Source organism: Actinopolyspora xinjiangensis (assembly GCF_900104475.1).
Taxonomy (GTDB): Bacteria; Actinomycetota; Actinomycetes; order Mycobacteriales; family Pseudonocardiaceae; genus Actinopolyspora; species Actinopolyspora xinjiangensis.
Window position 1 is genome coordinate 1 of sequence record NZ_FNJR01000014.1, and the last position, 115343, is coordinate 115343.

General features: G+C 69.0%; 97 protein-coding genes, 5 tRNA genes and 1 other RNA gene (1 of these 103 running past the window's edge). 55 read left to right on the forward strand and 48 right to left on the reverse strand.

All coding sequences use genetic code 11. The features are described 5' to 3' along the window. The first annotated feature begins 48 nt into the window (after positions 1 to 48). Positions 49 to 1182, forward strand: a complete 1134-nt coding sequence (locus BLQ75_RS19235; RefSeq protein ID WP_092604163.1) for an IS701 family transposase — start codon at positions 49 to 51, stop codon at positions 1180 to 1182. A gap of 232 nt (positions 1183 to 1414) precedes the next feature. Here the strand turns inward: BLQ75_RS19235 and BLQ75_RS23615 are convergent, their stop codons facing one another. Together BLQ75_RS23615 and BLQ75_RS24585 are read right to left on the reverse strand one after the other, a co-directional pair. After that, complete coding sequence (locus tag BLQ75_RS23615; RefSeq protein ID WP_170837573.1) at positions 1415 to 1564, reverse strand: hypothetical protein; 150 nt, start codon at positions 1562 to 1564, stop codon at positions 1415 to 1417. 185 nt (positions 1565 to 1749) lie between these two features. After that, entirely contained in the window at positions 1750 to 2490 is a 741-nt protein-coding gene (locus tag BLQ75_RS24585; RefSeq protein ID WP_092604091.1) for a DUF397 domain-containing protein, read from the reverse strand. A 371-nt stretch (positions 2491 to 2861) separates the two neighbouring features. On the opposite strand from BLQ75_RS24585, the gene BLQ75_RS19245 reads away from it, so the two are divergent. From BLQ75_RS19245 to BLQ75_RS19255, 3 genes are all read left to right on the forward strand, one after another. After that, a complete protein-coding gene (locus BLQ75_RS19245; RefSeq protein WP_092604092.1) occupies positions 2862 to 3437 on the forward strand; it encodes an RICIN domain-containing protein in 576 nt (191 codons plus the stop codon). A gap of 654 nt (positions 3438 to 4091) precedes the next feature. Then, the gene (locus tag BLQ75_RS19250) at positions 4092 to 4661 is read left to right on the forward strand and encodes an RICIN domain-containing protein (protein ID WP_244515734.1); all 570 of its coding nucleotides are present in this window, start codon (positions 4092 to 4094) and stop codon (positions 4659 to 4661) included. Between the two features lie 333 nt (positions 4662 to 4994). Beyond that, the gene (locus tag BLQ75_RS19255) at positions 4995 to 5786 is read left to right on the forward strand and encodes an SDR family NAD(P)-dependent oxidoreductase (protein ID WP_092604093.1); all 792 of its coding nucleotides are present in this window, start codon (positions 4995 to 4997) and stop codon (positions 5784 to 5786) included. Positions 5787 to 5912: 126 nt separating this feature from the next. Here BLQ75_RS19255 and BLQ75_RS19260 read toward each other — a convergent pair whose 3' ends face one another. From BLQ75_RS19260 to BLQ75_RS19275, 4 genes are all read right to left on the reverse strand, one after another. After that, complete coding sequence (locus tag BLQ75_RS19260; protein ID WP_092604094.1) at positions 5913 to 7097, reverse strand: arginine deiminase; 1185 nt, start codon at positions 7095 to 7097, stop codon at positions 5913 to 5915. Positions 7098 to 7225: 128 nt separating this feature from the next. Next, on the reverse strand, positions 7226 to 8053 hold the full coding sequence (locus tag BLQ75_RS19265) for a CPBP family intramembrane glutamic endopeptidase (protein WP_211481476.1): 828 nt from the start codon (positions 8051 to 8053) through the stop codon (positions 7226 to 7228). Between the two features lie 112 nt (positions 8054 to 8165). Then, entirely contained in the window at positions 8166 to 8936 is a 771-nt protein-coding gene (locus BLQ75_RS19270; protein ID WP_092604095.1) for a DUF2470 domain-containing protein, read from the reverse strand. Between the two features lie 256 nt (positions 8937 to 9192). Then, a complete protein-coding gene (locus tag BLQ75_RS19275; RefSeq protein WP_092604166.1) occupies positions 9193 to 10380 on the reverse strand; it encodes a homogentisate 1,2-dioxygenase in 1188 nt (395 codons plus the stop codon). Positions 10381 to 10549: 169 nt separating this feature from the next. On the opposite strand from BLQ75_RS19275, the gene BLQ75_RS19280 reads away from it, so the two are divergent. The 7 genes from BLQ75_RS19280 to BLQ75_RS19310 all read left to right on the forward strand — a co-directional run bounded on the left by BLQ75_RS19280 (position 10550) and on the right by BLQ75_RS19310 (position 21802). Further along, on the forward strand, positions 10550 to 11413 hold the full coding sequence (locus BLQ75_RS19280) for a hypothetical protein (RefSeq protein WP_211481477.1): 864 nt from the start codon (positions 10550 to 10552) through the stop codon (positions 11411 to 11413). Then, positions 11410 to 12615, forward strand: coding sequence for a fumarylacetoacetate hydrolase family protein (locus tag BLQ75_RS19285; protein ID WP_092604096.1), 1206 nt, complete (start codon positions 11410 to 11412; stop codon positions 12613 to 12615). Before BLQ75_RS19280 ends, BLQ75_RS19285 begins: the two co-directional genes overlap by 4 nt. Positions 12616 to 12619: 4 nt before the next feature. After that, positions 12620 to 13321, forward strand: a complete 702-nt coding sequence (locus BLQ75_RS19290; protein WP_092604097.1) for an IclR family transcriptional regulator — start codon at positions 12620 to 12622, stop codon at positions 13319 to 13321. A gap of 687 nt (positions 13322 to 14008) precedes the next feature. After that, the gene (locus BLQ75_RS19295) at positions 14009 to 15517 is read left to right on the forward strand and encodes a cytochrome ubiquinol oxidase subunit I (RefSeq protein ID WP_092604167.1); all 1509 of its coding nucleotides are present in this window, start codon (positions 14009 to 14011) and stop codon (positions 15515 to 15517) included. Positions 15518 to 15619: 102 nt separating this feature from the next. Next, on the forward strand, positions 15620 to 16627 hold the full coding sequence (gene cydB / locus BLQ75_RS19300; RefSeq protein ID WP_092604098.1) for a cytochrome d ubiquinol oxidase subunit II: 1008 nt from the start codon (positions 15620 to 15622) through the stop codon (positions 16625 to 16627). Between the two features lie 350 nt (positions 16628 to 16977). Further along, positions 16978 to 20415 carry a thiol reductant ABC exporter subunit CydD gene (gene cydD / locus BLQ75_RS19305; RefSeq protein ID WP_092604099.1) on the forward strand — a complete coding sequence of 1146 codons (3438 nt, stop codon included), beginning with the start codon at positions 16978 to 16980 and terminating at the stop codon, positions 20413 to 20415. A gap of 229 nt (positions 20416 to 20644) precedes the next feature. Then, positions 20645 to 21802, forward strand: coding sequence for a GAF domain-containing sensor histidine kinase (locus BLQ75_RS19310; RefSeq protein ID WP_092604100.1), 1158 nt, complete (start codon positions 20645 to 20647; stop codon positions 21800 to 21802). 73 nt (positions 21803 to 21875) lie between these two features. On the opposite strand, the gene BLQ75_RS19315 is transcribed toward BLQ75_RS19310, so the two are convergent. The 3 genes from BLQ75_RS19315 to BLQ75_RS19325 form a co-directional block, all read right to left on the reverse strand. Further along, positions 21876 to 22511, reverse strand: a complete 636-nt coding sequence (locus BLQ75_RS19315) for a response regulator (RefSeq protein ID WP_092604168.1) — start codon at positions 22509 to 22511, stop codon at positions 21876 to 21878. Between the two features lie 96 nt (positions 22512 to 22607). Beyond that, a complete protein-coding gene (locus BLQ75_RS19320; protein ID WP_092604101.1) occupies positions 22608 to 23117 on the reverse strand; it encodes a DoxX family membrane protein in 510 nt (169 codons plus the stop codon). 117 nt (positions 23118 to 23234) lie between these two features. Beyond that, complete coding sequence (locus BLQ75_RS19325; RefSeq protein ID WP_092604102.1) at positions 23235 to 23840, reverse strand: macro domain-containing protein; 606 nt, start codon at positions 23838 to 23840, stop codon at positions 23235 to 23237. 142 nt (positions 23841 to 23982) lie between these two features. On the opposite strand from BLQ75_RS19325, the gene pheA reads away from it, so the two are divergent. Further along, the gene (pheA, locus tag BLQ75_RS19330) at positions 23983 to 24906 is read left to right on the forward strand and encodes a prephenate dehydratase (RefSeq protein ID WP_092604103.1); all 924 of its coding nucleotides are present in this window, start codon (positions 23983 to 23985) and stop codon (positions 24904 to 24906) included. A 147-nt stretch (positions 24907 to 25053) separates the two neighbouring features. Here pheA and BLQ75_RS19335 read toward each other — a convergent pair whose 3' ends face one another. Both BLQ75_RS19335 and BLQ75_RS19340 read right to left on the reverse strand, forming a co-directional pair. After that, entirely contained in the window at positions 25054 to 25404 is a 351-nt protein-coding gene (locus BLQ75_RS19335; protein ID WP_092604104.1) for a metallopeptidase family protein, read from the reverse strand. Positions 25405 to 25410: 6 nt separating this feature from the next. Beyond that, on the reverse strand, positions 25411 to 26448 hold the full coding sequence (locus BLQ75_RS19340) for a septum formation family protein (protein ID WP_092604105.1): 1038 nt from the start codon (positions 26446 to 26448) through the stop codon (positions 25411 to 25413). Between the two features lie 148 nt (positions 26449 to 26596). Here BLQ75_RS19340 and serS point away from each other — a divergent pair, with 148 nt between their 5' ends. Next, positions 26597 to 27856: a serine--tRNA ligase gene (gene serS / locus BLQ75_RS19345; RefSeq protein ID WP_092604106.1), complete on the forward strand. Its 1260-nt coding sequence runs from the start codon at positions 26597 to 26599 to the stop codon at positions 27854 to 27856. A 100-nt stretch (positions 27857 to 27956) separates the two neighbouring features. Here the strand turns inward: serS and BLQ75_RS19350 are convergent, their stop codons facing one another. Together BLQ75_RS19350 and BLQ75_RS19355 are read right to left on the reverse strand one after the other, a co-directional pair. Further along, positions 27957 to 28601: an endonuclease gene (locus BLQ75_RS19350; RefSeq protein ID WP_092604107.1), complete on the reverse strand. Its 645-nt coding sequence runs from the start codon at positions 28599 to 28601 to the stop codon at positions 27957 to 27959. A 127-nt stretch (positions 28602 to 28728) separates the two neighbouring features. Further along, positions 28729 to 29622: an LLM class flavin-dependent oxidoreductase gene (locus BLQ75_RS19355; protein WP_092604108.1), complete on the reverse strand. Its 894-nt coding sequence runs from the start codon at positions 29620 to 29622 to the stop codon at positions 28729 to 28731. Between the two features lie 124 nt (positions 29623 to 29746). Here BLQ75_RS19355 and BLQ75_RS19360 point away from each other — a divergent pair, with 124 nt between their 5' ends. After that, positions 29747 to 30559, forward strand: coding sequence for an HAD family hydrolase (locus BLQ75_RS19360; RefSeq protein WP_092604109.1), 813 nt, complete (start codon positions 29747 to 29749; stop codon positions 30557 to 30559). A 369-nt stretch (positions 30560 to 30928) separates the two neighbouring features. On the opposite strand, the gene BLQ75_RS19365 is transcribed toward BLQ75_RS19360, so the two are convergent. Beyond that, entirely contained in the window at positions 30929 to 32029 is a 1101-nt protein-coding gene (locus BLQ75_RS19365) for a peptidoglycan recognition protein family protein (protein WP_244515740.1), read from the reverse strand. A 189-nt stretch (positions 32030 to 32218) separates the two neighbouring features. On the opposite strand from BLQ75_RS19365, the gene glf reads away from it, so the two are divergent. The 4 genes from glf to BLQ75_RS19385 all read left to right on the forward strand — a co-directional run bounded on the left by glf (position 32219) and on the right by BLQ75_RS19385 (position 37642). Beyond that, positions 32219 to 33406, forward strand: coding sequence for a UDP-galactopyranose mutase (gene glf, locus BLQ75_RS19370; RefSeq protein WP_092604110.1), 1188 nt, complete (start codon positions 32219 to 32221; stop codon positions 33404 to 33406). 1 nt (position 33407) lies between these two features. After that, a complete protein-coding gene (locus BLQ75_RS19375) occupies positions 33408 to 35486 on the forward strand; it encodes a glycosyltransferase (protein ID WP_244515742.1) in 2079 nt (692 codons plus the stop codon). Positions 35487 to 35853: 367 nt separating this feature from the next. Next, positions 35854 to 36441, forward strand: coding sequence for a phosphatase PAP2 family protein (locus BLQ75_RS19380; protein ID WP_211481478.1), 588 nt, complete (start codon positions 35854 to 35856; stop codon positions 36439 to 36441). Then, positions 36434 to 37642, forward strand: coding sequence for a decaprenyl-phosphate phosphoribosyltransferase (locus BLQ75_RS19385; RefSeq protein WP_211481479.1), 1209 nt, complete (start codon positions 36434 to 36436; stop codon positions 37640 to 37642). Before BLQ75_RS19380 ends, BLQ75_RS19385 begins: the two co-directional genes overlap by 8 nt. A 136-nt stretch (positions 37643 to 37778) precedes the next feature. On the opposite strand, the gene BLQ75_RS19390 is transcribed toward BLQ75_RS19385, so the two are convergent. Beyond that, complete coding sequence (locus tag BLQ75_RS19390; RefSeq protein WP_211481480.1) at positions 37779 to 38288, reverse strand: YbaK/EbsC family protein; 510 nt, start codon at positions 38286 to 38288, stop codon at positions 37779 to 37781. An 82-nt stretch (positions 38289 to 38370) separates the two neighbouring features. On the opposite strand from BLQ75_RS19390, the gene BLQ75_RS19395 reads away from it, so the two are divergent. Then, entirely contained in the window at positions 38371 to 38910 is a 540-nt protein-coding gene (locus BLQ75_RS19395) for a nitroreductase family protein (RefSeq protein WP_092604112.1), read from the forward strand. 256 nt (positions 38911 to 39166) lie between these two features. Here BLQ75_RS19395 and BLQ75_RS19400 read toward each other — a convergent pair whose 3' ends face one another. The 5 genes from BLQ75_RS19400 to dprE1 all read right to left on the reverse strand — a co-directional run bounded on the left by BLQ75_RS19400 (position 39167) and on the right by dprE1 (position 45667). Continuing rightward, the gene (locus BLQ75_RS19400) at positions 39167 to 39748 is read right to left on the reverse strand and encodes a DUF2017 family protein (protein WP_092604113.1); all 582 of its coding nucleotides are present in this window, start codon (positions 39746 to 39748) and stop codon (positions 39167 to 39169) included. A gap of 152 nt (positions 39749 to 39900) precedes the next feature. Next, complete coding sequence (locus tag BLQ75_RS19405) at positions 39901 to 40737, reverse strand: LGFP repeat-containing protein (protein WP_092604114.1); 837 nt, start codon at positions 40735 to 40737, stop codon at positions 39901 to 39903. Positions 40738 to 40952: 215 nt separating this feature from the next. Continuing rightward, entirely contained in the window at positions 40953 to 43085 is a 2133-nt protein-coding gene (locus BLQ75_RS19415) for an LGFP repeat-containing protein (RefSeq protein ID WP_139183041.1), read from the reverse strand. A 492-nt stretch (positions 43086 to 43577) separates the two neighbouring features. Next, complete coding sequence (gene dprE2, locus BLQ75_RS19420; RefSeq protein WP_092604117.1) at positions 43578 to 44333, reverse strand: decaprenylphospho-beta-D-erythro-pentofuranosid-2-ulose 2-reductase; 756 nt, start codon at positions 44331 to 44333, stop codon at positions 43578 to 43580. Then, positions 44330 to 45667, reverse strand: a complete 1338-nt coding sequence (gene dprE1 / locus BLQ75_RS19425; RefSeq protein WP_170837582.1) for a decaprenylphosphoryl-beta-D-ribose oxidase — start codon at positions 45665 to 45667, stop codon at positions 44330 to 44332. Before dprE1 ends, dprE2 begins: the two co-directional genes overlap by 4 nt. Positions 45668 to 45872: 205 nt before the next feature. Here dprE1 and BLQ75_RS19430 point away from each other — a divergent pair, with 205 nt between their 5' ends. After that, entirely contained in the window at positions 45873 to 46322 is a 450-nt protein-coding gene (locus BLQ75_RS19430) for a GtrA family protein (RefSeq protein WP_092604119.1), read from the forward strand. A 76-nt stretch (positions 46323 to 46398) separates the two neighbouring features. Here BLQ75_RS19430 and BLQ75_RS19435 read toward each other — a convergent pair whose 3' ends face one another. From BLQ75_RS19435 to BLQ75_RS19460, 6 genes are all read right to left on the reverse strand, one after another. After that, positions 46399 to 49767, reverse strand: coding sequence for an arabinosyltransferase domain-containing protein (locus BLQ75_RS19435; protein WP_244515744.1), 3369 nt, complete (start codon positions 49765 to 49767; stop codon positions 46399 to 46401). A gap of 202 nt (positions 49768 to 49969) precedes the next feature. Then, positions 49970 to 50899: a galactofuranosyltransferase GlfT1 gene (glfT1, locus tag BLQ75_RS19440; RefSeq protein WP_092604121.1), complete on the reverse strand. Its 930-nt coding sequence runs from the start codon at positions 50897 to 50899 to the stop codon at positions 49970 to 49972. Further along, positions 50899 to 51657: a galactan export ABC transporter ATP-binding subunit Wzt/RfbE gene (wzt, locus tag BLQ75_RS19445; RefSeq protein ID WP_483069171.1), complete on the reverse strand. Its 759-nt coding sequence runs from the start codon at positions 51655 to 51657 to the stop codon at positions 50899 to 50901. The genes glfT1 and wzt overlap by 1 nt, the downstream gene beginning before the upstream one ends. Positions 51658 to 51740: 83 nt before the next feature. Continuing rightward, the gene (gene wzm, locus BLQ75_RS19450; RefSeq protein ID WP_244515747.1) at positions 51741 to 52652 is read right to left on the reverse strand and encodes a galactan export ABC transporter permease subunit Wzm/RfbD; all 912 of its coding nucleotides are present in this window, start codon (positions 52650 to 52652) and stop codon (positions 51741 to 51743) included. A gap of 345 nt (positions 52653 to 52997) precedes the next feature. Further along, a complete protein-coding gene (locus BLQ75_RS19455; protein ID WP_092604124.1) occupies positions 52998 to 53579 on the reverse strand; it encodes a bacterial proteasome activator family protein in 582 nt (193 codons plus the stop codon). A gap of 257 nt (positions 53580 to 53836) precedes the next feature. Next, positions 53837 to 54817, reverse strand: coding sequence for an NAD(P)H-quinone oxidoreductase (locus BLQ75_RS19460; RefSeq protein WP_092604125.1), 981 nt, complete (start codon positions 54815 to 54817; stop codon positions 53837 to 53839). A gap of 276 nt (positions 54818 to 55093) precedes the next feature. Here BLQ75_RS19460 and BLQ75_RS19465 point away from each other — a divergent pair, with 276 nt between their 5' ends. Then, on the forward strand, positions 55094 to 56614 hold the full coding sequence (locus BLQ75_RS19465) for a M28 family metallopeptidase (RefSeq protein WP_170837574.1): 1521 nt from the start codon (positions 55094 to 55096) through the stop codon (positions 56612 to 56614). A gap of 338 nt (positions 56615 to 56952) precedes the next feature. On the opposite strand, the gene BLQ75_RS19470 is transcribed toward BLQ75_RS19465, so the two are convergent. Then, positions 56953 to 57738, reverse strand: coding sequence for an ABC transporter permease (locus BLQ75_RS19470; protein ID WP_092604126.1), 786 nt, complete (start codon positions 57736 to 57738; stop codon positions 56953 to 56955). Continuing rightward, on the reverse strand, positions 57735 to 58721 hold the full coding sequence (locus tag BLQ75_RS19475) for an ABC transporter ATP-binding protein (protein ID WP_092604127.1): 987 nt from the start codon (positions 58719 to 58721) through the stop codon (positions 57735 to 57737). Before BLQ75_RS19475 ends, BLQ75_RS19470 begins: the two co-directional genes overlap by 4 nt. A gap of 244 nt (positions 58722 to 58965) precedes the next feature. Here BLQ75_RS19475 and BLQ75_RS19480 point away from each other — a divergent pair. The 3 genes from BLQ75_RS19480 (at position 58966) to BLQ75_RS24315 (ending at position 61083) form a co-directional block, all read left to right on the forward strand. Next, positions 58966 to 59053, forward strand: a tRNA-Ser gene (locus BLQ75_RS19480). A 634-nt stretch (positions 59054 to 59687) separates the two neighbouring features. Further along, positions 59688 to 60527, forward strand: coding sequence for a L,D-transpeptidase (locus tag BLQ75_RS19485; protein ID WP_092604128.1), 840 nt, complete (start codon positions 59688 to 59690; stop codon positions 60525 to 60527). A gap of 73 nt (positions 60528 to 60600) precedes the next feature. Then, positions 60601 to 61083 (forward strand): hypothetical protein, encoded by a 483-nt coding sequence (locus BLQ75_RS24315; RefSeq protein ID WP_244515750.1) that lies wholly within the window; start codon positions 60601 to 60603, stop codon positions 61081 to 61083. Positions 61084 to 61151: 68 nt separating this feature from the next. On the opposite strand, the gene hisC is transcribed toward BLQ75_RS24315, so the two are convergent. Further along, positions 61152 to 62204: a histidinol-phosphate transaminase gene (hisC, locus tag BLQ75_RS19500; protein ID WP_092604129.1), complete on the reverse strand. Its 1053-nt coding sequence runs from the start codon at positions 62202 to 62204 to the stop codon at positions 61152 to 61154. Between the two features lie 230 nt (positions 62205 to 62434). Between hisC and BLQ75_RS19505 the strand changes: the two genes are divergently transcribed. From BLQ75_RS19505 to BLQ75_RS19520, 4 genes are all read left to right on the forward strand, one after another. After that, positions 62435 to 63127, forward strand: coding sequence for a dienelactone hydrolase family protein (locus BLQ75_RS19505; protein ID WP_092604130.1), 693 nt, complete (start codon positions 62435 to 62437; stop codon positions 63125 to 63127). A 158-nt stretch (positions 63128 to 63285) separates the two neighbouring features. Continuing rightward, a complete protein-coding gene (locus BLQ75_RS19510; protein ID WP_092604131.1) occupies positions 63286 to 65259 on the forward strand; it encodes an acetoacetate--CoA ligase in 1974 nt (657 codons plus the stop codon). A 122-nt stretch (positions 65260 to 65381) separates the two neighbouring features. Beyond that, positions 65382 to 65471 (forward strand) — tRNA-Ser (locus BLQ75_RS19515). Between the two features lie 39 nt (positions 65472 to 65510). After that, positions 65511 to 65583: transfer RNA gene (locus BLQ75_RS19520), tRNA-Arg, on the forward strand. Between the two features lie 786 nt (positions 65584 to 66369). Here BLQ75_RS19520 and BLQ75_RS19525 read toward each other — a convergent pair. The 3 genes from BLQ75_RS19525 to BLQ75_RS19535 all read right to left on the reverse strand — a co-directional run bounded on the left by BLQ75_RS19525 (position 66370) and on the right by BLQ75_RS19535 (position 68061). Continuing rightward, on the reverse strand, positions 66370 to 66597 hold the full coding sequence (locus BLQ75_RS19525; protein WP_092604132.1) for a hypothetical protein: 228 nt from the start codon (positions 66595 to 66597) through the stop codon (positions 66370 to 66372). Beyond that, complete coding sequence (locus tag BLQ75_RS19530; protein ID WP_244515752.1) at positions 66594 to 66800, reverse strand: hypothetical protein; 207 nt, start codon at positions 66798 to 66800, stop codon at positions 66594 to 66596. Before BLQ75_RS19530 ends, BLQ75_RS19525 begins: the two co-directional genes overlap by 4 nt. Before the next feature lie 82 nt (positions 66801 to 66882). Further along, entirely contained in the window at positions 66883 to 68061 is a 1179-nt protein-coding gene (locus BLQ75_RS19535) for a helix-turn-helix domain-containing protein (RefSeq protein WP_092604133.1), read from the reverse strand. 1217 nt (positions 68062 to 69278) lie between these two features. On the opposite strand from BLQ75_RS19535, the gene BLQ75_RS19540 reads away from it, so the two are divergent. Then, on the forward strand, positions 69279 to 69563 hold the full coding sequence (locus tag BLQ75_RS19540) for a DUF1540 domain-containing protein (RefSeq protein WP_092604176.1): 285 nt from the start codon (positions 69279 to 69281) through the stop codon (positions 69561 to 69563). Positions 69564 to 69954: 391 nt separating this feature from the next. On the opposite strand, the gene BLQ75_RS19545 is transcribed toward BLQ75_RS19540, so the two are convergent. The 4 genes from BLQ75_RS19545 to BLQ75_RS19560 all read right to left on the reverse strand — a co-directional run bounded on the left by BLQ75_RS19545 (position 69955) and on the right by BLQ75_RS19560 (position 75047). After that, positions 69955 to 71547 (reverse strand): GMC oxidoreductase, encoded by a 1593-nt coding sequence (locus tag BLQ75_RS19545; protein WP_092604134.1) that lies wholly within the window; start codon positions 71545 to 71547, stop codon positions 69955 to 69957. A gap of 638 nt (positions 71548 to 72185) precedes the next feature. After that, positions 72186 to 72422, reverse strand: coding sequence for a hypothetical protein (locus BLQ75_RS19550; RefSeq protein ID WP_092604135.1), 237 nt, complete (start codon positions 72420 to 72422; stop codon positions 72186 to 72188). Between the two features lie 195 nt (positions 72423 to 72617). Next, positions 72618 to 73829, reverse strand: coding sequence for a thiolase family protein (locus BLQ75_RS19555; protein WP_092604136.1), 1212 nt, complete (start codon positions 73827 to 73829; stop codon positions 72618 to 72620). Positions 73830 to 74048: 219 nt separating this feature from the next. Further along, the gene (locus tag BLQ75_RS19560; protein WP_092604177.1) at positions 74049 to 75047 is read right to left on the reverse strand and encodes a prephenate dehydrogenase; all 999 of its coding nucleotides are present in this window, start codon (positions 75045 to 75047) and stop codon (positions 74049 to 74051) included. A gap of 140 nt (positions 75048 to 75187) precedes the next feature. Here BLQ75_RS19560 and BLQ75_RS19565 point away from each other — a divergent pair, with 140 nt between their 5' ends. From BLQ75_RS19565 to BLQ75_RS19580, 4 genes are all read left to right on the forward strand, one after another. Next, positions 75188 to 75670: a tRNA adenosine deaminase-associated protein gene (locus tag BLQ75_RS19565; RefSeq protein ID WP_043570998.1), complete on the forward strand. Its 483-nt coding sequence runs from the start codon at positions 75188 to 75190 to the stop codon at positions 75668 to 75670. A gap of 52 nt (positions 75671 to 75722) precedes the next feature. Beyond that, on the forward strand, positions 75723 to 76190 hold the full coding sequence (locus tag BLQ75_RS19570; RefSeq protein WP_092604178.1) for a nucleoside deaminase: 468 nt from the start codon (positions 75723 to 75725) through the stop codon (positions 76188 to 76190). A 73-nt stretch (positions 76191 to 76263) separates the two neighbouring features. After that, complete coding sequence (locus tag BLQ75_RS19575; RefSeq protein WP_092604137.1) at positions 76264 to 76509, forward strand: CsbD family protein; 246 nt, start codon at positions 76264 to 76266, stop codon at positions 76507 to 76509. A gap of 96 nt (positions 76510 to 76605) precedes the next feature. Next, positions 76606 to 76690 (forward strand) — tRNA-Ser (locus tag BLQ75_RS19580). A gap of 112 nt (positions 76691 to 76802) precedes the next feature. Here BLQ75_RS19580 and BLQ75_RS19585 read toward each other — a convergent pair. The 3 genes from BLQ75_RS19585 to BLQ75_RS19595 form a co-directional block, all read right to left on the reverse strand. After that, positions 76803 to 77396, reverse strand: a complete 594-nt coding sequence (locus BLQ75_RS19585; RefSeq protein WP_211481481.1) for a hypothetical protein — start codon at positions 77394 to 77396, stop codon at positions 76803 to 76805. 14 nt (positions 77397 to 77410) lie between these two features. Beyond that, on the reverse strand, positions 77411 to 77914 hold the full coding sequence (locus BLQ75_RS19590; protein ID WP_244515755.1) for a hypothetical protein: 504 nt from the start codon (positions 77912 to 77914) through the stop codon (positions 77411 to 77413). A gap of 331 nt (positions 77915 to 78245) precedes the next feature. Beyond that, positions 78246 to 78331 (reverse strand) — tRNA-Ser (locus BLQ75_RS19595). Positions 78332 to 78511: 180 nt separating this feature from the next. Here BLQ75_RS19595 and ffs point away from each other — a divergent pair. The 11 genes from ffs to BLQ75_RS19650 all read left to right on the forward strand — a co-directional run bounded on the left by ffs (position 78512) and on the right by BLQ75_RS19650 (position 90128). Further along, an RNA gene (gene ffs, locus BLQ75_RS19600) (signal recognition particle sRNA small type) lies at positions 78512 to 78605 on the forward strand. Between the two features lie 213 nt (positions 78606 to 78818). Beyond that, positions 78819 to 81131 (forward strand): DNA polymerase III subunit gamma and tau, encoded by a 2313-nt coding sequence (locus BLQ75_RS19605; RefSeq protein WP_092604181.1) that lies wholly within the window; start codon positions 78819 to 78821, stop codon positions 81129 to 81131. Between the two features lie 254 nt (positions 81132 to 81385). Next, positions 81386 to 81718, forward strand: coding sequence for a YbaB/EbfC family nucleoid-associated protein (locus BLQ75_RS19610; protein ID WP_043569393.1), 333 nt, complete (start codon positions 81386 to 81388; stop codon positions 81716 to 81718). Between the two features lie 10 nt (positions 81719 to 81728). After that, on the forward strand, positions 81729 to 82325 hold the full coding sequence (recR, locus tag BLQ75_RS19615) for a recombination mediator RecR (protein ID WP_092604138.1): 597 nt from the start codon (positions 81729 to 81731) through the stop codon (positions 82323 to 82325). Between the two features lie 25 nt (positions 82326 to 82350). Next, positions 82351 to 83037, forward strand: coding sequence for a uridine kinase family protein (locus BLQ75_RS19620; protein WP_244515756.1), 687 nt, complete (start codon positions 82351 to 82353; stop codon positions 83035 to 83037). Between the two features lie 224 nt (positions 83038 to 83261). Beyond that, positions 83262 to 84947 (forward strand): ABC transporter substrate-binding protein, encoded by a 1686-nt coding sequence (locus BLQ75_RS19625; RefSeq protein ID WP_092604139.1) that lies wholly within the window; start codon positions 83262 to 83264, stop codon positions 84945 to 84947. Between the two features lie 189 nt (positions 84948 to 85136). Next, a complete protein-coding gene (locus tag BLQ75_RS19630) occupies positions 85137 to 86147 on the forward strand; it encodes an ABC transporter permease (protein WP_092604183.1) in 1011 nt (336 codons plus the stop codon). Between the two features lie 156 nt (positions 86148 to 86303). Then, complete coding sequence (locus tag BLQ75_RS19635; RefSeq protein WP_092604184.1) at positions 86304 to 87239, forward strand: ABC transporter permease; 936 nt, start codon at positions 86304 to 86306, stop codon at positions 87237 to 87239. Positions 87240 to 87247: 8 nt separating this feature from the next. Beyond that, positions 87248 to 88246: an ABC transporter ATP-binding protein gene (locus BLQ75_RS19640; protein WP_092604185.1), complete on the forward strand. Its 999-nt coding sequence runs from the start codon at positions 87248 to 87250 to the stop codon at positions 88244 to 88246. Continuing rightward, entirely contained in the window at positions 88239 to 89348 is a 1110-nt protein-coding gene (locus BLQ75_RS19645; RefSeq protein ID WP_092604140.1) for an ABC transporter ATP-binding protein, read from the forward strand. The genes BLQ75_RS19640 and BLQ75_RS19645 overlap by 8 nt, the downstream gene beginning before the upstream one ends. Positions 89349 to 89906: 558 nt before the next feature. Further along, positions 89907 to 90128, forward strand: a complete 222-nt coding sequence (locus BLQ75_RS19650; RefSeq protein WP_139183042.1) for a hypothetical protein — start codon at positions 89907 to 89909, stop codon at positions 90126 to 90128. A gap of 126 nt (positions 90129 to 90254) precedes the next feature. Here BLQ75_RS19650 and leuA read toward each other — a convergent pair whose 3' ends face one another. Beyond that, positions 90255 to 92084 carry a 2-isopropylmalate synthase gene (gene leuA, locus BLQ75_RS19655; protein WP_092604142.1) on the reverse strand — a complete coding sequence of 610 codons (1830 nt, stop codon included), beginning with the start codon at positions 92082 to 92084 and terminating at the stop codon, positions 90255 to 90257. A 283-nt stretch (positions 92085 to 92367) separates the two neighbouring features. Here leuA and BLQ75_RS19660 point away from each other — a divergent pair, with 283 nt between their 5' ends. Together BLQ75_RS19660 and BLQ75_RS19665 are read left to right on the forward strand one after the other, a co-directional pair. Beyond that, complete coding sequence (locus BLQ75_RS19660) at positions 92368 to 92655, forward strand: hypothetical protein (protein ID WP_092604143.1); 288 nt, start codon at positions 92368 to 92370, stop codon at positions 92653 to 92655. Positions 92656 to 92775: 120 nt separating this feature from the next. Continuing rightward, the gene (locus BLQ75_RS19665) at positions 92776 to 93159 is read left to right on the forward strand and encodes a hypothetical protein (protein WP_092604144.1); all 384 of its coding nucleotides are present in this window, start codon (positions 92776 to 92778) and stop codon (positions 93157 to 93159) included. Positions 93160 to 93256: 97 nt separating this feature from the next. Here the strand turns inward: BLQ75_RS19665 and BLQ75_RS19670 are convergent, their stop codons facing one another. The 3 genes from BLQ75_RS19670 to BLQ75_RS19680 all read right to left on the reverse strand — a co-directional run bounded on the left by BLQ75_RS19670 (position 93257) and on the right by BLQ75_RS19680 (position 96432). Further along, the gene (locus tag BLQ75_RS19670) at positions 93257 to 94222 is read right to left on the reverse strand and encodes a LysR family transcriptional regulator (RefSeq protein WP_092604145.1); all 966 of its coding nucleotides are present in this window, start codon (positions 94220 to 94222) and stop codon (positions 93257 to 93259) included. Between the two features lie 198 nt (positions 94223 to 94420). Continuing rightward, positions 94421 to 95008 carry a nitroreductase family protein gene (locus BLQ75_RS19675; protein WP_092604146.1) on the reverse strand — a complete coding sequence of 196 codons (588 nt, stop codon included), beginning with the start codon at positions 95006 to 95008 and terminating at the stop codon, positions 94421 to 94423. Between the two features lie 359 nt (positions 95009 to 95367). Then, complete coding sequence (locus tag BLQ75_RS19680) at positions 95368 to 96432, reverse strand: hypothetical protein (protein ID WP_244515761.1); 1065 nt, start codon at positions 96430 to 96432, stop codon at positions 95368 to 95370. Between the two features lie 513 nt (positions 96433 to 96945). Here BLQ75_RS19680 and BLQ75_RS19685 point away from each other — a divergent pair. From BLQ75_RS19685 to BLQ75_RS19700, 4 genes are all read left to right on the forward strand, one after another. Then, complete coding sequence (locus BLQ75_RS19685) at positions 96946 to 98211, forward strand: aspartate kinase (RefSeq protein ID WP_092604148.1); 1266 nt, start codon at positions 96946 to 96948, stop codon at positions 98209 to 98211. Next, positions 98211 to 99287, forward strand: a complete 1077-nt coding sequence (locus BLQ75_RS19690; protein ID WP_092604149.1) for an aspartate-semialdehyde dehydrogenase — start codon at positions 98211 to 98213, stop codon at positions 99285 to 99287. The genes BLQ75_RS19685 and BLQ75_RS19690 overlap by 1 nt, the downstream gene beginning before the upstream one ends. A gap of 460 nt (positions 99288 to 99747) precedes the next feature. Then, a complete protein-coding gene (locus BLQ75_RS19695; RefSeq protein WP_092604150.1) occupies positions 99748 to 101238 on the forward strand; it encodes a gluconokinase in 1491 nt (496 codons plus the stop codon). 254 nt (positions 101239 to 101492) lie between these two features. Next, positions 101493 to 102902 (forward strand): GntP family permease, encoded by a 1410-nt coding sequence (locus tag BLQ75_RS19700; protein WP_092604151.1) that lies wholly within the window; start codon positions 101493 to 101495, stop codon positions 102900 to 102902. A gap of 456 nt (positions 102903 to 103358) precedes the next feature. Here the strand turns inward: BLQ75_RS19700 and BLQ75_RS19705 are convergent, their stop codons facing one another. Both BLQ75_RS19705 and BLQ75_RS19710 read right to left on the reverse strand, forming a co-directional pair. After that, on the reverse strand, positions 103359 to 103943 hold the full coding sequence (locus BLQ75_RS19705; RefSeq protein WP_170837575.1) for a DUF3558 family protein: 585 nt from the start codon (positions 103941 to 103943) through the stop codon (positions 103359 to 103361). Beyond that, positions 103936 to 104466 carry a hypothetical protein gene (locus BLQ75_RS19710; RefSeq protein ID WP_092604153.1) on the reverse strand — a complete coding sequence of 177 codons (531 nt, stop codon included), beginning with the start codon at positions 104464 to 104466 and terminating at the stop codon, positions 103936 to 103938. Before BLQ75_RS19710 ends, BLQ75_RS19705 begins: the two co-directional genes overlap by 8 nt. Positions 104467 to 104826: 360 nt before the next feature. Here BLQ75_RS19710 and BLQ75_RS19715 point away from each other — a divergent pair, with 360 nt between their 5' ends. From BLQ75_RS19715 to BLQ75_RS19725, 3 genes are all read left to right on the forward strand, one after another. Then, positions 104827 to 105279 (forward strand): Fur family transcriptional regulator, encoded by a 453-nt coding sequence (locus tag BLQ75_RS19715; protein WP_052427697.1) that lies wholly within the window; start codon positions 104827 to 104829, stop codon positions 105277 to 105279. 38 nt (positions 105280 to 105317) lie between these two features. Next, entirely contained in the window at positions 105318 to 106763 is a 1446-nt protein-coding gene (locus tag BLQ75_RS19720) for a catalase (protein WP_092604154.1), read from the forward strand. Between the two features lie 314 nt (positions 106764 to 107077). Continuing rightward, positions 107078 to 108268 (forward strand): glycosyltransferase family 87 protein, encoded by a 1191-nt coding sequence (locus BLQ75_RS19725; RefSeq protein ID WP_244515762.1) that lies wholly within the window; start codon positions 107078 to 107080, stop codon positions 108266 to 108268. Positions 108269 to 108346: 78 nt separating this feature from the next. On the opposite strand, the gene BLQ75_RS19730 is transcribed toward BLQ75_RS19725, so the two are convergent. The 3 genes from BLQ75_RS19730 to BLQ75_RS19740 all read right to left on the reverse strand — a co-directional run bounded on the left by BLQ75_RS19730 (position 108347) and on the right by BLQ75_RS19740 (position 112922). Next, the gene (locus tag BLQ75_RS19730) at positions 108347 to 109840 is read right to left on the reverse strand and encodes a dynamin family protein (protein WP_092604155.1); all 1494 of its coding nucleotides are present in this window, start codon (positions 109838 to 109840) and stop codon (positions 108347 to 108349) included. After that, positions 109837 to 111648, reverse strand: coding sequence for a dynamin family protein (locus BLQ75_RS19735; RefSeq protein WP_092604187.1), 1812 nt, complete (start codon positions 111646 to 111648; stop codon positions 109837 to 109839). The genes BLQ75_RS19730 and BLQ75_RS19735 overlap by 4 nt, the downstream gene beginning before the upstream one ends. A 299-nt stretch (positions 111649 to 111947) precedes the next feature. Next, entirely contained in the window at positions 111948 to 112922 is a 975-nt protein-coding gene (locus BLQ75_RS19740; protein ID WP_092604156.1) for an IniB N-terminal domain-containing protein, read from the reverse strand. Positions 112923 to 113224: 302 nt separating this feature from the next. Here BLQ75_RS19740 and BLQ75_RS19745 point away from each other — a divergent pair, with 302 nt between their 5' ends. Both BLQ75_RS19745 and BLQ75_RS19750 read left to right on the forward strand, forming a co-directional pair. Then, positions 113225 to 114718: an Hsp70 family protein gene (locus tag BLQ75_RS19745; RefSeq protein WP_139183043.1), complete on the forward strand. Its 1494-nt coding sequence runs from the start codon at positions 113225 to 113227 to the stop codon at positions 114716 to 114718. Positions 114719 to 114837: 119 nt separating this feature from the next. Then, a protein-coding gene (locus BLQ75_RS19750) for a LuxR C-terminal-related transcriptional regulator (RefSeq protein WP_244515764.1) crosses the window boundary here: on the forward strand, positions 114838 to 115343 show its beginning. 2014 nt of this gene lie beyond the right edge of the window; the window shows 506 of its 2520 coding nt (coding positions 1-506); the start codon lies at positions 114838 to 114840; the stop codon falls past the right edge of the window.

Sequence of the window (115343 nt, forward strand, 5' to 3'; positions counted from 1 at the left end):
TAGTACTGCAACGGCACTCGTGTGAGTCGGTAGTGGATCGTGGTGGGTGTGGTGCTGGATGTGATCTCGGTGGAGTTGGAGCGGGTGCACGCGCGGATTGCGGGGCGGTTTGTGCGTTCCGAGCCGCGGGCGCGGGTGCGTGAGTATGTGTCTGGCCTGGTCGCGGGCTTGGAGCGCAAGAACGGGTGGACGATTGCCGAGCAGGCTGGTGAGGTCAGTCCGGACGGGATGCAGCGGCTGTTGCGGCGGGCGGACTGGGACATTGCTGGGGTCCGCGATGACGTGCGGGACTACGTCATCGAGCATCTCGGCGAGTCCGACGGGGTGTTGATCGTTGACGAGACCGGGTTTGTGAAGAAGGGCACGCGTTCGGCGGGGGTGCAGCGGCAGTATTCCGGCACGGCGGGGCGCACGGAGAACTGCCAGATCGGCACCTTTTTGGCCTACGCCTCTGGGTCCGGGCATGCGTTGATCGACCGGGAGCTGTATTTGCCGAGGTCGTGGACTGACGACCGGGATCGGTGCCGAGCGGCCGGGATACCCGACGAGGTCGGTTTCGCCACCAAGCCCCAGCAGGCCCAGGCCATGATCGACCGTGCTGTGCAGGCCGGGGTGCCGTTCGCCTGGGTCACCGGCGATGAGGCTTACGGGCAGGCGCATTACCTGCGGGACTGGCTCGAGCACCGTGATGTGGCCTACGTGCTGGCCACCAAACGCACCGACACCCTGACCACCGCCGGCGGTGACACGCGCCGGGCCGACGAGCTCGTCACCACACTCTCGCCGGGCTCGTGGCGGCGGCTGTCGGTCGGGGCCGGTGGGCACGGGCCACGCCTGTATGACTGGGCCCGCGTGCCGCTGGGCACGGCCTGGCCGCCCGGGCGGGGTCGCTGGCTGCTGGCGCGACGCTCGATCAGCGACCCCAGCGAGATCGCCTACTACATCGCCTATGGGCCCCGCCGATCCCGGCTGCTCGACCTGGCCTGGACCGCCGGCTCGCGCTGGCATGTCGAGGAATGCTTCCAACAGGCCAACAACGAGGCCGGACTCGACCACTACCAAGCACGTTCTTGGCGAGCCTGGTACGCCCACACCACCCTGTCCCTGCTCGCCCTCGCCTGGCTAGCCGTCGCGAAAACCCAGGCCATACAGGGGGAAACCGCGTCAGCAACCAGGGCATGATCGACTACACCTTAGCAGAGCTCCGTCGCCTGTTGATCAACCTCATCACCCGAACACCACACCCCGCCGACCACGTCTGGTCCTGGTCACGCTGGCGCCGACGACGCACACCACCAAGCCCGACACTGCCACTACCAACAACGCGGCTACCCACTCTGAGCGCCGTTGCAGTATTAGGGCCGAGCACGGGTGTGCTGCTTAACGATCGTCATGTCGCTCAGCGTTTTCCCGTCTAGTACTCGAGCTCTTGGAAGATCTGGATGAGTTCGTCTCCCGCGTCGGGGGTTGTGACGAACTCGCCGTTGCTGGCGGCTGTGATGATGCCGCGCATCGCATCGTTGGTGCCGGTGAGGCTGTTGGTGACCCCCTGCGGGGCGTTCATCGGCGTGATATCCCCAGCAACATCCCGCAGTGTGACGTCCGGCGACGTCACTGATCAGGTGCTGACGGGGGCAACGACGCTGCGTGGGTCTCCACGTGTGTCCTGACGCGCTGTCCCACGCAGAGAATCCGTGGAGTTCGCGGGAAATCGAGACCCTGGCCACGGTGTAGCGGCGTGTGGCTGGATCAGCCCCGGTCGTAGTCACCGGTCTTGAGCCGCTCCACGAACCCGCCCCAGGCCGCGGGAGTGACAGTGAGAGTGCCGCCCGCCCGGTCCTTGGTGTCGCGAATACCCACTGCGTCACTGGTCAAGGCGACCTCGACGCAACCTTGGTCATCGTTGGAGTAGGAGGACGTCTGCCGGACGTGGGCGGTGAAGCGCATAGTCTGGAGCTCCTTCAGCTTTTCCCTGAGCGGCTTCTTCGGCTCTTCCGGAGTGTTGGCCAGCGCGCGTAGGTCGTTCATGACCTGGGTGTATTGGTCGATTTCGGGTTTGTCCTCGAACCACACCGCGCGTACTCGGGTCTCAACGTAGACGACACCGGGATTTTCGGGAATCGGGAAGTGCAGGATCTCGAACGTGCCGGTCAAGCCAGGATGCGGTCCTACGCTGGCGGGACAGATCTGGATCTGGACGTTGTCGAGTTCGGCGAGCTCGACGAGGTGTTCGAGCTGGTCCCGCATGGTCGCCGTATCGCCGACGCGACGATCGAGCGCGCACTCGTCGATGACCACCCACGTGTGCGGCGGATCGGTGGAGCGGGTGAGCTCTTGTTGGCGTCTGCCGCGCGACTCGACCTTGTACTCCAGGTCGCTGTCCGACTGTTGGCCGCCCTGAACGACCTCGCTTGTGTAATCGGAGGTCCGCATCGGTCCCGGAGACAGCGTGCACGACGCCCGCACCCCCTCGATCAACAGCGTGATCAAGATTCATGGAAGAACCACCCACAATCCCTTCATGCTCTCCTGGTCGCGTGACCCACGAACGTGGTATCGGGATCATGCCCCAGGAGGAAAACTCCGTTTCTGGTGAAGTCGACGCGATGATGAGTGAGAGTGACGGTCCGACTGCCCGTGGGCCGCTGGTTTTTCCTTTGGGTGCTTGGTTGTTCGTTCGCCAGTCGCTACCACGAAAGGGCTAAAGATGGTATCGCTGCGTGGTGCGACCCGCGGGTTCGCGATTTTGTGTATATCTTTCTCGTTTTTCACGCGGAAGTGCTATTGATCTTGCTTCTCGTGTTCTGTGACTCTTGTCGGCGCAGTGCTGGATACCTACATGGAAAGGAAAAAATCCAGTCATGCCGAAAAAGCGAATTGCCCTTGTTTTCGTGGCGGCTTTCTCCATGGCCGGAATCGTGGGAGGCGGAGCCGCTGCCGTCGAGCAGCACGCGCCGCAGCGACAGGAGAGTCAGCAGCGAGACGACGTGATCGTGCTGCGTGAGCCGTACCATCTCTACAACGGCAGTTCCAATCTGTTCATGCTCGCGAAGAGTTGGAATAATGACGAGAACGGTCTGATAGACCTCTGGTACGAGCACAAAACGGGATCCGACGCTCTTCGTGAGCAATGGGAGTTCCGCGCCACTTCCGAAGAGGGCGTGGCCCGTATCAAGAATGTCGGGTCGGGGCTGTGCCTGCAACCCAATCCCAACAAACTCGACCCTCACAAACACGTGGTCCAGAAGGAGTGCGACAGGGGGGAGCGCGAGCAGTGGTGGAACATAACCTGGGATCGCGGGCTCCGTATCTCCAGCTTCAACAACGACAACCGCGTGTTGGCTCCGTACAACGGTCCGCAGGCTTCGCACAACATCGTGCTGGCCCGGGAGTCCGGAGGCACTGCTCAACGGTGGCGTGCTGTGATGGTCGACTGACATCCGACTGATGTGAGATTCCTCCGATCAGGCCGGATCCGTTCTCACGGGACGGATCCGGCCTGATCGGTACCGCTTTGAACGTCTTCACGGAATTGGGCCAGATCGATTCCCGGAAACCGGAACATCTCGAGGAGTATCGAGGTGAGTACGGCAGTTCGCGCGGTGTACTCGCCCACGATAACGGTGGGTTGGCCGCTTCGTCCTCCCCGGGCGGTTCGTTGAACTCCCTGTCGGGAGCGTGTCGTGTCGGATACGGCTCATCGCGTACTCGCGATCGTGTTCCAACACGCGACTTCGGCGTTCGAAAAACGAGCCCCGAGGAACATGCGTTCCGACCCCAAGCCCACACCGACCGAACAGCTCGCCCCGCCCGAACCCCCGAACCCGGTCACACCGGCGAACGCCGGAGCGCGGCGAGTCGCAGGTTCCGTATTCGCAGGTCAGGAGCGGGCGCGGTGCGGAGATGAGGAAGAAGTCCGGAAAAACGACGAACCGCCACCATGTTCGCGAGCTGTAGCCCCTGAGAGGTGGAAGCCGACCGTATCGACTGCCGGTCGGCGGTTCACACGAAAGAGATATTGATCTTCGCTGTCAGGTACTCGATAGTTTTTCATGAATCCGGGCAAGATCATGAGAAAGGATCGGGTTTCAGTGAAGCCGAAGAAGCGGATCGCGCTGGTACTCGCCACGGCGTTCTCCCTGGTGGGCATCATGGGGGCCGGCGCGGGCGCCGCCGAGCAGCGCGAACAGTCGCCCCAGGCGCGCGAGGCGCGGACCTCGATCGTGCTGGGCGAGCCCTACCACCTCTACAACCGCAGCGCGCACCTGTTCATGCTCGCCAAGGCGTGGAACACTTCGGAGAACGGCATCCTGGACCTGTGGTACCAGCACCGCACCGACTCGGCGCGGCTCCAGGAGCAGTGGGAGTTCCTGCCCACCGGCCTGAGCGGAGTGCTCCGGATCAAGAACGTCGGCTCGGGGCTGTGCCTGGAGCCCAACAACCAGGACCCACTGCGCCACGTGGTGCAGCGGCAGTGCGACCGGGGTGACCGTGCGCAGTGGTGGTGGGTCGACAAGGACGAGGGCCTGCGGATCGCGCCGTACAACAACGCCAACCGGGTGATGAACCCCTATCAGGTGGCCTACCCCTCGCGCGACATCGTGCTGAACAAGGACGTGGACAGCCTCTCCCAGCGGTGGAGTGCGATTCCGGTCGAGTGATTCTCGGCGTTCGGCTTCGGATCGGCTCGTCCGCGCTTCCGTGCAGGCGGAATCGAGCCGATCCGTTTCGTTTCCGGATATTTCGTCGCGCCGCCCGTTTCGAACGCGGAGACTCGGCGGAACACCGGGTCTCCGGGAGCGTACCGAGGGTGTTCGTAACAGTCTGTCCTGCGTATTCGTCCACAGGTCCGTTGGCGGGACCGTCCTAACCGGGGTTAGGGTCCGAGCGGAAAGCGCCGGTAGGGCGCCGTGCCGGGAATTCGAATCAGTGTTTGATCCGGAGCCGTGTTTCGACCCCTTCTCCGGCATTCGACCATTCGCACGGGAGTGGACATGAATCGTTTCGACGGACGCGGGGTACTGGTGACCGGGGCTGCCTCCGGGATAGGGCAGGCGACCGCCCTGCGGCTACTGGACGAGGGGGCCCGGCTGGTGGCCGCCGACATCTCGGAGGACGGCCTGGCCGAGACGCGGCAGCGCGCCGAGGACGCGGGAACCGCCGAGCGGCTGACCACCATGCGGCTGGACACCGCCGACGAGGACTCGGTCACCTCCGTGGTCGCTGAGGCGGTGGAGCGGCTGGGTGGACTCGACGCGCTGGTCAACGCGGCGGGCATGCTGCGCGCCGCGCACACCCACGAGACCTCGCTGGAGCTGTGGAACCGGATCATGACGGTCAACCTGACCGGAACCTTCCTGGTGACCAGGCAGGCGCTGCCCGCCCTGCTGGAGAGCGAGCACGGCGTGGTGGTCAACTTCAGCTCCACCTCGGCCTCGTTCGCCCACCCGTACATGGCCGCCTACGCCGCCAGCAAGGGCGGGATCCAGTCGTTCACGCACACGCTGGCCAGTGAGTACTCCAAGTGGGGGCTGCGCGCGGTCTGCGTCGCCCCGGGCAGCATCAAAAGCGGCATCACCGACGAGACCCCGAACTACCTGCCCGCCGACGCCGACATGTCGCTGTTCGCCAAGCTATCCCCGGCGCTGCGCACCGACCAGGAGGCGGGTGGAGCCACCATGGCGGGCCCGGAGACGGTGGCCGGAGTGGTGGCGATGCTGGCCTCCGACGACGGGGCCTTCACCACCGGCACCGAGATACGGATCGACGGCGGCACCCACGCGTAGCACCGTTCGGCGCCTCCGCGCACCCGGCCGCGCGTGGATCTCTCGCGAGATCGCCGCGCGGTCCGGCGAGCGCGGTACCGGTGGGCCGGGCGGGCGGCACCACGGCGAAGAGAGCGTGGTAGTGGCTCAGTCCAGGGTGTCGCGCACGATCGGGGAGGACATGCAGCGCGGTCCGCCGCGCCCGGAGCCGAGTTCGGAGCCGCTGATGCGCAGTACCTCGATGCCCGCGTCCTCCAGCCGCGCGTTGGTCTCGACATTGCGTTCGTAGGCCACCAGCGTGCCGGGAGCCACCGCCAGGGTGTTGTTGCCGTCCTCCCACTGCTCGCGTTCGGCGGTGACCGGGTCCAGACCGGTGTCGATCACCCGTAGCCGGTCCAGTTCCATCGCCTCCGCGGCCGCCCGCAGGAACGGTTCGGGGCCGGAGACCTTGATCCCGCCGCCTGCCGGGCGCAGCACGTAGGCGGTGAGGTGGTCGCGGATCGCGGGATACATCAGCACCGCGTCACGGTCCACCATCGTGCACACCGTGTCCAGGTGCATCGATGCCCTGGTCTGCGTGATCGGCACGGCGAGCACGGTGTGGGCGAGCCCGTCGGCGAACAACGAGCGGGCCAGCGACTCCGCCCCGGCGGGAGTGGTGCGCTCGCCGACCCCCACGGCCACCACGCCGGGTGCCAGCAGCAGCACGTCCCCGCCTTCCACCGGGGCCGAGTGCGCGCCGTAGGCGCGGGCGGACCACGCGAACCTGGGGTGGTAGGCGTAGACCAGATCGGTCAGCGCGGACTCGCGGATTCGCGCGGGCATCGCCAGCGAGGTCACCGCGACCCTGTCGTCGATCCAGACCGAGGAGTCCCGGGTGAACAGCAGGTTCGGCAGCGGATCGATGGCGAAGTCGTGTGGTTGGTGCATCCGGCGCACCAGTGACTGTCCCTCGGCGGCGGGCAGTTCCTCGAAGGTCATGCCCGCTATCAGAATGCCGGTCAGCGTCTTCTCGTCCACGCTGGACAGATAGGAGCGCAGGGTGTCAGCGACCTCGGCGCCCAGCCTGCGCTCGTCCACGCCGCTGTGCAGCGCGGCGGTGCGGGCTCTGGGGTCGCGCAGTGCCTCGGTCAGCAGCTCGTCGAGCAGCAGCACCTCCACGCCCTGCTCGCGCAGCACCGCCGCGAACGCGTCGTGCTCCTGTTCGGCGCGGTCCACCCAGGGGATCGCGTCGAACAGCAGTTGGTCGTTGTTGCGCGGGGTGAGCCGCTTGAGTTCACCGCCGGGGCGGTGCAGCAGCACGGTGCGCAGCGGGCCGACTTCGCTCGTCACGTGTGGAGTGCTCACGGTCCCGCAGCCTAGCCGTATCGAGCGAAAATAGCCGCATTCGGCGCGAAATTCGACGGATCGTTAATCCGAAAGCGGGTTGAAGTATCGGTTCGTTGTCCGAGGTTGTGCGATCAGGGCAGCCAGCCCACCCGCTCGCGCAACAGGGCGTAGCCGACGAAGGCGACGACGTCGATCAGCGCGTGCCCGACCACCAGCGCGTGGATCCGGTTGGTGCGTTGCCACACCCGGCCGTAGACCAACCCCATCACCACGTTGCCCACGAAACCGCCGACCCCCTGGTACAGGTGGTACGAGCCGCGCAGCACCGCCGAGATCCACAACGCGCGGTTCTCGGTGGTGCCCAGCTGGCGCAGCCTGGTGAGCAAGTAGCCCACGACCAGCACCTCCTCGGCCGCCGCGTTGCCGAGGGCGGACAGCACCAGCACCGGAGCGCGCCACCAGCTCTCGTCCAGGGTGGATGGTTGCACGGCCAGGTTCAGCCCCAGGGCGTGCGCCGCCAGGTACAGCCCCAGCCCGGGGATGCCGATCAGCGCCGCCAGTCCGGCGCCACGCGCCAGGTCGCGGCCGGGGGCGGTGCCGTCGAAACCGACGCTTCGCAACGCCACCCCACCCCGCCACAGCAGGTAGAGCCCGAGGGCGGCCCACCCGAACAGCCGCAGCACGCCGGCCAACTGCTCCGCCAGGTCCAGCAGCCCGAGCTGGGCCCGTGAGGTGTTGATCGCCACCGCCTGCTGGTCCAGCGACTCCGGCCGCAGCAGCGCGTCCAGCAGTGACAGCAGGCTCCGCAGCCCCGACATGCCGAGCGTGATCGTGAAGACGATCACCAGCTCGACGACGATCGCCCTGCGCTGCCCGGCATCCGTGACCGGAGCCGGTTCGGCGGGACGTCCTGGCAGCAGCCAGGCACGCGGCGTGGCGAGACCGTGACGGGGTTTCACTCCGGCGACTGTAGTAGGGGCGCGCTGCCCGGCCGTCCGGGTGCTCGGCACCCCGCGCCCGGCACCGCGGAACCGGGGACCGGCTCGTCCGCGCGCCGGAGGATGTGGCCGGTCACCGCTTCGCGGCCAGGAATGGACATCCCATCAGCCGTCGCAGTTCGGTGCTGAGTTGTTCGGAATCCGCCACCGGCTGTGAGAACCCGAGCCGGACGTCGTGGTCGCCGTCGGCCGACTCGACCCGGAGCCGGACCCCGTAGCGGTCCAGGCCCAGGGGGCGCACGTGCCCGCCGCGCAGCCGCTCCGGCAGGTAGCGGGTGAGCAGTCCGACGACGTCCCGGTGGGACAGCTCCAGGTGGCGCAGCCAGCCGTCCTCGTGGAGACAGAACGGGTCCGGCGGGGAAGCGGCGAAGTCGGCCGGGTCGATCGAGCAGGTCTCCTCGGAGTCGGCCAGCACCAGGGAGACCGCCTCCAGCCGCAGGGCGGTCACGCCGTTGCCGACGTCCAGCAGGCGAGGGTCGGGGCGGTCCTCGGCGACTTCGAGCACCCTGGTGTGCCGCTCCCCGGGTTCCGGGACGCGCAGCCACCCGGTCAGCCAGATCAGGCCGCGCACCGGTTCGCGGAGCCGTACCGGCGCGGCGTCGGCCACCTCCAACACGGCCCCGAACTCGCCGCGTGGCGCCTGCCAGACGGCCCCCACCAACGGGTGGTCGTCGGCCAGCAGCACCGTGGCGGTGCCGTCCCGGTGTACGTGGTGCAGCAACGGTTGGATCCGCCGAGCTCCCGAGCCGGACGGTTGCACGGCCGCTCTACCGCCCCGTTTGGCGATCGTGCGGGCCCGTTCGGCCGGAGCGGGTCTCGCTGGCGTGCGAGCGGTCTCGGGCATCACTCACCTCCGGGGCAGCACACGGCAGAGTTTCTTAGGTAACCCTAACCTAGTTGTTTCCGTCGCGGAAGTGACCCGATCGGGGAGTGGAGTGCCGCGTGTCGGGACCGCGTGCGGCGCCCCGCCTCGCCGACAGGAGTGGACTCCTCGCGAGACCGGCGGACGAGTGCCGCCCGCCGGTTACGATCACGCCCGCGGCGAGAGCCCGCGAGAGGTTCCGCCATGCCGCGCCGCCGGGCGAACCGGACCGACTCGTTCAGTCCTCCGGTTCGCCGCGCACCCAGCTGCGGTAGTAGGAGGAGTCCTCGGTCGCGGTGGCCGCCTCGCCGAGCCGCAGCGGCCGGAATGTGTCGATCATGACCGCGGTCTCGTCGAACCGTTCCGCCCCCAGTGATGCCTCCGCCGCGCCCGGCTGCGGTCCGTGGGTGCAGCCGGAGGGGTGCAGCGACAGCGATCCGATCCCGATTCCGGATCCCTTCCGCGCCTCGTAGTCGCCTCCCACGTAGAACATCAGCTCGTCGGAGTCCACATTGGCGTGGTTGTACGGCACCGGTATCGAGTCCGGATGGTAGTCCACCTTGCGGGGGCAGAACGAGCAGACCACGAAGTTCGGCCCCTCGAAGGTCTGGTGCACCGGCGGTGGCTGGTGTATCCGGCCGGTGATCGGCTCGAAGTCGTCGATGTTGAACACCCACGGGTAGAGGCAGCCGTCCCAGCCGACCACGTCGAACGGGTGGTGTTCATACGTCATCCGGGTGAGGCCGTCGTGGTGCCGGACCAGCACGTCCACGTGCTCGCCCTCCAGCAGTAGCGGTTCGGTGGGGCCGCGCAGGTCACGTTCGCAGTACGGCGAGCTCTCCAGGAACTGCCCCCGGGCGCTGAGGTAGCGCTTGGGTGGCCCGATGTGTCCGGTGGCCTCCACGAGGTAGAGCCGTGGCGGCCGTTCGCCCCTCGGCACCACTCGGTAGGTGGTGGAGGCGGGCAGCAGCACGTAGTCGCCCTCGGCGACCTCCAGGGCGCCGTAGATCGTCTCGAACCGCGCCGCACCCGTCTGCACGTAGCACAGCTCGTCACCGGTCGCGTTGCGGTAGAGCGGGCTGGTGACGTCGGGAACGGCGAAGCAGATCGACACGTCGCCGTTGCCGAACAGCAGCCTGCGTCCGGTCACCGCGTCGCTGCCGGGATCGCCGTGCGGGAACGCGAGTTCGCCGGTGCGGAAGTGTCGGGGACGCAACGGCAGGTTGGGGGCGGTCTCGCGGCCCCGCTCGTCCACCGCCTCGGCCGCTACGACGGCGGTGGGAAGTCCTCGGTGGTACAGCAGGGCCGATTCCGAGGAGAAGCCCTCGATCCCCATCAGCTCCTCGGCGTGGAGACTGCCGTCCGGTTGGCGGAACTGGGTGTGCCTCTTGCGTGGAATCTCGCCCACTTGGCGGTAGTACGGCATACCGGCCTCCGGTCGCTCGACTGTCGAGGTGCCGGGAAGCGCGGGAACGGGACCGAAGCCCCCGGAGGGTGCCTCGCGGCCCGCCGCTAGCACGAGGCGGACCCCTCGCGCGGTGTTCGTTTTACGGACACTTTTGTTCACTGCCCGGCACGGCATTAGCGTGACAGTCGTGTCAAGCGCTGTTGAACTCCACGCGCCCGGTCCGCGCGGTATTCCGCCCCTGTTCGCACGTCTGGTGGACGATGCTTCGCTCTTCCCGCCCGCCAACGCGTCCGTCGCCCAGGCGGTCGAGGAACACCTGCGTGCGCGGGACGGCGAGTACGCGGGGCTGCTGGGGCCGATCCTGTGCCAGGTCTCCCGACTGCCGGAACTGATCACCGAACTGGCCAAGGCGAAACCCGCCGAGCCCGTTCCGATGTCGCTGGTCTGCGACACCGGTCTCGGGGAGGTGCCGAAGGCGCTCTCGATAATCGAGGGGCGCCAGGAGCTGCTCTCGCTGCGGATGGTCGAGATGCCGGGACCCTCCGAGGTCGACGACGTGTGGTTGGAGCGCGTTTCCGAGTTCGTCCCCGAGGACGTGGTCCGCGTCGTCGAGCCACGACGAGGTGAGGGGTGGCTCGACGGAGTGCGCCAGGTCGCCGAGTTCGGGTGCTGGCCGAAGCTGCGTTCGGGAGGCCAGACCGTCGAGTCCTTCCCGAGCGTCGACGTGGTGGCCGAGTTCCTGGCCGTGGCCACCACGCTGGAGGTTCCCTTCAAGGTGACCGCCGGGATGCCCCGTGCGGTCCGCCGCACCGACTCGGAGACGGGGTTCCCGCACCACGGCTTCCTGAACCTGCTCGTGGCGGTGGGGCGAGCCCTGTCCGGTCAGGACGTGCGCGGCGCCCTGGCCAGTACCGACGAGCGGGCACTGACCGAGGAGGCGTGCTCGTTCTCCGACGAGGCGGCGAAGGCGGTCCGGAGCGTGTTCTCCTCGTACGGGGCCACCTCGCCCACCGACCCCGTGTCCGATCTCGTCGAGTTGGAACTGCTGTGACCTGGATCGAGGATCCCGAATTCGCGCCGGACCGCCCGTTCGGCCCGCAGACACTGCCGTACGGCGTGCTGGGAACGGCCACGGGTCCGACGGTGGCCGTGCGGGTCGGCAAGCACGCCATCCCGCTGCGGGGACTCGCCGACGAGCTCGGCCCGCGAGTGGCCGAGCTCGTTTCCGGGGACTCGTTGGACCCGCTGCTGGCCGCCGGACCGGCGGCCTGGCACGAGCTGCGGGAACGCCTGATGGAACTGGTCGGGTCCGACACCAGGCCGTCGAAGGCCGAGCTGATCCGCACCGACTGGCACACCCAGCTGATGCCGTTCACCGTCGCCGACTTCGCGGACTTCTACTCCTCGCGGGACCACGCCGAGAACGTCGGCAGGATCTTCCGCCGTGATACGGACCCGCTGCTGCCCAACTGGACGCACCTGCCGGTCGGCTACCACGGCCGTTCCGGCACCGTCGTGGTCTCCGGAACGGACGTCTCCCGCCCCAACGGTCAGCGCCGCGTCTCCGGCGACCCCACGCCGGTGTTCGGCCCCACCCGCAGGCTCGACTTCGAGGCCGAGGTGGGGTTCGTCTGCGGGGGCGAACCGGCCTCGTACGTCAGCCCCGACGAGTTCGCGGACCACGTGTTCGGCGCCGTGCTGGTCAACGACTGGTCGGCCCGCGACGTCCAGTCCTGGGAGTACCAGCCGCTGGGGCCGTTCCTGGCCAAGTCGTTCGCGACCTCGATCTCGGGCTGGATCACCCCGCTGGCCGCGCTGGAGCACGCCAGGGTCCCCACCACAGGCTACGACCACCAGCTGCTGGACTACCTCGTCGAGCAGCGGCCGTGGGGACTGGACCTCAGGTTGGAGGTGCGGTGCAACGACACCCTGCTGTCCCGCCCGCCCTTCGAGCGGATGTACTGGTCGCCCGCCCAACAGCTGGCGCACCTGACCGTGAACGGCAGCCCGGTCCGGCCGGGTGACCTGTTCGCCTCCGGTACGGTTTCGGGGCCGGAGCCCGACCAGCGGGGCTGCCTGCTCGAACTCAGCTGGGGCGGTTCCGACCCCGTTACCCTCGACGACGGCGAGCAGCGCACTTTCCTGCAGGACGGCGACCGGGTGACCATCAGCGCCACCGCACCCGGGGAGCACGGTCGTCCGGTCGGGCTGGGTGATGTGACCGGCACGGTGCTGCCCGCGGTTCGGAGGTGACCCGATGAGCACGAGCTCGGCCCGCCCCGCCGGGGATCCGACTCCCGAACCCGAGCGGGAACCCGCCGGGGCCACTCCGACGAAGGAGAGCTCGCTGACGCTGGAGCGCGGTCTGAACCTGCTGCAGGCGGTGGCCGACGCCGACAGCGAGGCACCGACCATCAGCGACCTGGCCAACATCGTCGGGGTCAGCAGGGCGGCGGTGTATCGGCTGCTGGGCCCGCTGCAGAGTCGGGGACTGGTGCGACGCGAGGGCTCCAAGGTCCGGTTGGGGCTGGGCGTGCTGTGGCTGGCGGGCAAGGTGGTGCCGCAGCTGCGGTTCGCGGCCTTACCCGCGTTGCGCGCCCTCGCGGAGCGGGTGGGGGCCACCGTGCACCTCACGGTGGCCGACGGCAACGAGGCCCAGGCGATCGCGGTGGTCGAACCCTCCTGGACGAGTTACCACGTCGCCTACCGGGTGGGAACCAGGCACTCCGTGCAGCGCGGCGCCGCCGGTCGTGCCGTGGACCTGTCGGAGGAGGGCCCCAAGTGGATCACCAGTGTGGGCGAACTCCAGCCGGGGGCCTACGGGGTGGCGGCTCCGGTGCGCGGTGTTGCCGGGCTGCGGGCCAGCGTCGGGGTGATCGCCATGGAACCGTTGTCACCGGACGAGGTCGGGCCGCTCGTGGTACGCACCTGTTCCGCCGTCGCCGACGCTCTGGGATAGAACCGTTCACCCGGAGAGTTGCTCGATTACCCGAGTGGCGGAACCTCTCGCGCGGCTCTCGTCGCGGGGCCGGAGACATCGGGTAGGTACTACGCGACGTCTCCGGCGTCCTCGCGAGAGCCGCACGCGAGAACCCGCGGCGGTGCGGGCTGTGGGGGCGGAGCTCGGCCCGCGTGAGTGGTGCGGGTTCGGCGCTGCGCGCCGGATGCTCGGGCGGTGTGCGGTTTTTCGGCGTGTTGGGTCTTCCTCGCGAGAGCCGCACGGGAGACCCCGCGGCGGTGCCGGTGCGGGGATGGTGGGAGCTGGGCCTGCGAGGGTGGTGGGGGTTCGGAACCACACCGAAGAGATCCGGCGGTCTCGCGGGTGCGTTCCGGCGGAGTGAGCCGATCGGTGCCCGTTCGAGGCCTGCGTCCCGACTCCGAGAAGCGGAGTGTCCTCTCCGGCGGAATTTTCGGAACGACTGTTTACAACCGACGGTTTCCGGGGTGAGAATTCCGCTCGTTCGTGGGTGATGCCCCAGCTGGTCGTTCGTTGGCCGGCCCGACCGGCCCCCGGTCCGCCCCGAACCGGACCACTGGTCCCACCTCCGCCGGGACCAACGTCCCGGCCGCCACCGGGACCCTCGTCCGGGGGAATGAGGACGATTTGTCCTGCAATTCCCGCCCGCTCGGGGGCAGGGTTGTGAGCGTGGATCTTCTCGGCATCGCCAGGTGGCAGTTCGGGATCACGACGGTCTACCACTTCCTCATGGTCCCGTTGACGATCGGACTCGCGATCCTCGTCGCGGGGATGCAGACCGCCTGGTACCGCACCGGCAACGAGCGGTACCTGAAGATGACCAAGTTCTGGGGCAAGCTCATGATGGTCAACTTCGCCATGGGCGTGGTGACCGGCATCGTGCAGGAGTTCCAGTTCGGCATGGCCTGGAGCGAGTACTCCAGGTTCGTGGGGGACGTCTTCGGGGCACCGCTGGCGATGGAAGGCATCGTCGCCTTCTTCGTCGAATCGGTCTTCCTCGGGCTGTGGATCTTCGGCTGGGGCCGGCTGTCCAAGCGGGCGCACCTGGCCTGCGCCTGGGCCTTCTCACTGGCCACCGTGGCTTCGGCCTACTTCATCCTGGCCGCCAACTCGTGGATGCAGCACCCCGTCGGGGTCGAGATGGTCGACGGTGAGCCCCGGCTGAGCTCGATCTGGGCCGTGCTGACCAACAACACCCTGTTGGCGGCCTTCCCGCACACGATATTCGGCTGTTTCGCGGTGGCGGGCACCTTCGTGCTCGGCATCGCCGCGTGGAAGGTCTGGAAACGGGACCGCCAGGGGCTGCCGCGTGACGAGGACCGCCGGGTCTGGCACAAGTCCATGCGCGTCGGCGCCTGGGTGGCGCTGGTCTCCTTCGTGGGGCTGGCGATCTCCGGGGACGTGCAGGGCAAACTGATGTTCCAGCAGCAGCCGCTGAAGATGGCCTCGGCGGAGGCGCTGTGCCACACCGAACAACCCGCCAGCTTCTCGGTCTTCGCCTACGGCGACGTGAGCCGCCCCGACTGCGAGAGCGTCAAGAGCATCACCGTGCCGTTCATGCTGTCCTATCTGGCCCACGGCGACTTCGACACCGAGGTCAAGGGAGTGCAGCAGCTGCAGCGGGAGTACGAGGACGAGTACGGCACGCACTACCCGAACGACCCCAGGTTGGGCGACCTCGCGGGCGAGCGGATCGAGTACCAGCCGAACCTGCCGGTCACCTACTGGGGCTTCCGGTTCATGATCGGGTTCGGCGCTGTCTCGGCCCTGGCGGCGCTGGGCGCGCTCTGGTTCACCAGGGGCGGCAGGTTCCCGCGCGGACGGTTGTGGGGGCCGCTGGCACTGGCGTCCATCGCCACCCCCTTCCTGGGCAACGTGTTCGGGTGGATCTTCACCGAGATGGGGCGTCAACCGTTCGTGGTCGCTCCCAATCCCAATCCGTCCGGGGTGGATGGTGTCTGGATGTACACGGCGCAGGCGGTCTCCTCCGGGGTGTCGCCCGGCGAGATGATGACCTCGCTCATCGCGCTCACCTCGGTGTACGGCGTGCTGCTCGTGGTCGAGGTGTTCCTGATGGTGCGTTACGCGCGCGGTGGCTTCGAGGCCGTGATGCCGCCGAAGCATTCGGACGACGACTCCGGCTCCGGTGGGGACGACGTCCTCTCCTTCGCCTACTAGCACCAGCCCGGGGAGGAAGGCGGCGCTTTCGCCCCGGGCGCTCACGTGCCCCCACACGACCGCGTGGCACCAGCCGCGCACGACCGACCAGCGGAGTGACTGATGGATCTGCCGACCGTCTGGTTCTGCGTCATCGCCCTGCTCTGGCTGGGCTATCTCTTTCTGGAGGGCTTCGACTTCGGGGTCGGCATGCTGCTGCCGGTCCTGGGACGCCGGGAGACCGAACGCCGGGTGCTGATCAATACGATCGGGCCGGTCTGGGACGGCAACGAGGTCTGGCTGATCGTGGCGGGCGGCGCCATGTTCGCCTCCTTCCCGGGGTGGTACGCGGGGCTGTTCAGCACCGCCTACCTGCCGCTGACCCTGCTGTTGCTGGTGCTCATCGGTAGGGGAGTGGCCTTCGAGTACCGGGGCAAGGTCGATACCGACCGGTGGCGACGCGCCTGGGACGCGGTGATCGTGATCGCCTCCTGGGTCGCGCCGCTGATGGTCGGGCTGGTGCTGTCGGCCACCGTGTTCGGACTGCCGCTGGACGCCAACGGCGACCGGGTCGGCGGCCCGTTGGTCATCCTCACGCTGCCCAACCTGCTCGGCGCCCTGGCCGTGGTGGCGTTCTCGCTGCTGCACGGTGCCGCGTTCCTCGCGCTGAAGACCGAGGGCGGTGTGCGGGAACGCGCCCACCGGTTCGCGCTGCTGCTCGGGGTCCCGCTGCTGCTGCCGGTGGTCGGGCTGCTGCTCGTCGCCCAGCTGCGAGAGGGCGCGGCGTGGACCTGGATATCGCTGGTGATCGTGCTGCTGGCGGGGGTGGCCGCGCTCGCGCGGCAGGCCGTGGGGCGCGACGGACAGGCCTTCGTGCTGCAGGGGGTCGCGCTGGCCGGGGTGGTGGTCACGCTGTTCGGTGCGCTGTGGCCCAACGTGCTGCCGTCCACGCTCGATCCGGCGTGGTCGCTGTCGATCGCCGAAACCGCCTCCAGCCCCTACACGCTGACCGTGGTCACGTGGGTGGCCGCCTTCGGCACACCGGCGGTGCTGGTCTACCAGGGGTGGACGTACTGGGTGTTCCGCAAGCGGATCGGGACCGAACACATCCCCCCGGTGCACGCCGCTTAGGGCAGCGTGCGGAAACGGGCTGCGTTGGTGGTGCTGTGGCGGAACCTCTCGCACGGCTCTCGCTGCGGTCCGGAGACATCGAGTAGGTACTACGCCACGTCTCCGGCGTCCTCGCGAGAGCCGCACGGGAGAACCCGCGGCGGTGCCGACGGCGGGAGTGGTGGGAGTTCGGCCCGTGAGGGTGTCGGGAGTTCGGCACCGCCACTGGGCGCGGCGATTTCTCGAGAAATCGCCGCCGTCCGGGTGCTGCGGCTCGGTCGTCGGCACGGCGGTGCGAAGCGACGGCGGTCGAGTGCGGATGGAGAGTTTCGACAGGACCGGGGAGAGATCGCGCGAGGGAGTCGGAAAGCGTGACACGTCGTTCGAGCAAGCCGAGCGGCACCACGGGTGTCGGGGAGGGCGAGCGGGGCAGCGCCGTTCTCGCGAACGGCCCGCTGGGGACGCTGCCACGACTGTCGCCCTCCACCCGGCGTGCCCTCTACCTCAGCGGCGTGCTGGCCGTGTTGGGGGCGCTGGCGCTGATCGTGCAGGCGTGGGCGCTGTCCGACGCGTTGGCCCGGGTGGTCGTGCACGGCTTCGACGCCACCGCGATCGGGGACCGGTTGGCTGTGCTGTGCTGCGCCGTGCTTGCCCGTTCCGCGCTGAACTGGGCCACCGCGAGCGTCTCCGCGCGCGCCGCTGCCGGGGCCAAGGAGGAGCTGCGCTCCGTGGTGCTGGACTCCGCGCTGCGGCGCGGTCCCGAGTGGATCGACCGCCACGGCGCGGCCGAGCTGACCACCCTGGCCACCAAGGGGCTGGACTCGCTCGACGCCTACTTCACGCGCTATCTCCCCGCGCTGGTGACCGCCGCCGTGGTCCCCCCGATCGTCGGTTTTCGGATTCTGCTGGCCGACTGGGCCTCGGCCGTCACGATCCTGCTCACGGTTCCGCTGATACCGCTGTTCGCGTGGCTGGTCGGCCGCTATACCGAAGGCCGCACCCAGCGGGCGGCAGCTTCGCTGCGGCGCATGTCCGGTCATCTGTCCGAACTGGTCCGCGCGCTGCCGGTGCTGACCGCGTTCGGGCGGGCCGAGGCGCAGCGCGAGGCGGTGCGACGGGTAAGCGAGCAGTACCGGCGCAGCAGCGGCTCGACGCTGCGCATCGCGTTCCTGTCGGCGCTCGTGCTGGAGCTGTGCTCCTCGCTGTCGGTGGCGCTGGTGGCCGTCAGCATCGGGATGCGGCTGGTATCCGGGGATCTGGACCTCTCCACCGGTCTGCTGGTGCTCGTGCTCGCGCCGGAGTGCTACCTGCCGCTGCGCGCCGCCGGTGCGGCCCATCACGCCAGCGAGGACGGTCTGGAAGCGGTGCGCCGTGTCGAGGAGGTGGGGCTCGGGACGGAATCGGCGGGTGGGGCCCGCACCGCCGAACCACCGCCGGAGCACGGCGGTCCGGCGGTTCCGCTGCGGGTGCGCGGTCTCCGGGTGGCTCGACGGGAGGGGCACGCACCCGACGGGCTCGATTTCACGGCTCCCCCCGGCCGGGTGACGCGGCTGGACGGTTTCGACGGGATAGGGCCCAGCGGCAGCGGCAAGTCCACCACCTTCGCTGTGCTACTCGGCTTCGCCACCCCCGAGAGCGGGACACTGCACTACGGCGACACCGAGATCACCGAACCGCGCTCCGCGAGTTGGCGGGCCCAGCTCGCGTGGATTCCGCAGCGCCCCGCCTTCTCCGGCGGGAACGTCGCCGAGGAGCTGCTGCTCGCGGTCAGCGACCAACCGGGGGGAACCGCCGACCACCTCGACGAGGTGCTGCGGGCGGCCGCGGCCGAACACCTGGCGCATCGCCCGGTCGATGCCCTGTCCACCGGGGAACGCCAGCGGGTGGCGGTGGCCCGTGCGCTGTTGCGGTTGCGCGGCCGGGCCCGCGTGCTGCTGGCCGACGAACCGACGGCCCACCTGGACGCTCCCACGGCCGCGCGGGTCGAGGCCGCCATCCGTGCGGCGGCGGACGCCGGGGCAGTGGTGGTGCTGGCCAGCCACCGTCCCGGGGCCGCCGAGCCGGGCGGCTCGCCAGGTGGCGACGCCGTGCCCTCCACCGAGATGCCCGAGGTCGCCCCCGGCACCGCCCGTATCGGGGAGCTGGTCACCGGCAGGGGAGTGGCCGGTGCGGCGCTCGGTGTGCTCTCGCTGCTGTCCGGGACGGCGCTGACCGCCACCTCGGCCTGGCTGATCGCGCGGGCCGCGCAGCAACCACCCGTGCTGACGCTCAGTGTCGCGGCGGTCGGGGTCCGCACCTTCGCGCTGTCCCGGGCCGTGCTGCGCTACGTGGAGCGGCTCGCCACGCACGACGCCGCGTTCCGGTTGGCGGGCAGGCTGCGCGAACGCCTCTGGGAGGGGTTGGTCCGCTGGGGCCCAGCCCGGTCCGCCGTGCTGGCCCGAGGTGACGGCGCGACCAGGCTGGTGGACGACACCGACACCGTGCGGGACCTGGTGCCCAGGGTGCTGGCGCCGCCGCTGACGGCGGTCGGAGTGGGGTGTGGCGCCGTCGCCGTGCAGAGTCTCGTGCTTCCCGGAGCGGGACTGCTGCTGGCGCTGGCGTCGCTGCTCGCGGGCGTGGTGGCCCCGCTCGTGGCCCTGGCCGTGCAACGGCGCGCCGCGGCGGCCGTGGCGGCGGGGCGTCGCGAGGTGTCCCTCCGCGCGCGGGGTCTGCTCGGCTCCGCCGCCGAGCTGCTGGCGATGGGGGCCGCCGAGCAGCGGCGCCGCGAACTGGCGCGTGCCGACTCGGAACTGGCCCGCAAGGCCCGCAGGGCCGCCTCGGGAGAGGGGGCGGCGGGGGCCGTGATCACGCTCGTGATGGGAGCGGCGGTGGTCGGCTGCACCGCACTGGCCGCCCGGGCGGTCGCGGCCGGACGGCTCGCCCCGGAACTGGCACCGCTGCTCGCGCTGGTGCCGCTGGCCGTGACCGAGGCGGTGTCCGAGCTCCCCGCCGCGGCACAGCATTGGTCGCCGCTGCGACAGGCACAGCGACGGCTGAGCCCGTTCCTGGCCGAGCGGAACACGGGTCGTGCGAGCACCGCGAGCACCGAGCCCACTCCCGGACCGGCACACCGCGAGGGGACGCAGCCGGACGCCGCGACGGTGCCCCACCGGCCCGCGCTCCCGGTGAGTCCCGGCGAGGTCCGGCTCGACGACGTGCACGCCCGGTGGCCCGGTTCCGGGGAGGACACGCTGTCCGGGGTGACGCTGCGCGTGGCGGCGGGATCGCACGTCGCCGTGGTGGGGGACTCCGGCGGCGGGAAGTCCACCATGCTGGCGGTGCTGGCCGGACTACTGCCGGTCGAGAGCGGGGATCTCGCGATAGGCGGCAGGGTGGCCTGGTGCCCGCAGGACCCGCAGCTGGTCTCCACCACCATCCGCGAGAACCTGCGCCTCGCGGACCCCCTGGCGGACGACCAGCGGCTGGTCGGAGCGCTGCGCTCGGCCGGTCTGGCCGGTTGGCAGGACTCGTTGGACACCGTGGTCGGTACCGGTGGTGCCGAGCTCTCCGGTGGCGAAGCGCAGCGGCTGGCCCTGGCCCGGGCGCTGCTCGTGCCCGACGCGGAGCTGCTGCTGCTCGACGAACCGACCGCCCACCTGGACGAGCCGACCGCGCGGGAACTGCTGGAGAACCTGGAGCGCGAGGCGCGCGGGCGCACCGTGGTGCGGGTTACACACCGCGACAGTGAAGCGCGCCGGGCGGACACGGTGATCCGGGTCGCCCGGGGGAAGGTCCACGTCGTCCCCCGGGTCGACGAGGTGACGGGGTGACCGGTGCGCGGAGCGGCGCCTCACGGCGCGGTGCCCTCCTCCCCCGAAACTCCCCCGGAAGACCGCCGCGCCCGTCGGATGCCTGACCCGCTAGGCGCGGGGTCCGCGCGACGAGGCGCCATCGGCGTTCGACCACCGGAGGAGCCGCGTCGGGCGGTGCCTTCGCGGGTGTGAGGTTGGTCGTAGCGGGCGCCGTCACCGCGCGGGGCGCTATACCGTCGTGGGTGCGATGGATTCGACGCTGGCCAGGCGCATGCTCGCCGCCTCCACCGAGATCACCAAGGCCGCCCTCGCCGAGGAGGACCCGGGGGCGGTGCTGCCGCTGGTGGTGAGGCGGGCCGCCGCGTTGGCCGAGGCCGACCTGGGGCTCGTGATGGTCCGCGACGAGCAGGACAACCTCACCGTGGAGGCCTCCTGCGTCGGGCCGCACGCTCCCGAACCGCTGACCGACCCGGTGGGGTCGGTGCTCTCGCCCCACTCGGCGGCCTCCCACGTCGCTCACGGCGGTGTACCGGTGGTGGTCGACGACCTCATCGACGACCCGATGACCGCGCCCTACGTGCCGTGGGCGTTGCGGGTCTACGGGCCGTTCGCCGTGGCCCCGTTCGGGACGAACGAGCGCAAGCTCGGGGCGCTGGCGGTCTACCGCAGGCGCGGGGCCGAACCCTTCACGAGGGTGACGGTCGATCTGCTTACCTCGTTCGCCGCCCAGGCGGGACTGGCGCTGGTGCTCGCGGAGGGCTCCACTGCTCGGCAGCGCATCGCCGTCTACCAGGAGCGCGAGCGCATCGCCCGCGACCTGCACGATGTGATCGTGCAGCGGCTCTACGCGGCCGGTGTGCAGCTCAACGTGCTCGACCGCAGGGTCGCCTCCGAACTGGCCCCCTCGGACGCGAAACGGCTGACCGAGATAACCGACCAGATCGACCAGACCATCGCCGAGGTGCGCGCCACGGTGCGCACGCTCACCTCCTCGGACCCCCAGCAGCAACCGGCTCACGCGCCCGCGTTGGCGGATTCGCTGCGCTCCGAGGTGCGCATCGCGGGAGAGCTGCTGGGAAAGTCGCCCGATCTGGAGCTGGTGGGCGATCTGGACGACGTTCCGGTAGCGGTGGCCGATCACGCACGAGCGGCGCTGCGCGAGGCGCTGTCCAATGTGGTGCGCCACTCCGGGGCCCGAACCGTCTCCGTTCGGGTGAGGCGCGGCTACACCGGCCTGCTGTTGCAGGTCACCGACGACGGCTGCGGCATCCCGAGGGACGTGACCAAGCGGGGGCTGCGCAACATGGCGGAGCGGGCCACCGCGGCGGGCGGGAGCTGCACCATCGACTCCTCCCCGGACAGCGGCAGCACCATCACCTGGGAAGTCCCCCTGTCAGGGGACTGAGGAGGCTGCCAGGGGTCTTTTCACCCGGATCACCGGGCGCGCGAGGCCGAGCCGCCCCCGCGTCTCGCCCGGATCAGCCCTGCCTGCGCGCGTACCAGGCGGCCGCCTGGGTGCGACGTTCCATCCCGAGCTTGGCCAGCACCGAGGTCACGTAGTTCTTCACCGTCTTCTCGGCGAGGAACAACCGTTTGGCGATCTCGCGGTTGCTCAGCCCCTCCCCGATCAGTTCCAGCACCCGTTGTTCCTGCTCGGTCAACGCGTCCAGCTCGTCGGACTGTTTCTCGCCGTCCTCGCGCATCCGGTCCAGCACCCGTCGGGTGGTCACGGGGTCCAGCAGGGAGCGTCCCGCCGCGACCTCGCGCACCGCGTTGACGAGGTCCTGCCCGCGCACCTGTTTGAGCAGGTAGCCGGAGGCCCCCGCGTTGATAGCTCCCACCAGGGCCTGCTCGTCGTCGAAGGCCGTCAGCACCAGGCAGCGCGGTGGGGCCGGTAACTCGCGCAGGCCGCGGCACAGCTCCAGCCCGTCGCCGTCCGGCAGCCGCATGTCCACCACGGCCACGTCGGGCTGGTCCGCTCTCGCCCGGACGAGTCCTTCGTCCACGGTTCCCGCCTCGCCGATCACGGTGACGTCCGGCTCGGTGTCGAGCAGATCGCGCAGCCCCCTGCGCACGACTTCGTGGTCGTCGACCAGCAGCACGCGTACCCGCACGACCACCACGCTACTGGCGCATTCGCCCGAACGGACGGGCAGGGTGGGGCGCGTCGCGCACCCCGGCTCTGGTCTCAGCCGCGTCGCCGGAGGGGGTCAACGTCCCTTGCGCTTGCACCGCTTGGTGGGGACGGCCCGCTGCGTCTGCTCGGCCACCCGGTGCGCGCCGTGCCGTGCCCGGTAGCCCACCGAGGGCTTGCCCTTCGTGTCCACCGCGGTCATCAGCAGCCCGCCGAGCAGGCCGAGGTTCTTCAGGAACTGGGTCTGCTGCGCGGCACGCTGCTCCGGGTCCTCGTACTCCCAGAAGGAGTGCGCGGCCAGCGTGGTCGGGACCAGGCTGCCGGAGAGCAGCAGCGCGGCCAGCCTCGGCGTCTTGCCGAGCCCCAGCAGCACACCCGCACCGATCTTGACCGCCCCGTCGATCTTGACCAGCGTGTGGGGATCGGTGGGGATCTCCTCTGGAAGGCTGTCCCTGACGGGGGAGGTGGCTCGCTCCAGCAGCGGCTTGGCCGCCTGGGCGTGTCCCTCGGTGTCGCGGAAGGTCCCGATACCGCCCCAGACGAAGATCGAGGCCAACAGCGGACGTGCGAGCCTGCGGATGAGCATCGACGAAACCTCCTAGCCAGCCGGCGACGTCGCCGACGTTACGCCTTCGCTCCCCGTTTCGCTCGGGGTCGGGCTCCGGAGGCGCCTCGGGGCGAGCCCCGCTCCCGAAATCGGAGTTCAGGCGGTGTCGACCCTGGTGAAGGCCTCGTCCCACGCGGCCGCTACCTGCTTGGCGCACAGCTCGGGTGCGGCTCCGCCGACTCCGGTTCCCAGGCCGGGCAGCGCTATGGAGCGGACGACGTGGCGGACCGGCGTCCCGTTGTCCAGCACCGCCCCGGCCCACAGCCGCAGCATCGCCCTGGCCGCCAGATAGGGGTGGACGGTGTCGCCCGGCAGCGTTTCACCGGGGGCGCGCATCGTGGGCGCGCTGATCAGCCAGGCGGGGTTGCGGCAGCCGGTGGGCACCAGCAGTGCCTCCCCGACCGGGAGCTCGCCGCCGTGGTAGGCCAGCACGGCGCTGCGCACCTGCTGTTCCACGTCGGGAAAGGCGTTCGCGTAGACGGCGTCTATGCCACCGCGCATCCAGCCGTACGAGTTCGCCGGGCTGACCACGGCGTCGACCCGCGTGTCGAGTACCGAACCGTGGTGGACGCTGATGCCCTCTCGTCCGCGGGCGATGCTGTTCCACGCTGCGGCCAGCGGCTCGTCCAGTGCGCACAGGACCAGCCGCAGCTCCGGCTCCGCCCCGTTCGTCGAGCGCTCCGAATCCGCGGTCACGTGCACAGCATCGCAGGAAAAGCCCGGTTCGCGTAATTGGGTGGGTCACACTCCAAGGGCATGATCTTTACCACCATTGTGTGAACTGCGGTTTCTCGGCGAATCCGGGGTCGTACGCCATCGCGAAGCGCGGCAGTAGGCTGGCGGCGTGCCCCGAATCGCGTACCTGGGTCCGCAAGGAACATTCACCGAGCAGGCGACGCGTGCGCTGACGGCGGACTTCGCCGCGGAGCTGATCGCCCACGACACCGTGCACTCGGCGTTGGACGCGGTACGCCTCGGAGACGTCGAGGCCGCGGGCGTGCCGATGGAGAACTCCGTGGAGGGCGCGGTCGCGGCCACGCTGGACGGGCTGGTCGGCGGCGCTCCCCTGGTGGCCGTCGCCGAGCTGGTGCTGCCGATCCGGTTCGACGTGCTGCTGCGCCCCGAGGTGGATCCGCTCCACGCGACCTCGGTGGCGAGCCACCCCCACGCGCTGGCGCAGGTGCGTGGTTGGCTCTCCGAACGATTGCCCCGGGCGCTGGACGTGCCCACCGCATCCACCGCCACCGCCGCCGCCGAAGTGGCGAACGGCACCGCCGACGCGGCCGTGGTGGCCCCGGTGGCAACCCGCTACCACCCCGAGCTCACCCGGTTGGCGAGCGAGGTGGCCGACGTGGACGACGCTGTCACCAGGTTCCTGCTGGTGCGGCGCCCCGGCCTGCTGCCCGACCCCACCGGCGCGGACCGGACCTCGATCGCCGTGGTCGCGCACGACGAGGTGGGGGCGCTGGGGGAGGTGCTCTCCGAGCTCTCGCTGCGCGGCATCAACCTGAGCCGGATCGAGTCCCGGCCCACCAAGGACCGTCTGGGTGCCTACCGGTTCTTCCTCGACTTCGACGGCCACGTGGCCGACACCAGGATCGGGGACGCGCTGACCGGGCTGCACCGGCGCTGCTTCGAGGTGCGTTTCCTGGGGTCGTTTCCCAAGGCCGACAGCAAACCGGTCAACGTACGGGCGGCGGACTCCGAGCAGGCCTTCCGGCGCTCGATGAGCTGGCTCGACGAGGTACGCGCGGGACGCATCGCCTGAAGCTCCGGGAACCGTCCGCGACGGCGTGGCACGAGCGCCCGACACCCCCGCGGCCGCGACTCCCACCGGGCCAGGCCGAACCAACCGGCCGAGCCCGGCACCGGGAACGGTGAGCATCCCGACCGGCACCCGCTCCGGCCGCCGGTGCTAGCCCCAGCCGAGCGCGTGCAGCTTCTCCTCGTCGATCCCGAAGTGGTGCGCCAGTTCGTGCACCACGGTCACCGCGACCTCCTCGACGACCTGCCGCTCGGTGGAGCACATCTCCAGCAGCGGCTCCCGGTAGATCGTGATCCTGTCCGGCAGCACCCCGCCGTAGTCACTGTCGCGTTCGGTCAGCGCGACCCCCTCGTAGAGACCGAGCAGCGACTCGTCTTCCGGGTTGTGGTCCTCCACCAGGATCACCACGTTGTTCAGCTCCCGCAGCAGTCGCTGGGGCACCCGGTCCAACGCGTCACCGACAAGCTCCTCGAAGCGCTGTCGCGACATCTCCACCGGCAATCTCGTTCACCTCGTGCCGTCGGCGGGGACTCCGGGGCGGGGGGTCGTCTCCGGGGCCGGTCGGTCGCTGATGGAGATCTCGCCGGTCACGCTGCCGGTGACCGGGGCGAATCCGCCGTCCTCGCCGAGCGTGGCCGCGACCTTGCAGTTGACCTTGCGCGACCCGGCCTGCCAGCTCTCCTCGGACAGGTTGTCCCAGTACAGCGACAGCCCCTTGTCCTCGGCCACGTTCTTGCCGCCCGCGTAGTCGGCCAGCTGCTTCTGGCAGGTCGTGAGCAGGAACTCGTCCTGGCGTTCCGTCGGGGGGAAACCGTCCTTGAATTCCTGGCTCAGATCGGCGAGCCCGGTCATCTCCACCGAGTGCGGCTGCGAGCACTCGACGGGAGCCGAGACCGAGGAGCCGCTGATCCCCAGACAGGTCCCCACTTCGTAGGTGTCGGACTGGTCGAGTTCGTCGACCTTGCCCGTGAACCGGTACAGCTGACCGGCCGGGCCCGGTTGCTGCAGCGCACAGTACAGGGTGCGGTCGCCGCTGTTCCAGCTCTGCTTGCTCGGCAGGAAGGCACTGACCTCGAAGCGGCCGTTCGGGTCGAAACCGCCCTCGAGGTACTGCCGCGCCACGTCGGCGCAGCGCTTCGACTTGAGCTCGTTGAGCACCTCGGTGCTCGGGAAGTCGGCGTCGGGACCGAACCGCGCCCACACCTCGGCCGTCCCGGTCATCTCGAACAGGTGCGGTTCGGAGCAGTCCACCCTGCTGATGTCGCTCGCGTCCGGCTCGGTCCAGTTCAGGCAGGTTCCGGCGGGCGCCTCGAACTCCGGGGGCTCGGCGGTGGTCGTCGGCTGCTCGGCCAGCCCCGGCGCGGGATCCTCGGCGGAGGGCCAGTTCAGCAGCGCCGCCACCGTGAACACCAGCAGAGCGCCGAGGACGGCCATCAGCATCACCAGCCGTGCGTTCGCCGCTCCCCGCCGGTCGCGACCGCCGCGGGAGGAGCTCTTCGCGCCGGGAGACTGCTCCGGCGGTGGTGATTCGGGAGGCTCGGCCATCACCCCTCCATACTGCCTGGCCACTCAGCGGGGCGCGCAAAGTGCGGTGCGTGCCGTCGCTCGCGTCCTGCGGTGGCCGGTGGCGGGGTGGGCGCGCCGACCACCCAGGCTGGGCCGTTCCGGTCGGGACAAGCTAGGCTGACCTGCCGTGATCGACCTGAAGACGCTGCGCGAAGACCCCGAGGCCGTGCGCGCTTCCCAGCGCGCCCGGGGGGAGGACCCCTCCCTGGTGGATGCCCTGCTGGCCGCCGACGAGCGGCGCAGGTCCGCCGTGGCCGGCGCCGATGAGCTGCGCGCCGAGCAGAAGCGGTTGGGCAAGGAGGTCGGCAAGTCCTCGGGTGAGCAACGCGAGCGGTTGCTCGCCGAGGCCAAGGAGCTCGCGAACCGGGTCAAGGAGGCCGAGGCCGAGCAGACCGCGGCCGACGCGGAGCTGGAGCGGACGCAGCGGGCCGTTTCCAACGTCATCGAGCCCGAGACTCCGCACGGGGGAGAGCAGGACTACGTCGTGCTCAAGCACGTCGGCACCCCGCCCGAGTTCGACTTCGACACGGCCGATCACCTCGAACTGGGGACCGCGCTGGGCGCGCTGGACATGGAGCGCGGCGCCAAGGTCTCCGGAGCGCGGTTCTACTTCCTCACCGGAGTGGGCGCCCAACTCGAACTGGCACTGCTCAACATGGCCGCGGCCAGCGCCACGGCGGCCGGGTTCACGCTGACGGTGCCGCCGGTGCTGGTGCGCCCCGAGGTCATGGAGGGCACCGGTTTCCTGGGCGCGCACTCCGACGAGGTCTACCGGTTGGAGCAGGACGATCTGTACCTGGTCGGCACCTCCGAGGTTCCGCTGGCCGGTTACCACCAGGGTGAGATCCTCGACTTCACCGACGGGCCGCGCCGCTACGCGGGTTGGTCCACCTGCTTCCGCAGGGAGGCGGGTTCCTACGGCAAGGACACCCGGGGAATCATCCGGGTGCACCAGTTCAACAAGCTGGAGATGTTCTCCTACTGCCCGCCGGAGCGGGCTCGTCAGGAGCACGAGCGGCTGCTCGCCCTGGAGGAGGACATGCTCGGCAAGCTCGAACTGTCCTACCGCGTGATCGACACCGCCGCCGGTGACCTGGGGGACAGCGCGGCCCGCAAGTTCGACTGCGAGGCGTGGATTCCCAGCCAGGGTGACTACCGCGAGCTCACCTCCACCTCGAACTGCACCACGTTCCAGGCGCGGCGGCTCAACATCCGCTACCGCGACGAGGAGGGCGCCAACCGGATCGCGGCCACGCTCAACGGCACGCTGGCCACCACCCGCTGGATCGTCGCGATCCTGGAGAACCACCAGCGGGCCGACGGTTCGGTCCGGGTGCCGGAAGGGCTGCGTCCCTTCATGGGTGGTGTCGAGGTCCTCACTCCGTAGGTGCCCCCGCCACGAGCGGCGGGGCGACCAGCCGGTGATGGCGGTCCCGGGCGCCTCCCCGATCACCTCACCGGGTGCCTCGGCGACGCGGGGCGTCGGGTCATCCGGTGGCGGCGGGTTGCGTCACCCGCTCCGCCGTCCCCTTCTCCAGAGTCACCCGGACACAGGCGGCGGCGAGCCGGGCCAGATCCTCCTCGTCGACGAGTTCGGCCAGCTCCTCGGCCCGGCCCGGCAGGCCCACCCGCTGTGCACCGGTGAGCGCCTTCTTGTCGAAGTAGGGGCGCAGCTCCGGCCACACCGCCTGCGCCTCGCGGCAGAAGATGTCCGCGCCCACCGGGCCCAGTCTCGGGATCCGGCGCAGCGACTTCCGCAGTGCGCCGGGATCTCCGTCCGCCTCCGCGCGCATACCGCGCGGATCGCCGCCGTACTCGTCCCGCAGCAGCTCGGCACCCTGCCCGAGCGCGGTGGCGGTGCTCTCGTCGTAGCGCACGTAGTGCCCCCGCCCCAGCGCGTCCACGCGCTGTTGCCAGGTGGCCCGCAGCATCCGCTCCGGGGTGTCGAACTCCGCGAGCTCCCGGTTGGCCGCGACCGCTATCTCCGCCTTGATCCGGGTGGACAGCAGCACCGACAGAACCAGCAACCGGTACAGCGGTTCGGGGCGGTCCCGCAGCGTGATGCTCGCCTGCGCGGCATAGCTGGTGCCCGCCACGTCCAACAGGCGACGGGCCGTGGTTCGTGTCGACATTCGCGGGATCTCCCGGTACGTGGCGACGATCGGTTCCGGCGTTCGCGTTCGACGCCTCACCCCGGGAACTACCCGGCGCACCCGGCGGGTATTCCGGGGCTCGGCGGGGTGGTCCCGGCCGGGCGGCTCAGCGCTCCTTCAGGCCGGGCAGCACCTCGGAGGCGACCTCCTCCAGCACCGACTCCCGCCCCTGGAAGGGGGTCTCCTGCCTGGGCCAGTGCACGATCACGTCGGTGAACCCGAGTTCCCCCGCCCTGCCGAGCAGGTCCCTGAAGTGCTCGACGCTGGACAACGAGTAGGTGGGGCCGGCGTCGGCGTTGAGGTAGCGCGGCACCCGTCCCGGTACCCGGCCGTGTTCCAGCAGCACCTCCTCGAAACGTGCCGTGTTGTCGCGCAGCGAGCGCCACCACCGCTCGCCGTCCGTCACGTCGGTGCCGGAGGGGCGGCCGGTGGTCACCCAACCGTTGCCGAACCTCGCGGCCACCCCCATGGAACGGGTGCCCTCGGCCGCCACCACGAACGGGACGCGCGGCGTCTGCACGCAGCCGGGGGAGCGGCGCGCCTCCACGGCCGAGTAGTACTTGCCCTCGAAACTGACGTTGTCGGTGGTGAGGATGTTGTCCAGCAGCTCGGTGAACTCGGCGAAGCGCTCGACCCGGTCGGAGCTCGACACCGGTTGGCCACCGAAGACCCGTACGTCGAAGCCCTGGCTCCCGGACCCGGTACCCAGCAGGAAACGTCCGTCGCTGACGTCGTCCAGCGCGGTCACCTCCCGGGCGAAGTGCACGGGGTGCCGGAAGTTCGGCGAGCTCACCAGCGTGCCCAGCTTGATGCGGGAGGTCACGGTGGCGGCGGCCGTGAGGGTGGGCACCGCGTCGAACCACGGTTTGTCCACCAAAGATCTCCACCCCACGTGATCGTAGGTCCAGGCGTGGTCGAAGCCGTACTCCTCGGCCATACGCCAGAGCGGTTCCGCGGCCCACCAGCGGTGTTCGGGCAGAATCACTATCCCAACGCGCACACCCGTGACCGTATACGTTCACCCGGCTCCGCTACGAGAGGACGGCGCGGCGTAGGCGAGAGGTTCTCCCGGAAGTGGCACGCATCGCGTCCGCCGAACCGCTTCGGCAGGGCAGAATGGGGGAGTGCGCAGACCACGCCTTGTCGCCTCCGACGTCGACGGAACCCTGCTGGACCCCGCCGAGCGGGTGACGGAACGGACCGCGCGCAACGCGCGTGGCGTCCACGAATCGGGGACGCCGTTCGTGCTGGTGACCGGCCGTCCACCGCGTTGGATACCCCGGATCGTCGCCGGTCTCGGAGTGGCGGGGACGGTGGTGTGCTCCAACGGCGCGGTCGTCTACGACGCGGCCGCTGACCGTGTGCTCCACAGCACGTCGATAGACCCGATAGCACTGCGGGACGTCACCGGTGAGCTGCGCGAGGCGCTGCCCGGCTGCTCCTTCGGGGTGGAGCGCTCGACGAACGGCGCGCACGACCGGCTGGACCAGCAGTTCATCGCCGAGTCCTCGTTCCACCGCTGCTGGCCCAATCCCGATCTCCGCGTCGCGCCCCCCGACGAGCTGGTCGGGATGCCCGCCGTGAAACTGCTGGTCATGCACGAGCGGATGACCAGCGCCGAGATGGCGGTCGCGGCTGCGGAGCTCGTCGGCGGGCGACTGCAGGTCACCTACTCCACCGGCGCGGGACTGCTGGAGCTGTCAGCGCCGGGGACGAACAAGGCCGCCGGGTTGGCTCGGGTGGCCGAGGACCTGTCGGTGGAGCCGTCCGACGTCATCGCCTTCGGCGACATGCCCAACGACATCCCCATGCTGGAGTGGGCGGGGCACGGTGTGGCGGTCGGCAACGCCCACCCCGACGTGCGCCAGATCGCCGACGAGGTCACCGCGGGCAACCATGCCGACGGGGTGGCGACCGTGCTCGAACGCTGGTGGTGAACTCCTGTTGTCGGCGGCTCGGTTTGCGTGGCGGTGCGGGTGGCGGAACCTCTCGCACGGCTCTCGCTGCGGGTGCCCCGACATCGGGTAGCGACCTACACAACGTCGGGGCCGTCCTCGCGAGAGCCGCACGCGAGAACCCGCTGCGGCGCCGATCGCGTAAGTGGTCGGGGTTCGACTTGCGGGAGTGGTGGGGTTCGGCTCCGTGTCACAGCGGCGCGGCGATTTCGTGGGAAATTGACGGCCGTCCCAAGCCGGACCGCCGTACGCACCGGGGCCCTTGCCCAGTGGCGCGGCGATTTCGCGAGAGATTGACGCCAGCTGGGGTCGCACCGCCGCACCCGCGAAATTGACGCCCCGCACCGGTTGTCAGGTGGCAGCGGGCACTGATTCCCGTCTGATGGTGTCCATCCGGGCGTGGACGTTGTCGCCGGGGCACGCGGTGTCGCCGACGTCGCGGTGGCTGAAGATCCGGGGCAGGGTCACCGCGGTGCCCTCGGGGTATTTGTTGCCCTGTCCGCCGCCGGAGATCAGCGTGGTCTCGCCCAGCGGGTCCCTGCCGACGGTGCCGAGCTTCCAACCGGCGATCCGCCCGGTCGAACGCAGCGCGCTCCAGGTCGGAGCGGCGGTCTGGAAATCGCCGATCAGCGCCACCCCGAAGGTCTGGCCGTTGAACCCCTTGGTGTGGCCACCCACCACGTGCCGTCGCAGCCCGTCGGTGCGTCCCTCGAAGATCGTGCCGCACTTGTCCACCAGCGCGTGGTAGCCGATGTCGCCCCAGCCGAGCTCCACGGCGTGATAGTGGTAGAGCCCACGGACGACCTCGGCGGAGCCGGCACAGGTGTAGTCGTTCGTCTCGACGGTGTGGTGCACGATCGCGGCCCGCGTGGTGGCCGAGTACTCCGGTGGCCAGCGCATCAGGCTCTCGTCGGCTCCCCACTCCGCGCGGGTGACCACCGGTGGCCGTGCGGTGCGTCCCTCGGGCTCGGAACGCACCGGCTCGGTACCGGGCGTGATCGCGACCAGTTCCAGCTCGTCGGTCACGTGCTCGCCCGCCCGGCTCGCGCGTATCCGGATCTCGGAGCTCGGCCCGGTCCACCAGGCGCCGCTGGCTCCCCCGGACCCCGAACGACCTGTCCCGCCGTGGCCGGAAACGCTCAGCGGTGTGAGCTCGTGCCACCGGCTCCACCGCCCGTCCTGCCGCTTTCGCGCCGTTATCCGGTCCGGCGCCCTTCCGTCCCAGGTGACCGCGACCATGCTGAACGGTTGTCGGGTCCGCACCGTGCGGATCCCCGGGGCTCCACGCGCTGCAGGAGCCTCCGACAGGGCTCTGTGCACCGCCGTCGTCTCCTCGTGAGCAGGGGCGCGTTCTTGCGCGGCCGAACCGGCGGAAACGGTGGTGACCAGTGTCGTCGCGGCCAGTGCGATGGTTCCGGCGATGAAGCCGCGGAGCATGTTCGCCTCGCTCACGTTGCCGGGGCCCTGTCGGCGGTTTCCGGTGTGACTCGTTCACATCACTGTCGGTGAGTATGCGACGGAATCACCGCGAACGCCCGGTGGAGCCACCCTTCTCGGAGAGACGATCGCGAAACCGACACGCTCCGGCACGGATGGCACGCGGTTTCGGCACCCGGTTGGGCCAACGCTACCCTCGCGGCTGTGAGCTTCGGAGGTTATGACCTGATTATCGTAGGTTCGGGATTTTTCGGACTTACCATCGCTGAGCGTGCCGCAGCCCAGCTGGACAAGCGAGTACTGGTACTGGAGCGAAGGCACCACATAGGTGGTAACGCCTACTCCGAGGCCGAGCCGGAAACCGGTATCGAGGTGCACCGTTACGGTGCGCATCTGTTCCACACCTCGAACAAGCGGGTGTGGGACTACGTCAACCGTTTCACCGACTTCACCGACTATCAGCACCGGGTCTTCACCCGCTATCAGGGCCAGATCTACTCCTTCCCGATGAACCTCGGGCTGATCTGCCAGTTCTTCGGTCGGGCGTTCACCCCGGACGAGGCGAAGGCGCTGGTCGCCGAGCAGGCGGCCGAGATCGAGACCGCGGACGCCAAGAACCTGGAGGAGAAGGCGATCTCGTTGATCGGCCGCCCGCTCTACGAGGCGTTCGTGCGTGGTTACACCGCCAAGCAGTGGCAGACCGACCCCAAGGAACTGCCCGCGTCCAACATCACCCGCCTTCCGGTGCGCTACAACTTCAACAACCGCTACTTCAGCGATACCTACGAAGGCCTGCCGGTGGACGGTTACACGGCCTGGCTGCGTCGGATGGCCGAACACCCCAACATCGAGGTCCGGCTCAACACCGACTACTTCGAGGTGCGCGACCGGTTGCCCGCGGTTCCGGTCGTCTACACCGGTCCGCTGGACGGCTACTTCGACTACTCCGCGGGTGAGCTGGGCTGGCGAACCCTCGACTTCGAGACCGAGGTCGTACACACGGGAGACTTCCAGGGCACGCCGGTGTTGAACTACGCCGACGAGGAGGTCCCGTACACGCGCATCCACGAATTCCGGCACTTCCACCCGGAGCGCGACTACTATCCCAATGACAAAACCGTAATCGTCAGGGAGTACTCGCGGTTCGCCGAGAGCGGCGACGAACCCTACTACCCGATCAACACGGCCGAGGACCGGTCGAAGCTGGAGACCTACCGCGAACTGGCCAAACGGGAGGCCAAGGAGCGCAAGGTGCTCTTCGGCGGCAGGTTGGGTACGTACAAGTACCTGGACATGCACATGGCCATCGGGTCCGCGCTGAGCATGTTCGACAACAAGGTTTACCCCTACTTCACCGAGGGCCGCTCGTTGGACGGCTCGATGGAGGACTGACGTGACTGAACGGACTTCTCCGACCGAACCGGACCTGGCCGAGTCGGACCAGTCGGAGCAGGGCTCCCCGGAGGGACTGCCCGAGGCCGACGCCGAACAACCGCACCCGCCGGAGTCGGACTCACCCGTTCCGGATTCGGACGGTGAGTCCGCCCCCGCCGTGGGCGAGAGCAAGCTCGCCGACTCGGCCACGGTGCGCACCGGAAGCAGGCGGGTCGGAACGGGGCAGGTGCTGCAGCGGGTGCTGCTGCCGCGCTCCGAGGACCCGCTGGACGTGCGTCCGCTCTACATCGACGAACCGAAGACGGTCGCCCAGCGCGCCACGGTGCTGTCCCGGCGTTCGGTACGTGTTCCCGCGCACACCAACGTCTCGTTCGCCTCCTACTTCAACGCGTTCCCGGCCAGCTACTGGAAACGCTGGACGAAGCTGGACGAGGTCGTGCTCCGGTTGAAGGTGCGCGGCGCGGGCAGACTGGACGTGTACAGATCCAAGGCGAACGGCGACATCGTTCACCTGGAGGGCACGGCCGTCGCAAGCTCCAAGTCGTGGCGCTGGCTGGAGTTCCGGATCTCCCTCAAGCCCTTCGAGGACGGTGGCTGGATCTGGTTCGACCTGTTCACCAACGACAGCGACATCGAGGTCGACGAGGCGGCCTGGACCACCGACGTCAAGCTCCCCAAGCAGCGGGTCGTGGTCGGAACCACCACGATGCGCCCGCAGGACTGCGTGCAGACGCTGCAGACCCTCGGGGAGGACTCCCAGGTCCTCGACATCGTCGAGCGCGTGGTGGTGGCCGACCAGGGTGCCCAGAAGATCCGGGAGACCGAGGGCTTCGACGAGGCCGTTCGCCGGATCGGGGACAAGCTCCACGTCATCGAACAGCCCAACCTCGGTGGTTCCGGTGGATTCACCCGCGTCATGTACGAGGGGATCTACAATTCCGACGCCGAACAGGTGATGCTGTTCGACGACGACATCGCGATGGAGCCGGACGGCATCCTCCGCTCCAACGCCTTCGCGCGGGCATCGGTGCGGCCCGTCATCGTCGGCGGCCACATGCTCAATCTGCAGGCCAGGTCACGGCTGCACACCATGGGTGAGGTCGTCGACACCGGCGTGGCTATGTGGCGGGCGGCTCCCGGAGCGGCGACCGACCACGATTTCGCCGAGTACCCGCTGCGCAAGAGCAGGAAGCTGCACAAGCTCATCCACGCCACCTACAACGGCTGGTGGATGTGCCTGTTCCCGAGGGAGGTCATCGAGCGGACCGGGCTGCCGTTGCCGCTGTTCCTCAAGTGGGACGACGCCGAGTACCACCTGCGCGCCGGGGCGCACGGTTACCCCACGGTCTCGCTGCCGGGGGCCGCGGTCTGGCACATGCCCTGGACGGACAAGAACGACGCGACCGACTGGACGGCCTATTTCCACACCCGCAACAGGCTGATCCTCGCGGCGCTGCACAGCCCGGAGGACGTGCGCAAGAACCTGCTGAAGCAGAGCCTCAAGCTCACGCTGCGGCACCTGTTCTCCATGGAGTACTCCACCGTGGCGGTGCAGCTCAAGGCCGTCGAGGACTTCCTGGCCGGGCCGGAGGGGTTGTTCGAGAGCCTGCGCACGGCGCTGCCCGAGGTGCGAAAGCTCCGCGAGCACTACTCCGACGCGCAGACCTTCTCCTCGGCCCGGGAACTCCCTCCTCCCTCGGCGGATCCGGTGCTGGCCGAGTCGTTACTGCAGCCGCCGGCGAACTCGGCGCGGATCGCCAAGCGCGCCTCGCAGGCGTTGTTGCACAACCTCAAGCAGCCCGACCCGGAGGCCAAGCGGCGACCGCAGCTGAACGTCCCGTCCTCGAACGCTCTCTGGTTCCTGCTCGGCGCGCTGGACAGTGCCACCGTCTCCACCGCTGACGGGAGCGGTACCGTGTTCCGGCGACGTGACCCGGAGGAGTTCCGCAGGCTCGGCAGGCGAGCCCTCGCCGACTACCGCAGGCTCGTCAGCGAGTGGCCCCGCCTGCGGGAGGCCTACCGTCGAGCGCTGCCGGAGCTGACCAGTCCGGAGGCCTGGAAGCGGATGTACGAGTGACCAGTGAGACCTCGGTGGCTCGGTTGCCACGGGTGTCGGTCCGGTGGAACCTCCCCTCACCCGCTCGGGACCGGCGGGAGACACCGGGCCGGTTCCGGGCCACGTCTCCGGCGTTCCGGCGAGAGCGCGGCGCTTCGGGACTCGCCGACGACCGGGCCGAGTGCCCGACCGTCTCGAGGCCCACCGTGCCGGGCAGCGACGCCCCCGCGTCGCGGTCGCGCGGGCACGCCGGGACGGGGCGAGGCACCACCGAAAGCGAACCAGGGAGTCGGGCACGGCCGGGTACGCGCCTCCGGGAGCACAACACCGCTCCCGGCGACGTGTCCGGAGCGTACGTGCCCCGGCCGGAGAGAAAGCCGGAGACGAAGTGGACGCAGAGTTGACGACCGTGGCCACCCCCCAGGACGAGTCGGAGCCGACCACGGCGGAACGGCCACCCGCCGCCGTTACGGCGGAGACCACCGCGGTGCGTCGGGTGCAGAACGTGCTGGCCAGGGAACCCGTGGTTACGGTCGCCAAGGGTATGTCCAAGTTCGGCGACCACGCGCTCGGCTGGCTGGCGCTGGGGGCGGTCGGGGCGATCACCGACCGCCGCAGGCGCCGGGAGTGGCTCCTGGCCGCCGTCGGGGTGGCCGCATCGCACGGTGCCTCGATCGCGGTCAAACGACTGGTGCGGCGCGAACGTCCCGGTGATCCGGGGATTCGCGTGCTGGTCAGCACTCCGAGCCGGTTGAGCTTCCCCTCATCGCACGCCACTTCGACGACCACGGCCGCCGTCCTCTACGGCCGGCTGCTCGGACGCGGCTTAACTCCGGTGCTGGTGCCGCCGATGATGGTCAGTCGTCTGGTGCTCGGGGTGCACTATCCGAGTGATGTGGTCGTCGGCTCGAGTCTCGGCGGTGCCGTCGCGCTGAGCGTGCGTCGATACGTCAAACGGCGGAGGAACTGTGGCTGACAGGAACGAAGCGGGCTCCCAGCTCGGTGAGGAATCCCCTGGGGGGACGGACGAGCGCTCCGAGGGGGCGGCGGGTGCGGGTTCCGGTGGTCTCGACACCGCCACCACCGAACAGGACGCGGAGCTCGAACGTGACTCCGAGGCGGACGGTGCCGGGGCCTCCGCGGCGGGGGCGGCCCACGCCGACTCCGAGGGGCTGATCGGTTCGGAGGCCGGTGGTGAGGCCGGTGCGCTGGAAACGGAACCGGCCGGTGAGGTAGCGGCGAGCGCGGCGCGCGACGGCAAGTCCTCGGACGCTTACCACGCGAGGGTGGTGGCCGCCGCCGGAACTCCCGGTGGACTGATCAACGGCCTGATCCGGGAGCTGCGGCCCAAGCAGTGGGTCAAGAACATCCTGGTGTTGGCCGCGCCGTTCAGCGCGGGTGAGCTCTGGGCGGTTCCCACCCTGCTGGACGCGGCCGTGGCCTTCGCGGTCTTCTCCATGGCGGCCTCGGGGATCTACTTCATCAACGACGCCCTCGACGTCGAGTCCGACCGCGCGCACCCGACCAAGCGCAACAGGCCGATCGCGGCCGGGCTGATCCCGCTGCCGGTGGCCTACGCGGTGTGCGCTCTGTTGCTGGTCGGCTCGCTGGTGATATCCGGCCTGGTGAGCATGGGGCTGCTGGCCGTGATGGTCGTCTACGTCGCCGTGCAGCTCGGCTACTGCTTCGGGCTCAAGCACCAGCCGGTGATCGACCTGTGCATCGTGGCCTCCGGGTTCCTGCTGCGTGCGGTGGCGGGCGGTGCCGCCGCCGGTCTGGAGATCACCCAGTGGTTCTACATCGTGGTGGCCTTCGGTTCGCTGTTCATGGTGGCGGGCAAGCGCTACGCCGAGGTGAAGCTCGCCAACGAGACCGGCGCCAAGATCCGCAAGTCGCTGCGCGCGTACTCGGCCTCGTACCTGCGGTTCGTATGGGCCATCTCGGCGGCGATCATGATCATGTCGTACAGCCTGTGGGCCTACGACATCAGGCAGGTGGACAACTCGATCTGGGGGATCATCTCGATCATCCCGTTCGTGATCGGCATCCTGCGTTACGCGGTGGACGTGGACAAGGGCGTGGCCGGGGAGCCGGAGGAAGTGGCTCTCAAGGACAAGGTGCTGCTGGTCCTGTTCGTGATACTGGCAGGCTGCCTCTTCCTCGCCTTCTACCTTTGAGTGAGTTTTCGACTCGGTCGTCGCGGGTGGTGGCTGTGTGACCTCCGACCGCCTGGCGGTGACCGCCGACTGCCCCGCGATTTTCCTCGAGAAATCGCCGCACGGGTGAGAGTCGAGCGTTCGAGAAGCGCGCCGCTCAGTCGTCCGAGCCGACCGGGAGGGAACGGCCGCCGGTCATCCGCACCAGTTCGTCGTGGGTGGTGGGAAACACCGTGCGGGGTGTGCCGCCCGCCGCCCAGACCCGCTCGTAGTCGGCGAGCGCGCTGTCCACCACCGTGGGCAGCGCTCGGGGATGTCCCAGGGGAGCCACCCCGCCGATGGCCTGGCCGGTGACTCTGCGCACCTGTTCCGGTTTGGCCCGGGTGAGCGGTTGCCACCCCAGCCGCTCCACCAGCGCGTCCGTGTCGACCCGGTGACGTCCGCTGGTCAGCACGAGAACGGGCTCGTCCCCGGTGAGGAACACCAGGCTGCTGGCGATCGCTCCGGGGTCGCAGCCGAGTGCCGCCGCGGCGTCGGCGGCGGTCCGGGTCGACCCCGGCATCTCCCGGATCTCACCGGTCACCCCGGCCGACCGGAGGTGGCGGGCCACCTCCTTGCTGCGTTCCGGGAGCAAGCTCTCCGAGGGCACGGTCGTCTCCGACTGCACGCGGCGAACCTCCGTACGGTTTTTCGGCGCACTGGGCCGACCTGTCGAGACAGTTCGCACTCTAGCGCACCATACTTCGGGCATGACCGAATCGGCCGGGCATGGTGCCCGTTTCCCCGTGTCGTTGGAGACGTTGCGCCGACTGCGCGCCACCCGTTGGTTCACCGACGCCGAGGTTACCGAGAGTGACCTGCGTTCCGTGCTGGAGGTGGCACGCTGGACCGGTTCGGCTCGCAACCGCCAGCCCTGGCGGGTGCACACCGTGCGCGATCCGGACACCCGGGCGGAGCTCGCCGATTGTGGCGGTTACGCCCTGCATCTCGGGCAGGCGCCGGTGGTGGTGCTGCTGGCCCTGGATCGCAGGGGAGCCGATGCCGAGTTCGACGGTGGCAGATTCGCGCAGAATCTCATGACCGCCGCGGGACTGCTCGGGCTGGGCTGCTGCCCGGCGACGTTCTTCCCGGAGGCCAACGTGGAGCGGGTCACGGCGCTCGCCGGATTCGGTTCCCCGTGGTCGGTGCGTACCGGTATCGCGCTGGGCTGGCCCGCACTCGCCCCGCCTGGCAGGTCCGCGATCCCGCGCGGCAGGCTGCCGCTGGACTCCCTCTGGTCGGGGGAGTGAGCCGGTTCCCGGCAGGAGATCCGTGTGAGGGGCGCGCTTTCCACAAGGCGCCGTACGGGCACGGCTGATCATCGGGTTTCCGGTCGCGGCGACGAGCAGGGCGATCCCCTTCGTGGTTTCCGGGTGCGCCGCAGGAGGACCAGCTCCCGGGCAGTGGTGATCTCGCGGGGATCGCCGTTCCCGCGGTGAGGTACGATCCGGGTGACGTCGGTTCTTGGCGAAACGCGCCCGGCAACCGGAGCGAACCGCGAACCCGTCAGTAGTAGGAGTACTCCGGCAGGGGTTGACCGGATGCTTTGCGCAACGCGTCGGCCACGTTCTGCAGCCACCACACGGCGAACCGCGCGGGGGTGAGCGGATCACTCCAGTCGGCCGTCTTGTCGAAGTGCTCGTCGATGGGCGGACGGCCCGGGCCGAGCACACCGTGCTCCACGCCGTAGGCGATGCGCATGTTCACCAGCACCCAGAACCACGCCTCGACCTGTTCGGCGTCGCGCAGCACCAGCCGTTCGCCCGTGGCGGGGAGGGTGCTCAACGCCACGTCGGCGTCCTCGCGGAGCCGGTTGATCAGGTCGGCCTCCAGCCAGCCCCGCAGCGCGTCGTCGTCCACGGGGTCGCACCAGCTGTCGCGCAGGGCGCGCAGCATGGTGGAGTCCAGCGGTGTGACGGGAAGCGGGAGCGAGAGTCGTTCGCACAACCAGTCGTACTCGCGGTACTCGTCCAGCCTTCCCTGGATGAGCTCGCGATATCGTGGCAGTGAAGCGCGTAGCCACTTGAACATGGTCGAATCGAACTCAGCGACCAGCTCGTCGTCCACAATGGAGCACTTCACGGCCATATCCGAGTCTCCCATCGCCCGGCCCCGAATCCGATGTCGATTCTCGCAGCCGACCCGACGGGAGTCACAACCGCATCCGCGATGTGATAACGAGTGGCGCTCCTGGGGCTCAACCGCAGGTCACGCCACTCGTCCGATCGGTGCTCGGTCGCTCAGTAGCGGTGTGCCTCGGCCTTGCCGGTCTTGGAGTTCCAGGTGATGTAACCGTTCTGGAAATCGCTGCGCCGTCCGATTTCGATGTCGTACTCATTGGAAGTGGGAAAGCCCAGCCAGGATTTCTCGGCGCCGAGCTCCAGCCACAGATCGCGGATCGTGCCCTGCACCGAGTGCGGTCCGGTGGATTCGCTCCAGTAGACCGAGGCTCCCAGGTGGTCGGCGCCGCGGAAGTGGGTGTAGACGCCCTTGCCGCCGGGGGTGTCGGTCGTGGTGGACGTCGGGTAGTCCAGGAAACCGCGCTCGTAGCCGTGCTTGGCCCAGAACTGCCTCGGCGGTCCCCACACGCCCTGAGCTCCGGTATCCGGGGTCCAGTAGATCGAGGCGACTCCGATCGCGTCGGTTCCCACGAAGTGGTTGTAGCGCCCCTTGCCGTCGGGGGTCGTCAGCTCGTCGGTGGTGGGCACCCCGTAGGTTTCGTGCGTGCCGACCTCGGTGTAGCGGGCCGCGATGGCGCCGTGCACCTCGTGTGTCCCGGTGTCGTCGGTGTGGTACATCCAGCCGTTCTGGAACTGCTGGTAGGAGATCCCGTCCACGTGGTACTCGGTGTCCACGGGGTGCCCGAGCGTCTCGCGCAGCTTCGGGTCGTTCCAGTAGCGATGTTCGATTGGGGTGAACTCGGCCGACGAGGCCCGCTGCTGGGCTCGTTGTCGCTCGCGCGGCGTGTCGACGTCGCCGCTGGCGGTGCCGGACAATCCCAGGGAGAGGGTGGCCGCGAGCAGAGTGGCGGCTGCCGCCACCGCTCTGCGGAAGATCGAACCGTTTCCGGAAAACACGGGATGCTCCTGTTCAGCTCGGCGATTCCGAACGACGTCCAGCGTGGGCGCGGGGCCCCGAGTGTTGTGGTACGGACACGGCCGAACCCGTGGCTCGTCCCGGTTTTTCACCTGTTCGAGATAACGAAGGGCCTTCCGGAGCGGATCCGGAAGGCCCTTCTGGACTATCGGAGCGTCACACCTCTCGGGTGCTCAGCCCGGTGCGACCGGTTCGGTCACCACGGCCGGTCGACGATCTCGCCGGTCTCCGGGTAGTAGGTGATCTGACCACCCTGGAAGTCGACTCGATAGACGCCGTCCACCTCGTACTGACCGCTGGTCGGGTAGCCCAAGTAGGAACGCTCCCAGCCCAGCTGCTGCCACCGGTCGCGGATACCGCCGAAGATCCCGTGCGCCCTGCCGACGGCCTTGCTGTAATAGATCGAGCTGCCGCCCGCACCGTTGAAGTGGTTGTAGGCGCCCTGTCCGTCCGGGGTGATGCGCTGGTCGGTGGTCGGGTAGCCCAGGACACCGCCCGGCCCGCCGTACTTGGAACTCGCGTACTTGTAGGCGATCTTGCCCTGCACCGAGTGCGCCTGCGTGGGCTTGCTCCAAGCGATCAGGGCGAACTGGCCGTTCTGACCGCTGAAAGCGTTGTACCTGCCGCTGTAACCGAAATCCTCATAGCCGGGGAGTTCGTCGGTGATCGGGTAGCCCAGCGGGCCGGTGACCCCGCCGCTCGCCGTCCACTTGTCGTAGATGGCGCCGTAGACCGCGTGGGTGCGCCCGTTTTCCGCTATCCACCAGCCCTCTTTGGCCCAGTAGATGGCGCCGCCGCCGGTTCCGGCGAACTCGTTGTAGCGGCCCTGACCGTCAGCGGCGGTCTTCTCGTCCGAAGTCGGATACCCCAGCGGGCCGGTGACACCGTTGAGTTCCTGCCACTTGTCGTAGATCTCGCCGTAGACCGCGTTGGCCTTACCGGTGTCCGGGTTCCAGTAGATGGCGCCGCCGCCGGTTCCGGCGAACTCGTTGTAGCGGCCCTGACCGTCAGCGGCGGTCTTCTCGTCCGAAGTCGGATACCCCACCGGACCGGTGACGCCACCCAGCTTCTGCCACTTGTAGTGAATCGTGCCGTACACCGCGAACGCCTCATCGGCCTCCGGCGCCAGGTAGATGGCGCCGCCGCCGGTTCCGGCGAACTCGTTGTAGCGGCCCTGACCGTCAGCGGCGGTCTTCTCGTCCGAAGTCGGATACCCCACCGGGCCCTGCCCGGCGCCCAGCGCGCGCCACTTCGCCAGGATCTTGCCCTGCAGCACGTGGGCCTGCGTCTCGTTGGTCCAGTAGATGGCGCCGCCGTTGGCGAACTCGCTGTACTGGCCCCGGCCGTCCGGTGTGGCGGCGGTGTCGGTGGTCGGGTAACCCAGGTGGCCACCACCGCCACCCTCGGCGCGCCACTTCTTGAGCACGGGCTCACCGAGCACGTGGGCTTGCGCGCCCTCCGGCGCGTAGATCGCGCTCGTTCCCCGCTCGGAGTTCACGAACTCGCCGTAGGGGGTTCCCAGGTCGTCGGTGAGCACGTTGGTGGCGGGAACGCCGAGCGCCTCGTGGCCGCCCGCGTTCAGGTATGCCTCCAGCACGGCACCCGAGACGGAGTGCACGCCCTGGCCTTCCGACCAGTAGATCCGGGCGTTGTCGTACTGCTGGTAGCGGACCGAGTCGCTGACCACCTGTTCCTCGCCGACCGGCTCGCCCAGCCGCTGCTGCTCGGCCTCGCTGAGGTTCTGGTAGTACTCGTCGATCTTGCCTGCGCCGGGGCCCTCGTCGACCTGGTCGCCGCCGTCGCCGGAACCGTCGCCCGAGCCGTCGCCGGTGGAACCGTCGTCGGTGGAACCGTCATCCGTCCCGCCGTCGGAGTTCCCGTCGGTGGAGCCGGAGTCGTCGGTGGAGCCGGAGTCGTCGGTGGAGCCGGAGCCTCCATCGGTGGCTCCTCCGTCGGTGGAACCATCGCCTGAGCCGTCGGTCGAGCCGTCGGTCGAGCCGTCGGTCGAGCCGTCGGTCGAGCCGGAGTCGTCGCTGGTCCCGCCGTCGGAGTTCCCGTCGGTCGAGCCGGAACCGTCACCGGAGGTGTCGTTCCCGGAGTCCCCAGAGTCCGAAGAGCCCGAGCCGTCGGTCGAGCCGTCGCCGGAGCCGTCGTCGGCGGAACCGGCCTTCTCCTGGGTCGACTGGGTGGTCTGCGTGTCCTGCTCGGGCTGTTCGGTGGCCGCGGCCGCGGGTGCGGCCGTGACCAGGGCGGCTGCCGTGCTCAGCGCGACGGCGTGCCCCACGAGATTCTTGACCGTCACATTGTCCCCTTTCTGGTCTCGTTCCATGATCGGACGAAAGGGGCGTGAATGTCGCGTCCTGTTATCGTTTCGCAGTCGAATTTACCCGTGCAACTGTCTCGTTCGAAGGTGTAACGCGGTGACTCGGACAACACACCACGTTTCCCTCGTGACTCCGCGTCGTCAGTGCTCGCGGCTTTGGCCGAGTGAGGAAGTGGCGTCGAATGGGCAAACGATCCCGAGCGGTTCGGTCACGGCGGGCGGAATTCCGGGAAAACCCGTTTACCGCCGGTGGTGGAGTGTTTCGGACCGTTGTTCCGACGGGCGGGGCGACAAACCGGTGCACGAGTCCGGCACCGCGGCGAACGGCCCGCGACACGAATACGCCCGGTGCGCGTTCCCCGAAGAACGCGCACCGGGCGGCGTCCGGTAGTCACTCGGCCGTGATTGCCCGCTCGTCGTCGCGGCCCCAACCGCGCGGATCAGGTGGGAAGGCCGACGGACCGGAGCGCTCCGGCCGGGGAGGCCGGCTGAGCGAGGTCAGAACGGCAGCCTGCGGAACACCACGCGGGGCAGGTGGCGCAGCACGCTCATCACGTAGCGGAACTGGGCCGGGGCCCAGACGAGTTCCCTGCCCTTGCGCACCGCGTTCACGATGATGTCCGCGACCTGCTCGGGGGTCTGCGCCAGCGGTGCCTCCTTGAGCCCTTCGGTCATCTTCGACTTGACGTGGCCGGGGCGCACCACCGTGACCTTGATCCCCGAGGGGCGCAGCGCCTCGGTCAGACCGGTGTAGAACCCGTCCATGCCCGCCTTGGCCGAGCCGTAGGCGAAGTTGGAGCGACGCACCCGCTCCCCGGCGACGGAGGAGAGCGCGACGATGTGGCCGTGGCCCTGTTTGCGCAGGTGCTCGGCGAGCAGCACGCCGACGGTCACCGGGGCGACGTAGTCGATTTCGGCCATCTCCCGAGCCGCCGCCACGTCGGTCCAGAGTTTCTCCTGGTCACCGAGCACGCCGAACGCGACGATGCTGATGTCGATGTCCCCCTCGCCGAAGGCCTTGTCCAGGGTCTCGGCGTGGGTGTCGGGGTCACGGGCGTCGAACGGCACGGTGGTCACCGTGCTGCCCGTCCCGCGCAGCCGCTCCGCCGCCGCCTCCAGCCGCTCCGAGGGGCGGGCCGCCAGGACGATGCGGAGCGGGCGCTGCCGCGCGTAGCGCTCGGCGGTGGCCAGCGCGATGTCCGAGGTGCCGCCGAGCAGCAGCAGGGACTGGGGGTTGCCAACCGCGTCGATCACAGGTTCAGCCTCCTGGCCAGGTCGGAGCGGAAGATTCCTTCGGGGTCCACCGCGGCGCGTGTCTCGCGCCACTCGTCGATGCGCGGGTACATGCGCTCGATCATCTCGGGAGTGGTGCGCGACTCCTTCGCGAGGTACAGCCTGCCGCCGGCTTCGAGCACCATCTCGTCCAGGTCCCGGCACAACCGGTCGAGGCCGGGGGTCACGGGAATATCGACGGTGAGCGTCCACCCCTCGTCCGGGAACGACATCGGGGCGGCGTTTCCGGGGCCGAACGTTTTGAGGACGTTCAGGAACGAGACGTGTCCCGAAGCGCTGATCTTGTCGATCGAGCGCCGGAACATCTGCTCCTGGCCGAACGGCACCATGAACTGGTACTGCAGAAAGCCGTTCGAACCGTACACACGATTCCATTCGCCGACCAGATCGAGCGGGTGGAAGAACTGTGTGATGTTCTGCACCGAGCCGTACTTCGTAGGTGCTTTGCGGTACCAGACCTCGTTGAAAGCGGTGATGGTGTACTTGTTCACCAACCCGTTCGGAAATACCGGTGGTGCCGTCATCAGTTGGGGAGCGTCGAATCCGAGCGGATTCTTCCGCAGTTTTTTCGGGAGTTCGTTGAGGGTGGCCGGATTGCCACGTGTGAGCAGGGCGCGCCCCATCCGGTCGCCCCGCGCCAACGAGTCGAACCAGGCGACCGAGTACACGTAGTCGTCGTCGGAGCCGTCCGTGAAGTGCTCGAGCAGTTCGTCGAGGTTGCGGGTCTGGATGTTGTCGACCACGAAGTAGGCCGTCTCGACACGTTTGAGGCGAATGGTGGCGCGGACGATGATCCCGGTCATCCCCATGCCGCCGACCGTGGCCCAGAACAGCTCGGCGGACTCACCCTCGGGAGTGAGCGTGCGCACCTCGCCGTCCGCGGTCAGCAGATCGAGGGAGAGCACGTGGCTGCCGAACGACCCCTGGGAGTGGTGATTCTTGCCGTGGATGTCCGCCCCGATCGCCCCGCCGACGGTCACCTGCCGGGTGCCGGGCAGCACCGGTAACCACAGTCCGTGCGGCAGGAGCCTGCGCATCAGGGTGTCCAGCGACACGCCCGCGTCCACGTCGACGACCGCGTTGTCGACGTCGATCGTGTGAATCCGGTCGAGCGCGGTCATGTCGATGACGGTGCCGCCCGCGTTCTGCGAGGGGTCGCCGTAACTGCGGCCGAGCCCTCTGGCGATCAATCCTCGCGGGCCGGCCTCGCGCACCACGCGGGCGATGGTCTCGACATCCGGCGTGCTGACGACCTCGGCCATGGTGGGTGCGGTGCGACCCCAGCCCGTCAGCATCCTGTGCTCGTTGTTAACCGATCCCACCGTGACGAGTCTATCCGCGTGCCGTGCCACGACAGCGCCGGGTGAACCCGTCCCCCACTCGACTGACCGGTTGGGTGGCTACACTTGCCCCGAGTCAGGGGCGGCGGGTGACCTGTGGGCGGATCGTCGTCGGGCCCGGAGCCCGCTCCAGTGTCGTCGCGACAGCCGAGGTGAACGAGTGGCCGTGGCCGAAAGCACCGCCGAACCCGAGACCAAGCAACTGGGAATCCTCAACCAGCTCGTTCGGTTCGGTCTCATCGGGGCCGTCTGCGCGATGCTGGACTACGGCTCGTACATGACGCTGCTCGCGTTGGACTTGCCGAACTGGCTGGCCCGCACGCTGGCGTTCGTGCTCGGCACCAGCGCTTCCTACGTCGCGAACCGAAGACTGACCTTCGCCGGTGCCAACACCGGCAACACCAAGGCGAAGGCCGGGGCGTTCGTGCTGGTCTACGTGGTGACCTTCTTCGTCAACATCGGCACCAATCAGCTGCTGTTCCTCTGGCTGCCGGAATTCGGCTTCGTGTACGGGGCCCAGTTCAAGTGGACGCTGTGCTGGCTGGCGGGCCAGGCACTGGGCACCGGCATCAACTTCGTGCTGCTGCGCTGGGTCGTCTTCCGCGAGTGAGCCCTGGCTCGTCAGGCCCGGTACTCCGGCCCGAGCGGCGTTCCGCGACCGGCGCCGCCGGTCGCGGAACGGTCGGTCAGTCCGTTCCCCGCTGGTTGGTGGAGCCGTCCACGTGCCCGATGTCGTCACCGTCGGAGCCGGAGTCATCCCCCGACGAGGTGTCGTTGCGGTCGTCCGAGCTCGGGACGTCGCCGGGCAGTTGCACCGGCCTGCTCAACGGCCCCGGACTCCAGGTGCCCCAGTGGGTCTCCCACTCGATGTCCATGGCGGCCTGAGCGGGCAGGGCCTCCGGACGGTACGGATCCACCGTGTAGAGCGTTCCCCAGTCGCGGTGGATGTTGCCCCGCAGGTAGGTCGGCATCTCGCGCATGCTCGCGGTGACGTTGAGCCAGCCGAAAGGTCCGGCGGCGTCCGGCGAGGACCATCCCTGGCCCACCGAGCGCAGCGTGCCGCCCGCGCTGACGCGGAAGCGCGGTACCTCCGCGATCCCGTGCCGGATGTCCGGCAGGTCCAGGCACGGGTGCTGGAAGGCGGCCGTCCACTCCACGAAGGTGGGGGCGTCGCCGATGAACTCGGTCATGTTCGTCAGGCGAGGAGCGCGGGGTGCGCTCACGGCGAGCCAGCCGTCCTCGCCGAGGGATTGATCGACGGCGATCACCCGGGCCTGCTCGGCGCCGTCCGCCCTGCCGTCCACGCTGATCCTGGCGTCCCGCCAGTCGGGAGCTGGTCCCGTCAGCACGGGACGGCGGTCCATGATCTCGAAGCCGTCCTCGGTCCGCTTGCCGAACTCCACGTAGAGCCTGTTCGCCCCGCGCACGTTCCCGGCCAGCGTGAGCACCACGGGCACGTTGCCCTCGCGGGCGCGTTTCGGCAGGTCGTACCACTGGGTGCGAAGTTCACCGGTGTTGGTGCCGGTGCCGCCTTCATCGTGGCTGCCCCAGACCGGCGCGTCGTCATCGCCCAGCCCGTAGGGTGGGTTCCAGTCCTTGCCGCCGGACTCGTTTTCGGAGGGCAGCCCGTCACGCCGGTAGCCCTCCATCTTCGCTCCGAGGTAGTCCCGCGGGGACTCCTCGGGCGAGACCCGGTCGGGGGCCTCCATGTCCGAAACGGGGGTGTCTGGCTGTCGTTCGGAGACCCGGAGCATGCCCTCGGTGGGGTTCTTCTCCACGTACACGTAGTCCGACAGGCCGCAGCTGTCACCTGCCAGCTGCTTGGCCGAGTCCTTGCCGAGGCTGTAGCTGCCCCACTGCTCCTGTATGGCCTTGCCGAACGTGGCCAGCTCGCCGATGACCAGCAGTGCGCAGACCACGGACAGCGGCGCGGTACCCAGCCGCAGCGCACGGCTGCGGCCTTCAACACCGGTACGGCCGTTGCGGTCGAGCTTCGGCGGGTGGACCACGTGCGGTCGGTGCTCGTCGATCCGCAGGTGCTCGATGACCGCCACCACCAGTGCTATCCCCGCGACGACCAGCAGGAGGGTGCTCGCGCTGTAGCCGCTCACGGAGGGGGGGATGTTGTTCCAGGGGATTCCCCAGCCCGAGACGTACCACCAGGCGTTGGGGCCGGTGGCGGCGAGCGCGCAGATCGCCATCAGGCCGGCGAAGAACGCGGCGCGGTTGCGCCGTGAGCGCAGTACCGTGCCGCTCGTGGCCAGCGCGGTGAGCGCGGCGAGCGCACCCCCCACCGCCGCGAAGATGCCGAAGTGGTGCGTCCACTTGGTGGGGGTGAGTACGAGCACGAAGAACGTCAGCGCTGTCATTCCCAGCAGTCGCCTGCTCGGGCCGAGGGCGGCCCCCCTGATACGGCCGCGGCGCAGCAGCACCACGGCGCAGGTGACCAGGCACAGGATCACCAGCAGCACCGGGAAGCGCCGGGTCATCGACCCGTCGGGGATCTGGCTGAACAGCAGCGAGTAGCGGCTCAGTTCCTGGTACCAGCTCAGGCTCGGACCGATCTCGCCCCGCAGCTGCGTCGATTCCAGCACCGACTGCCAGGTCTGGTCCCAGTAGACGATGTTGAGGATCGCGAAACCGCAGGCCGATAGGGGCGCGAGCACCGGCAGCCAGCCGAACTCCCTGATGCGCTGGCTCACGAGCCGGAACAGCGGTTTGAAGGCGACCACGAAGGGCAGCACGGCCATCAGGCCGTGCGGGTTGGCCCCCACCGCCAGCGCCGCTCCGAACAGCCCGACGGCGGCGGGCAGCAGCCGCTTCGTGGCCACCGCTCGCTCCACCCCGGCCAGGGCCAGCAACGAGAACAGCACGACCACGGGCTCCGGGCGGAGACCGTTGTTGTAGGGCAGCCAGAAGGCCAGGAAGACGGCGGCGGCGGCCCATCCCGCCGCGCGGCTGCGGCGGACCTGCTGTCCGAGTCTGGGGAGTATCTCCCGGCTGATCAGCAGCCAGCTCGCTATCCCCATCAGCAGCGCGGGCAGCCGCATCCACGGGGTGGCGGCGGAGACCCTCACCCACAGCGAGTAGAGCTCGTAGAACCAGCCGAACGGGGATTCCGGCGCCCCGAACCAGCGGTAGTAGTTGCTGATGTAGCCCGCGCTGTCACGGGAGCGGGCTATCGAGAGGATGTAGCCGTCATCTGAGGTCATCGCCCCGATCAGCCACCAGATGACCAGTGCCGCCAGTACGGAGGCGTCCCGCCAGGTCGGTTTCCACCACCCGGCCGGTACGAGCTTGGGGGGACGCCGCCCGGCACGGAGGTCGAGTCGGCGTATCACGATCACGCAGCCTATGAAGCACAGCAGCCCCAGCCCGATGACGACGAACTTGAGGATCGTCGCGCTGGTGGACCAGCGAGTGTCGACCTGAGCCCGGAACGAGACGCCGTCGATCGGATCCTGTCGCTCTTCGAGGTCGGAGTAGATACCGGTCAGCTGCGGGCGACGGTCCCCGCTCGTCACGCTGGCCAGCGGTTTTTCTCCCACGCTCGCGGTGGTCCGCGTGCCGTCGGAGGTTATCGAGATCGTGCAGTCGCCGTCGGGGATGGTGGCGCTGCCGAGCCGGCTTCCCCGCGACAGCAGGGTGAGCCGTCCGTCCTCGACACGTAACACCATTCCGGTGAGGTCGCCGTACTCGGAGGAGGGCGGGGTCGTACTCAGCAGGGTGGCCGGCCCGGACGTCCTGGAGTCGAGGCTGCGGGCCGCCGAGCACGGCGCGGTGAACTCGAGATCGACCGGCGAGTAGACGACCAGCGGCGCGGAGACCGGGTCGGTCCCCTCGGCCGTTGGCCACCTGAGGTTGGTGATCCCGTGGTTGACGGGCAGGAACGGAACCGACAGCGAGAGGATCGTTCCCACGATTCCGAGTGCCGCGGCGATCACGCGAAGGCGTTTGCGGGAATCGGCACTCGCCGTGTTGTCGCGACCCCCAACGTCGTCGGGGTCGTTTCCCCGATTGGGCCGCTCGTCCTCTTTCCGCCCGACGTTAAGCACGGGTGGAGAATAGTAGGTGCTCACGCGACGCCGTTTCGCGGCATCGCCGGTCTGTGTGGCCCGACACGTCCTGCCCAGCGTCGTCGATGCGATTCAGTGGTTTTGTCCGATGTCCGCCTTCGGAGTGATCCCGGAGGGGTGCGGTGGAATTCTCGCCCGGCCGTCGCGTGGCCGGGCGAGCGTGGAACGGGAGGTGTCCCGTTCACCTGCGGAAGAAGCGTTCGCGCCTGCCGAGCCGGAGAAGCCGGAGCCATTCCAGGAAATCCTTCGGGCTGCGACGTTGCCACACGAAGTAGAGCCCGAATCGTGCCACCTCGAGCATGCCGATTCCGCGCATGCCGGGCTGGGCCAGCAGATAGCCCCGATTACGGTAGGTGTAGTAGCGCTTCGTGCTGTCCTCCGGATCCTGCGCATGAAATTTCCCACGCAGCATCGGCTTGAATTCGGCGGAGCCGTCGGGGTGCAGGAAGCGGGTGCGCAGCGTGGTGCCGAACGGCAGTCCCGATCGGACCATCCGGCGGTGGATCTCCACCTCGTCGCCGCGGAAGAACAGCCGGTAGTCGGGCACGCCGACCACGTCCAGCGTGCCTGCCCGGAACAGCGCGCCGTTGAACAGCGAGGCGATGCCGGGCAGGAAGTCGTGCTCGGAGCCGGTGCCGCGCAGCTCCTCCGGGTGGCGTTTCCAGGTCAGCCCTCGCCGCAGCGGGAAGGCCAGCGTGTCCGGGCGGTCGATGTTGACCACCACCGGTGAGACGGCCGCGAGACCGCGGGTGCGCGCCTCTTCCAGCAGGGTGCTCAGCGCGTGCTCGTCGGCGGGGCGCCCGTCGTCGTCACCGAGCCAGATCCATTCCGCCCCGAGTGAGAGGGCGTGCATCATGCCGAGCGCGAAGCCGCCCGCGCCGCCCAGGTTCCGCCGCGAGGGCAGGTAGGTGGCGGGTACCGGGCACTCGGCCACCACCTCGGCGGCGGGTTGGTCGGGACCGTTGTCCACCACGACGAGGTGGTCGGGCGGCCGCGTCTGGTTCCCGATCACCTTCAGCGACTCGGCCAGCAGTTCCGGGCGGTGGCGCGTCACGATCACCGTCACCACCGCGTCCGCCGGCAGTGGTGCGGATTGTCCGGATTCCGTCATCAGCCCTCGTTGCTTCCGATGGTCGCGGTCGAAGCCTGCTCCTGCTGCATCCTGGCCTTCGCCTGCGGGCTGAGGTTCTCGAAGGGGTCCTTGCCTTTGTAGTGCGTGAGCACCTCGCGCAGCGGGCCGTGCTCCTTGATCCGGCCCTTCTCCATCCAGATGGCCGTGCTGCACAGCTCGGCCAGGAACTCGTCGGAGTGCGAGGCGAACACCAGCATTCCGGAACGCTTGACCAGCTCGTTGAGCCTGCTTTTGGCCTTGTCCAGGAACTCCGCGTCCACCGCGCCGATGCCTTCGTCGAGCACCAGGATCTCGGGGTCGATGGAGGTGACCACGCCCAGCGCGAGCCGGACCCGCATACCGGTGGAGTAGGTGCGCAGCGGCATCGACAGGTAGTTCTCGAGTTCGGTGAACTCGGCGATGTCGTCGATCCGGTCTTCCATCTGCTTGCGGCTCATGCCCAGGAACAGGCCGCGGATGATGATGTTCTCCCGCCCGGAGATCTCCGGGTCCATCCCCACACCGAGGTCGAAGACCGGTGCGACTTTGCCCTCCACACGTGAGCTGCCCCTGGTCGGCTCGTAGATGCCGGACAGCAGTCGCAGCAGGGTGGACTTGCCCGCGCCGTTGTGGCCGACCAGCGCCACCCGGTCGCCGTGCCGAAGCGAGAGGTTGATGTCGCGCAGCGCCTCGATGATCGGCACCTTGCTCTCGGTGCCGATCTTGCCGCCGGTCTTGCCGAGCACGGCCTTCTTCATCGAGCGCGACTTCGCGTCGAAGATCGGGAAGTCAACGTCTGCGTTCCACACGTCGATACTGACCACGGTTCGTCGCCCTCCTTCTAGACCCAGTAGGAAACGCGGGCCCGGTAGTTGCGCATCATCAGCAGTGCCAGGGCCCAACCGCCCACTGTGATGGCCAGCACGATCAACCAGTGGTACAGATCCTGGTCGCTGCCCAGCAGCGGCGAACGGACGATGTCGACGTAATGGTAGATGGGATTTATCTGTGCGAGCCAGGCGCGCGGCCCCGCGTTCGCCTCCAGTGCCGACATGGGCCACACGATCGGTGACATGAAGAACAGCAGCTGCATGAAGCTGCTGACCACCGGTGGGATGTCGCGGAACCGGGTGCTGACGATGCCGAACAGCAGCACAACCCAGCCCGCGTTGACCAGCAGCAGCAGCAGCGCGGGGAACACGCTGAAGAAGGTCCACTTCAGGTCGGGCTGGAAGATCGCCAGAATCGCGAAGTATATGACCAGGTTGTGCAGGAACAGCAGGAACTCGCGCCACACCGTACGGAAGACGTAGATGCTGATCGGCGCGGGTAGCTGCTTGATCATGCCCTCGTTCTGGATGAACACGTCCGTGCCGGAGATGAGGCATCCGGAGATGAAGTACCAGATGATGAATCCCACGGTCATGTAGGGCACGTACTCGCTGGCATCCATGTTGAAGATGGTCGAGTACAGCAGTCCCAGCCCGGTGGCCGTGACACCCATGCTGATGGTGATCCACAGCGGCCCCAGGACGGAGCGGCGGTAGCGCTGCTTGACGTCCTGCCATCCCAGGTGCGCCCAGAGCTGTCGCTGGTGCGCTGCCCTGCTGATGTCGTCGAACACCCTGCGCCAACTGCGGGAGCGCGCCGTTACGGGCGCTGCCGCGTGTGTTTCGGTTTGGTCTGTCGTGCTGGTCGCCTGCACGTTGTGCAGCGTACCGACCGTGGCACGCGCGGTTGCGGTGGGATTCACCGCGAGGAGCATTGTCCGGTTTGCCTCGATGATCTTGCCCGGCAGGGCCGTTCGGAGGCGTGAGAGTCCCCCGAACGGTGCGAGGGGAACGCCGTACCGGGGGAGTGGGCGTTGGTGTCCGCTGCCACCGCGTCGGCCGCGGCGCGCGGGAGGTCCGAGATGCGCGGGAGATCCGAGGTGGAACGCGTGGCGGAGGGACCGGCACCGGGGTGGGCGGTTTCGGAGGCGCCCCGAAGCGGCTGGGGTGGCGAGGCGGGCGCACTCGTCCTCCCGCTCCGCTTCCGGGCGAGAAAGGTGGGAGCTTCGTCGGGGCGAGCGCCCGGAATCCGGTGTGCGGGGCCGCTCTCAGAGGTACTGCCCGTGCGTCCCCGTCCGGGGGGCGTGCTCTCCGTCACCGTCCGCGCCACCGGCGGGCAGCGCGCCCTGGCGCATCTTCTCCAGTTGGCTGCGGGCCGCGAGCTGCTGGGCGTACAGCGCGGTCTGCAAGCCGTGGAACAGGCCCTCGAGCCAGCCCACCAGCTGTGCCTGCGCGATCCGCAACTCCGACTCCGAGGGAGTTTCCTCCCGCGTGAAGGGCAGGGACAGCCGATCCAGCTCCTCGACCAGTTCCGGTGCCAGGCCCTGTTCCAGCTCGCGGATGGAGGACTGGTGGATCTCCTTCAGCCGGTTCCTGCTGGCTTCGTCGAGCGGGGCGGTACGCACTTCCTCCAGCAGTTGTTTGATCATCGTGCCTATGCGCATGACCTTGGTCGGTTGCTCCACGAGCTCGCCGAGGTTCTGCTCACCGTTCTCGCCCGGTTGCTCGGTCTTCCCCTCGTCCGAGGGCCTGCCGTCGCCCTGGGCGTGCGGGGTGGCCGCCGCTCCCACCGGTGCGTTCTCGTCACCGACCACGAACATGCGTCCTGGTTCGAAGTCCTTGCCGTCCATTCCTCAATAGTGGCGCGTCGGTGACACCGAACGCGAACGGGTGTGCGTGCTGTGTCACCGCCCCTGGGTGAGTCGTCGTGACCCGCGGTGTTCGCGGGCACCGTCGAGCGGGAGCCGGCGGAGGTTCCGCCGAGCGCGTCCCGGGAACCGGTTGGCCGATACCCCGCTGGAAGGACTCGCGTACGTGTGTGGCCGGAGCCCCGCCGGGAGCCGAGCACACGGGCGAGGTGGACTCCCGCCGCGCGGCCCGGGGCCCACTATTCGGTGGTGAGCAGGATCTTGCCGTGCACCCCACCCGCTTCCATCAGTTCGTGGGCGCGCGCCGCCTCCCGCATCGGGAGCCGGTGGTGAACGACCGGTCGTACCTCGCCGCGCTCGATCATCGGCCACGCCCGCTGGCGCACGTCGGCGACGATCGCCGCCTTGCCGTGGGGGCCTTCCAACGGCCTGCCGCGCAGTCCCAGGGCCGACATGCGCAGTCGTTTCATCAGCATCTTGCCCATGTCGAGTTCGGCCTTGCGGCCACCCTGCATCCCGATCACCGCCAGGTGGCCGTCGGGGGCGAGCGCGCTGAGGTTGCGGTCCAGGTACGAGCCCCCCATGTTGTCGAGGATCACGTTCGCTCCGCCGAGTCGTTTGACCTCGGCCACGAAGTCCTGCTCGCGGTAGTCGACGGCCGGCTCGGCGCCGAGCTCCTCGCAGAGCCGCAGTCCCGGCCCACCGCCCGCGGTGGCGGCCACCTGTGCTCCCAGAGCGCGTCCGAGCTGGATCGCGCAGGTGCCGATGCCGCCGGAGCCGCCGTGCACCAGCAGCAGCTGACCCCGCTCCAGTCCGGCCTCGTGCACGATGTTGGACCACACCGTGCAGACGACCTCGGGCAGTCCCGCCGCGTCCACGGGGTCCACGCCCGTGGGGATCGGCAGTAGCTGGGTGACGGGCACGACCACCCGCTCGGCGTAGCCGCCGCCCGCCAGCAGGGCGCACACCGCGTCACCGGGTCGCCAGCCGGTGACGCCCGCGCCCACCTCGGCGACGGTTCCGGAGCATTCCAGCCCCAGTAGTTCACTGGCGCCCTCGGGGGGTGGGTAGGAGCCCTGGCGCTGTGCCACGTCCGCCCGGTTCACGCCCGCCGCCGTGACGTCGACGGCGACCTCCCCGGGACCGGGTTCCGGGGTCGGTACTTCGCGCCACTCCAGGACATCGGGTTCACCGGCTTCGCGGATGGTGATCGCGTACATGTTCCCGACCGTAGCGCCGAGCGGTTCCTCCCGGGGCGGTGACCGGCCGGTGTTCGGCGTGTCGGTGGATTCGGGGGAGTTTCGCGGAATTGTCGCCCGATCTTCCCGTAAGGCGTTTCGGGAAAAACGGGAAATGTCTTCGTGTGTCCCGTTCCGCCACCGGAAGGGGAGTTCGCCACGCTCCGAATGTGTTCTCGTCCGTTGTGGAGTCTTGACTCGGGCGGGGAGCGTTATGAACTCTTGACCGGCACGTATTCACCCGATACGGGGAGTGAGATGAGAGTGCACAACGTCCGATCAGGACGCTTCGTCGCCGCACTGCTCGCGGCGGGGGCGACCGCCGCCTTCACGGCGGCCCCGGCCACCGCGACTCCGGCGGCGAGCTCCGGGCTCAACGTCAACGACGTGAACCGTCATCTGGTCGCCTTGCAGCGGATCGCCGAACGCAACGACGGCACACGTGCTTCCGGGACTCCCGGCTACCAGGCGAGCGTGGACTACGTCGCGGGCAAACTCCGCCGCGCGGGCTACGAGGTGTCCACTCCCGACTTCGAGTTCACCAAGTACCGGCTCGACTCGGTCGAGCTGACCGTGGCGGGCTCCCCCGTCGAGGTCGGTGCGATGGAGTACTCGCCCGCCACACCGGACGGAGGGGTGCGAGCCCCGCTGTCGGTCACGCCGGTGGACGACTCCACCGGCTGCCAGGCCGCCGACTACGAGGGCAAGGACGTCACCGGCACCATCACGCTCATCAAGCGCGGTGCCTGCACTTTCGCCAAGAAGCAACGGATCGCCGCCGAGCACGGCGCCGAAGCGGCGGTCGTCTACAACAACGTCGAGGGCGCGCTCAACGGTACCCTCGGGGGCGGTGACGCGGGTGTCATCCCCACGGCCTCGGTCAGCAAGGCCGTCGGGGCGGACCTGGTCACCAAGGAGGGCGAGAGCGCCTCGCTGACCCTCGACGCCACCTTCGACGAGATCACCACCGAGAACGTGATCGCCGAGACCCGCACCGGCCGCAAGGACAACGTGGTGATGGCGGGTGCCCACCTCGACAGCGTGGACGAGGGCGCGGGCATCAACGACAACGGCACCGGCAGCGCGGGGTTGTTGGAAACCGCCCTGGAGATGGGCGGCAGCCCGGACGTCGACAACGCGGTGCGCTTCGCCTGGTGGGGCGCGGAGGAGTCCGGCCTGATCGGCTCGACGAAGTACGTCAACGGGCTGACCTTCGAGCAGCAGCTCGACATCGCCATGTACCTGAACTTCGACATGATCGGCTCGCCGAACGCCGGTTACTTCACCTACGACGGTGACGACTCGGACGGAGTGGGTGCCGGTCCCGGGCCGTACGGTTCGGCGCAGATCGAGCGGGACTTCACCGAGGCGATGAAGCGCCAGGGCATCGAGGTCGAGGGCACCGACTTCAACGGTCGCTCGGACTACGGGCAGTTCATCGCCGTGGGCATCCCCGCCGGTGGCCTGTTCACCGGTGCCGAGGGGACCAAGACCGAGGCTCAGGCCGCCAAGTGGGGCGGCGAAGCCGGTGTGGCCTACGACCCGAACTACCACGAGGCCGGTGACGACCTCGGCAACGTCGACCGCACCGCCCTGATCCGCAACACCAGGGCCATGGCCGACGTGGTCACCCACTACGGAGAGACCACCGAGGAGGTCAACGGCATGCGTAGCAGGGCCGAACGCGCCCAGGTCCGGAGCATGGCCATGGCGCGGCCCATGAGCGCCGCGGCGCACACCGAGTCCCACGGGCATTCCTGCCAGCTTCCGCTGAAGTGACCCGGTCGCCGTAGGGCCGGGTTCACAACTCGGCCGATCGGTCGGTGACTCGACGGCTGGGGCGTCCAAGGGGCGCCCCAGCCGTTTCGGTCCGCGCGCTCCGCACGGGGCAGCGGATCCGTCGCCGTCGATTCCTCGCGGAATCGTTCCGCAGCAGGAACAGGACCGAACCTCGACCACTCACGCTGTCGGCACCGCCGCGACTCTCTCGTGCGGTTCTCACGAGGACGGTCGGAGACGTGGCGTAGTGGCCCTCGATGTCTTCGGCACCCGTTCACGAGCCGTGCGAGAGTTTCCACCACTCGCCCCCGCGAGTGAACCGAGCCGCCGAGCCTCCGTCAGTCCAGGGCGCGGCGCAGGAAGAACCTCATCCCCAGCGCGCCGAAGACCGCGCAAGCTCCCAGCAGGGCCAGCACGCACACCCACGGCGCCATGTGCGGCACATCCGGCAGCAGTGCTCCACGCATGCCCTCGCTGACGTAGGTCAGCGGGTTGAAGGCGCAGACGACCTGGAACCAGCGCAGCTGGTCGAGCTGTGCCCACGGGAACTGGCTCGCGCCGGTGAAGATCAGTGGAGCCAGGATCACGGCGAACATGATGTTGATCCGACGCGGTGGTACGGCCGCCCCCACGGTGAGGCCCACGGCCCCGCCCGCCAGTGATCCGAGCACCATGCACAGCACCGCGAACGGCAGTCCGGACAGGTCCCAGGTGACGTTGCCCAGCATCAGCAGCCCGATCGGGAACATCAGCAGCGCCGCGAACAGCCCCCGTAGCGCGCCGAAGAGCATCTTCTCCACCGCCACCCAGGTGATCGGTAGCGGGGCGAGCAGTCTGTCCTCGATCTCGCGCGAGTACGAGAAGTCCAGCACCAGGGGGAACGAGGTGTTCTGCAGTGCCACGAGGAAGGAGTTGAGCGCGATCATCCCCGGCAGCAGGATCTGCGCGTAACCGGGCTGGGTGTAGCCGAGCTGGCCCAGCACCTTGCCGAAGATGAACAGCAGCGCCACCGGCTGCACCAGCACCTGAGCCAGGAAGCTGGGCATCTCGCGTCCGGTGACGAACACGTCCCTGCCGAGTACCGCCCAGAAGGCGCGTAACGAGCTCCGTGCCGTGCTGGTCATCGCAGATCCCTGCCGGTCAGTTCGATGAAGACGTCCTCCAGGCTCGCCGAGCCCGGCGAGAGGTCGCTGACCACGACGTCGTGTTCGTGCAGCTCGGCCGCCACCGGCCCCAGCAGCGAGCCGGGGTCGGCGTCGACGTAGAGTCGCAGCGCGATCTCCGGGTCCGTGCCGTCGGCGGTGGCGGGACCGCTCAGGGGCTCGACCCGCCGTACGCCCGGGAGTTCGGCGAGCAGCTCGGTGAGCTTGTCCCGGTCGGCACCGTTCGGGCGGATTCGGGTGTCCACGGTTCCGCTGCCGGGCAGCGATTTGATCAGCGCGGCGGGGGTGTCCACGGTGAGCATCCTGCCGTGGTCCACCACACCCACGCGATCCGAAAGTTTTTCGGCTTCTTTCATGTCGTGCGTGGTGAGTACCACGGTCACCCCCTCGGCGCGCAGGTCGTTGATCCGGTCGTGCACGAACAGTCTCGCCTGCGGGTCGAGGCCGGTGGACGGTTCGTCCAGGAACAGCACTTCGGGGTGGTGAATCAGAGCCCTGGCGATCATCAGCCGCTGTGCCTGGCCACCGGACAGGTCGTCGACGCGTGCCCTGGACTTGTCCGCCAGTCCCATCCGCTCCAGCAGCTCGCTCGCGAGCGCGTGTCGTTCGGTGCGTCCGATCCCGTGGTAGGAGGCGTGGAACAGCAGATTCTGCCTGACGTTCAGCGAGCGGTCGAGGTTGACCCGCTGCGGTACCACCGCGACCTTGCTTCTGGCCGTGACGGGGTCACGTGCCACGTCCACTCCGCCGATCGCGGCATACCCGCTGGTGAGTACGACACGGGTGGTCAAGATGCCCACCGTGGTGGTCTTGCCCGCGCCGTTGGGGCCCAGCAGCCCGAAGATCTCGCCCGGCGGCACCCGGAAGCTCAGGCCGTCCACCGCGTTGTGCGCGCTCTTCGGGTAGTGCTTGACCAGGTCCACGACTTCGACCGCGGCAGTCACCCGTCCCCCTAACAGGACTCCGTCGTCTCGTTGAAGTTCTCCGGCCCGGGTGACGTGGTGGTCACGTGGCGGAACCTCGCGTCGGTGGTTGCTCTCCCTCGGGGCGCGTGAATCGTGCGGTGGGAATCACGGGGCGAGCGGCGCACGAGTGCGATTGTACGCCGCGAACCGGTGAACGAGGTCGACTCTCGCCCGACTCGGCCCCCTGTTGGCGTGGTGGCCGTCTAGGGCTACCCTACTGCGCGGAAGCGTGGCAGAGCGGCCTAATGCACTCGCCTTGAAAGCGAGCGGTCCGAGAGGGCCCGGGGGTTCGAATCCCCCCGCTTCCGCCAGTGTGTGCGGAGGAGACGGTGCCCGGAGGGGAGTGCTCCACCGGGCTTCGCCGAGCTTCGTGCGGTCGTGCCCTCGGAGAGCCGGGGAGTTCCTACGGCGCGTCGGGGATGTCCGGGTTCCGTCTCGATGTCGCTTCCCGGCGGGGCTCGGCCCTTTCGGCCGGAGCGCCTCGCGAGCACGCGCGTGGGCCGGTCGTCGTCCGGCCCGGTTCGTTTACCGGGCTGCCGAGCCGGGGTGAACCGGTTCGGCCCGCCCGCGAGTGGTTCGAGCCGTCAGCCGTTCGACCTCCGCTAGATCGATTTTCCGATTTTTCCTCCTGAAGCGTGAGTTTGTGTCATTCGTTCGAGTGAAAATTCGATCGTGCTGAAGCGAAAAAAACTTCGTGTTGAGGAGTTCGAGATCGATCATCGTGGTTGTTTGCCCAGGTGATCGGGCTTTAATTGGAATTTTCCCGCGGCGCGCGAACCACGGACTCGCGATTGCTATACATCGGTGATCGGTTAGCGTTCGCTCGGAATCTGGTCATGCACTTGAGTCAGTTCCGCCGCGGATCGCACTCGGGGCCGGTGGACCCGGCCCGCGAGGAGATCGGTGCACACCGCGAAGGCAGCCACGGCCGCAAGGACGTTCGCAATGGAGTTCTCGAGAGTCGAGTTCCACCGCAAGGGCTCCGGTCTCACCGGGGCCCGTCGTCGTGTCGTGGCTGTACTCGGCCTCCTGCTCGTCGTGTTCACCACCGGCTGTTCGCAAGCCACGTCCGAGTCGGGGCGGGTCGACGAACCCCGGCAGCCGGCCCGGCGGGCGAAGGTGGACCTTTCCGCGCTTCCGGAGGCCACCACTTTCGGAACGACTCCCGCGGCTCCTTCCGATCCGGCACCGCGTTCCGGCACCGACGGCGTGGTGCTGCGTGTGGAACGGGACATCGCGGTCCACGATTCCGTGGGTGGCGAGGCGATCGCGCGACTACCCGCGACCCAGTTCGAATCACCGACCTGGGTCCCGATAGTCGCCGAACGCGGTGATTGGGCACGAGTTCTGTTGCCTTCGCGCCCGAACGGTTCGACCGGTTGGGTTCGGTTGGGAACCGAGAAAGTGCACAAGGCGCACTCCCCGTACGTCGTCGACGTGGACGTGGGGAACCGCCGGCTGGTGGTACTCGAGGATGGTCGGGAGATCGGCTCCTGGAGCGTCGGGGTCGGTTCCGCGGATACGCCGACTCCGAGGGGGCGGACGTTCATCCTCGCCTCCATCAAGGAGACGGTCAGCGATTTCAGCCCGATCATCCTGCCGCTCGGGACACACTCCGAGACCTACACCACGTACGGCGGTGGTCCCGGAACAGTCGCTCTGCACGGTTGGCCGAATCCCGAGGTGTTCGGTGCTCCGAGCAGCGACGGTTGTGTCCGAGTTCCCGGTGACGCGCTGCGGTTACTGCGGTCGCTGCCGTTGGGGACGCTTGTCCGGCTGCGCTGAGTGGGAGGACGGTGAGGCGTTCTCCGCGGCTCACCGTGCGAAATCCGCAGTATTCGATGAAGGAAGTGTGAGAGTGGCTAAGAAGACATACTTCGCGGGAAGCGTGGCCGCGACGGCGGGTCTCCTGATCGCGGGCACCCCGGCTCTGGCCGACACGGTGGACAATGACGGCATCAACGTCGCCAACGACAACAACGCGAGCGTCCTGCCGATCCAGCTCTGCGGTAACAACGTCGCCGTGTTGGGAGTCGTCGCCAACGTTCTGGCGGCGCAGTCCTCCGAGTGCGTCAACGCGCCGGTCGTCGACCACCCCTCCACCGGTGATCACGGCGACAAGCCGGACGAGCCGGAGAAGCCCGAGAAGCCGGACGAACCCGACGAGCCGGAGAAGCCCGAGAAGCCGGACGAACCCGAGAAGCCGGACGACGAGGGCGACAAGCCGGACGAACCCGAGAAGCCGGAGAAGCCGGAGAAGCCCGACGACGAGGGCGAGAAGGAGCTGCCTTCCGCTCCCACGCCGGTGAGCCACGAGGGGCACGCGGCCGTCACGGGCTGACGTCCGCGGACCGGGACTCCGCGACCGTCACGCGACGGAAGCGGAGTCCCGGTCCGCTCTCCTCATGGTCATCCTTCGAACGACGCGGCGGCGTCGAGCATCGCGTCGTTTTCCTCCCGCTTGCCGATGGTGATCCGCGCCCCCGCTCCGGCGAAGGCGCGCACCACCACTTTCGCCGCCGCGCAGTGCTCGTCGAACGCGCCGCTGCGGTCACCGAGCGGCAACCACAGGAAGTTCGCCTGCGTGTGAGGGACCTCGTAACCGAGTTCGAGCAGCGCGTCACGTACCCGGGTGCGCTCCGCCGCGATCTCGGCACATCGTCGTTCCAGTTCGACGGTGGCCCCCAGCGAAGCCACCGCCGCCCGCTGGGCGACGGCATTCACGCTGAACGGGATGTAGACCTTGCGCAACGCCGTGGTGATCTCGGGGTTGCCCACCGCGTAACCGACCCGCATCCCCGCCAGGCCGTAGGCCTTCGAGAAGGTCCGCATCGATACCACGTTGTCCCACTGGCGAGTGAGTTCCACACCGTCCGGAGCCTCGGGGTCGGTCACGAACTCCCGGTACGCCTCGTCCAGTACCACCACCACCTCAGAAGGAACACGGCGCAGGAAGCTCTCCAGGTCCTCCCTGCGCAGCGAGGTTCCGGTGGGGTTGTTGGGAGTGCAGACGAAGATCACCCGGGTCGCCGGGGTGATCGCGGCCAACATCCCCTCCAGGTCCAGCGCGTGTTCACCGGTGAGCGGGACGCGTACCTCCTCGGCCCCCGCCACCCTGGTGAGGATCGGGTACGCCTCGAAGGAGCGCCACGGAAAGACGACCTCGTCACCCGGTCCGCAGGTGGCCTGCACGATCTGCTGGCACAGCGCCACGGAGCCGCAGCCCACCGCGATGCGCTCGGTGGCCACCTCCAGCCGCTCGCTCAACGTCGCCACGAGTTCGGTAGCGGCCATGTCGGGGTAGCGATGTACCTCGTACGCGGCGTTCGCGATGGCGTCCACCACGCTCGGCAACGGTCCGCCGGGGACCTCGTTGCTCGCCAGCTTGATCGACCCGGGCACTGTCCTGCCCGCGACGTAGGCGGGCAGCTCGTCGAGGTCGGAACGGATGCGCACGCTCATTGGCCACTCCTTGCTCTGTTCGTGGCGACTCGGACGGGCCACGGTGAGAGACAGTATCCCGCCGCGGCGTGGCGGCAAGAGGTGTGGGATCGTCGCCGCTTCGTTCACCCGATCCTCGGCCGGACGGAGCACTGGTGGGATGATCTTCCGGGCGTAATGTCGACATTCCTGTCGCTCTTTCCGTCACAACACGTTGACGCGTGTTCACCCCGGCGTGGTTACGTGCGAGTATGATCCAAACCAGGACCGAGACGATCGCGCTCACCAATGACACCCGACTTCGGCTGACGGCCGCCGAACCCGAGAACGTAGTCCGAGGCGGGATCGTGGTCCTGCACGAGGCCGGAGGGGTGACGGAGCGGACGAGGGCGCTGGTCGCCGCGCTCGCCGAGGAGGGCTGGCTCACGGTGGCCCCGCACCTGTACCACCGGGACGGCGCCGACGAGGACGGATCGGCCGGGACGGCCGAACAGGTGGGCGGACTTTCCGGTGACTCCGTGCTGGCCGACACCGACGCGGCTTTCGTGTGGCTGGCCGACCGGGGGGTCTCCACGGATCGGCAGGGCATCATCGGGTTCGACGTGGGCGGGAGCGCGGCGCTGCTGGTTGCGTCGAGCAGGCGTCTGGGAGCGGCGGTGACCGTGGGCGGCGACGGGATCGCCGCTCCGCTGTCGGAGGGCTTCCCGCCGCTGATCGACATCGCCGGGGAGCTGAGCTGCCCGTGGTTGGGGCTCTACGGCGAGGCGGACACGAACACCGGCGGAGCGGAACTGGACAAACTGCGCGCCGCCGCCGCGACCGCCGATGCGGTCACCGACGTGGTGCGCTATCCGAAGGCCGACCACCGCTTCGACGCCGATCCGGACGCGGCGGGGGAGGCGTGGCAACGGGCCCGCAACTGGCTCGACGTGCACCTGCGCTGATCGGGAACCCTTCGCCGTCCTCGTCGGATGCTCGTCGGTGGAGCCCCGCTGCCGTGGCGGGGTTTCGAGCGGGGTGGTGGAACGGGACAACGTCGTCGCCCGAAGTGTCCGGGTGTCACATGTAGCCCTGCGAGGTCTCGGTGGGTTAGGAAGCGGTTATGACTTCAAGCACCACACCCGAGTTGCTCTGGCAACCTTCCCCCGAGTGGGTCCGGCGAACCCGGATCGGCCGATTCCGCGACTGGCTGCGCGAGAACCGCGAGCTGGACCTGCCCGACTACAGTGCGCTCTGGCGGTGGTCGGTCGAGGAGCTGACGGGATTCTGGTCGGCGGTGGCGGAGTTCTTCGGGGTCTCGTTCCACGAATCCCCGGAACGAGTGCTGAGTGCCGAGACCATGCCCGGAGCCGAGTGGTTCCCGGGCGCGCGGCTGAACTACGCCGAGCACGCGTTGTGCGTGGGGCCCGGCAAGGAGGGCTCGGCGATCGCGGTGATCTTCGAACGCGAGGACGGTCACGGCGAGCGGATCACGTTCGGCGAGCTGCGTTCCCGCGTGGCGGCGGCCAGGGCGGGACTGGCGGAGCTCGGGGTGGGCAACGGTGACCGGGTGGCCGCGCTGGTGCCGAACAGCCCCGAGACCCTGGTGGCGTTCCTCGCCACCGTCAGTCTCGGCGCGATCTGGTCCTCCTGCTCCCCGGACTTCGGGCCGCGCGCGGTGGCCGACCGCTTCGTCCAGATCGAACCCGAGGTGCTGCTTACCGTCAACGGTTACCGCTACGGCGGCAGGGAGTTCGACATCACCGAGACGGTCGAGGAACTGCGGGGACGGTTGCCCGGTCTCGGTACGACGGTGCTGATCGACTACCTGCCCGGTACCGGATCGTTGCCCGACACCGTCGGCTGGCGGCAGCTGCTGGAACAGCACGCCGACGCGGAGCTCGCTTTCGAATCGGTGCCGTTCGACCACCCGTTGTGGGTGCTGTACTCCTCCGGGACCACCGGGCTGCCGAAGGGGATCGTGCACGGCCACGGTGGGATTCTCCTGGAGCACCTCAAGGCGATCGGTCTGCACTGCGACCTGGGGCCGGGGGACGTGTTCCTCTGGTTCACCACCACCGGGTGGATGATGTGGAATTTCCTGGTCGGGGGCTTGCTGACCGGTTCGTCCGTCGTGCTGTTCGACGGTAGTCCGGTGCATCCCAGCACGGACACGCTGTGGGAGCTGTCGGCGCGGCACGGCGTGAGCTACTTCGGCACCTCCGCGCCGTTCATCCAGACCTGTCGCAAGCGGGGGCTGCGCCCCGCCGAGGAGTACGACCTCTCGCGGCTGCGCACCGTCGGCTCGACCGGGGCGCCGTTGACGGCGGACGGGTTCGGCTGGATAGCCGAGGCGGTCGGCCGGGACGTGCAGATCGCCAGTGTCTCCGGCGGGACCGATCTCTGTACCGCGTTCGTCGGCTCCTCACCCGACGTGCCGGTGTGGCTGGGGGAGATCTCCTGCCCCATGCTGGGCGCCTCGGTTGCCGCCTACGACGAGCACGGTGAACAGCTCCACGACGAGGTCGGCGAGCTGGTGCTTACCAAGCCGATGCCGAGCATGCCGGTGTACTTCTGGAACGACCCGGACGGCAGCCGGTTGCTGGACGCCTACTTCGACACCTACCCCGGTATCTGGCGCCACGGGGACTGGGTGCGGATCACCGAGCGGGGTTCGCTGGTCATCTACGGTCGCAGCGACTCCACGCTCAACCGGGGCGGCATCCGGATGGGCACCGCCGAGTTCTACCGCGTGGTCGAGGGCTTCGACGAGGTGTCGGACTCGCTGGTCATCGACACCTCCGGTGCCGGGGAGACGGACGGGGAGCTGTTGTGCTTCCTGGTGCTGGCTCCGGGGGCCGAGCTGAGCGAACTGGAACCGGCACTGCGGGAGAGGCTGCGTGACGAGCTCTCACCCAGGCACGTCCCCAACCGGTTCGTGGCGGTTAGTGAGGTACCGCACACTCTGAACGGCAAGAAGCTTGAGGTTCCGGTCAAGAAGATCCTCGCCGGGGCCGCGCCGGAGAACGCCGTCAGTATGGACGCCCTGCGGAACCCCGAGTCACTGCGACCCTTCATGGAGATGAGCAGGGAATGAAGTGACTCGCCCTTCGAGAGGGGCGGGGGGTCGTCTCCGGTGATGTTCGTTGACGACCCCCCGTTGCGAGTCGACTCGAAGGGGTGTGTATGGTTTACATCAGTGGCCGAGAGGAACTACCCGGAGGCTTCGCCTAGTCTGGTCTATGGCGCCGCACTGCTAATGCGGTAAGGGGCAACCCCCCTTCCCGGGTTCGAATCCCGGAGCCTCCGCCGGGACTCCCACCTCGGTGGGAGTTCACAACTGAACATGCGCCCGTAGCTCAACGGATAGAGCATCTGACTACGGATCAGAAGGTTTGGGGTTCGAATCCCTACGGGCGCGCATCATCGCAGGTCAGGGGCGGTTTCGGAATACTCCGGAGCCGCCCCGCTGCTGTGCGGTACACATTTTGTACGCATCACGCCTGGTCGTCCCCGATTGTGTCGGCCGGTGAGCGGGCAGTGTTCGCCGAGCACCACCGCGGTTTGGACGACTTCGTGACCCGGTTGCGGTTCGAGATGCACGAACGCCGTCGACCTGGCGTGCTCCCACCACCTCCGGCATGAGCCCGGCCAACCGGAAGACAAGAGTCATCCGGCGGGCCATCGCGACGTATCTTCCGCCGTCAACACGATTGTTCGGCCCGCACGTTGGAGCGCGCTCAGTCCCGCATCCGGTCGCCTTCGTGGGCGCTTTTGTGTTCGGCGGGTAGCACGCACGGGCGGTCCTCGGCGTCCACGTGCTGTTCGGGGTTCGTGGTTCCACATGCGATGAACATGGTGTCTCCTCGATGGTTGGGGCCGCCTGACCGGCGGGGTGGTTTACTGGTCGGGCGGTGACGGCTCGGCACCGGATACCGGAGGATTCGGTGGTGTCGGGCCGTGGACTACAGGGCGCGGAGCCGGTCCAGCAGGCGGGTGAGGATCGCCGGGTCGCGGGGCCGACCGGGTGGAACTGGCCCGGTGGCGGGTGCGGGGCGGGTGCCTTCGCCTCGGTGGCCGCCCTTGTGGTCTCGTCCCGCTGTGGGGCCGTGGCCGTGAGATCACCGGACAGCGCGGGCACGTGCCCCGGTAGCCGACAGGGGCGGAAGCTGTGCCGTCCGAGAGAGGGGCGGGGTCGCGAAGGTGCTCACCGCTCGGTCTCCACCACCGCGGGCCGTTCGTCCTGCTCGGTGGCGGGTGCGGTGGGTTCGTCCGTGTGCTCGCGCAGCGCGGCCGAGAGCTCGTCCAGCGCGGCGGCCACGGCGTGCCGATCAGCCTCCGGAAGCTGCTTACCGCCGAGCTTGTGGGCGGCCTCGGCCAGCATCCACTGCCCACGGCGCAGCAGCGTCGCCAACCGGGTGTGCGGCCGGCTCACCGTGAACCACCCCCGGTGGGGAGTTGGCCCAGCAGCCGGGTCAGGGTGTCGCGCAGCCCGCGTGCCTGCTCGGCGGTCCACAGGGTGCGGTTGTAGACGGTGGGCGTGATGATCATCAACCGGTCACGGATCAGCGACAGCTCCAACGTCTCGCTACCCTCATGTTCGACCGTGGCACACCGCACCAACACGGATTCCTGCATAGCGTCACCTCCAGTAATCGAAGCGACGCTATGGGGATTGAAGGACGCGGCTTTGACACAGTGGCAAACCCACTCGAATGGGTTATACGTGAAGTCCTGCTCGATAGGCCATACCGCGAAGTTCGCGTCCCACCGCGTCGCGATTGGTCTTGAGCAGTAGCTCAGCGAGGGTGGAACGGGTGAACGGGTGTTTGTGTACGCGTGGCGGCGAGATTCGTTCCGCCGTGCGAAGCGCCCACACCGCCGTTTCTCGTTGCTTTGGTATCCGTGCCAGCGCACGACCGTAATCGGCCCAGTACGCTGCTTTCCTGGTTGGAGACGGGATCATCCGCGGATCTACACTCGCGCCCAGACGGGCGGTCTCGGTGAATTCACCGCACTCCAGGGCAACGGCCATGCGCCACACGGCGACATTCGAAGGACCGAAACCGAACCACAGCGCGTTGGCCTCCCCCGTCCGTTCGGCAAGTTCAGCCGCGTGTTCCAACGGCGGGACACGTTCGCTCGTTCGCCCAGCCGCGGCAGCCAGCAGGGAGTTGGTGAAGGCCAACATTCCGGACAACTGCATCTCTTCCGAAGTCGCCGTTCCCGGTGAAACAGCCTCGAGCGTGTCGGTGGCCAGGTCGAATGCTCCGGCCGCCATGAGCCCGTGCGAGACCCCGAAGCCCGCTACACCGAGCATGAGTGGGTCGTCCAAGTGGTGCGCAGCCTGTTGTGCGAGTTGGGCCGCTTGCCAGCCGAGGTCGAGGGAACCACCGATGTCCCGCAACCAGGCTTGCGTTCCTTGAACGTGCAACAGGACCAATGAGCGCAGCACCGCGCCATCGTGCTTGCCAGCACGCAGGGTTTCGTGCGTATCTCGAATCAACCCCGGCAGCTCTTGTCCGACCTCTGCGTGTCGGCATGCCTGCTGAGCGCTGAGTAACGCGGCCAGCCGATCGTTCAATCCCGCCACGGGCCATACCCGGCCGCGTGGTTCGCCGATACTCGCGCCGAGAAGGGCGAGCCGTACTTCGTTGAGCTGCCCATCCTCGTTCGTCTCACCCGCGCCGCCGAGTGTGAACTCGGTGAGTTCAGTGGGGGCGACTTCCAGAGCTTCGGCAAGAGCAGTGATCAGAGACCGGCGGTCGAGGGCACGTTCACCGGACTCCAGTCGAGACAAATAACTAGCGCTGATACCCGTTAATCCGGCGACCACGGACAAGGACTTGCCGCGCGCGTGCCGGATCTGACGCAGCTTGCGACCGATATCCGACTCCACGTGAGCAAGGCTACCCAGCAGACTGTCCGGAGTTAATCGTGATCACCGGAGGTTGGGACTCATCGTCCGGTGACTCGTCGACCATATGGGGGTTCTTCTCCGAAACTCCGGCCCGTCGACCGGGGTAAAACCTCCGCGAAGAGGTACGCACCGAGGATAGCGGGAACGCGATCAGGTGACGAGACTGCGGGAGCTACTCGCCGACGGCCTGCCCTGGCGGCCGTTCGTGGCGAGCGAGCCGCAGCCTCGCAACAGATCGATGAGAAACCCCGCGCGTGCGGGGCCTACCGCACCGCGTGGCTGTACCACACCGTATGCGACGGTCTATCCCCGCGCGTGCGGGGCCTACTTCGGACGCTGAAACGGACACCGCTGCTGACGAGGTCTATCCCCGCGCGTGCGGGGCCTACACCGAGCACCGACTTGCCGTCACCCGGCGCGAGGGTCCATCCCCGCGCGTGCGGGGCCTACCCTTTTTGTCCTGCGGTTCCGCAGTGTCGTTATTCGATTGTGACCATCAGTGGTGGCGACGTGGATCTTAGTAGGCGCCACCGGCATCCACAATGCCCCATTGTCGCACCGAGTCGGGTAGCTGTCGTCGCTCGTGGGGCGGACCTCCGGTGTCTGATCAAGGCCCGGCCGGTGGTGGAGTCACCGCGTCCGGGGCCGTTTTCACGGGGAGACGACGTGACCGCACGGTGGTCGCGTACAGCGCGTTCCTCGATGGTTCGAGACGCGGTCGGATGGACAGAAAATAAGCCGTGACCAGCGTCAACGGTACTCAACAGAGCGCGTTGGTATACCTGTGATCTCTCTACGGATCAGAAGGTTTGGGGTCCGAATCCTTACGGGCGCGCTCAAGGCCCCAGGTCAACGGCCTGGGGCTTTTTGGTGTCGCGGGGTGGTCGCCGATTTGTCGCCAACTTTCACGAGCCCTGCCTCATCACCGAGTTCAGCGCATCGGCACTCGCGTGAAAGGCGTGATCGCGCTCCGTGTGGTTGCCCGACGATCGGGGCGCGTTGCTTCGCTCGGCCGGCGCGAGAGCGCGACCTACGGCGAACGGATGAGGATTTCCGGGCGTGGTTCCTCGGTCTCCACGCGGGTAACGACACCACTACAACACCATCGGGTGAAGCGCTCGGGCTTTCGACTGGAAGAAGGGTCGACTCGGTGGGACCGTGCTGTCCGGAAGGCTCCCGAAACGGAGGTGGACATCATGGAAATGCCCATCGTGAACGAGTGCGTAGCCACGGACTGCGCCTACAACCAGCACCAATCCTGCCACGCACTCGCGATCACCGTGGGAGAGCCGACTCACCCGCGATGTGACACCTTCACCACCGCCGCTTCCCCCGGTGGCGACCCCGGGACGGTCGGTCACGTCGGGGCCTGCAAGATGTCCGACTGCGAACACAACGTGAACCTCGAATGCCAGGCTCCCGGAATCACGGTCGGCTACCAGGAGAACATCGTCGACTGCCTGACCTACGCACCCGCGTAGCCGACACACCGGTTCCCACCGGCCGATGCGACGGATGGGATGTCGGTGGAATCGTTCTCGTCCTAGCCGTGATCGATTCCTCCGGTCGGTGCGCTCCTCCCGGTCGAGATTTCCGGTGTTCCGGTTCGGAGCCTGACGCGAAGCTCCGGCGCCGTCCCGGGGCACCGGGTTTCGATGAGGAGGTCCACTGCTCGGCTGGACTCAGGGACATCGGGAACCCCCGCCACGAGGGGAGTCAGGTTCACACCACCGAATTCCCGTGTCGCGCCCAACCGGGGTGATCGCCCCGGCCGTTCCGTCGTTCGCCTTCGCGCGGCGGTGTCCGGCACCGGGAAACCGAGGGAGTTCTTCCGAAGAGATTCCTGAACCGGGTGGGAGTCGCTGCAGCGGGTCAGAAAACGTTCCCGACCTCCCGTGCCACGATCTCGTCCATGTTGCGCTCGGCCAGCGCGGCGATGGTCATGGACGGGTTGCAGGCACCCGTCGAGCCCGGGATGAGTGCTCCGTCGGTGACGTAGAGCCCGCGCTGGCCGAGCACTCTGCCGTGGGTGTCGCACACCGTCCCGATGGTGGCGCCGCCGAGCGGGTGGAAGGTGGTGGTGTCGAAGGCGGTGGCATCCAGCGTGATGTTCGTCAGCCGATCCGTCAGGCTTCCGCCGACGATGCTCCGTATCCGTTCGCGGATCCGGCCGGTGAGTTCCGCGTCGTAGGTCCGGCTCCAGTGCGGCACGGCGTCGTCGCGATGCGGGTCGTAGCGGAACTCACCGCGCGGCCGCACGATCCCGAAACCGATGACGCTGGTGGTGCCCAGGTCGACCGGGAACGGCACCGGACCGTGCACGACGGTCACCGGGCCGTCCGGGTTGTCCCAGTCCCGGACACCCATGCAGGCGGGGCCACCTTGCAGCGGCCCGGGACTGTCCCCCAGCGGTGTCCAGAAGAAGATCCGGTCCCCGTTGTTGCCCCAGTTCGTCCCGACCGCCTCGGGCAGGTCCGGGATCAGCCCCTTCGCTCCTGCCTTCACGAGCAACCGGGTGGTCCCCGCTGAACCGGCGCCGAGGAACAGCGCGTCGGTGGTGATCCGCTTGTGCTCCCGGACCGTGCCGTCGGTGGTGATGTGGTCGACCCACACGACCCACTTGCCGGACGGGGCGCGCTCGATGTCGCGGACCACGTGCAGCGTGGCCACCCGCACGCGCCCGGTCGCCTCCGCGGCCGCGAGGTAGGTGACGTCGACGCTGCGCTTGCCGCCGTTGTTGACCCCGTAGAGCACGTCCCCCGTGGTGTAGGAGGGCGTCATCTCTCCACGCAGCTCGCGGCGGGCGAAGTTCCAGTCGATCGGCAGCGGGACGCGGTACGGCTCCATGCCCGCCCGCGAGACGTGGTCGTGGAACTGCTTGACGGCTCGGTACTCCGGCGCGTGCAGCAGGTCATCGGGGATGCCCGCCGGACGCAGCACCGACTCGACCCGGCGGTAGTAGTCCCGGTCGAACCGTTCGTAGTCGAGACCTCGCGGCATCGAGCGGGTGAAGTGCTCGGCGCTCGGCTGGATCGTCATACCGTGATAGACCAGCGAGCCGCCACCCACCCCGGAGCCACAGAGGATGTCCATCCCCACACCGCGCACCCGCTCCAGAACCCCGGTGTAGGGCCACCACGCGCTCGGTGGTGAGCCGGTGAGCACCGGTCCCGGTGTCAGCCAGGAAGCGCGGCGGTCGGGGCTGAACATGTGCGGGAACGTCTCCGCGTTCGGCCCGGTGCGCCACCGGATGCCGCGTTCCAGCATCAGCACCCGCACCCCGGCACGGGCCAACCGCAGGGCGGCGATCGAGCCGCCGAACCCGGAGCCGATCACCACCGCGCGTCGATGTTCCGACACGGTCGGCGCGGCGGAGGCGGTCCCGGCCGTGCTCGTGGTCATCCCCAGCGCGGCCGTCGCGGCGGTGCCCTTGAGCAGTTCCCGGCGTCCGAGTGACCCAGGCATACCTTCTCCTCCCGATGGTTTCCGGGCGGTGATCGTGCGAACTCGCCCGGTGGTGGAAGGTATCCGCTGGAACGAACGGAGCTGTAGTCACTCGACCGTGTGGTGTAATGCCGAGTGCCGCTTCCGGTGCGCGTTGGGAATGGCGATCAGCCCCATCGCTCGTTCGTGGACCGGTCGGTCAGGACGGACAGGAGCGGTGTGGCGTCCACCGCTCCGCTCGGCCCACACCCGAGAGGAGCAGTCGGTGATCCGGCTGTAGTGTTTCCGTCGCGGTCGGTATTCTCCGTCCCGGAGCCATCGGAGCGACCTCGGCGTGGGGGAGAGTTGGTTTCGTTCGTGATCGCGGTGCTCGTGCTGCGCAAGCTTCGTTCCCGCTGGGTGCACCGCAGGCGCCCCGCCGGATGAGGCGGTCCCACGTTCGGTGGGGCGTCCCGTCGATTCGGGAAGCCGCCTTCCTCGGGGAATTCGGTGTTTTCCGGTGGGGTTTCGTGGCGGGACGCGAAACGTGTGACTTCGGATTTTCGTGTTCGATTCACTGACCCGGGAAATTCACTGAGAAGTGCTCCCGGAATGCGCTCGTCCCGTGTCGAGCGGCGGGCCCCGCCGCGGCGGGGCCCGCTAGCGCGTTCGTCGACGCGTCACATGATGCCCGTGTTGACGATGCTCTGGTCGTTCTGGAGGTGGTAGTGCTTCCAGCCCCAGAGCCAGAGCTGCTTCTTCTTGTGGGCATTGACCTTGCAGGACTTGTGGACGCACTTGTCGGCGTGGTCCTTGTGGTACGACTTCCCGCTGTCCGCCGAAGCGATACCGGCACCGCCGATGGCCAGCGGAAGGGCCATGGCCCCGACAACTACTGCCCGCGTGAACGAACGCATGCTAGCGCCTTTCGTCTCGATTCTCGGAAATCTCCGCCGGCGGCCCTCCATCGGCCTGCCGACACCTCGTTTCTACACTGGTGAGATCCTTTTCGCCGCGTGACACGCGATTTCATCACCGTATTGTGTGGTATCGCTTTCGCGGCGAGTCACTTCTTGGTGGGTGCGGTGGAAAACTACCGTATAGAATATTTTTCATTTTTCTGGGTTCGCGCGCACCGCGATCGCGGTGGCCTGGCCGACGCCCACGCCGGTGGCGGCGATGCCGAAGCCGCCGCCACGGTGGTTCAGGTGTCTGCACAGGTCGACGACGACCCGGGACATGGAGGCGCCCAGCGGGTGCCCGTAGGCCAGTGCGCCACCGTGTACGTTCACACGCTCGTGTGGAGCTTCCGGCAGTCGTCGCAGTACCGAGAGCACCAGTGCGGCGAACGTCTCGTTGATCTCCCAGAGGTCCACCTCGGCCGCGTCCAGCTCCAGCCGCTCCAGCAGTCCGCGTATCGCCGTAACGGTGGCGAACACGAAGCGGTGCGGTTCGCAGGCCACGGTGTCCGCGCCCACCAGCTCGCCCAGCGGCGCGATGCCCAGCCGTTCCGCCTTCCGCCGCGAGCCGATCAGCGCGGCGACCGCCCCGTCGCCGAGCGGAGCGGAGTTGCCCACCGTCACGGAACCGTGCCGCGAGAACGCCGGGGGGAGTTCGGCCAACCTGGCCATGCCGGTCTCGACCCCCACCGGTTCGTCCCCGCGTATCAGAGTGCCGCCCGTCCCCGTCACCGGGAAGACGAAACCGTCGTGCACCCCCGCGTCCCATGCGGCCGCCGCCCGCCGATGCGAGCGCAGCGCGTACTCGTCCATCTCGGTCCGGCCGATTCCCAGTTCCTCGGCGATCCGCTCGGTGATCAGCCCCAGCGGGGCTGTCCACTCGGGACGCATCCTGGGGTTGACGAGGCGCCAGCCCACCGCGGTGGAAACGGCCTCCAGGCGGTCGGGCAGCGCGCGTTCGGGGCGCGGCAACACGAAGGGGGCTCGGCTCATTCCCTCCACACCGCCCGCCACGACCAGTTCGGCGTCCTCCGCCCGCACCGCGCGTCCCGCCTGCACGAGCGCCTCGCCTCCGGAGCCGCACAGCCGGTTGACGGTCACACCGGGCACGCTCTCCGGCAGGCCGGCCAGCAGCGCCGCCATGCGTGCCACGTCGCGGTTCTCCTCGCCAGCCCCGTTGGTGTTGCCGTAGATCACCTCGTCGATCGTCCGGGGGTCCAGCGGGTGCTCGTCCCGGTCGGTGTGCCGTTTCACCAGTTCGGTGATCGGCATGGCGGCGAGGTCGTCCACCCTGATTCCGGAGAGTCCGCCCCGGTACCTGCCGAAGGGGGTTCGGCTGGCGTCGAGCAGCATCGCGCGGGCCATGGGGCCATGATGCCGCAATCGGGGGTACATCCTTTGCCACTTTCGGGTGAGTTCGGCGGATATTCGCCCCGTGGCCGCCTGCGCTCGTCGTGGACGGCGCGCCGCGCGGGGCCTCGGGAACGGAGAACGCGTCGAGAACGCGGTGGGCCGGATGAGGGGAGCGGGGTGAGCGCTCTCGGGGTCCGGCGAGCGCGGCGCGGGTCGGGACGAGGCGGAAGTTCACTCCTCCGGGGCGGATTCCTCCGGTGCCGGGGGCAGTTCCACCACCGCCGTGTCCCCGCGCAGCGAGACGACGCGTCCGCCGCTCTCCCCGATCTCGCGCAGCCTGCGCAGGGCGTGCCCCGCGTCGAGCGGAACGCTCCCGCGAACCGGCTCGTGCTCCCCGCGCGCCTCGAACCCGGCGCGAGCCAGGTAGCCGGAGCGCAGCGTGGAGTTCAGCGACCCCGTGGAGGCCAGCGAACCCCGGGCGGCCCCGAGCCGTCCCAGGGTGTCGTCGAGCGCGTCCAGCAGCGCCGCCCGGTTCCCCTCGGTCATGGCCCGCACCAGGTCGGGGTCGGTGGAGCTCACCCTCGTGCCGTCCCGGAACGATCCCGCCGCCAGCGACACGGCGAGCGGCCCGCCGTCACCTCCCACCGAGGCGAGCACGGCCGCCAGCACGTGCGGAAGGTGCGAGATCCGCGCCACCGCCGCGTCGTGCTCGGCGGGCGAGGCGGGTACCACCAGCGCGCCGCAGTCCAGCGCCAGCGTCGCCGCTTCCCGCCAGGCGTCGAGCCCGGTACTCCCGTCGATCGTCACGGCCCAGAGCGCTCCCTCGAACAGCTCGGCGCTCCCGGCGTCCCAACCGGAACGGTCCGTGCCCGCCATCGGGTGCCCGCCCGCGTAGCGCGCGGCCGGAGCTGACTCCCGCACGGACTCCAGCACGGGTTCCTGCACGCTGACCACGTCGGTCAGCCACGCCGTGGGGGCGTGCCGGTTCACCTGCCGCAGCACGGCGCCGACCGCGGGCAGGGGGGTGGCGATCACCACCAGCGCGTCCGCCGCGGCCGCGCGGTCCAGCGCCTCCTCCGTGCTCGGCAGCACCTCGTAGCCCGCCGCCCGGGCGGCCGCGGCGTCCTCCTCCGAAGCGGTCGCGCCCCAACTCCGCCTGCCGGAGCGGACGGCGGCCCGGAGCACGGACCCGCCGATCAGTCCCAGTCCGATCACACACACGGCTCGCATGCGCTCATCCTGCCCCACGGTCGACACCGTGCACTCGGCCGGTGACCGGGCGCACGCGCGGAACGCGAAACACTGACCCGGTGGGTGAGCTGTTCGCAATCGTGCTTTCGGGTGGCGTTCGCACGCTTTACCGTGGCGTCATGACGCTCCAGGAGCAGGTCGCGGGGTTCGCCGTCGCCGCCGTTCGCGAGGACGGACGGTGGCGGTGTGACATGTTGGACGGTTCGGTGCTCACCGGGTTGGACGCGATCATCACGGCGCTGCGCGAACTGCGTTCCAGCGGGGCCGTGGTCGGCATGTGCAATGTGGATGACGAGTTCTTCGTGCTGGTGCGCCCGGTGCCCGGCGGGGTGGAGCTGGCGTTGTCCGACGCCGCCGCCGCGCTGGACTACGACGTGGCGGCCGACGTGCTGGACCTGCTGCGTACCGAACCCCCGGACGAGGAGGACGAGGAGATCTGGCCGGAGGGCAACCTCTCGTTGCTGTCCGACCTGGGGCTTCCGGAGGAGGAGCTGCTGTTGATCACCGAGGAGGTGGACCTCTACCCGGACGAGCAGCTCGAGATGATCGCACAGCGTTGCGGTTTCGGCGATCAGTTCACCGCCGTGCTGGAGCGGCTGTAGTGGACAGGGAGCGAGACGAGGACACGGTGCGGTGGCGATCGGGCCGAGCGCGATGATCGCCACCGCCCGCGACAGAGAGCTGGTCGGCTCCGCCCTGGACGTGGCTCCGGGGGCCACAGCGGCGGGTGACGTGCCGATCGGGGCCGTGGTGACAGCTCCCGACGGCCGGGTGCTGGCCAGGGAGCACAACCGCCGTGAGGAACTGGACGATCCCACCGCCCACGCCGAGATGCTGGCGCTGCGCGCGGCCGCCGCCGAGTACGGCGACGGCTGGCGGCTGGGAGGATGCACCCTGGCCGTGACCGTGGAACCGTGCACGATGTGCGCCGGGGCGCTGGTGCTCGCGCGGGTCTCCAGGCTGGTGTTCGGCAGTTGGGAGCCGCGAACCGGAGCGGTCGGCTCGCTGTGGGACGTCGTCCGCGACGACAGGGTCAACCACCGCCCCGAGGTCGTCGGTGGTGTGCTCGACCGGGAGTGCGCCATCTTGCTCGCGGACTTCTTCGCCGAACATCGGGTGTGATTTGAGTCACTATTTGGTGGTTCGGTCGAGTTGCCGGGTATCCACCGGGAGCAATCGGCAACAGGAGGTCGCGATGAGTACGTTCGACAAGGTCAAGCACCAGGCCCAGCAGCTCGCGGGCAAGGCCAAGGAAGCGACGGGCCGCGCGACCGGCCACCGGAACATGGCGGACGCGGGCAAGCGGGACCGCCTCGAAGGAGAGGCCAAGGAGACCGGTCAGAACCTGAAGGACCGTGCGGCCGGAGCGGCCGAGGACATCAAGGACAAGTTGCGCGGGGACCAGGGCGGCAACCGGGAAGGCGGCGAGGAGCGCCGCTGACCGCTCCTGAGGCGATTCGCCCGTGGTGCGCGGGGAGAATCCGGTGTCGCGCCCCCCGTTTCGGGTTCGTGAAGGCCGTTCGCTACGCTTGCTGGCGGTAGCGTGTCCGAGCGGCCTAAGGAGCGCGACTCGAAATCGCGTGAGGTGAGAGCCTCCGTGGGTTCGAATCCCACCGCTACCGCGTCTGGCGAGAGCGGCGCCGGTCCCTTCGAGGAACCGGCGCCGCTTTTTCGTGGTGACCGTCCGGCACGAGCACGACGCGACCGCCGTCCGCGACGGGCCCGGCCGAGCCGTCAGCAGTTCGCCGGTTTCGACTCCACCCGGGTCTCCCAGGCCGGGTTGTCGCGCGGCCCGTCGACGGTCACGTTGTTCACGTACCAGTAGTAGTGCCCGTAGTAGGGGTCACCGAAGTGCAGCTCGTAAGTTCCGGTGACCTTCTGCCGCATCGGCGCGGCGTAGATGTTCACCGCCTGGTCCGGACCCAGCTCGTGCCTGATCTCGTCGGACTTCGTGGTGCTCCAACTCCACTGCCGCTCGTAGCTGGTCTCGAAGCCGACCTCGAACACCTCGCCCAGAGTGGCGTTGGCGCTGATGGTCACGCTCACGTTGGTGCTGGTGCTTCTGGTCGACTCCCACCTGATGATCCGGGTGGAGGTTCCCCCGGAGCAGTTCGTGGCGCCACCCACCAGATCGTAGGAACCACGGTAGTCCTCCGGCGGCCCCGAAGGGTGGAACTCGCAGAGATCGGTGTTGCCGTTCTCGCACTGCTCCAGCAGCTGCCGAACCGTGGGCTCGGCCTCCGTGGCCGCGCCCGCCGGGGCCACCAGTCCGGTCACCGCCAGCGCGGCGGTGCTCAGGCCGATCGCCAGTCGATCGCCCAACCTCATGTTCTCGACCTCACTCAGCTCAGTCCGACGGTCACGGTCCGGTCGTTGATGTGGTCGCCCACGTCGGGGTGGTTCTCCTTGTAGGGACCGGCGCGGTCGCCCGAGTCCGGGTAGAGCCACACCCAGCAGGTGGACCAGGTCTGGACCGAGGAGATCCGGTTCTGCCAGTGGTCGTCCAGATCGAGCCAGAAGTCCACGTTGTCGTTCTTCGGGCACGGTTCCGGCACCGTGATCGTCAGCGAGGAGCCGCCGTAGTCGACGTCCTCGAAAACGGTGGCACCGATGACCTCACCGGTGGTGTCCGCGATTCGTTGACCGCGCTGTCGCGCGTCGGCCGGCGTTCCGTGGCAGGTGTACTCGCGGGAGGAGACGTCGAGTACGCAGTGCTCCTCCGAATCGGAAGCCTGTGCGGCCCCCGCGGTGGTCGCCGTCAGACCGGCGGCCACGGCCAGCCCCGCCAGCGCCACCGCCGCGCTCCGCGTTCGGAGCGGGCCGCTTCCAGTCTCGGTCGTTGCCAATTCCGCTCTCCTCTCCCGCCGGTTGGGGTCGCCACCGGCGGAATCGGTTTAGTGGGTAGCACGAGCACTATCGACCGCCGAGAGGGTGGAGATCCAGACGCGCGACGCGATTGCCCGCGAACGCCGCATTCCCGGGAGCAGTCGGTTGCCGCGTTCGGGGTCTCGAGGGGCCTCCACTCGGAGCAGCGACGCCGAACGGGTGAATCGCCCGGCGGGCGAGATGGAAGGAACGCGGTGAGGGCGACGAGGTCCGAGCCCGGGACGGTTCCGGTGGGAAGCGTTGAAACGAGAACGGGCCGGGCGCGACGCTCGCGCCCGGCCCGTCGACCGGCGGAGGATGCGGGATTCGAACCCGCGAGGGCTGTTAACCCAACACGAATTCCAGTCGTGCGCCTTAGGCCGCTCGGCCAATCCTCCGCGAAAGAGTGTACGGGACGGGGTCGAGCGATCTCGCGGCCCCCCTCCGGAACGGTTCGCCCGTCAGGAGTCCCGTGGTCGGCGCGTGGTTCGGGTAGGGGTGAAGGCCGCTCTCCCGGCTGGTCGGGAAGACGGTTCCCCACCCCCCGGTACCCAGAGGCGGCGGCGGGTTACACTGAACGCGGACTCCGTGCGGCGTCATCCTGTGAACTCCCCCAGGGCCGGAAGGCAGCAAGGGTAAGCGGGCTCTGGCGGGTGCGCGGGGTCCCCTTTTTTCGCGGGCCCCTTTTCGGCGGTGGTGTGCGGGGCTCGCGGCAGGCGAGCGCCCCTGCGGAACCGAGCCCGCGAGGGCGCTGCCCGCGGCCTCCGCGTTCCGAATTCGCTCACTCCGTCGCTCTTTTCACTCCGGAGCGGAGCTTCCCGGGCACGTCGAGCCGCGTCGCTCCCGATGCCGGGGGCGTCGGGGGTGGCACGTATCGTTGCCGGTGTGGCGCTCGCGCTCTATCGCAAGTATCGGCCGGCGACCTTCGGCGAGGTCGTGGGACAGTCACACGTTACGCAACCGCTGCGAACCGCACTGGCCGCGCAACGGATCAACCACGCCTACCTGTTCTCCGGACCGCGTGGTTGCGGGAAGACTTCCAGCGCGCGCATCCTCGCGCGTTCGCTGAACTGCGCCCAGGGGCCCACGGACGAGCCGTGCGGCGAGTGCGACTCCTGCGTGGCGCTGGCCCCGGACGGCGGGGGCAGCGTCGACGTGGTCGAGATGGACGCCGCCAGCCACGGCGGTGTGGACGACGCCCGCGAGCTGCGGGACCGGGCGGTGTTCGCCCCGGCGCAGTCGCGCTATCGCATCTTCGTCATCGACGAGGCCCACATGGTCACCCAGCAGGGGTTCAACGCCCTGCTCAAGATCGTGGAGGAGCCGCCCGAGCACCTCGTGTTCGTGTTCGCCACCACCGAGCCCGACAAGGTGCTGACCACGATCAGGTCCCGCACCCACCACTACCCCTTCCGCCTGATCCCGCCGGGGGAGCTGCGCGAACTGCTGGAACGGATCTGCGCGGAGGAGGGCGTTCGGGTCGATCCGGCGGTGTACCCGCTGGCGATCAGCGCCGGTGGCGGTTCCGCCCGCGACGCGTTGAGCGTGCTGGACCAGCTCGTCGCCGGAGCCGGTGAGGAAGGGATCACCTACGAGCGCGCCGTGGCCCTGCTCGGGGTCACCGACGTGGCCCTGATCGACGCCATGGTGGACGCGCTGGCCGAGGGGGACCCGGCCACCGTCTACGGCACCGTGGACCGGGTCGTCGAGGCCGGGCACGACCCGCGCAGGTTCGCCTCCGACCTGCTGGACCGGTTGCGGGACCTCGTGCTGCTGCGCTCGGTGCCGGACGCGGCCGAACGCGGTCTCATCCAGAGCGCCGGTGACGAGATCACCAGGATGCGCGAACAGGCCGAGCGGCTCGGCCCGGCCACGCTCACCCGGTTCGCGGAGATCGTGCACGCCGGGCTGTCCGAGATGCGCGGAGCCACCGCGCCCCGCCTGGTGCTGGAGCTACTGTGCTCGCGGATGATGCTGCCCGCCGCCTCCGGCGACGAGACGGCGGTACTGCAGCGGATCGAGCGGGTCGAGCGGCGCATGACGGTGGCACCGCCACCGGAACCGGCCTCCGGCGCCGGTGGGCCCGCCCGCGCGGAGAGCCCAGCACCGGCGCGGGAGACCACGGTGAGCGCCCCCCGAGCGGGAACGCGATCCGGGGACGGGGACGTGACACCCCCTTCAGGAGAGAACGCCCAGGCCGCGGCCGGGCGACGTTCCGCTCCCTCCCGCGCGGACGACGCGGCGGAGCGCCCTCCGGCCCCGCCCGCCGAGAGCGGGGTGAGCGAGCGGGTTCCCGCCGAAGCCGCCGACAGTGGTTCGACGGGCGGTGGTAGACCGGCCGCCGAGCTGCGCCAGGTGTGGAACGACCTGCTGCGCGCCGTGGCGGAGCGGAACCGGCCGACCCAGGCGCTGCTGCTCAACGCCTCACTGCTGGATCTGCGGGACGACAGGCTGGTGCTGTCGATGCCGACCGGCGGGTTGCGCAAGCAGCTCATGCAGGCTCGCCGGATCGAGTGCGTGCGGGAGGCGATGCGAGCGGTCGTCGGCGGCGATTGGGAGGTGGAGTGCCTCGTCGAGGGGGAGGAGCGCTCCGCGGGTTCCTCCGCATCCCCGCTGAGCCGGCCCGAGCAGGGCGGGGGAGCGGCCGAACCGCGCCCCGCACCCCCTTCCGGTCCCGCCACCGGGCGGCCCCCCGCTCCGGAGCCCCCCGCCGCTGAGGACCGGTCCGCACCGGAGCCGGACTCCCGTGTGGAGTCAACCCCGGCGGCGTCCGATCCCCCGGCACGGCCGGAGCAGGCCGAACCCCCCGTGCCGCCGGAACCTCCGCCGGAACCGGAGGACGAGCCGCCGGAGTGGGAGGACGCGGAGGAGGTGCCGCCGGAACCCGAACCGCCCCGGCCTCCCGAGCCGGTCGCCGCCGAGGCCTCCGGTACGCCGGAGGTTCCCGGTCCCGTCGAGGCGGTGGGAGGTGGGTCGACTCCGGACGCCGGCTCCGAGCGAGGGGCTCCGGTCGAGGACACGGTGGCTGCCGATCCGCCCGCCGCGGCCGAACGGTTCACCCGTCCGTCCGCGCCGGGTGGCTCCGCGAGCGCCGCGACGCCCGCTTCGCCGCCGGGGGACGGCCCGCTCGAACGCGATCCGGAGGACGAGGCGCTCGAACTGCTGGTCAACGAGCTCGGCGCGCGCAAGCTCGACTAGCGGGAACGTCCGCCCCGGAAGCTCGGGGCGGGGCGCGCGCCGTCCGGTGACGGGTTCCCCGCCCGTGCCATGCCGGGGTGTCGCGGGGGGGGTGGGGTGGGTCCCGCCGACGACCGACGGGGAGCCCCCGGGCGGGCCGCGCCGCCACGGATCGACGACTAGGCTGGACGGTACGAGACGCCTCGCTCGAACAGGTGAGCCCAGCCCGAACCGGGAGAGGAGCCACGGTGCAACCAGGTGGCCAGCAACCGAACATGCAGGAAATCATGAAGCAGGCGCAGGAGATGCAGCAGCAGCTGATGACCGCGCAGCAGGAGCTCGCCGAGGCGGAGGTGACCGGCACCGCGGGTGGCGGCATGGTCACGGCCACGGTCACGGGAGCGGGAGAGCTCCAGTCCATGAGCATCGACCCGAAGGTCGTCGATCCCACCGACACCGAGACGCTGTCGGACATGGTCGTCGCGGCGGTGCGGGACGCCAACCGCGCGGCGCAGCAGATGCAGGCGGAGAAGATGGGTCCGTTGACCAACGCGCTGGGCGGCCAGGGCGGAATGGACATGGGCGGACTCGGTCTGCCGGGGATGTGACGGTACTCGCGTGTACGAGGGGCCAGTCCAGGATCTGATCGACGAGCTCGGCAGGTTGCCGGGCATCGGTCCGAAGGGCGCGCAGCGCATCGCTTTCCACCTGCTCTCCGCCGAGCCCGCCGATGTCACCCGGTTGCAGGACGCGTTACAGCGGGTCAAGGAGGGCGTGGTTTTCTGCGAGGTCTGCGGCAACGTCTCCGAGCGGACGCGCTGCAGGATCTGCCAGGACACCAGGCGTGATCCGCGGCTGGTGTGCGTGGTCGAGGAGCCCAAGGACGTGCTGGCCGTCGAGCGGACCCGCGAGTTCCGGGGGAGGTACCACGTGCTCGGTGGTGCGCTGGACCCGCTCTCCGGGGTCGGGCCCGACCAGCTGCGCATTCGCGATCTCGTCAGCCGGATCGGTACCGACGAGATAACCGAGATCATCATCGCCACGGACCCCAACACCGAGGGGGAGGCCACGGCCACCTATCTCGTGCGGCTGCTGCAGGACTTTCCCGGGCTCAGCGTCACGCGGCTCGCTTCCGGCCTGCCCATGGGGGGCGACCTGGAGTTCGCCGACGAGCTCACCCTCGGCCGGGCGTTGTCCGGGAGGCGTTCCGTTTGATCCCCGAGACGGCGAGGGAGGCGCGGTGACCCGGCGGGAGGTGCTCCCGCCCGCCCGGCGGTGGCGGGCCCCCGTCCGCGCCGGAAAAGCAGAGACTCGGAGCGCGGTCGGGCACACCACCTCCGCGGTGCCGAGGTTGCCCCGGAAGGCCGACCGGTCCGTCGCGGAAGCCCTGGCTCGCCGGTTGCGGTGCGGCCCACCCCGGCTGGGGCCGGTGCGCCTGGTCGCGGTGGACGGTCCGTCCGGTGCGGGCAAGTCGACGTTCGCGCGCTTGCTGCTGTCCGCGCTGGTGTCGGCCGGAACGGACGCCGCGCTGCTCGGCACCGACGACTTCGCCACCTGGCAGGAGCCGGTGCGCTGGTGGCCCCGGCTGCGGGACGGTGTGCTGGAGCCGCTGCGCCTGGGAAGGCCGGGGCGCTACCGACGCACCGAGTGGCCCGACGGGGTGCCGGTTCCGGGGGCGACGTTCGACGTGCCCGTGCCGGAGTTGCTGCTGCTCGAAGGGGTTTCGGCGGGTAGGCGCTCGGTGGCGCGCCACCTCTCGGGGCTGGTCTGGATGGAGCCGCCGAGCGCGGCGGTGCGGCTGGAGCGCGCGGTGCTGCGTGACGGTGAGTCGAGCCGGGGAGAACTGCTCCGGTGGCAGCTGTTCGAAGGGAACTGGTTCCGCTCGGACCGCACCAGGTTGCGGGCCGACTTCGTCCTGCGGACCTGACGATCGAGCCCGCCGCTACAGGTGATCTTCGGAGATATCCTCGCCGACCGGTGTCGAGTCCCACATTATTTTCGTCTCTGACCAGGATTTTTGCAAATTTTTCCACTTTTCCCGGGGATTGGATCGAACGTTGTAGTCGAATCGTAATCCTGAGGTCCTGATCGGGACACACTCGCCGGGTTACCGTCTCCACCACTTTGTGAGGCATGACACTGAGGTGAGTGATGGGCGCAGCCAGTCGACCGGGCTTCCGGTTATCGAGAGTGGGACGCAGGCTTGTGACGGTCGGGCTGACGGCCGTGCTGGCCACCTCCCTGTCCGCGTGTGTGCAGTCGCAGCGTGGGGACGACAGTGGACAGACCATGGTGTTCGGGGCGCCGGGAGCCCCGGCCCTGTTCGATCCGTTCTACGCTTCGGACGGAGAGACCTTCCGCGTCACCCGGCAGATGATGGAGGGGCTCGTCGGCTTCGAGCCGGGGACCGTCCAGGTCGAGCCGGAACTGGCCACCGACTGGAGCTCCTCCGAGGACGGCAAGGAGTGGACGTTCCAACTCCGCGAGGGCGTGAAGTTCCACGACGGCACGGACTTCGACGCCGAGGCCGTATGCGCCAACTTCGAACGCTGGTACAACCAGACCGGCCCCGGGCGGAGCGCCGCGCTTTCCTACTACTGGATCGAGACCTTCGGCGGTTTCGCCGGTGACGACGAGCCCTCGCTGTACTCCTCCTGCGAGGCGAAGGACCCGACCACCGCGGTGATCGAGCTGACCCGCGCGACCTCCAAGTTCCCCGCCGCGCTCGGCCTGGACTCGTTCAGCATCCAGTCGCCCACCGCCATGAGGAAATACGAGGCCGACAACGTCGTGGCGCAGGGATCGAGCTTCGACTACTCCGAGTACGCCGAGAAGCACCCCACCGGCACGGGGCCGTTCGAGTTCGGTTCCTACGACCAGAGCAACCAGTCCGTCGTGCTGAACCGCAACGACGAGTACTGGGGTGAGAAGGCCCGGCTGGACCGGCTCGTCTTCAAGGTGATCCCCGACGAGTCGGTGCGCAAGCAGGAGCTGCTCTCCGGCGGGATCGACGGTTACGACTTCCCGAACCCCGCCGACCTGGACTCGTTGCGGCAGCAGGACTTCAACGTGCAGGTCCGCAAGCCGTTCAACATCCTCTACTTGGGGATCTCGCAGAAGCACAACCCCGCGCTGCGCGACCTCAAGGTCCGCAAGGCGCTGGCCTACGCCGTCAACCGCGAGAACCTGGTCAACGCCAACCTGCCGGACGGCGCCGAGGTCGCCGACTTGTACTACCCGTCCAACGTGGACGGATACGCCGAGGACGTCGAGAAGTACTCCTACGATCCGGAGCGCGCCAAGCGACTGCTCGCCGAGGCCGGTCACCCCGACCTGACCATCGAGTTCTGGTGGCCCACCCAGGTGACACGGCCCTACATGCCCGACCCGCGCGGTATCTTCAACGCTCTCGCCGGGGACATGCGCAAGGCGGGCATCAACGTGAAACCGGTGAGCAAGCCCTGGAACGGTGGCTACATATCCGATGTGAACAAGGGCGAGGCCGAGGTCTTCCTGCTCGGCTGGACCGGCGACTACAACTCCCCGGACAACTTCATCGGAACCTTCTTCGGCACCACCGAGAACCAGTTCTACACCAAACCGGCCCCCTGGGGCGAGGAGCTGGCCAACCGGTTGGACGCCGCGGACAGGGAACCCGACCCCGCCGAGCGGGAGCGGATGTACACCGCGATCAACCGCGACCTGAAGTCGGAGTACCTGCCCGCCGTGCCGCTGTCGCACTCGCCGCCGGCGATCGTGACGGCCCCGCACGTCAAGGGGCTGGTCACCTCGCCGTTGACCGCTGAGCAGTTCGCTTCCGTGCGCATCGAGAAGTAGTCCCGCCGACAGGGCTCCGTCGAATCCGGCAGTCCCGCTCGGGTGGGGGCCACCGGTGTTGTCCGGCGCACGGTCGCCGCCGGGCCTCCCGGGGACGCACAGCGGGGCGAGCGGGAGCGGAAGCACCGGCTCAGCGGAGCCCTGCCGGGCGGTGCCCACGGGTTCCCACAGACCACGGAGGATTCCGGTTTGCTTCGTTACACGGTCCGGCGACTCGGCCAGCTGCTGATCGTCACGGTCGTGCTGTCGGTCCTGCTGTTCGGATGGCTGCGGGCACTACCGGGAGGTCCGGTCTCCGCGTTGCTCGGGGAGCGCGCCACCGAGGAGTCCCGCGCTCGCCTCGTGGAACAGCTCGGGCTGGACCAGCCGCTGTACGTGCAGTACTGGAAGTTCCTGGGACGGGCGCTCACGGGGGACTTCGGCGTCTCCACCGGGGTGCAGCCCGGCACCCCGGCCATGGAGGTCTTTCTGCAGCGCATGCCGGCGACCCTCGAACTCTCGGTGCTGGCGCTGCTGCTGGCGGTCGCCGTGGGAATCCCGCTGGGATACCTCGCGGCCCGCAGGCAGGGCGGTTGGCTGGACAACCTCAGCATCACCTGGTCGCTGATCGGCGTGGCGGTGCCGGTGTTCTTCCTGGCCTTCCTGCTCAAGTACGTCTTCGCCATCGAATTCGGCGTGCTGCCCGCCTCGGGAAGGCAGGAGGCCGGGCTCGACGCCACCCACGCGACCGGCTTCTACGTCCTGGACGGGCTGCTCACCAGGGAGTGGGACGCGGCGTGGAACGCGTTCGTCCACCTGCTGCTGCCCGCCGTGGCGCTGTCCACCATCCCGTTCGCGGTGATCTTCCGGCTCACCCGCGCCTCGGTGCTCGACGTGGTCGAGGAGGACTACGTGCGCACCGCCCGTTCCAAGGGGCTCGGCGCGATGGTGGTGCGCGGCAGGCACATCCTGCGCAACGCGATGCTCCCGGTGGTCACCACCATCGGGTTGCAGACCGGGGCGCTGCTGTCCGGGGCGGTGCTGACCGAACAGGTGTTCAACATCGCCGGTCTCGGCCAGGCGCTCTCGCTGGGATTCCAACGACAGGACTACGCCGTGCTGCAGGTGGTGATCCTGGCCACCGCGATGGTCTACGTGCTGGTCAACCTGCTCGTCGATCTCGCCTACGCGGCGATCGACCCGAGACTCCGGACGCGCTGATCGGAGGGTGGTGCTCGCCATTCGACGGATTTCGCCGGGGCCGAACCCGCTTTCGGGAGAGAGCGTGCGGTGGGGCGTTCCGAGACCTCCGGCGCCGGGGACACGACACCGGTCGCGCCGACACGACAGGAAAGCAGCAGTGAGGGGTCGCGCACAGTGCTTGGTACCAAACGCAGGGAGCGCATCGACGGGCTGGCCGAGTCCGGCGGGGACACCGCCGCCGGGGTCAGCCTCGCGGCCTCGGCGTGGCGGCGGTTGCGTCGCAGTCCCACGTTCCTCGTGGGCGCGGGGATCATCTGCGCGTTCGTGCTGCTGGCCCTCGTCTCGCCGTTGCTGGCCCAGCACGACCCCGCCCTGCGGCTGCTGGAGGAACAGGTCTCGCGGGCGGACAACAGCATCCCCCCACCACAGCCCGGTTTCCCGTTGGGAGGGGACCAGTACGGACGGCCGCTGCTGTCCAGACTGTTGCTCGGCTCGCAGCAGACCCTGCTGGTGGCCCTGCTGGCCACGGTCATCGGACTGGGCGGCGGTCTGACCCTGGGCATCCTGGCGGGCGCCTTCGGCGGCTGGGTGGACACCCTCGTGATGCGCGTGGTCGACGTGCTGCTCTCGGTCCCCTCGCTGCTGCTGGCCGTCTCCATCGGAGCGCTCTTCCAGCAGCAGTCCCAGTTCACCGTCATCATCGCGGTCGCCACCGTGCAGATCCCGATATTCGGGCGACTGCTGCGGGGCACCATGCTCGCCCAGCGGGCGAGCGATCACGTACTGGCCGCCCGGGCACTGGGGGTGCGCCAGCGGTCGATCGTGTTCCGGCACATGCTCCCCAACGCGCTCGGGCCGGTGATCGTGCAGGCGACCCTGATGCTCGCGGTGGCCATCATCGACGCGGCCGCGCTCTCCTTCCTCGGGCTGGGAGCGGCCGACACCTCCACGCCGGAATGGGGGCAGATGCTCGGCTCGGCGCAGAACTTCTTCGATACCCACCCACACCTGGCTTTCTGGCCCGCGGGCTGCATCATCGTCGTCGCGCTCGGCTTCACGCTCGTCGGCGAGTCGCTGCGGGACGCCCTCGACCCGAAGAAGCGGCGGTGAACGGCGACATGGCACTGCTGGAAGTGCGCGACCTGTCCGTGCGGTTCGTGCGCAGGCACGAACCCACGGTTTCGGCGGTGGACGGGATCTCGTTCGACGTGCACCCCGGCAGCACCGTGGGTCTCGTCGGCGAATCCGGCTGCGGCAAGTCCGTGACCTCGCTGGCGATCATGGGGTTGCTGCCGCAGCGCGGCACCGAGGTGTCCGGTTCGGCGAAGCTGGCGGGCAGCGAGCTGCTGCGGCTCTCGCGGCGCGAGTTCGACCGGCGCAGGGGCAAGGAGATCGGCATGGTCTTCCAGGACCCGCTGACCTCGCTCAACCCCGTGGTTCCCATCGGGGTGCAGATCTCCGAGGTCATCGAGCGCCACCGGGGGCTCTCCCGCCGCGACGCCAAGCGGGAGGCGGCGAGGTTGCTGGACAGGGTCGGTATCCCCGACCCGACGCGCAGGCTCGGGGAGTACTCCCACCAGCTGTCCGGTGGGATGCGCCAGCGCGCGCTGATAGCCATGGCGCTGGCCTGCGAGCCGCGACTGCTGATCGCCGACGAGCCCACGACCGCGCTCGACGTCACCATCCAGGCGCAGATACTGAGCCTGCTCCGGGAGCTCGTGGCCGAGACCGACACCGCACTGATCATGATCACCCACGACCTCGGCGTCGTCGCGGGGATGTGCGACGAGGTCAACGTGCTCTACGCCGGGCGGATCGTGGAACGGGCCCAGCGGCACGAGCTGTTCTCCCGGCCACGGCACCCCTATACGGCGGGGCTGATGGCCTCGGTCCCCCGCCTGGACTCCCCGCGTGGGCAGCGGTTGGCGCCGATCGACGGTTCGGTGGCCGACAACATCCCGTGGGAGCGGGGGTGCGCCTTCAGCCCGCGCTGCGGCAACGCCCTGGCGGTGTGCGGGCAGCGCGCTCCCGAGCTGGAGACCACCGATGCGGGCGAACAGCTGCGATGCCACAACCCCGTCGACGCGACCGAGACAGTGGAGCGAGCCGATGACTGAGCCGGGCAGCACGACGACGAGTTCCGGCGCCTACGCCGCCGAGGTGGGCGAACCGGTGGCGGACTCCCTGGTGGAGATCGACGACCTCCGGGTGCACTTCCCGATCAAGCGGGGGATCGTGCTGGACCGCACCGTGGGGCACGTCTACGCGGTGGACGGGGTGTCGCTGCGGATCGGTCGCGGCGAGACCTACGGACTGGTGGGCGAGTCGGGCTGCGGGAAGTCCACGCTGGGCAAGGCCGTGCTGCGGCTGGAGAAGCCCAGTGGTGGTTCGGTTCGCTTCGACGGTACGGACATGTCCCGGATGTCCGGCGAACCGCTGCGGCGGATGCGGCGGCGCATGCAGATGGTCTTCCAGGACACGCTGTCCTCATTGGATCCCAGGCAGTCCGTCGAGTCGCTGCTCGTGGAGGGGATGCGGGCCCACGGGCTGGACAGGGGGGCGGAGCGGACCGAGCGCGAGCTCCGCGAGCTGCTCTCGGCCGTCGGGTTGCCCGCATCGGCGCTGCGCAAGTACCCGCACGAGTTCTCGGGCGGGCAGCGGCAGCGCATCGGCATCGCCAGGGCGCTGGCGGTGCGCCCCGACCTGGTGGTCGCGGACGAGCCCGTCTCGGCGCTGGACGTCTCGGTACAGGCGCAGGTGCTGAACCTGCTGGAGGACCTGCAGGAGGAGTTCGGCCTCACCTACCTGGTGATCGCGCACGACCTCGCGGTGGTTCGCCACGTGGCGCGGCGCATCGGGGTCATGTACCTGGGCGGCCTGGTGGAGGAGTCCGATTCGGACTCCCTCTACGAGCGGCCGCTGCACCCCTACACCAAAGCGTTGCTCTCGGCGGTGCCGGTCCCGGAGCCCGAGGTGGAGGACCGGCGGGAGCGGATACTGCTGTCCGGGGACCTGCCCTCGCCCGCCGCGCCCCCCACCGGGTGCCGGTTCCACACCAGGTGTCCCTGGCGGCAGCCCACGCGCTGCGACACCGAACGCCCCGAGCCGCGCGACCTCGGCGGGGGGCACCGGGTCGCGTGTCACTACGCCGAGGAGATTCGCGACGGCCTCATCACCCCGAACCCGGCCGAGGGAAGCTCTTCCGCCGGGATTTCGTAGTCGGTCGCTTGGCGGAACCTCTCGCGGGCTCTCGCTCCGGGAAGCCCGACATCGGGTAGGTACTGCACAACGTCTCCGAGGTCCTCACGAGAGCCGCACGGGAGAACCCGCGGCGGTGCCTGTTGCGAGGGTGGTAGGAGCTCGGCTTGCTGGAGTGGTCGGGGTTCGTCCCGCGGGGGTGATCGGGATCCGAGCTGCGGGGGTGGCCGGGGGGCTCGTCCTGTGGGAGTGGTCGGAGCCCGCCCCGATGGAGCGGTCGGGGTTCGAGCTGTGGGACCGGCAGGGGCTTCGGTCGTGAGCGGTACTCCGGCGCTCCGGTGCCCGAAGGCCCGGCGATTTCGCGAGAAATCGGCGCCCACCGGGGCGGATCACCTCACGGAGCGGGGGATCCGCCAGTGGCCCGGTGAGCTCGTCGGAAACCGACGCCGCCGGAACCAGGAGCGGTTCGTCGGTCCCGGAGCGATTTCGATCCTGTCCCCGTTGGGATGACGCACGTTGCTCCACCGGCGCTTACCCGGTTGACTGGCGTGGTGATCTTCCCGAACGGAGGTGCGTGTGGTGTCCGATGCCTCGGAAGGTGACCGGCTCGACCCCGAACGGCTGAGCTGGAGCGTGCCGTGCCAGGGCTCCGGCGGTGAGGACGGTACGGACGACGAGGTCAAGGTGCTGGTGCTGGGTGACCGGGTCGCGCTGGTGCTGCCACCGGGAGAGACCCTGGTGTTCACTCCCGAGGAGGCGGGCGAGTTCGCGAAGCTGCTGGGCACCTCCACAGCGCGCTGACCCCGTTCGTCCGGCGGGACGGCCCGCACCGGTGCCGACCGCCCATCGCGGGGACGGACGGAGCTCGCCCGGTGCCACGCGCGGTGCGGGCACCGGGCGAGCGCTCCGAGGACCGGGTGGGCCCGATCAGCGGTTGGCGCGGTTGACCGCCGAGACGACCGCGCGCAGCGAGGCTGTGACGGTCGAGGTGTCGATGGCCGCGCCCCACAGCACGCTCGGCTCGCCCGTCCCGTCGTCCACCGAGCACTCCAGGTAGGCGGCGGCCTTCGCGTCGTCGCCCGCCGTCATAGCGTGCTCGTGGTAGTCGAGCACTCGCACCTGATAGCCCACCGTGCCCAGCGCGTCCACGAACGCCGCGATGGGGCCGTTGCCCGAACCGCTGATCTCGTGCTCGGTTCCCTCCACCAGCACGGTGGCCTCGATGGTCTCGTCCCCGGCCTCGCCGCTGAGGCGCTGCCGCACCAGCTCCAGCGGGGACGTCGAGTCCAGGTACTCCTCGGCGAAGGTGTGCCACATCTCGCTCGGCTCGACCTCGCCGCCGTCCGAGTCGGTGCGCTGCTGGATCAGTTTGGACAGTTCGATCTGCATCTTGCGCGGCAGGTCGAGCTGGTGCTCGGTCTTCATCACGTAGGCCACGCCGCCCTTGCCGGACTGCGAGTTGACCCGGATCACCGCCTCGTAGCTGCGGCCCACGTCCTTCGGGTCGATCGGCAGGTACGGCACCTCCCACGGGTGGTCGCTCTCCGCGACCCCCGCGCGTTCCGCCGCCTCGCGGTGCGCGCGCAACCCCTTGTTGATCGCGTCCTGGTGGCTGCCGGAGAATGCCGTGTAGACCAGCTCGCCGCCCCACGGCTGCCGTTCGGGAACGGGCAGCTGGTTGCAGTGCTCCACGGTGCGCTTGACGTAGTCGATGTCGGAGAGGTCCAGTTGGGGATCGACGCCCTGGCTGAACAGGTTCATCCCCAGCGCCACCAGATCCACGTTTCCGGTGCGCTCGCCGTTGCCGAACAGGCAGCCCTCGATGCGGTCGGCACCCGCCTGGTAGCCGAGCTCGGCGGCCGCGATGGCGCTGCCCCGGTCGTTGTGCGGGTGCAGCGAGAGGATCACCGAGTCGCGCCTGGACAGATTGCGGTGCATCCACTCGATCGAGTCGGCGTAGAGGTTCGGCGTCGCCATCTCGACGGTGGCGGGCAGGTTGAGGATGACCGGGCGCTCCGGCGTGGGCTCCCAGATCTCGGTGACCGCGTCGCAGATCTCGGCGGCGTAGGACAGCTCGGTCCCGGTGAACGACTCGGGGGAGTACTGGAACCGGAAGTCGGTGTCCGGGTACTTGGCCGCGTACTCGCGCACCACCTCGGCGCCCTGCGTGGCGATCTTGGTGATTCCCTCGCGCTCCTCGCCGAAGACCACGCGCCGCTGCAGGATCGAGGTGGAGTTGTACAGGTGGATGATCGCCGAGTGGGCACCCTCCAGCGCGGCGAAGGTGCGCTCGATCAGGTCGGGGCGTGCCTGGGTGAGCACCTGGAGGCGCACGTCCTCCGGGACGGCCCCGTCCTCGATGATCTCGCGTACGAAGTCGAAGTCGGTCTGGCTCGCGGCGGGGAAGCCGACCTCGACCTCCTTGAAGCCCATCGCGATCAGCAGCTCGAACATCCGGCGCTTGCGCGCGGGCGACATCGGGTCGATCAGCGCTTGGTTGCCGTCGCGGAGATCCACCGCCGACCACAGCGGGGCACGGGTGATGCGCTGGTCCGGCCAGGTGCGATCCGGCAGCGAGACGTTCTCGACCAGCTCGTCGAACGGTCGGTAGCGGTGGAACGGCATCGAGCTGCCGCGTTGCGGGTTCCAGGGCTTCTGGTCGGGAGGAGCGGGACGCGAGGGGGGGCGCGGGCCCGCGCCCGTCGAGGGTTCGCCGCGCCTGCCGGAACTGGATTCGGAAGCGGAACCGTTGCTCATTCTGGCTGAATCTCCTGCTTGTGCTCGGTTCGGGAACTCATCGACCGGCACGCTTCACCTCCGCGACGAGGGGCCGGTCTAACTGACCCCGTCGCGGCGGCGAAGCAGGAGGCTGAAAGTCACGTCAACAGCCTAACCGCATCCCGTGTTCGGAACGCAACCTCCTGTTTCGCATGGTGGACCCTTCTCCGTCGCGGCGCCGAGCGATGTCCGGGTTCCGGCGGCACCATACCGGCCGGAACTCCCGGTGATCCCCGGCCGCCAGGTAAGGCAGGCTGGTGACATGGCCGCGAAGAAGACCAACTCCGGTTCGGCTCTGGCGACCCTGCTGCAGGGGATCGGTTTCCTGCTCGCCGTGCTGCTGGTCGCGCACACCGTGTTCGTACTGTTCGATTTCCGGCCGGAGGGACAGCTGGCCCAGTCCGTCGCCCGTGCGGCGGAACCGCTCGCGCTGTTCTTCCCCGGGCTGATCGACGCGCCGAGCCGGGTGCTGCAGGTGCTGTTGGACTACGGCCTGGCCGCGATGTTCTGGATGCTGCTGGGAGGACTGCTCGCGCGGATCCTCGGCTGAGTACGACGCGCTCCGCTGCGGCGTTCCCGGATCCCCGGCCGGATCGACCGGGTAGCCGAATTCGGCGGACGTTCGGCTACCCACTGGTAATTCGATCGTGTTCCGTGTCACACTTCCCCCATGTCCGAAGACGTGGCGGACCCGGCGCGCACCTCCGGCCGGAGCGGGCACCGCCGCCGTGCGTCCTTCGATGTCGCGCGGTTGTGGACCCGCACGTCCGGTGCGCTCACCACGGTGGTGCGCTGGGTCTGTTCCCTGGCAGCGGCCCTGCTCGCCGCGCACGTGGTGTTGACCGTCGGCGGCGCCAACCCGGAGAACTCGCTGACACGCTTCGTGGCGGACTGGTCGGGAACTCTGGCGTTCGGTTTCCGCGACCTGTTCCTCAAGCCCGAGCAGCCGAAGCTCGAAGTGCTGCTCAACTACGGACTCGCGGCGATCTGCTGGTTGCTCGCCTCGGTGCTCGTGGTGCGGCTGCTCCGGGCGTTCGGTGCCGCGTCGCGTTGAGTCTCCACCCGGTGCCGCGGTCATCCCGGCGGCGCTCTCCCGCGAATCGCGGTCCCCGGCCGCGAGGCGGGCACCGGGTGCTTCGCGCGGGGAGCGCTCACCAGGAGCCGGCGATTCGCAGCAGCTCCTGTCGGAGCAGCGTCACGTGGTGGTTCTCCGTGGCGTCCGCCCGCTGGGCGAGGAAAACCGTGTTCTCGGGGGGATTCGCCGGTTCCAGTGGGTCGGTCAGCTCTCCGGAGACCAGTTCGGACTCGCACAGGTAGCGTGGCAGCACCGCGATCCCCTGTCCGGCGGTGACCGTGGAGCGTATCGCCCTCAGATCCGGTACGACGATCGTGGCCTGCTCGGTCGGCCGCGTGCCGAACACGTGCCGCCAGTACTCCCGCGCGAGCGGGAGGTCGTCCGCATAGGCGACCAGCGGTATCCCGCCCAGCGCGGCCGGGTCCCGGTCACGGAGGCGGACGCGGTCGATGCGCGTCGCGGTGCCCGGGGCGCAGACCAGCACCAGTTCCTCGTCCAGCAGCGGAACGGCGTTGACGGCCCGTCCCCGGGGGCGAGCGGTGGACAGCACCAGGTCGAACCTGCCGCCGCGCAGTCCGTTCAGCAGCTCACCCGGCTGTCCGAACGTGACACCGAGCCGAATCCCCGATCCGATGCTCGGTGCCAGTGAGGGCAGCACGCGGACACTCAGCAGTGTCGCGGGACCCGCCAGTCGCACCGGCTCGCTCGGGGTGGCGGGTTCGTTCCTGTCCCGCTCGGCCACCGAGGCCAGTTCGTCCAGAGGGGCCGCGACCTCGGCCGCCAGCTCGACGGCGGAGGCCGTCGAGGCGACACCGCGCGGCAGCCGCTCGAACAGCGGCGTGCCGAGCCGTTCCTCCAACGCTCGGATCCGCGTGGTCACCGTGGACTGCGAGAGTCCCAGCAGCTTGCTCGCCGCCGTGAACGACCCCGCACGGTAGACCGCGAGGAACGTCCGCAGCTGTGGCAGGTCGAGCGACGACTCACCCGCTCGCCGAGCGGTGTCCAGCCGCCGGGGCGAATCGGTACTCGGGTGGTGGAGCATGGCGGAGAGACTATTGCGCGGTCAGCCGAATGGCTATCCTCTTTTGTCGCGCTCGCGCGGGGACGCCCACCGTCTTCCCACTTTCCGGGAAGTGCCGGTTGGTGGAGGCGGTGTTCCGACGATGCTGGTTCGGCGAGCCCTCCCAGGCTTCGTCGAGCCTCCCGCCCCGGCACTCCGCCGATGTCGAACGGGCGACGGTCAGAACGTGGGTTCCTGCCACGAACCGCTGAACACGAACTCCGCGAGCGGGACACGGCTTCGGGGGGCGGCTTCCCTCTCACGCAGCCGGTCGGGCAGTTGTTCCACATCGCCGGGAGTCCCCACGGCGATCACGACCATCGGTTCGTGATTGTCGGGAACACCGAAGGCCTCCCGGGCGGCCTGCCGGTCGAACCCGGCCATCTGGTGCGCCACCAGTCCCTCGCCGACGGCCTGCAGCACCAGGTTCTCCGTGGCCAGTCCGAGGTCGTACTCACCGTAGGGCAGCGCTTCGCCGTCCTCGTTGGTCAGTTTGGCCACCCCGAGCACGAGAGCCGAGGCGTTGCCCGCCCAACCGTGATTGCCCCGGGAAAGCGTGCCGTGCAGCTTCTCGAACGTCTCGTCGCCCCTGCGGCCGGCGATGTAACGAGCAGGCTGGGTGTTGCCCCAGGAGGGGGCCCACCGCGCGGCCTCGAACAGTGCGGTGAACTGCTTGTCGGTCAGCTCGGCTCGGGGGTCCAGCGCGCGCGGACTCCACCGCTCGGCCAGCAACGGGTGCAGCGGGACCGATGAGTCGGCGGGTTTCAACAAGGTGCCTCCGTGGCCGCTCGGCGCTCACTTGCCGCCCTTGATTCTCCCCCACTCGGGTGGCTCCCCGATGTCGGGCGCTCGTTGACGAGACCTCGCGAGGTCGGTGCCCTCTCGACTCAGGGACCGGGTGAACTTCTCGCGAAATCACCGGACTCTCGGCGTGAGGCCGAGCCCCGAGCATCTTCGCGGAACGCGCTCCGAGCACTCCCCGGCCGACACGGCCCGGCGCCGCCCGTCGAAACGCGACCATGCGGGTAAACGGGGCGCGTGTCTCGATCGGCGTGAGGCGGACGCATCGCGAGGCACCGCCTCACGTACCGGCTGACCGAGCCACCGGCCGAAGGTCTCGGCGATCGTCAAAACGCGTAAGGCCAAACCACCAGGGCGTAGGCACTGAACCAGCTCCCGAAGCACACGAACGCCGCCAGCCCCGAGAGCATCACGGGAGCGCGCCGGTCGCTCAGCCCCATCGCCAGCGGAAGAAGTAGTGGGAAGGCGGGCAGCAGCGCCCTCGGTTTGGCGAACATCAACCCGTCGGTGCCCAGGACGAACGCCACCACCAGCAGCGCGTACACCACCAGGGGCCACGCGATCCGGCGATCGAGGCAGCAGAACAGCAGCACCACCGCGGCCAGCAGGAGCCATGCCGCGAAGGTCACGAACACCGACTCGTCCGTGAACAGGGCTTCGCCGACGAAGCGCGCGGTGGCCACCCCGCCGTCCGGCGCGGAGGACCAGCCGCTCCGCCGCACCTGGAAGTAGCCGTCGAGCTGACCCGTGCGCAGCGCCACCCACCCCAGGTAGCCGAGCATCCCGCACGGGGCGGCCAACAGCGCGAACCAGGGGCGCGCGCCGTCGCGGCGGCGCAGCAGCGCCACGAGGGCCACCAGCATCACCACCAGGATCAGCGCCACCCCGGTGTGCCGGACCGCGCCGGCGAGCGCGCAGGCCACGCCCGCCCGCGCCCAGTGCCCCTCCAGCAGCCACAGCAGGGTCCACACCGCCAGCGCGCAGAACAGCGGTTCGCTGTAGGGCATGGACAGCACGATCGACATCGGCGCGGCCGCGAACAGCGCCACGAGCAGCAGGCCGGTGCGGTTCGAGCCGTTCACGAGGCGGCCCAGCCGGGCGAGCCCGTAGGCGCAGGCGAGCCCCGCCGCGAGGTTGAGCAGCATCGCGGCGGCGGCCGGGTCGATCCCGGGCACGACAGCCAGCCAGCCGGTCAGCAGCGGGAAACCGGGGAAGAACGCCATCGAGGCGAGCGGGTTCCGGTTGCCGTTGCCGTCGAGCATCGACCGGTCGTTGCCGGTGTATCCGTGCCGCGCGATCTCCAGGTACCAGTCCGCGTCCCAGGAGAAGAGGCCGTCGACCAGCGACTGCTGGTGCACCGCCGAGAACGCGCCCAGCACCAGCAGACCCACCAGGCGAACGGTGAGGTATACCACAGCTGGTCCGGCCGCGCGCGCCCAGTGAGAACTCTCGCTGCCCGGCTTGGGGTCCGGTGCTCGTGGCGGAGTCGGGTTTCCAGCTCGCCGCGCGGCGGAAAATTCACTGCTTTCCCGGCGGGCTGTCCCGATCGTTTCGTCGGTCGTGGACAACTCGCGCACCTTCTTCGCCGGGCCTGGAACATGGGGGTGTGCCGCCGGAGCCAGGTTAGCCACGCCAAACGGCTCTCGGGTGGTGAGGGGTTGGTTCGGTAGGCTGGGCAGGCAGCGGAACGGCCTGGTTAAGGCGCCCGATGAGGTTCGTGGCCGGTACTTCGGACCTCGGGGTGGGGTGAGGTGTGTCCGTGCCTCTAACACATGGCTCGATCGAGTGATCGCGGCCTCGGGGACGGAGGGCGTCACGCTGCCGATTGCCCGGCCGTCGACCCGGTGTCGGTGCGGGGCGTCTCGCACCCGGGGCGTCCGCGCGGCTCGAGGAGGTTTGTTCAGGTGGCGCTCGTCGTCCAGAAGTACGGCGGTTCCTCGCTCGAGAGTGCCGATCGAATCAAGCGGGTCGCCGAACGCATCGTGGAGACCCGCAAGGCGGGCAACGATGTCGTCGTGGTGTGCTCCGCCATGGGAGACACCACCGACGAGCTGCTTGATCTGGCCAATCAGGTCAACCCGGCTCCGCCGGAGCGGGAGCTGGACATGTTGCTCACCGCCGGTGAGCGCATCTCCAACGCGCTCGTGGCCATGGCGATCGAAGCTCTCGGTGAGCAGGCTCGTTCGTTCTCCGGTTCGCAGGCCGGTGTGATCACCACTTCCGCGCACCAGAACGCCCGGATCATGGACGTCACTCCCGGTCGGGTGCGGGAGGCGCTGGACGAGGGCCGGATCGTGATGGTCGCGGGTTTCCAGGGGGTCAGCCAGGACAGCAAGGACATCACCACGTTGGGACGCGGCGGATCGGACACCACGGCCGTCGCGGTAGCCGCCGCGATGAACGCCGACGTGTGCGAGATCTACACCGATGTGGACGGTGTCTACACCGCCGATCCCCGGATCGCGAGTGACGCCAGGCACCTCGACCGCGTCACTTACGAGGAGATGCTCGAACTCGCCGCCACCGGCGCCAAGGTGCTGCACCTGCGCGCGGTGGAGTACGCGCGCAGGTACGGCGTGCCGCTGCACGTCCGCTCGTCCTACTCGGCCAACCCCGGAACGATCGTGTCCGGATCAGTGGAGGATCTTCCCATGGAACAGGCCATGATTACCGGCGTGGCGCACGACCGGTCGGAAGCCAAGGTCACCGTGCGCGGTGTGCCGGACGCGCGCGGCGTCGCGGGCAGGATCTTCCGGGCCGTCGCCGACGCCGAGATCGACATCGACATGGTGCTGCAGAACGTCTCGGGGGTGGCCTCCGGGCGTACCGACCTCACCTTCACCGTGGCCAAGAGCAACGGGGCCGTCGCGGTGGCCGAGCTGGAGAAGATCAAGGGCGAGGTCGGCTTCGAGGAGGTCGTCTACGACGACGACGTCGGCAAGGTCTCGCTGGTCGGCGCGGGTATGCGTTCGCATCCGGGGGTGACCGCGCTGTTCTGCGAGGCGCTGTCGGACGCGGGCGTGAACATCGAGATCATCAACACCTCCGAGATCCGCATTTCGGTGCTGGTCCGGGACGCGCAGCTCGACGACGCCGTGAGCGCGCTGCACTCCGCCTTCGAACTGGGCGGTGAGGAAGAGGCCGTGGTCTACGCAGGGAGTGGTCGCTGATGAGTTCCGGACGTTCCGAAGGGCCCACCGTCGCCATCGTGGGAGCCACCGGCGCGGTCGGTTCGGTCATGATCGAGATCATGAACGCCCGGGAGACCGTGCCGTGGGGTGAGATAAAGCTGATCGCCTCGCCGCGCTCGGCGGGCAAGCGGATCGACGTCCGGGGTGTCGAGCACACCGTGGTGGCGCTCTCCCCGGAGGCCTTCGACGACGTGGACATCGCGATGTTCGACGTGCCCGACGAGCTGTCCGCGCGGTGGGCGCCGGTGGCGGTCGAGCGGGGCGCCGTGGCGGTGGACAACTCGGGCGCCTTCCGGATGGACCCCGAGGTGCCGCTGGTCGTCCCGGAGGTCAACGCGCACCGGGTGAGTGAGCGCCCCAAGGGCATCATCGCCAACCCCAACTGCACGACCCTGTCCATGATGGCCGCCCTCGGCGAGCTTCACCGGGAGTTCGGGCTCCGCGAATTGGTCGTCTCCTCATACCAGGCCGCTTCCGGGTCCGGTCAGGAGGGCATCGACCGGCTGCGCGCCGAGATCGAGGCCGTCGCGGGCAAGCAGGTTGGAGACCGGGCGGGCGACGTCGCCGAGGCGTTGGTCGCTGCCGGGCTGTCCGAGGAGACGCCGTTCAAGGCGCCGCTGGCGTTGAACGTCGTGCCCTGGTGTGGTTCCCGGAAGGAGGACGGCTGGACCTCGGAGGAGCTCAAGGTTCGGAACGAGTCGCGCAAGATCCTCGGCATCCCGGACCTGAAGGTCTCGGCCACCTGCGTACGGGTGCCGGTGGTGACCACGCACTCGCTGGCGGTGCACGCCACCTTCGATCGCGAGGTCAGCGTGGCGCAGGCGCATCGGGTCTTCGAGGGGGCCTCCTCGGTCGTGCTCCGGGACGACCCGGACGGGCCGGACTTCCCGACCCCCGCCGGTGTCGTGGGCGGCGAGCCGACCTACGTGGGGCGGGTCCGCCAGGCGGTCGACTTCCCGAACACGCTCGACTTCTTCGTCTGCGGTGACAACCTGCGCAAGGGTGCGGCCCTGAACACCTACGAGATCGCCGAGACGCTGGCGTCCGAGGGGTGACCGCCTCACTCCGAGCCGGGGTGGTGGCGACTCGCGCGAGGTTCCCGCGAGGGTCGCCACCCGGACGGATGGTCGTGTTGTCACAGGTGTACTGGGCCGGCCGGTAGGTGTCGATCCTGGAGGCATCGCGATTCCTGGCCCGCTCATCTGTCGAGCCTGGAAGAGTTCGAGCGGTTGCCGGAGGACGTTCGCACTTCACCGAGGGCGGTGTCTTCCGGGAGGGCGAGCCGTTCGAGTTCGAGACGGAGCTGGAATCCCCCGTGCGGCGCGGTGGTGCCCCACGGTGAAGCGCTGCCGTGCGGAAGGCGTCGGCTCCGTGCGCTCTCCGGGACAGGACCTCGGACACGAGTGGGCTCGTCGTTGCCGTTCGCGGCCGGGCGAGGCATCGTCGGGGTAGGTGGGCTTGTGCCGTGCGTCTCGCACGCCGGGAGCGAATCGCCCGGCCGGATAGGTTGGGGGTATGAGCGCAGCCGACAAGGATGCGGTCGTCCTCGGTCTCGATCTCGGCACGACGGCCACCAAGGTCGTCGCGGCCGACCGAACGGGCACGGTGCTGCATCACACCGAACGTGAGAACCCGATGCGCACCGAGGAGCCGGGAGAGGCCGTCCAGGACGCCGAGGCAGTACGTGATTCCGCCGTCGCCGCGTTGGCCGAGTGCGTGGGGCGGGTTCGGGAGGCGGGACACGAGATCCGCGCGCTCTCCTTCAGCACCGCGATGCACACCCTGGTCGGGTTGGATTCGGCGGGCGATCCGGTCACCCCCGCGTTCAACTGGGCCGACAGCCGCTGCGCCGACCTGGCGGACAAGCTTCGCGAGGAGTGGGCCACAGCCGCCCGGCTGCACCGCGAGACCGGGACGCCGGTGCACCCGCAGTCTGTGATGGTCAAGCTGGCCTGGTTGACCACCCAGCGCCGCGACCTGGCACGCGGGGCGGCGTACTGGTGCGCGTTGAAGGACTTCGTGTTCGCCGCGTTCACCGGGGAGTTCGTCACCGACCGGTCGTTGGCCTCGGGCAGCGGGCTGCAGGACACGGCGACGTTGGACTGGCACGGTTCCGCCCTGCGCACGGCCGGGATCGAGGCCGGGCGGCTTCCCCGCATCGGCGCCCCGACCGACACGTTCCCGCTGGGGGAGCGGATCGCGGGTGCGACGGGGTTGCCCTCGGGGCTTCCGGTGGTGCTCGGGGCAGGCGACGGGCCGCTGGGCAACCTCGGGGTCGGCGCGGTCGACACCGGGGTCGCCGGGTTGTCGTTGGGCACCAGCGGCGCGTTGCGCGTGACACGGGACGAGCCCGGGGTCGACGAGCGTTGCCGCACCTTCTGCTACTACCTGGCCGACGGTCTGTGGGTGTCCGGTGGTGCCGTCAGCAACGGTGCCGTGGTCGGCCAGTGGGCGGCCGAGTCGTTCGGCGTGGACGTGGCGTCGTTGCTCGACGAGGCTTCCGAGGTGCCGCCCGGGGCGCGTGGCCTGGTCGCGCTGCCTTACCTGATGGGGGAACGGGCTCCCTGGTGGGAGCCGGGCCTGACCGGCTCGCTGATCGGGCTCCGGCGGGTCCACGGCCGGGCCGAGATCACCCGTGCCCTGGTGGAGGGAGTGGCCCAGCAGCTCGCGCTGGTCCGGGACGCCGTCGTGGACACCGGTGCGCGGGTACGGGCGGTGCGAGCCACCGGTGGTGGTTTCCGCAGCCGGATCTGGGCGGAGACGATCGCGGCCGCCCTCGGTACCGAGCTGGAGCTGACCGAGGACAGCGGTGGTTCGGCGGTGGGCGCCGTGCTGCTGGCCTGGCGCGCGCTGGGGGAGCTGGAGTCGTTGGACGAGGCCGCGGACCTGATACGTCCCGCGCGGACGGTTCCGCCCAGGCCGGAGGTCGTCGAGGAGATGCGCGCACGGCGTCCCGGGCTGGAGCGGTTGCACCGGGCGGTGGCGGATCTGACCCCGCTGGGCTGACCCCGCCGGATCGGGGCTGGCGGAGCTCGCCTTTTGAAAGGCTTTCGCGAGTGACCGCTGAGCGGAAAACTCCCCTGGTCGGCTACGCGGGGTTAGCACCCGTCGGAGTTCTGTGTCAACAATGTGAACACCATCGAAAAAAAGTATGACTGAAGCGATACAGAGCTCTGGCGGGCGGGGCGCCCACCTTGTGAGGATTCTGCCCGTTCGGCATCCGTTCGGGTGATGCCCGGTGACGACAAAGGGGCAGATTCTTGCGAGGAGTAATCGCGGCGGCCGAGCCCGCCGCCCACTCCGCACTGGGGCCGGGAGTCACGCTCGCCGTGGCCGCGGGCGCCGTCGCGGTGTTGTTGTTGCTGATCGTCTTCCTCAAGCTGCAGCCGATGATCGCGCTGCTGGCTGTCAGCATCGCGACGGCTCTGGTGCTGGGTATACCGCTCGACGAGGTGATGGGAACCCTCAACGACGGGTTGGGGGGAACGCTCGCCGAAGTCGCCCTGATAGTCGGTTTCGGCGCGATGCTCGGCCGGATGCTGGAGATATCCGGCGGTGCCTCGGTGCTGGCCGAAGCGCTGGTGCGCCGGTTCGGTGAGCGCCGGGCACCGCTCGCGCTCGGGATCGCCGCGCTGCTGTTCGGTTTCCCGATCTTCCTCGACGCGGGTGTGGTCATCTTCCTGCCCATCGTGTTCACGGTCGCCCGCAGGCTCGGCGGCTCGGTGCTGCGGTACGCGCTGCCGGTGGTGGGTGCTTTCGCCGTCATGCACGCGTTCGTCCCACCGCACCCCGGACCGGTCTCGGCCGCGGGACTCATCGGCGCCAACACCGGTCTACTGCTGCTGATCGGGCTCGTCGTCGGTATCCCGACCTGGTTCGTCTCCGGTTACGCCTTCGGCATCTGGAACGGCAACCGGGTCTTCCTGCCCATCCCGGAGGACTCCACCGCCTCGGGACAGGACACCGCACCGGACAAGCCCCGGCCGAGCATGGGGGCCGTCCTCGGCCTGCTCCTGCTGCCCCTGGTGCTGATCTTCCTGCGCACCGGCTTGAACACGCTGATCTCCGAGGACGTGGTCGACTCCGGCTCGCAGGCGGTGCAGGCCGCGATCCTCATCGGACAGAGCCCGGTGGCCCTGGCGGTGGCGGTGCTGGTCGCCTCGGTCGTGCTCGGCCTCAAGCGCGGTATGAGCGGCAAGGAGATCGAGAACGAGCTGACGTCCAGTCTCTCGACGATCGCCGCCGTAATTCTGATCACCGGCGCCGGTGGCATGTTCGGTGCGGTGCTGGCCGAGGCCGGTGTCGGCAACGCGCTGGCCGAGGGGCTCAACAGCGCGGGGATTCCGCTGATCGTCGCCGCATTCCTGATCGCCGTGGTGATGCGCGTGGCGCAGGGTTCGGCGACCGTCGCGCTGACCACGTCGGCCGGTTTCATCGCCCCCGCCGTCTCGGCGGCTTCCGGGCTGTCCTCGGTCGACCTGTGCCTGATCGTCATCGCCATCGCCTCGGGCGCGACGGTGCTCTCGCACGTCAACGACTCCGGCTTCTGGCTGGTGGGCAGGCTGCTCGGCATGGACGTGCCGACCACGCTCAAGACGTGGACGGTCATGGAGACGTTGATCGGTGTGGTCGGGTTCCTGATCTCCTGGATACTCTCCATCTTCCTGTGATGGTGAGTGTGGCGCCCCGGTTTGTTCGGGTGGTCGCTTGGCGGAACCTCCGGCACGGCTCTCGCTGCGGGTGCCCCGACCTCGGGTAGCGACCTGCACAACGTCGGGGTTGTCTTCGCGAGAGCCGCACGCGAGAACCCGCGGGGGTGCCGGTTGCGGGAGTGGCGGGAGTTCGCCCCGCGTCGAAGCGGCGCGGCGATTTCGTGGGAAATCGACTCCCACACTGCCGCGCCACCGCCGCTGGCCCGAGATTTCGTGGGAAATCGCCGGGCGTGGGGTTTGTGCCCCCTGGAGCGATCCCTGGTTCAGCGTGACCGGGGTGGGAAGTCGTCTCGGTCGGCGTGGCTCGGCCGGATTCGGGTGGCCGATCACAGGGCTCGCCCGTGGTCCGGGGCGTGCCGCTCGTGTTCGGTGCTGTCGTCGTCCGGGGCGTGGCCGGGGCGGGTGCCGGGTGGCTCAGGCGTCGGGCAGGTTCTCGACGGCGGCCGCGGCGAACTTCTTGAACAGGCCGCACTTGGTGGGGATCGTTCCGTCATCGCTGATGCTGGATACGCCGCTCACCAGTAGTGAAGCTTCCTCGGACACGTCGACGTAGTAGAGGCAGCCGACGCTGGTCTCGGACTTGTAGGCCGGATATCCCGCGACGCTGACTTCTTCGCCATCCGGGTGTGCCTGGATGGATTCGTTCAAGCCACGGGCTCGGTTCTTTCCGAGAGAGACCGACCAGCTTCCTGCCTCACCGGCCTTGCCTTTCTGATACTGGCAGACGCGGTTGCCGTTGGAGTCGCGTGATTCGGGTGGCTGGTTGGCTCCGAGCGCGCGCCAGCGGTTCTCGGGGACGAGGTCGCATACGTCGGTGAGCTGGAAGGCTTTGGCCGGGGCGGTGCGCTCGGGTAGGGGGCTGCTCGTGTCGTCCGGGCTGGGTTGCCCGGTCTTGGTGGTGGTCTCGGATGCCGGGGGTTCCTCGGCGGCGGGTCCGCCGCAGCCCGCCAGCAGCAGGCTCGCCAGTGCGGCGATTCCGAGGGCTGCGGGGTTACGCAAGGTCGTTCCCTCCCCGTTCGAGGCTCTCGGCGGCCTCGGCGTCGTCGGTGCGGGTCTGTTTCGCGCTGGAGCGCAGGCTGGCGGCAGTGTCCTGGAACACCTTGACGAGTTCGAGGTAGTTCTCCAGGTAGGCTCGCTCGTCGCCCGCGCCGACGCGGCCGTGCTGCTCGGCGGCGCCCGCGCTCACCGGATCGGTGCCCGGCGCGGGAACACTACCGAGTTGCTGAATGTCATCGACGCGATTCTGTAGCTCCTCCGCCTTGCCCTCGAAGAAGCTCGCGAGGGCGTCGACTTCCTCGGGGTCGACGACCATGCGGGTGTCCTCACCGCGGGCTTCGGCGAGCTGGGCCTTGTCGTTGGCCCGTTCCTGGATCCGTGCGATCTCGACCAGCTTTCGTGCCGTGGTGCCGGTCAGCAACGAAGCGGGCAGCTCGCTGACGGTGCTCTCCATCGCCGCCCGGTCCGCGGCGTCCATCTCGACGGGTTCTTCTTCATCCGTCGGTGTGTCGTTGTTCTCGGCCACGGCCTCTCCTGGAACACTGTTGGGAAGCTGGATGACCGGCTCGGTCTCAGCTCACTCGCGAGTGTGATCGCGCTCGATGGGAGTCTATCGTGATCATCACTCCACGAGGTCGGGAACGCGTGATCCGAGAGCGCGGTTCCGGCCGCTGGAGTGATGGGGCACGGCACCTCGCTGCTCCTCGGTCCCGCACGAGGAATCGACACCCACCTCGCCTGACGCGGTGCCGAGTGCCGGCCCTGTCCCGGTGCCCCGTGAACCGTGGCCGATGTCGCGTCCGTCACGGTCTTCGCACGATCGGTGGTCGTTCTCCGAGTGTTTTCTTGACTAATTCCAATCTGGCCGTGGCATACTGGGACAGCTATGACATCCAGTACGACATCCGGCGGTCAGGCGGCGGACAGCACGCGGGAGCGGCTGCGCGCGGCAGGACTGCGCGCGACCGGCCCGCGAGTGGCCGTGCTCGGCTGGCTGTCCGAGAATCCGCACTCCACCGCGGACCAGGTGGCGGGTGCCGTACGGCAGACCCTCGGTTCCGTGTCCACCCAGGCCGTCTACGACGTGCTTCACGCGTGTACTTCGGCCGGGCTGCTGCGCAGGATCGAACCGGCCGGTCATCCGGCCAGGTTCGAGTGCCGTACCGCCGACAACCATCACCACCTGGTGTGTCGGAGATGTGGCCGGGCCGAGGACGTGGACTGCGTCCACGGTTCGGCCCCGTGCCTGGTCCCGTCGTCGACGGCTGGCTACAGCATCGACGAGGCGGAGATCGTGTTCTGGGGTCTGTGCCCCGACTGCGAGTCCGCGACGGACTAGTCGACGGACACCGTAATCACCACACAAGGAGGACGCTCGTGAGTTCGCCACGGCCCACGACCACCAATGCCGGCATCCCGGTCGGCAGCGACGACCACTCGCTGACCGCGGGGCCGAACGGTCCTGTCCTGCTGCAGGACCACTACCTGATCGAGAAGAACGCGCAGTTCAACCGCGAGCGGGTCCCCGAGCGCGTGGTGCACGCCAAGGGTGGCGGCGCCTTCGGCTTCTTCGAGACGACCGAGGACGTCAGCCAGTACACCAAGGCCGCGCTGTTCCAGCCGGGCGTGAAGACCGAGACCCTGATCCGGTTCTCCTCGGTCGCGGGTGAGCTGGGCTCCCCCGACACCTGGCGCGATCCGCGCGGTACCGCGATCAAGTTCTACACCTCCGAGGGCAACTACGACCTCGTGGGCAACAACACGCCGGTGTTCTTCATCCGGGACGCCATCAAGTTCCCCGACTTCATCCACTCCCAGAAGCGCAGGGCCGACAACCACCTGCGCGACCACGACATGCAGTGGGACTTCTGGAGCCAGTGCCCGGAGTCGGCGCACCAGGTGACCTGGCTGATGGGTGACCGGGGCATCCCGAAGACCTGGCGGAACATGAACCTCTACGGGTCGCACACCTACCTGTGGGAGAACGCCAAGGGCGAGAAGTTCTGGGTCAAGTACCACTTCAAGACCGACCAGGGCCACGACTTCCTCACCCAGGAGGAGGCCGACCGGCTGGCCGGTGAGGACAGCGACGCCCACATCCGTGACCTGTGGACCAGCATCAAGTCGGGCAACAACCCGAGCTGGACGCTGTACGTGCAGGTCATGCCCTATGAGGAGGCCGCTGACTACCGGTTCAACCCGTTCGACCTCACCAAGGTGTGGCCGCACGGCGACTACCCGCTGATCAAGGTCGGCCGGTTCGTGCTCAACCGCAACCCGGACAACTACTTCGCCCAGATCGAGCAGTCCGCCTTCGAGCCGTCGAACATGGTGCCGGGCATCGGTCCCTCCCCGGACAAGATGTTGCAGGGCCGGCTGTTCGCCTACCCGGACACCCACCGCTACCGGATCGGTCCGAACTACATGGACCTGCCGGTCAACCGTCCGGTCTCGCAGGTGAACTCCTACTCCAAGGACGGCCCGATGCGGTTCAGCTACGGGCAGGATCCGGTGTACGCGCCGAACTCCTACGGTGGCCCGCACGCCGACACCAGCAACGGCAGCGAGGACAGCGCCAGGGGGATCGAGCAGGAGGTCATCCGCTCGGCCTACCAGTTGCACTCCGAGGACGACGACTTCGGCCAGGCCGGGACGCTGGTCCGCGAGGTCTTCAGCGACGAGGAGCGCCAGCGCTTCGTCAACAACGTCGCCGGGCACCTGTCCAAGGGCGTCAGCCAGCCGATCCTGGAGCGCGCGCTGCAGTACTGGCGCAACGTGGACAAGGACACCGGCGACAAGATCGCCGAGAAGGTCCAGGGCTGAGGAGTTCACCGACAGCCCCGATGAGGTGGGGCGTCTCCTGAGGAACGTCCACACCGCCCGCTGACTGCGGTGACCGCCACGGGGCCGGGTTCCGGCGACGACCGTCGCCGGAACCCGGCCCTCCCGTGTGTAACGCGCGATTCTTCCGTTCGAGTCGGGGGCTGATCCCCTTTCGGGTAGATTGACCCTCGATGCGGACCGACCAGACGATTTCCGAGCGCAGTTCCCCCGGTCTCTCCTCCGTCGTCGGGAGTGTGAGATCGAACACGACAAGCGGAAATTCTGGTCGAATTCTCTCAATCGGAATAATCGCGTTGTCCGTCGCCGCGCTCGGCTGGGAGTTCTGGGCGTGGGTCTCGAACCAGGACTTCTGGCCGGACCACAGCGTCTACCGCTGGGCGGTGGATGCCTGGGCGCACGGCCGGGAACTGATGCCCTCCGAGGCTCCGGTGCGCAACGGGGAACCGTTGCCCTGGGTGTATCCCCCGTTCGCCGTGCTCCCGCTGGCCCCGCTGGCCGTGCTGCCGCTCAAGGTGGACATCGCCCTGCTCTACGCGCTCAACGCCCTCGCGTTGAGCACCACCTTCCACCTCGTGCTCCGGCGGACCTGGCCCGGTGCCGAGCCGCTGCTGTGCTTCGCGCTGTCCGTGGCGCTGGCCCGGATCTCACTTTTTCTGGAACCCGTTTTCGGTTGTTTCGCACAGGGGCAGATCAACATTCTGCTCATGGGGATGGTGGTCGTCGACTGCCTCGCGCGTCATCCTCGCTGGCCGCGAGGAATGCTGGTCGGAATCGCCGCGGCGATCAAACTCGTTCCCGGTGTTTTCGTGCTGTTCTTTCTGTTGCGCAAGAATTTCCGCGCCTCGGTCACGGCGGTGGGGACCGCTTTTCTGGCCACGCTGGTCGGTTTCCTGGTCGACTTCGAGGCATCGGTCAAGTACTGGTTCACCCAGGGGCCCGCCTCCGCCGCCTTCGGCTCACCGTTGCGTACCAACCAGACGGTGCTGGCCGTGCTTACCCGTACCGATCTCCCCCAGGTGCCTCGGGTGTCGCTCTGGTTGCTGGCGTGCGCGATTCTGGGGGCGTTGGCCGTCTACTGCGTCCGCCGCTCCTCGGACGCGCCGGCCGTGGTGCTCATCGGCCTGGTCTCGCTGCTCGTCTCGCCCACCTCGTGGTCCAATCACTGGGTCTGGCTGGCACCTCTGCTGCTGTTCATGGTGGTGTACGGACTGCGCAGCCGTAGCAAGCTCTGGCTGACGGCAGCGGTGCTCTCGATCCACGTGGCTCACTGGGCCCCGTTCGTGCGGTTGCCGCTGAACCGGTACCTGATGCTGCACCTCCCTCCGGTGGACCAGGTCCGCGCCGCCTCGTTCGTGTTCCTGGGAGCGGCACTGCTCGTGCTGGCGGCGTTCTCGTCGTTCCGCTCCTCGCGGAGTTCGTCGCGGCGCGATTCGGGCGAGTGGTATCCGGTCTCGTTGCTCCGAACGGGGGAGCGCGTTCCCTGAAACCGCCGCGGCGCTCCACCCGGCCGACCGAACGTCGTGACGCCTCCGGGGCGGCGCCGGTGGTGTCGCGCGGCCGACCTACGCCCGCTGCTGCCCGCCGCCGGTGGCGAGCAGGCGCTCGCAGCTGCGCAGCACCGTCCACACCGCCTCCCGGTGCTCCCGGTCGCGCAGCGGATCGGCGGCCAGCACCCGCCACCGCCGCGCCGCCTCCCCCGCGCGTTCCGCGATGTCCCTGGCCGGGGCCCGTTCGGTGAGCCCCAACCTCGCCGGTGCGCCGTCACCGTGCGCGCCGAGCAGCCGCTCGGCCTCCGCGCGGAGCCTGGCGGGCAGGGACAGCTGCCCCGACCACAGTCCGGAGAGCACCCGCAGCTCGTCCCACTCGTGCGCGTTGGCCAGCAGCCTGTCCAGTTCGCCCCGTAGCTGTCCGCTGCCCTGCCGGGGGTTGGCACGCAGCGCCATGTCCACCGCGAGCAGGACTGAGCGGGCCCGCAGCGCCTCCTGCCGCTCGACGAACTGCAGGTGCACCGCCTCCTGCAGCTCACCGATGCGACTCTCGGCGAGCAGGCTCCTGCGCAACCTGCCGTGGTCGATCCCGCCCTGCCCCAGGATCGCCAGCGCGCGGTGCAGCCCGAACAGCCCGAACCGGCGCAGCAGTTCCCGCCGCGTTCCGGCGTCCACCGACTCCGGGGTCCTGGAACCGGCGAACCTGTCCGCGGACAGCAGCAGCTCGTCCAGCCGCTCGCGGGGGAGCCGCGCCAGCTCTGACAGTGCCTCGAACTCAGCCTGCCCGAGTGTGGTGCCGCCCTGCGCCAGCAGCCCCGCCACCGGCAGCACGTACTGCACGAAGGAACGGATCTTGGGGTCGTCCCGGTAGGCGTTCGCCACCCGCCCGGCCGCCTCCACCGAATCCGCGTCGCCGGTGGCGACCTCGTCCGCCCGCGACAGCGCGAGGATCGTGTTGATCGGCGCGCGCCGCGCCACCCCCAGTTCGTGCACCGATTCGAGGAACTGCACGTCGGTCTGCTGCGGCTGCCTCGTCAGGTAGAGCACGGCGTCGGCCTCGGACAGTATCTGTGCCAGGGCCGACCTGCCGGTCTCCTTGACCGCGGTGGAGGACACCCCCGGGGTCTCGATCAGGGTGATCGCCTGCAGACCTGGTGACGGGGACTCGATCACCAGGCGCGCCACCTCGTCGGGGCGCCAGCGCTGCAGGTCCCGGATGGTGGCGGCGTCCAGCTCGCCGACCGACATCCGCTGCTGACCCCCGTGCGGGGTGTGCACCGTTATGCCCGGTTCCGGGGCGTAGCGGAAGACCGTGTTGACCTGGGTGCGCTCCTCCGGGTCGCTCGGGGCGAGTTCCGCGCCGACCAGCGCGTTGATCAGCGTGGACTTGCCGGACTTCACCCGGCCGGTGACCGCCATGCGGAGCGGTTCGGAAAGGCGTTCCAGCCGTGCCCGCAGCCAACCCGCGGTGCGCGGATCGTCCCGGTAGAAGGTCATCGTCCGCAGCAGCAATTCCCTGGCCCGGCCGAGCAGGGCGGTGGTGGGGCCGTTCTCGCGCGCCGTGGTCATGCCGCCGCTATCCGGTTGGAGGTCAACGCGTTCGCCCGCTTGCGGAGCGCACCGAGTTCCTCGAGCTTCTTCTTGATCTCCTTGGCACGGGCGTCGCGGTCAACGGCGCTCTGTTCGGCCATCCGCTTGGTCTCCTGGATCGAGCGGCTGATCCGGATCTGTGCCTGTTCGGTGATCCGGTTGCAGTGGTCGTGCAGTGTCTGGTGTGTGTTCCGGATGGCGTCGCGGGCCTCCTTGTTGACCTGGAAGACCACGTGCTCGACGTAGCGCTGCACGGCGGCGCGTGCTTCGGTCTGCCTGCGCTTGAGCCGTGAGTCCTTCTCCTCGTTGAGGCTCTTGCTCCCCAGCAGCAGTCCAGCGGAGATGGAGATCACGTTCATCAGCGGCAACCCGGCCATGCTCGTCATCAGCCCGAACATCAGCACACCGCCGTACGATCCGCGCAGCCCGGTGAGCAGCTGGTCCCCACGCGGGTAGTTCGCGTTCTTCGGCGCCTTGGGGGCCGGTACCCGCGACAGCGGATCGGGGACGGGGATGCTGTCGCTGTTGGGCAGCGTGCGCACCTGCTCGCGCAGCAGCTCGTCGGCCACCTGCTCGGTGAGCCGCTCCCGGCGGCGGTCCAGCCAGTCGAAGGTCTCGGCGACGGCGGTTCGCAGGCTGTCGCGGAGCCACTCCTCGAATTCGTCCCAGGTTGTACTCGGGTCGGCTTCGTCGAGGGTCTCGTTGGCCTGGTGCAGCACCGCCCAGCTTCGCTCCCTGAAGTCGTACTCGATGTCGGAGTACAGTTCCTGTATCCCGTCGGAGAGGGTCTTCTGCCAGCGTCCGGACAGCCGTTTGAGGTCCTCGGCGCGACGTTGCGCCGTCTCCAGTTCCAGCAGCGTCTCGGTGGCGGTGCGAGGGTTCTGGTTGTTGAGCTCCTCGCGCAGGTCAGCGGTGATCCGGTCGATCGAGTCCGTGACGTTGTGCGCGACCAGTTTACGGGTGAGTTGCTCCTGCGCGCCTGCCATCTCCTTGCGGAGGTGGTCCAGCAGGGCGGGGAAGCCGGACTCGGTGTTGAGATCCTGGCTCTTCTCCCGTGTGGCGCGGGCTCGGATTCTGGCCGACACGGGGAAGATTCTGCCCGCGATGCCCGCGTTGGACAGGTGTTTGCGGTTGAGCTCGACGATGTGCCGCCAGTCCGGTACCAGGTCGGTCTTGGGCTGCACCAGTGCGATGTTGGGGCACACCGCGGTCACGCGACGCAGGAAGTTCAGCTCGTTCGTGGTCAGTTCCTGGGTGGCGTCGGAGACCATGAGCAGCGCGTCGGCCTCGGCGGCGGCCTCCTCGGTGACCGAACCCAGTGAACTGGTCACCCCGCCCACCGCTGGTGTGTCCATCAGCGCGAGGCCGTTCTCCAGCAGTGCTCGGGGAAGCCCGATCTCGGTGCGCCGGACCTGTCGACCCGCTCCCAGCGCCCGTTCCAGTTCCTCGCGGATCTCCTCGATGGGTACCGGGGTTCGGTCGCCCCCCACCGGGCTCCGCGTCGTCTCCTGCTCGACCAGGTGCGCCGACGGCTCGTCCGCGTGCCTGACCAGGCTGGGCACGATCGTGCTGACGTTCTCGCCGCTGCCGCACACCGGTGCGTTGACCAGGGAGTTGATCAGCTCGCTCTTGCCCTGGTCCGGTTCGCCCACCACGAGGACGAGCTGGGCGGGATCGAGCACCCGGTTGCGGATCCGCCGTAGCCGGTTTCCGAGATCCGTCCGCCCCGCTTCGACGCATTCCGCTTCCGCGCTGTCGAGGAGTTCCACGAGTGCCGTTTCGATCACGGTGGGATTGTGCACGTGCACACGCTCTGAGGTGAAGTCGGACAACGCGAGGCGCCGTCGGGTGGGCAGGAGGAGCTGCCAGCCCTCGGCGTCGGCGTCGAGGAGAGGTCGAATCGTACGTGATTTCGGCGCGGGCGTTGCTCGGGAGTCGCCGGGACACCGGCAACGCGCGGGATCGCCGCCGCGAAGCGCGGTCGCGGCGGCGATCGGGACGTCGGGATCCGCGGGGAGAAGGGGCAACGAATCCCGACGTGTCCGCCCGCTCAGGTCAGAGCACGTTCAACGGCTTAGCCGCCGTGTCACATCAGGTCCAGCGGCAGGTCCGAGGTCACGCCCCCGACAACGCCCTCGGCCTCGCCGACCACTCCGCCGACGGCGCCGGTGGCGCCGTCCAGCGTGCCGGCCGCGCCGTCCTCGGACAGCCCGCCGGTCACGTCACCGGCCACCGGCAGGTCACCCGCCACGCCGTCGACCGTGCTCGCCACATCGTCGACCGGCAGGTCGTTCGCGGTGCTCAGCGCGGTGTCGGCGGCGCCCACGGCCACGTCGACACCGGTGTCCACAGTGCCCTCCGCGGTGTCGGTGACCTCGCCGACGGTGTTGTTGGCGGTGTCGCCCACCGTGTTCACCGTGTTGTCCACGGTGTCACCCACGCCGCCGACGGTGTTGCCGACCGCGCCCACGGTGTTGCCGACGGCACCGACGGCGTTGCCCGCTACCTCGTTACCGCTGACGACGTCGTGCACACTGACGAGGTTCTGCGAGTCCTCGTTCTCCACGTTGATGTTGGTCTCTGTGGTGTTGCCCTGCTCCATCTCCCTGTCGGCGTCGCCGTCGGAGGAGTAGTTCGGGCTCGCGGAGTTGTCGTTGTCCAACAGGCTCATATTCGCTTCCGTCGCTTCCTGCGGTTCGGGAACTTGTGCGGGATCGAGTTGGTCGATCGCGACGTGTTGCGTGCTGGCCGCGAACGTGTCGATGCTGGGTTGCACCGTTCTCCCGTACTCGCTCACGAGTTCGGCGGGTGCGTAGTCCAGCACCAGCGACGAAGCCTGCAGCACCTGTGTCGCGCTCAGTTCTCCGAGACCGGCGCTCTCCAGCTCACCACGCGGGTCGGCGTCGAACGCCGAACGCGCTTCCGGGTTGCCGACCAGACGAGCGAGGAACTCCTGCAGTGTCGGCTGCTCCGGGGTGGCCGCTGTTCGAGTCTCCGTTCCCGAAGTCGGTAACTGGGCACCGTCCCGCCCGTCGGCCTGCTCCGGCTGTGCGTTCGGCATCGCTGGCGTTCTCCTGAACTCAAGCCGTAGGTCTTCTCAAGCCGGGCGGGTGAATCGGTGTCCCCGTTCCCGGTTAATGAAGCTACGTGGCTGGAGGGGCTCACCCATCGGGAGCCACTCCTAGTTATTGATGAACCTGTTAGGGGGACTTTGGTGCTTCACTCTTTAGGGGATCAATGGATCGGGTCACATCTTTGCGTAATCGAGTCCGCGCTAGGTTGGACTGGCGGGCCTACCGGACGAACCCCGCGTGATCGCCCTGTGGCACAGCAAGTGTGACCAGGTAAGCCGGAAGGGATGGCATGCCTTACGTTCTCGGGGTTCATCTGGGCGCGACCAGCACCTCGGCGGCGGTGGTCGTTCGTGACGGCGGGCAGTGGGCGCCTCCCGCTCCGTTCCCGCTGGGAAGCGCTCGTGCCGAGGTCCCCACTGCGCTGGGGCGGTTGCCGGACGGTACGCGACTGGCCGGTGAGGCTGCCGCGAGCAGAGCGGCCGAGTCCCCCGAATGGGTGTGTACCGATTTCGTCACCGAAGTCGGTACGGACACCCCGCTGCTCCTGGGGGGCGAGTTCGTGCCCCCGCACCGGTTGGCCGCGAGCATGGTGGAGTGGGTGGCCGACCAGGTGGCGAACCGGTACGGGTACCCGGCCGAGCACATCGCCGTCTCCCACGGCGCCTGCTGGGGCACGCACCGAACGCACCGACTCCACCGCGCGTTGGCCGAACTCGGTCTGACCGACGTCACCCTGTTGCCGGAGCCGCTGGCGGTCGCCACCGACTACGTGTCCAGGCAGCCGGTTTCCCCCGGCCGTTCGATAGCCGTCGGCAACGTCGGCGGCAGTGGTGCCGACGCCACCGTGCTGCGCAGAGGGGAATCCCGGTGGGGCGAGGGCAGCGTACGCGGCCCCGGAGCCGAACTGGAGCTTCGTGGTGTCACGGTGTCCGGGTCCCGGCCGGCCGGGCGCGAACTGGACGACCTGGTCCTCGAACAGCTGCGCGCCGAGCTGGGCGAACCGCTCGCCGAGCTGGACCCCTTCGAGGCCCGTCACCGCGCCGCGGCCGCCCACCTGCGGGCCGAGTGCACCCGAGTGAGGGAGGAACTGTCCACGAGGGAATCCGCCGCCGCGAACGTGGTCCTGCCCTCGTTCTCCGGGGAAGTGCCGCTCGCGCGGTTGCGCTACGAGGAACTCGCCCGGCCGCACTTGGAACTGCTCCCCGAGAAACTGGCCCAGGCCGTGCAGTCCGCCTCACTGGTCCCCGACGACCTCGAAGCCGTGGTGCTGGCGGGTGGACCCACCCGCACCCCGCTGCTGCGGCGGCTGGTCCGGGAACGCCTTCACGAGCGGTCCCCCGCGGCGGAAGGGGCGGGGATCGCGGTGCGCGTCGACGGTTCTCCCGAACTGGTCGCCGCGCGCGGAGCGGCGTACTGCGCGGTCGACGTGCTCTCCGCCGCCACCGACCGCGCGGCAGCGCGGGCCGAGACCAGCGTCCTGGTGCGGGTGGACGACTCCGTGGCGGAGGCGGAGCACGTCCAGCACTACGACTACGATCCGATGAACGAACAGGCCGTCGAGGCCCCTGTCGACGCAGCGGATCGTTCGGCCCGACCACCCCGGCCCCCCGTGGAGGTCGAACCGATGCACATCGAACCACCGCCGAAGCGGAAGGCGGTCAAAATCGTCAAGTTGTCGCTGGCGGCGATTTTGATCATTTTCGGGCTGGTGATGACCTTCGTGCAGGGATTCGGCGGACAACAACCCGAACAGCCGGGTGTCCTGCGACAGGTCGGGAACTGACCCCTGCCGGGCGAAGCCGTTCCGCGGCGCCTCCACCGAACACCGCTCACCGATTGGGACCGCTCGTGAATCACTCCAGCGCCACACGGCCCGCACCGGACGCGGATTCCGCAACCGGGTTGTGGGAGGTCGCACAACAGCCCGAGGTCGCGCGGTTACGTGACGAGATAGCGGCCAACCCGGCCAGACCCCTGACCGCCGTGGTGCGCGGTCCCGGTGGTTACGGCAAGACGACACTGCTGAACCTGCTCGCCCGCGTCTACCGGGACGCGGGGGTCGCGGTCCGCGAGTCGATCGAGTTCGATACCGAGGAGATCCGTTGCGGCGGGGCGGCACTGCTGCTCGACGACGTGCACCTGCTGCACGCCGCGAAGCTGTCCGAACTGGAGTCCCTGCTGGCCTCCGGCCCGGTTCGCGTGGTGCTGACCTGCCGCCCCTGGCCGTTCCCCGAGGAACTCGCGCGGCTCTGCGCACGGTTCGCGAACAGCAGGCCGGTGGTGGAGCTGCGCGAACTCGACGGAGCCGAGGTGGCCGAGCGGCTCCGCCGCTCTTCCGGCCGGGGCGGTGACGCGGAAACCGCGGAGCGGTTGCGCTCCTTCACCGCCGGAATCCCCGTGCTCGTGGG

Coding starts and splice junctions, on each gene's coding strand:
- BLQ75_RS19625 (WP_092604139.1), top strand. CDS start 83,262: ATGGGCGCAGCCAGTCGACCGGGCTTCCGGTTATCGAGAGTGGGACGC.
- cydB (WP_092604098.1), top strand. CDS start 15,620: ATGGATCTGCCGACCGTCTGGTTCTGCGTCATCGCCCTGCTCTGGCTG.
- BLQ75_RS19290 (WP_092604097.1), top strand. CDS start 12,620: ATGAGCACGAGCTCGGCCCGCCCCGCCGGGGATCCGACTCCCGAACCC.
- BLQ75_RS19740 (WP_092604156.1), bottom strand. CDS start 112,922: ATGCCGAACGCACAGCCGGAGCAGGCCGACGGGCGGGACGGTGCCCAG.
- glfT1 (WP_092604121.1), bottom strand. CDS start 50,899: ATGACGGAATCCGGACAATCCGCACCACTGCCGGCGGACGCGGTGGTG.
- BLQ75_RS19505 (WP_092604130.1), top strand. CDS start 62,435: ATGATCCAAACCAGGACCGAGACGATCGCGCTCACCAATGACACCCGA.
- BLQ75_RS19730 (WP_092604155.1), bottom strand. CDS start 109,840: ATGACCACGGCGCGCGAGAACGGCCCCACCACCGCCCTGCTCGGCCGG.
- BLQ75_RS19255 (WP_092604093.1), top strand. CDS start 4,995: ATGAATCGTTTCGACGGACGCGGGGTACTGGTGACCGGGGCTGCCTCC.
- hisC (WP_092604129.1), bottom strand. CDS start 62,204: ATGAGCGTGCGCATCCGTTCCGACCTCGACGAGCTGCCCGCCTACGTC.
- BLQ75_RS19715 (WP_052427697.1), top strand. CDS start 104,827: ATGACATCCAGTACGACATCCGGCGGTCAGGCGGCGGACAGCACGCGG.
- BLQ75_RS19310 (WP_092604100.1), top strand. CDS start 20,645: ATGGATTCGACGCTGGCCAGGCGCATGCTCGCCGCCTCCACCGAGATC.
- BLQ75_RS19570 (WP_092604178.1), top strand. CDS start 75,723: ATGATCGCCACCGCCCGCGACAGAGAGCTGGTCGGCTCCGCCCTGGAC.
- BLQ75_RS19695 (WP_092604150.1), top strand. CDS start 99,748: ATGAGCGCAGCCGACAAGGATGCGGTCGTCCTCGGTCTCGATCTCGGC.
- BLQ75_RS19555 (WP_092604136.1), bottom strand. CDS start 73,829: ATGGCCCGCGCGATGCTGCTCGACGCCAGCCGAACCCCCTTCGGCAGG.
- BLQ75_RS19400 (WP_092604113.1), bottom strand. CDS start 39,748: ATGGCCGTGAAGTGCTCCATTGTGGACGACGAGCTGGTCGCTGAGTTC.
- dprE1 (WP_170837582.1), bottom strand. CDS start 45,667: ATGCTGACGGGCTGGGGTCGCACCGCACCCACCATGGCCGAGGTCGTC.
- BLQ75_RS23615 (WP_170837573.1), bottom strand. CDS start 1,564: ATGAACGCCCCGCAGGGGGTCACCAACAGCCTCACCGGCACCAACGAT.
- BLQ75_RS19545 (WP_092604134.1), bottom strand. CDS start 71,547: ATGCCTGGGTCACTCGGACGCCGGGAACTGCTCAAGGGCACCGCCGCG.
- leuA (WP_092604142.1), bottom strand. CDS start 92,084: ATGAGCAACGGTTCCGCTTCCGAATCCAGTTCCGGCAGGCGCGGCGAA.
- BLQ75_RS19645 (WP_092604140.1), top strand. CDS start 88,239: ATGACTGAGCCGGGCAGCACGACGACGAGTTCCGGCGCCTACGCCGCC.
- BLQ75_RS19690 (WP_092604149.1), top strand. CDS start 98,211: ATGAGTTCCGGACGTTCCGAAGGGCCCACCGTCGCCATCGTGGGAGCC.
- BLQ75_RS19565 (WP_043570998.1), top strand. CDS start 75,188: ATGACGCTCCAGGAGCAGGTCGCGGGGTTCGCCGTCGCCGCCGTTCGC.
- BLQ75_RS19585 (WP_211481481.1), bottom strand. CDS start 77,396: ATGAGGTTGGGCGATCGACTGGCGATCGGCCTGAGCACCGCCGCGCTG.
- BLQ75_RS19575 (WP_092604137.1), top strand. CDS start 76,264: ATGAGTACGTTCGACAAGGTCAAGCACCAGGCCCAGCAGCTCGCGGGC.
- BLQ75_RS19245 (WP_092604092.1), top strand. CDS start 2,862: ATGCCGAAAAAGCGAATTGCCCTTGTTTTCGTGGCGGCTTTCTCCATG.
- BLQ75_RS19275 (WP_092604166.1), bottom strand. CDS start 10,380: ATGCCGTACTACCGCCAAGTGGGCGAGATTCCACGCAAGAGGCACACC.
- BLQ75_RS19665 (WP_092604144.1), top strand. CDS start 92,776: ATGTCCGAAGACGTGGCGGACCCGGCGCGCACCTCCGGCCGGAGCGGG.
- BLQ75_RS19485 (WP_092604128.1), top strand. CDS start 59,688: ATGGAGTTCTCGAGAGTCGAGTTCCACCGCAAGGGCTCCGGTCTCACC.
- BLQ75_RS19510 (WP_092604131.1), top strand. CDS start 63,286: ATGACTTCAAGCACCACACCCGAGTTGCTCTGGCAACCTTCCCCCGAG.
- BLQ75_RS19395 (WP_092604112.1), top strand. CDS start 38,371: ATGACCGAATCGGCCGGGCATGGTGCCCGTTTCCCCGTGTCGTTGGAG.
- BLQ75_RS19745 (WP_139183043.1), top strand. CDS start 113,225: ATGCCTTACGTTCTCGGGGTTCATCTGGGCGCGACCAGCACCTCGGCG.
- BLQ75_RS19470 (WP_092604126.1), bottom strand. CDS start 57,738: ATGACCAGCACGGCACGGAGCTCGTTACGCGCCTTCTGGGCGGTACTC.
- BLQ75_RS19550 (WP_092604135.1), bottom strand. CDS start 72,422: ATGCGTTCGTTCACGCGGGCAGTAGTTGTCGGGGCCATGGCCCTTCCG.
- BLQ75_RS19270 (WP_092604095.1), bottom strand. CDS start 8,936: ATGCCCGAGACCGCTCGCACGCCAGCGAGACCCGCTCCGGCCGAACGG.
- BLQ75_RS19340 (WP_092604105.1), bottom strand. CDS start 26,448: ATGGCCGAGCCTCCCGAATCACCACCGCCGGAGCAGTCTCCCGGCGCG.
- BLQ75_RS19350 (WP_092604107.1), bottom strand. CDS start 28,601: ATGTCGACACGAACCACGGCCCGTCGCCTGTTGGACGTGGCGGGCACC.
- BLQ75_RS19540 (WP_092604176.1), top strand. CDS start 69,279: ATGGAAATGCCCATCGTGAACGAGTGCGTAGCCACGGACTGCGCCTAC.
- BLQ75_RS19660 (WP_092604143.1), top strand. CDS start 92,368: ATGGCCGCGAAGAAGACCAACTCCGGTTCGGCTCTGGCGACCCTGCTG.
- BLQ75_RS19530 (WP_244515752.1), bottom strand. CDS start 66,800: ATGCAGGAATCCGTGTTGGTGCGGTGTGCCACGGTCGAACATGAGGGT.
- BLQ75_RS19320 (WP_092604101.1), bottom strand. CDS start 23,117: ATGCTCATCCGCAGGCTCGCACGTCCGCTGTTGGCCTCGATCTTCGTC.
- wzt (WP_483069171.1), bottom strand. CDS start 51,657: ATGAAGAAGGCCGTGCTCGGCAAGACCGGCGGCAAGATCGGCACCGAG.
- BLQ75_RS19455 (WP_092604124.1), bottom strand. CDS start 53,579: ATGGACGGCAAGGACTTCGAACCAGGACGCATGTTCGTGGTCGGTGAC.
- BLQ75_RS19415 (WP_139183041.1), bottom strand. CDS start 43,085: ATGGAACGAGACCAGAAAGGGGACAATGTGACGGTCAAGAATCTCGTG.
- BLQ75_RS19460 (WP_092604125.1), bottom strand. CDS start 54,817: ATGTACGCGATCACCATCCGCGAAGCCGGTGAACCCGATGTCCTGGAG.
- BLQ75_RS19560 (WP_092604177.1), bottom strand. CDS start 75,047: ATGCGAGCCGTGTGTGTGATCGGACTGGGACTGATCGGCGGGTCCGTG.
- BLQ75_RS19640 (WP_092604185.1), top strand. CDS start 87,248: ATGGCACTGCTGGAAGTGCGCGACCTGTCCGTGCGGTTCGTGCGCAGG.
- BLQ75_RS19610 (WP_043569393.1), top strand. CDS start 81,386: ATGCAGGAAATCATGAAGCAGGCGCAGGAGATGCAGCAGCAGCTGATG.
- BLQ75_RS19465 (WP_170837574.1), top strand. CDS start 55,094: ATGAGAGTGCACAACGTCCGATCAGGACGCTTCGTCGCCGCACTGCTC.
- BLQ75_RS19670 (WP_092604145.1), bottom strand. CDS start 94,222: ATGCTCCACCACCCGAGTACCGATTCGCCCCGGCGGCTGGACACCGCT.